The sequence below is a fragment of the Streptomyces sp. NPDC002490 genome (genome assembly GCF_040296045.1).
In the GTDB taxonomy this organism is placed as follows: Bacteria; Actinomycetota; Actinomycetes; order Streptomycetales; family Streptomycetaceae; genus Streptomyces.
Genome location: NZ_JBEOWM010000013.1, coordinates 1 through 115343 on the forward strand (window position 1 = coordinate 1; position 115343 = coordinate 115343).

Genomic DNA, 115343 nt, shown 5'->3' on the forward strand with positions numbered 1-115343 from the left:
GAACCATCGAGGGCAACCGACTGAAAGCCATACCCGGTGTCTCTGGATCTCTGGACCCTACGACGGCCCGTCCGACCCACCAACAACGTAGGACCGACTGACGTGCGGGGCCGCGTCGTTCACCGCATCAGGGGACCGCTCGGCGGACCGCTCGCCGGGGCGGTCACCCGGGGCTACCACCTGGCCGCGAGGCCGGGCGACCGGGTCCGGGTCGCCGCGGACGGGCTGCTGGAGCCGGTGCTGCCGCGCCGGTACCCAGCGGCCGGCGGTGCGGCTCGGCCCGCTCCTCCTCGAAGCCCGGACGTCCCTCCCGCAGCGGATGCGCCGGCGCGGCCCGCGCCGAGCCGGTGGGGCGAGCGGACCGGCTCCGACGAGCGGGCGCCCCGTGTCCACGCCGGGATCAGCGGTCGCGTGCCCCTTGTGCAGTGGCCGAATAGTGCGTGTCCTGCCTCACACCCCACATGTTGATCAAGGTTCTACCTGCGGCGTTTCGCCATGCGGACCGAACCGTTGATCCGATGCGGCCATCACCTCACAGTGATCCCGGGATGCAGCGTAAATGTCGGACTCGGTTGCTTGCCCGACCTTCGGTGGTTCTCGCGTCATATCTCCCTTTCTTGTGAGGACAGCGTGCAAAGAAACAAGGGTGCCGCGACAGGATTGTTCGTGGGCACGGACGTCGGTGGGACCTTCACCGACCTCGTGGTCCTACAGGACGGCCGCGCGCCACGGCTCTACAAGTCACCGACCACTCCACACGACCGTTCGGAAGGGGTCATCGCCGCCCTGCGGCTGGCCGCCGAGTCCTACGGCAGGGACCTGCCGTCCTTCTGCGCGGACATCGTCTACTTCGCCCACGGCACCACGGCCGCGACGAACGCCCTGATCGAGCGCAAGGGCGCCCCGACGGCCCTGCTCACCACCCGCGGGTTCACCGACACGATGCTGATCCAGCGTTCGATGACCTCCTGGGTGGGCATGGGTGCCGCGACCGGTCACTACAGCCGCCGCCGCAACCCCGGACAGATCGTCCCCCGGTCCCGGCTCGCCGCCGTCACGGAGCGCATCGACTCCTCGGGCGCGCAGGTCGTCGCGCTCGACGAGCAGGAGGTCCGGGCGACGCTGCGCCGACTGCGCGAGGACGGCGTCGAGGCGCTCGCGATATCGCTCCTGTGGTCCTTCGTCAATGGGGAGCACGAAGCGGCGGTGGCCCGGATCGTGCAGGAGGAGTGGCCCGAGGCGTACCTGACGCTCTCGCACGAGGTCGCCCCCGTCATCGGGGAGTACGAACGCTCGGCGACCACCGTCGTCAACAGCTACCTCGGTCCGGTGATCCGCGACTACGTCGCCAATCTGGAGGACCGGCTGCGGGGTTCCGGGTTCACCGGAGACTTCTCGATCATGGACTCCGGTGGTGGCGTCATGCGCGCCGAGGACGCCGCACGGCGCTCCGCATCGATGCTGACCTCCGGCCCGGCCGGCGGGGTGCTGGCGTCGACCGCCCTCGCGCGCCGACTGGGCCACCCCCACGTGATCACCTCCGACATGGGCGGGACCAGCTTCGACGTCGGCCTGATCATCGACGGAGAGCCGGTCGTCGAACGCGTCAGCGAGGTCGGCGACCTCCATCTGGCCCTGCCCCGCATCAAGGTGACGGCGATCGGCGCGGGCGGCGGCTCCATCGCGGGAGTCGACGAGTCCGGGGTCCTCGTCGTCGGCCCCGAGAGCGCCGGATCGGTGCCGGGCCCCGCCTGCTACGCCCGGGGCGGCGACCGTCCCACCGTCACCGACGCCGACGTGGTCCTCGGCGTCATCGACCCCTCCCGCTTCCTCGGCGGCCGGATGCCGCTGGACCGGTCACTGGCGGAGAAGGCCATCCGCGAGCACGTCGCCGACCCGCTCGGCCTCACCGTGGAGGAGGCCGCGGCCGGCATCAAGCGCGTCGCCGACAACCAGATGGCCGACCTGCTGCGCAAGGTCACCGTCGAACAGGGACACGACCCGCGTGACTTCGTCGTCTACGCGTACGGCGGCGCCGGGCCGACCCACGCCTACGCGTACACCGAGGCGGCCGGCATCGCGACGCTCGTCGTGCCGCCCACCTCCACCGTCCACTCCGCCTACGGCACGGTCACCTCCGACCGCTACCGCGCCGTGCAGACCACCGAGGTCCACCGCACCCCGCCCGGTGCGACCGACCCCGCGGCCCACCTGGACGCGGAACGCATCGGCCGGACCCTCGACGAGCTGGCCGCCCGCTGCCGCGAGGACCTCGACGAGGACCCGCGCACCCGGCTCAGCCGCATCGCCTACCTGAAGTTCCGCCGGCAGTCCCACGAACTGCCCGTCGCAGTGCCCGGGGGCGAGGTCACCACGGAGGTCCTGCGGGACCTGATCGACGAGTTCCGCACCGTCTACGAACGCATCTACGGCGCCGGAACCGCCCTGCTGGGCGCCGGTGTCGAGCTCCACACCCTGCGCGTCGAAGGCCGGGTCAGCGTCACCGAGGTCACCGAGGGCGACTACCCCGGCACCCGGGACGTCGAGGCGGCCAGGATCTGCGAGCGCGACGTCCACTTCCCCGGCGCCGGACGCGTTCCCACCGGTGTCTACCGCGGCGAGGACCTGGGAGCGGGAGCGGCCCTGCGGGGCCCGGCGATCCTGGAGTTCGCCGGCACCACCGTGGTGATCGGCCCCTCGCAGTCGCTCACCGTCGACCGCCACAGCAACCTCGTCATCGACTGCAAGGGGGACGCGTGACCGCCACCGACACGCCCACCACGCCCATCGACCCCGTCACCTTCGAGGTCATCCGCCATCGACTGCTGGCCATCACCGACGAGCAGGGCGCGACGCTCGCCGCCATCTCCGGCTCCACGCACGTCGTCGAGGCCAGCGACTACAACGTCGGCCTCTACCTCCCCGACGGCTCCGTGGCGGCGATGGGCCGCACCATCCTCTCCCACTCCTCGTCCATGGCCGCCATCACCCGCTCCGTCATCGACGACTGCACCGAGGACCCCGGCATCAACCCCGGCGACATGTTCATCGTCAACGACCCCTGGAAGGGCACGGTCCACGCCCAGGACGTCGGACTCATCGCGCCGATCTTCCACGACGGCGAACTCCTGGCCTGGACCGGCGCCATGTGCCACATGGTCGACGTGGGCGGCATGACCCCCGGCAGCTTCTGCGTCGACGCGACCGACTCGTACCAGGAGGGCCTCCAGATGCCGCCGACCAAACTGGTCGACGGCGGACGGGTGCGCACCGACGTGTGGAACCTGATCCTCGCCCACACCCGCATGGCGCCCACCGTCAACCTCGACCTACGGGCCCTGATCGGCGCCAACAACACGGCCGTCCGCGCCATGACCGCGCTCGCCGAGAAGTACGGCGCCGACACCGTCCGCACCGTGATGGGCAACCTCATCACCCTCTCCGAGCGGCGGCTGCGCAACCGGCTGGCCAAACTACCGGACGCCCGGGTGCACTCCCGCGCGTTCCTGGACAACGACGGCGGCCTGGCCCAGTCCACCGAGGACGCCGTCTACGAAGTCGACCTGGTGCTCACCAAACGGGGCGAGACCCTGGAGTTCGACTTCTCCGCCTCGTCGCCCCAGGCCAAGGGCTACGTCAACTGCGCCCGCTCCGGCATGATGGCCGGCATCGCCGCGGCCCTGCTGCCGACCCTGGCGTTCGACGCACCGTGGAACGAGGGACTGTTCAGGCCCGTCGACGTCATCTGCCCCGAGGGACTCATCTGCAACGCCTCCCGCCCGGCCGCCGTCAGCGGCGGCGCGCTGGAGGCCGGCTGGCTGGTCGAGATGACCGCCGTCGAATGCCTGTCCAAGCTCGCCGCCTGTTCCGACGAACTGCTCTCCGAGGCCCAGGCCGTCCCGGCCGGCGGACCCGACAAGTTCGTGCTCACCGGAACGGGCGAGAACGGAGCCCGCCAGACGTACGTGATCATGGACTGTCTGGCCACCGGCGGCGGCGCCTACGCCCACCGCGACGGCGCCTGGACCCAGGGCCAGCACAACATCGAACGGCAGCGGATCTCCAACATCGAAGCGGTGGAGATGGACTCCCCGCTGCTGTACGTGTGGCGCGGCCTGGTCGCCGACTCCGGCGGAGCCGGTCGCCGCCGCGGCGGCATGAGCATGGGAGCCGTCTACACCGTCCGCGGCGGCAGGGACGTCACCGCGCTGAACTCGGCACACGGCTGGACGGTTCCCAACTCGACCGGGATCTTCGGCGGATACCCCGGTGCACAGAACACCCGGACGGTCCTGCACGACAGCGATCTGGCCGACCGGTTCGCCACCGGCCGCATCCCCGAGGTCGACGAACTGTCCGGCACCCGACCCGACATGCGCGGCCGGCAGGGCCTCTACCGCCTGGACGACCACGACGTCCTCGCCACCGTCCCACAGGCGGGCGGCGGCTGGGGCGACCCGCTGGAGCGCCCGGCCGAGGAGATGCAGGCCGACCTCGACTTCGGGGCGGTCACCCCCGGTGCCGCGCAGCGGATCTACCGGGCGGTGCTCGGCGAGGACGGCCGGGTGGACCCGGAGGCGACCGCCCGCCAGCGCGAGCGGATCCGTGCGGAGCGCACGTCCTGGCCTGTCACGCGCCCGCAGCCACGGGTCCCGGACGGGCCCGTCACCCGGGTCCACCCCCTCGGCGACGTCCTGAGCGTCGTGGAGATCGCCGGTAGTCGCTTCACCGCCTGCACCTGCTCCCGGGTGCTCGCCCCGGCCGACGAACCCTGGCGACCGTACGCGGCGTTCCGGGCCACCGGCGACATCCACGCGTTGAGCCACGCCACCCGGCTGGACGAGGACCTGGAGCTGCGACAGTACGCCTGCCCCGGCTGCGGGCTGCTGCACTCCACCGACGTCGTGCGGCGGGGCGCCCCGCACCCCGACGACGTCCGGCTGACCGCAGGCGCGGGAGGCGAGCGCTGATGGGACGCGTCGTCCTGGCCGCCGCCACCTCACACGTCGGCGCGATCGTGAAGAACCCGGACGCCGACCCCGAACGCTCGTCGGTGCTGCACGCCGCGTGGCAGCGGCTCGACCGCGAGATCGCCGAGGCGGAGCTCGACGCGGTCGTCGTCGTCGCCACCGACCACTACGAGACGTTCGGCCTGGAGAACTACCCGGCGTTCTGCATCGGGCTCGCCGAAGAACACCGGGGCTGGGCCGAGTTCGGCAACCCCGGTGGCACGGTGCCCGGTAGGCCGGTGGTTGCCGAATACCTCCTCAAGGGGCTCACCGAGCGGGGCTTCGAGGTGTCCCGCTCCCACACCATGGACCTGGACCACAGCTTCATGGTGCCGCTGACCAAGCTCCCCTCGGCCGCAGCCGCCGGCGTCGTCCCGCTCTTCGTCAACTGCAACACGGAGCCGCTGCCGGCACTGGCACGCTGCCTGGAGTTGGGGAGGGCGATCGCAGCGGCGGCCGGTGACCTGCCCAAGGACGCCCGGATCGGCGTCCTCGGCACCGGCGGCCTCTCCCACTGGGTGGGCCTGCCCCGGTTCGGCGAGATCAACGAGGACTTCGACCACGACTTCCTCGCCCTCCTCACCGAGGGGCGGGCGGACGGAGCGGCCTCCTGGAGCGACGAGCGGATCCAGGAGGAGGCGGGCAACGGAGCCCTGGAGGTCCGGACCTGGCTGATCGCCGCAGCCGCCGCCGGCGGCGCTGCCCGGGTCCTCGCCTACGAGCCCATGCCCTCCTGGACCGTCGGCATCGGCATCTGCGCGTTCGACGTCGAGGAGGCGCCGTGAGCATCGTCGGCCTCAACCGGCTCGCCCGCGAACTGGAGCACACGCCCGGCCTGTTGGACCGGTTCCGCGAAGCCCCGCAGTCGGTGCTCCGCGCGTACCACCTGAGCGAGGACGAGAAGCGGGCGGTGTGCCACACCGACGCCACCTGGCTGCTCGCCCACGGAATGAACCCGGTGGCCCTGCGCAACCTCATGGTCGTCCTGGGCATCGCCCACCACGCGATGTACCCGGCACGACGGACGGGGGCCTGAGGTGACGACCGTGCCCAAAGGAACGGCCACCGCCGGGTCCGCGCTCGAACTGCGCAAGGTCAGCAAGTCCTTCGGCGGGGCGCACGCCCTGCGGGAAGTGGACTTCACCCTTCGCCCCGGCGAGGTGCACGCCCTCGCCGGCATGAACGGCGCCGGCAAGTCGACGCTGGTCGAGGTCGTCTGCGGGGCGCTGTCCCCGGACAGCGGCGAGATCCTGGTGGGCGGCGAGAGCAGCCCGTCGCTCACCCCCCGCAGGGCGCGCGCCCTCGGCGTGAGCATCGTGCACCAGCGGCGCACCCTGGTGCACGAGCTGACGGTGGCGGAGAACCTGCTGCTCGGCAGGCTCCCCCGGGCCAAGGGCCGGGTGGACTGGGCCGAGGTACGGGCGGAGGCGGCCAGGGCTCTGGACGACCTGGGCGTCGAGGTGCCCGTGCGGGCCGCCGTCGGTGACCTCACCCCCGCGCAGCAGACGCTCGTCGAGATCGCACGGGAAGTGCACGTCGGCGGGAACGTCCTCATCCTGGACGAACCGACCGCCGCCCTCGGCGGCGCGGACGCCGCCCGCATCCACGACCTGGTCCGTCAACTGAGGTCCCGAGGCACGGCCGTCGTCTACATCTCCCACCACCTGGACGAGGTCCTGGCGCTGGCCGACCGGATCACGGTGATGCGGGACGGCCGGACCGCGCTGACCGAGGCGGTCGAGAACGTGGACCTCCCCGCCCTGGTCCGGGCCATGGTGGGCGACCGCCTGGTCGCCGAACCGGCCGCCCGGAAGAGGGACTTCGGAGCACCCGCCCTCGAACTGGACGGACTCGGCGGAGACCGGCTGCGGGACTTCGACCTCACCATCCGGGCCGGCGAGATCGTGGCCGTGCTCGGCCCGGCCGGGGACGCCCAACGCGAACTCTTCCCGCTGCTCAGCGGGGTGCGGCAGCCCTCGTCCGGAACCGTCGACGTGGGCGGGACCCGGATACGGACCGGTAGCGTCCGGGCATCGCTGTCGGCGGGGCTGCGCTGCGTCACCGGGGACCGGCTGCTGCACGGACTGGTCCCCGGCCTCAGCGTCGACGAGAACCTGGCGCTGGCCGACCGGGGCATGAACCGGCCCTGGCTGGTGCGCTGGGCGGCACTGCACGGCAAGGCCACCGACACCCGCCGACGCTACGGGGTCGTCACCCTGTCGGCCGACCCCGCCGTCGACTCCCTGTCCGGCGGCAACCAGCAGAAGGTGCTGCTGGCGAAGTGGCTCGACACCGAGCCGACCGTGTGCCTGCTGGAGGAACCCACCAGCGGCGTGGACGTGGCGGCCAAGGCTGACATCCACCAGTTGGTCGACGCACTCGCCGACCGCGGCGCCGCCGTACTCCTGACCTCTGCCGACGTCGACGAGGTCAGCCGACTGGCCGACCGCGTGGTCGTCGTCCGCGGCGGGCGCGCCGTGGCCCGACTGAACCGGGACGAGTGGTCCCGCGACGATCTCGTCTCGCTCACCGTAGGAGGACACGTCTCATGAGCGCCGCATCCGCCTTCCGCGACCGGACCGGACTGAGCCTGCCGCCCGGTGTCGCCCGACACGTCGGACTCCTCAGCGTCCTGCTGCTGATCGGGCTGTTCACCTCGCTCAACAGCGAGGTGTTCCTGACCACGCCCAACCTGGTCAACGTCTCGCAACAGGTCGCGGTCGTCGCCGTACTGGCGGCCGGGCTGACCCTCCTGATGACCGCGGGCGGCATCGACTTCTCCCTCGGGGCGATCGCGGCCGTCTCCCACGCCGTCGTCGCCAAGCTCATCCAGGGCGGCATGGACGAGTGGGCCGCGGTCCTGGTCGCCCTCGCCCTGGGCACCGCCATCGGCCTGGTCAACGGGGGTGTCGTCACGGTGTTCTCCGTCGCCCCCTTCGTGGCGACCCTGGCCTCCTCCACCATCCTCACCGGCGTCGCACTGCTGCTGCTCGACGGCATGAGCGTCAGCATCGGCGACCACCTCGCCGTCCTCGGCTTCGGTGAGCTCTTCGGCGCGATCCCCTCGCTGGTCGTCCTGGCCGTCCTGGTGTGCCTGGCGGTGGGAGTGCTCATGCGGTGGTCCGCGTTCGGCCGCAACGCCTTCGCCATCGGCGGCAACGAGAGCGCCGCACGGCTCTCCGGCATCCCGGTGGTACGCAGCAAGCTGCTCCTGTACGCGCTCGGCGGCTTCCTCGCCGCGCTCGGCGGCGTCATGCTCGTCGCCCGGCTCGGCGCGGCCAGCCCCGGCACCGGCGGCCTGCCGCTGGAACTCACCGTGGTCGCCGCCGTCGTCATCGGCGGCACCTCCCTGCACGGCGGCAGCGGAACCCTCGTCGGCACGGTCCTGGGAGTCCTGCTGCTCGGCCTGGTCGCCAACTCGCTCAATCTCCTCCAGATCGACCCCGTCTACCAGGACATCGCCGTCGGCACCGTCCTGATGATCGCCGCGATCGTGAACCACCAGCGCGGTCGCCGCACCTGAGCCCCCTCCGTTCCCCCGGTGAAAGGAAACGTCATGAGCCGCACCACCACCCGACGCCTCACCGCACCACTGGCCCTCACCGCAGCCCTCGGACTGCTGGTCGGAGCCTGCTCCGTGGACAAGGGCCAGAGCAAGGACGCCGCTCCCGTCGACCGGAGCAAGAAGCTCACGATCGGCTTCGTCAACGGGAACAACATCGAGTTCCACACCTGTCTGCTCAGATCGATGCAGGCGCGCGCCAAGGACAAGGTGGAACTGCTCACCGCCAACTCCGCGATGGACCCGGCGAAGGAGCTCTCCAACATCGACGACATGATCGCCAAGCGGGTCGACGTGATCGTCGTGCAGACCGTCAACATGGACGCCCTGGAGGGCGGCATCGCCCGGGCCAACCGGGCGAACATCCCCATCTTCCTCACCTCCGTCGCCGCCGTGGACCAGTCCAAGATCCTCGGTGCCGTGGTCACCGACGTCGCGGGCGTGGGCAAGCAGCTCGGTGCATGGCTCGGCGAGGACAGCAAGGGCGAGCCCGTCGAGGTGGGCGTCATCGGCGGTGCCCCCGGTGCGGCGGCCGACCTGATGGACGCCGCGTTCAAGAAGGCGATCCCGAAGCAGGCGCGCGTCGTCTTCGACCAGCCCGCGTTCTGGCAGCGGGCCAAGGCGCAGGACGTGGCCGAGAACATGCTCCAGGCCCGCCCCGGGGTCCAGTACGTCTTCGTCCACAACGAGGACATGGCCATCGGCGTCCTCGCCGCGCTCAAGGCCGCCAAGCGCCACGACGTCAAGGTCATCACCAACGGCGGCAGCCCGGAGGGCACCGAGGGCATCCGCACCGGGGAGATCGCGGCAACCGTCAGCAACACCCCGAGGTCCGTCGGCGAGATGGCGATCGACAACGTGGTGGGGCTCATGCACCAGGAGGAAGGGGTACAAAAGATCTCCACCGTGCCGAACCTGCTGGTCACCAAGGCCAACGTCAGCGAGGCACCCCCCTACTGCGCGTGAGGCGGTATCCCCGATGGCACACCACGACAACGGTCCGCGCCGCCGCGGCGTCCAGTCGGTCGACCGGGCGTTGGACATCCTCAGCGCCCTGAGCGCGGCCTACCCCCGCCTCCAGCTCTCCGAGCTCGCCGAGGTCGCCGGGCTGCCCAAGACCAGCGCCCACCGCATCGCGGTGACCCTGGTGGGGCGCGGGTTCCTGCGCCAGGAGGAGGACGGGGCCTACGTACTAGGCACCCGGCTGCTGGAACTGGGCAGCCTGGTGTCGACCACGACGGCCCTCGCCCACCTCACCCAGGGCGTCGCCGAGGAACTGGCACGTGCCACCGGGGAGACCGTACTGATCGCCGAGGTCGACTGGCGGGACCGATCGCTGATCATCACCGGCCGGCGCGAAGTGGGGCACGCCCCCGACGCCCTGTCCTCGATCGGCCAGCGTTCGGTCCTCGCCAACGGCTGTATCAGCGGAGCGATCCTCAGTGCCCTGCCCCCGGACGAGGCCAGGAGGATCGTCCCGCAGCTGCGGCTCGCCCAACGCACCCCCCTCAGCATCACCGACCCCGGAGCGCTCCTCCAGGAGATCGAAGCCAGCCGCTCCCGGGGCTTCGCGATAGAGATCGACCAGTTCATCGAGGGCATCGGGGGAGTGGCGGTCCCCGTCCTCGTCGCGGGCCGGCCCGCGGGAGCCGTCGCCGTCTGCGGCCCCACCGTCCGGATGCCCCGCCGCCGCCTGGAGAGCATCGCCGCCCTGACGCAGGAACTGCGGGGCCGGGCGGCCCGCCCGCCGGCCCCGCCCAGGGCCGGAACCTGACAGCACGCAAGGAGAGACCATGGTTGCAATCACCGCGGACTGGGTGACCTTCCCCAGCGGCGGCGTCGAGATCCGCGGCTACCTGGCCCTGCCGACCGGGGGCGCCCACCGCCCGCCGGCAGTGATCATGGCGCACGAGAACCTCGGCGTCATCCCCCACCGGCAGCGCGTCACCGAGCAACTCGCCGCCGAGGGCTACGCCGTCCTGACCGTCGACCTGTTCAGTCGGATCGGAGGCCAACCGCCCCAGGACTACACCACCCAGGAGGAGCGGCGGGCCAAGGCGTTCCTGGCCGCCCGCGACGAGCAGGCCGTCCCCGACCTGGAGGCCGGACTCGACCACCTCGCCGCCCGCGGCGACGTCGACACCGACCGCGCCGCCGTCGTCGGCTTCTGCCTCGGGGGAGGGCTCGCCCTCGTCTGGGCCGCAGAGTCGGACCGGCTGTCGTGCGCGGTACCGCTGTACGGCATCCCCGAACTCCCCGCCGCCTACAGCCCGACCGGCGCCGTCCGCTCCCGCATCGACATCGCCGACCGGGTGCGCTGCCCGGTCCAGGCCCACTTCGGCGGCGCCGACTCGGTCATCCCGCTCGACCAGGTCGAACGGCTCGGCGACGCCCTCGGCCACAGCGACCACCCGACCGAGGTCCATGTTTACGAGGGCGCCGGTCACGCCTACCACGACGACACCCACCCCAACCACGATCCACAGGCCGCCCGGCTCACCTGGGAGCGGACCCTCGACTTCCTGCGGAAGCACCTGTGAGCCTGTGGACCGACCTGCTCGGAGCCCAGGTCGAGCACGTCGACGCGGACGGAACGCCCACCCGTGCGGTGTCCCTGGGCACGGGACCGGCCGTGCTCTTCCTCCACGGCCGCGGCGGGCACCTCGAATCCTTCGCCCGCAACCTGGCCGCCGTCGCCGCACAGGGCCGTCGGGCGATCGCCGTCGACCTGCTCGGCCACGGCCTGACCGGCCGCAGCACCGAGGGGCGGTACACCGTCCGCGAACTCACCGACCACGTACGGGCCGTGCTGGACGCGTTCGACCTCGCCGAGGCCGATCTGGTCGGCCAGTCGCTCGGCGGCTGGGTCGCCGCGCTCACCGCGCTGGAGGCCCCGGGCCGGGTCCGCAGGCTCGCCCTGATCGAGCCCGCCGGACTCCAGTCGGAGGCCGAACGCCTGTCGGACGACGCCGTGCGGGCGGCCTACCGGCGGGGAGGCCGGGCCTACGAGGAGCCGACGGCCGATGCCGTCCGGGCCCGGCTCGGCGGTCTGCTCGCCGACCCGACGACCGTGGACGAGGAACTCGTCGAGCTGCGGACCCGCCTCTACGGGCCGCCCGCGGCCCGCGACGTCCACCGCCGGGTGCGCGCGGCGGACAACACGCCCTGGCTGCTCACCGAGGAGCGGTTGGCGCACCTGAGCGTCCCCACCCTGTTCCTCCGCGGCGAGTCGGGACACACCCCGCCCGACGTCGTCGAGGTCGCCGCCCGTGCGGTGCCCGACGCGGTCACCGTCACCGTGCCCGGCGCCAAGCAGTGGCCCCAGTTCGAACGACCCCGGCAGGTCAACGAACTCCTCAACCGATTCCTGGCAGAAGGAAGCACCGATGTCGTTCTGGACTGATTCACTGGGCGCGGAGGTCCGATTCCGCGAGGCCGCCGGCTGGCGCACCCGCTCCATCGAAGCCGGCGAGGGACACCCCGTCGTCCTGATGGGCGGGCTGACCGGCCACGCGGAGGGCTTCCTGCGCAATGTCGTCCCGCTCGCCGAGCGCGGACTCAGGGTGTACGCCCTCGACGCCGTCGGGCACGGACTCAGCGCCCGGCCCACCGACGTCACCTACCACGCGCCGCTGTTCACCGAACACCTCATCGGCTTCCTCGACGCGATAGGCGCCGAACGCGCCCATCTCGTGGGCCAGTCGTTGGGGGGATGGACGGCGCTGCACACCGCACTGCACCACCCCGGCCGGGTGGGCCGGGTCGTCTCCGTCACCGGGGCGGGCCTGCTGCTGTCGGACCGGGGGCGCAAGGAGGAGAGCGAGCGGGTCCACGCCCGGGTCAAGGCGGTCACCGCCAAGGCCGCGGCGGCGCCGACCAGGGAGAGCGTCCGGGCGCGGCTGGAATGGCTCATGGTCGACCCGGCCGTGGTGACCGACGAACTCGTGGAGTGCCGCTACCGCTACTACACCCTGCCGGGCACCCAGGAGGCACAGGCCAAGCTGGTCGCCGAGCAGCCCGGCGAGGAGAACCGGGCGCACATGCTGGGCGAGGCGGAGCTGGCACGGATCGAGGCCGAGACGCTGGTGGTCTGGACCGACCACAACCCGACCACGCCCGCCGAGGTGGGGCGCCGGGCGTCCGAGATCCTGCCGAACGCGCGCTTCGACATGATCACCGGCGCCGGCCACTGGCCGATGTTCGAGCAGCCCGGGCAGTTCAACCGGATCGTCGGGGACTTCCTCGTCGGGGACGCGGGATGACGCCCGCCGAGGAGGTCGCCCTCGGCTGCCGGGTCCTGGCCGCGCACGGCAACGCCGACCTGGTGTGGGGGCACCTGTCCCGGCGCGATCCGGGCGGGACGGACCTGTGGCTGAAGGCCGCCGGGTACGGCATGGAGGAGATCACCGCCGACCGGGTCGTCCGCATCGACCACGCGGGGCGGCCGACGGGCGGCGAGGGCCGCGTCCACCTGGAACACCCCATCCACACCGCGATCATGGCGGCCCGCCCCGATGTGGGGGCGGTCGTCCACAGCCACGGGGAGGCGGCGGTCGCGTTCGCCGCCACGGGCCTGCCGTTGCGACCGGTGGGTCACGAGGCGACCCTCTTCTGGCCGCCCGACATCGCGCGCTTCAGCGAGACGGGCGACCTCGTCGACACCCCCGAACGCGGTGCGGCCGTCGCGGCGGCGCTCGGCGACCGCAACGCCCTGCTCCTGCACCGGCACGGGCTGGTGACGGTGGGACCCGACGTGCCCACGGCGGTGCTGACGGCGATCTTCCTGGAGAAGGCGTGCCGCATGCAGCTCGCCGTCGCGTCCGCCGCACCCCCCGACCGGGCCGGTCACCACGACGACCCCGTCGAGGCGCTGACCAAGCGCGACCGCTGCTACGGCCCCCGCCAACTCGCCGACGCCTGGGCCTATCTGGTGCGCTCGCTGGACACGCGCGCCTGACGTTCGCCCCACCCCACGCACCCGCCAGGACCCGGTCGCCCGGGCCGGCCGGGTGCCCCGACTCGACGCAAAGGACCGTCATGGAGGGAACCAGCATGGACACCCACACCCGGGAGAAGGCCGCGGCCGAACTCCTGGGCGCCTACGCGACGCGCACCCCCGTCCGTCCGCCGTCAGAAGCCCTCCCCGGACTCGGGCCGGCCGACGCCTACGGGATCCAGCGGCTCCAGGTCGAACGGTGGCTCGCCGAAGGCGCCCGGATCAAGGGGCACAAGGTCGGCCTCACCTCAGCGGCCATGCGCCGCCAACTGAAGGTCGACCAGCCGGACTACGGCCACCTCATGGACACCATGTTCCACACCGACTCGGCCCCCATCGACCCCGCCCGCTTCCTCCAACCAAGGATCGAGCCGGAGTTCGCGTTCGTCCTCAAGCACCCGCTGGAGGGCCCCGGCGTCACCTCGGCCGAGGCGGCGGCGGCGGTCGACTTCGTCCTGCCGGCGCTGGAGATCATCGACTCCCGGATAGCGGACTGGCGGATCACCCTGGCGGACACCGTCGCCGACAACGCCTCCAGCGGCGGGGTGGTCCTCGGCGCGAACCCCGTCCGCCTGGACGCCGTCGACCTGGCCTCGACCCCCTGCCTGCTCCACCGCAACGGCGTCCTCGCGGACACCGGCGCCGGCGCGGCCGTACTGGGGAACCCCCTGAACGCCCTGGTGTGGCTGGCCAACACGCTGGCGCCCCTGGGCATCGGGTTGGAGCCCGGACACGTCGTCCTCCCCGGCTCCCTCACCGCCGCGCTGCCCGTCGTCGCGGGCGACGTCGTCACCGCGACCTTCGCCGGACTCGGCACGGTCACCGCCGACTTCTCCGAGGAGCACACGTGCTGACCGCCGCGATCGTCGGTCCCGGACACATCGGGACGGACCTGATGGTCAAGCTGCTGCGCAGCGAACTGATCGACCTTCGTTGCGTGGTCGGCGTGGACCCGGACTCCGCCGGACTGGCGCGGGCCCGGGAACTGGGCGTCACCGCGTCCGCCGGGGGCCTCGACTGGCTGCTGGGCCGGGACGAACTGCCCGACCTCGTGTTCGAGGCGACCTCCGCCGGGGCCCACCTCGCGCACGCACCCCGGTACGCCGAGGCCGGCATCCGGGCCATCGACCTCACCCCGGCGGCCGCCGGGCCGTTCGTCTGCCCACCCGTCAACCTCGACGACCTCGCCGAGGCCCCCAACCTCAACATGATCACCTGCGGCGGCCAGGCGACCGTCCCGATCGTCAGCGCCGTCTCCGCCGTGGTCCCGGTCGCGTACGCGGAGATCGTGGCGTCCATCGCCTCCCGGTCGGCCGGCCCCGGAACCCGCGCCAACATCGACGAGTTCACCGAGACCACCGCGGCGGCGCTGGAAGAGGTCGCAGGCGCGGCCCGCGGCAAGGCGATCATCGTCCTCAACCCCGTCGAACCGCCCATGATCATGCGGGACACGGTCTACTGCGCGATCCCGGCCGACGCCGACCGCGACGCCATCACCGAATCCGTGGTGCGCCAGGTGGAGCGCGTGGGGCGCTACGTCCCCGGCTACACCCTGCGCGCCGACCCGCAGTACGACGAGGCCCGGGCCGACTGGGACGGCCACGCCCGGGTCGCGGTCTTCCTCGAAGTCCGCGGCAACGGCGACCACTTGCCCCCCTGGGCCGGCAACCTCGACATCATGACCGCTGCCGCGGCCCAGGTCGGAGAAGAACTCGCACGGAAGGGGTCGACCACATGACCACGGCAGCCACCCCGTCACCGGCCCCCGTACGGATCACGGACTCCACCCTGCGCGACGGCAGCCACGCCGTGCACCACCGCTTCACCGTCCCGCAGGTGCGTGCCGTGGTGCGCGCCCTGGACGACGCGGGCGTCACCGTGTTGGAGGTGTCGCACGGCGACGGCCTGGGCGGGTCCTCGTTCAACTACGGCTTCTCCGGCATCGACGAACTCACCCTGGTCGCCGCCGCGGCGGACGAGGCCCGCCGGGCCCGGATCGCCGTGCTCCTCCTGCCGGGCGTCGGAACGGTGCGGGCCCTGGAACGGGCCCACGCCGCGGGCGCCCGGGTCGCCCGGATCGCGACCCACTGCACCGAGGCGGACGTCTCGGTCCAGCACTTCGCGGCGGCCCGGAGGCTCGGCATGGAGACCGTGGGCTTCCTGATGCTCTCGCACCGGCTCACCCCCGAGGCCCTGGCCCGGCAGGCCCGCATCATGGCCGACGCGGGATGCCAGTGCGTCTACGTCGTGGACTCGGCCGGAGCGCTGCTCCCGAGCCAGGCCCGCGACCGGGTGGCCGCCCTCGTCGCCGAACTGGGCACGGACGCCGAAGTGGGCATCCATGCGCACCAGAACCTGTCCCTGGGGCTGGCCAACTCGCTCGCCGCCTACGAGGCCGGCGCCCGGCAGATCGACGGGACCCTGTGCGCCCTGGGCGCGGGCGCGGGCAACGCGCCCACCGAGATCCTCGTTCCCGTGCTGGAGCGGATGGGCGTGCCCACCGGCGTCGACACCCAGGCGGTGCTGGCCGCCGCGGACGAGGTGGTCCGTCCGTTCGTCGCCCGACTGCCCTGGACGGATCGGGCCGCGATCACCCAGGGATACGCGGGGGTGTACTCCAGCTTCCTGCTGCACGCCGAACGGGCCGCCGCACGCTACCGGGTACCCGCGCACGCAATCCTGCAACGGGTCGGCGAGGCGGGATACGTCGGCGGCCAGGAAGACATGATCATCGATGTCGCGTTGGACCTGGCGGCCGAGCGGGAACGCGACGGGAGCTGAGAACCGGGCCGGTCGCCGCTGCCGGGGGAGGCAGCGGCGACCGGGTGCCTCCCCGAACCGGGCCCTGCCCGTGGTTCCGCAACGGTTCCGGTCCGTCATCCGTGCCTCCAGCGGCCCCGGGCGAGCAACCCCGACGCCTCCCACGGCGGGCGGACCACCGGTCCTCCCGGGAGAGCCCGGGCACTCACCCGGGACAGAGGGTTCGCGCAGTACGTCCGGTGCTGGATCACCGAAGGCCGACGGGCCGGCCGGCGGTCCCCGGCGCCGTGGGACCGGGGCTCCGGAAGCGTCCGCGCACGCGGGACGGCGCACTTGCCGCACGCCCGTCTGCTCGCTGTTGTCACTGCGCGCTCGCGGCGGGTCGGACGACGATCTCGTTGACGTCCACCTGCGGGGAACCTCAGATCGCCCGGCTGGAATAGGCCTTGTCGCCTAGCCTAGGACCGGGCCGGTGTCGTGCGGGGGCGGCCGGTGTCGGCCCGGGGGATGCGGATTCCGTCGAGGACCAGGCCGAATGCGGTGGCGTCGTGGGTGTTACCGGGCGTGAGCACGATCGACAGGGGCAGTCCTCGGCCGTCGACGGCGAGGTGGACCTTGGTGGTCAGTCCACCTCGGGACCGGCCGAGGGTCTGGCGCGTCTGCGAGCGGCCCGGATCTTCCAGTTCGTCCCCGTCCGCGGCCCCTTCTTGCGGGTGCCGGCGGCGTGTTGGTGGGCCCGGTTGACCGTTGAGTCGACAGCGACGGTCCACTCCACCCGGCCCACCGCGTCCTCGCGAACCCGCACCTGCTCCAGCAGCCTGGCCCACGTGCCGTCCGCCTCCCAGCGGGCGAATCGCTCGTAGACGGTCTGCCACGGCCCGTACCGCTCGGGATTCGCTCCCACGCCGCTTCCGTCAACTCTCCTCGACCTGCCACAAGAACAATTGTCAGACAGACCCTGAGTGGCTCCCCCCTGCCTGGCGGTGTCCGCGCCGGGGTCGGTCGGGGGAGCGGTCGGTGAGGAAGCGCACCAGCAGGTCGTTCACTTCCTGGGGGCGCTCCAGGTAGCCGAAGTGTCCCGTTTCCGGGAGTACTTCGCAGTGGGCCTGCGGGATCGCCTCGGCGACTTCGACGCCGAGGTGCGGCGGAGAGAGCCGGTCGTCGGCGAAGGCGAGCACGAGGGTGGGAGCGGTGATCCGGCCCAGTTCGGAGACGTTGTGGGGGAAGTGGGTCAGGGCGGCCTCGAACTGGCGCCGTACTCCTGCCGATGGTGTCGGGGGAGCCATGCTCAGCATGGCGAGCCAGTCCTCGGCGGCGACCTCGTCGCGCAGGCTCGCGGGGGAGAGGTTGGCGAGTGCAGCCAGTGCCACCGACACCTCCGGGGGCAGGGCCAGGCCCTGCTGCTGGACCGCGATCTGGGCACGCGCGAAGGTGGTCAGCGCGGCGTCGGCTCGCGCTCTGGTCGCCAGCAGGGCGAGCCGGTCGACCAGCTCCGGTCGGGTCATCGCCAGCCGTTGGGCCATCCGGGCGCCGAGGGAAGTGCCGACCACGTGTGCGGTGCCGCCCGCGACCTGCTCGATGACGGCGGCGAGGTCCTCGGTGAGATCGGCGAGGGTGAAGCCCTCGGGGCACTCCGAGCTGCCGCCCACTCCCCGGTTGTCGAACGTGATCACCCGGAACCCGGCCGCCGTCAACGCCGGTACCTGGTACGGGCGCCACACCCTGCCCGGGGAGCCCGCGCCCATGACCAGGACGACCGGCTCACCACTGCCGGTCTCCTCGTAGGCAAGGGTGATTCCGCCCGCGTCGATGGTTCCGCTCATTCCTCAGTTCCTCTCTCCTGCTGCTGGGCGGCCCGGGCCAGCACGGCCAGGGCCCGCACCCAGTACCGGGCCAGCTCCTCGATGTCGGCGGTGGCCACGACCTCGGGGTCGTGGCGCCAGGCCGCCTCGAACTCCGGTCCGTCCGGGCCCGGATGCACTGCTGTGATGAGCTCCAGGGCGAAGGCCTGCCGGAGCTCGGGTTCGCTGTCCTCGGGGAACTCCCGGACCAGCGCCTCGTCGGCGACCGCGGTCCAGGGGCGCTTCCCCGCGCCGTCCGCGGCCGGCAGGCGGTCGATGCGGCCCAGATAGCTGAAGAGGACGTCCGGCCCGGCCTCGCCGGCCGCCGGGACCGGCGGGTGGTCGAAGCCGCCGTGCGGTACGGCGTCCAGCTCCTCGCGTACGGAGGACAGCAGTCGCAGTGCCTTCGACGCGTCGCGTTCGGCGTGCTCCAGGGTGGTGCGCCGCGCGGCGCGGTCGATCACCAGTGGATGGAGCACGTTGAACCAGCCGACGGTGCGGGAGGTGTCCACCGGTCCGCCGTCCTGCGCCTCGACATAGGGTTCGACCAACTCGTCGCGGCGGCCGTGGCCCTCCCTGACCAGAGCCAGACCGGCCTCGGTGCCGGTACGGCTGGAGTGGGCGGCCCGCCAGGTCGCTTCCGCGAGTGCCGTGGCGGCGAGCAGCGCCGCCTCGGGAGTTGCCGCCGGGTGGCGCAGCAGGGCCGCCGTCGAGTCCGGGTCCGCGCGGACCCGGTGGGAGCGCAGCGCACCCCGCGTGCCGGTGAGGGGCCAGGGTGCGGCCGGTGCGAGTCGGAGCGCCCCGGCCACCGCCTTCCGGACACCCTGCCAGTACGGCTCCTGCCGGGCCGGCTCCGGGCCCCGGGCACGGCGGGCCAGCCCCCGGGACCAGGCCGCCATGGAGGTGTGCTCGGGCGGAACGTCGATCACGACGGGCTCACCGTCGTCGCCGGCGGCGGCAGCCAGGTCCGCGAGGATGATCCGCCAGGAGACGAGGTCCGCGGCGGCGTGGTGGACGGCGAGGAACAGCAGGTCCCGCCCCGTGCGGTTCTCCCGCAGCAGCACGCCCGCCAGCATGGCGCCGCCGGCCGGGTCCAGCCGGTCCCAGGCGCGGCGGGCCGCGGCGAGCACCGCGGGAGGCGTCAGTTCCTCGTGGGCCTCTTCGGTGAGCATCGCCGGCGGCTCGCCGCCCGGCGCGGCACCCGGCGCGCGGTTCACCAACCGCAGGCGTCCGTCCGCCCCGGTGACCGTGCGCGCCGACAGCTGGGGATGCGCGCGACGCACCGCGTCGAGCAGCGCCTCGGCCCGGTCCAGGTCGAGTCCCGGTGGCAGGGTGATCAGCTGCGAGAGCGCGAAGCGGCGGTGGTCGCCCAGCCGGTGCAGCCAGTCCAGGACCGGGGTGGCCACCTCCTGGACGGCCTCCTCCCCGGTGGCCGCCCCGGGGGGCCGGGCCGGGGCAGGGGTGGCGTCGATCACCCGGGCGAGCTGGGTGATGGTGCGGTGCACCATCACCTGGCGCGGAGTGCAGGGCAGTCCCGCCCGACGCAGCTCGCCGACGAGGGAGATGGTGGCGATGCTGTCCAGGCCGTGGTGGAAGAGGTCCTCCTCGCAGCCGAGGTCCGAAGCCTCCAACAAGGCCCGCGCCACCCGGTGGACGGCATGCTCGGTGGCGGTGCGGGGCGGCCGGGCGGTGCCGTCGGCCGCCTGGTCACCGGTGGGCCTGGGCAGCGCCCTCAGGTCGGTCTTGCCGTTGACGGTCAGCGGGATGCGGTCCAGCACGGTGACCCGCGCGGGGATCAGGTAGGCCGGCACCCGCCCGGCCAGCTCGTCGCGGAGGGCCACCGGGTCCAGGGGGCGGCCCGTCTTTCCGAGCGTGCGGGCGGCGACCACGTAGGCGGCCAGGGCCCTTCCCTGTCCGCTCGCGAACGGGACGACGACGGCCTTGGCCACGTCCTCGCTCGCCTCCAGCGCGGCCACCACCTCGGCGAGTTCCACCCGGTAGCCGCGGATCTTCACCTGCTCGTCCGCGCGCCCCAGGAAGACCAGCCGGCCGGCCGCGTCGCGCCGTACCACGTCCCCGGTGCGGTACAGACGCTCCCCGGTCTCCGGATCGGGGACGAAGCGCTCGGCGGTCAGCCCGGGGCGGGACTCGTAGCAGCGCGCCACCTGGGACCCGCCCAGGTACAGCTCGCCCCGGGTGCCGAGCGGCACGGGCTGGAGGTCGGGCCCGAGGACCAGGGCGCGGGAGCCCGGGGCGGGCCTGCCGATGGCGGGCTCTTCCCCCGCCCGCACACGGGCGTTGACGGCCTCCACGGTGATCTCGGTGGGGCCGTAGAAGTTGTGGACGCGGGTGCCCCGCAGGTCGGCGAGCATGTCCCAGGTGGCGCGGGAGATCTCCTCCCCGCCCAGGGCCAGGATGCGCAGCGGGCAGTGGCCGTCCTCGATCAGCCCGGCCTCGGAGAGCCGGGCGAGCATCGACGGTGAGGTGTCCAGCATGTCCACTCCGCGCTCGCGGATGCCGCGGACCAGCCGTGCCGGGTCGTGCTGGTCCTCTTCGTCGAAGAGCTCCAGGGTGTGTCCGCTGAGCAGGGCCAACTGCGGCTGCCAGGCGGCGTCGAAGGCGAAGGACCAGGAGTGCCCGACCCGCAGCGGCTTCGAGGTCCCTGCGGTCACCGGACCGTAGATCTCGGCCCGGTGGGCGTGCAGCAGAGTGGCCAGCCCCCGGTGGGTGGCCACCACGCCCTTGGGTTCGCCGGTGGATCCCGAGGTGAAGACGACGTGGACGGCCCGGTCCGGGTGGGTGTCGCCGGCAAGCGGTGCGGCGAGGCCGGGAGCGTCGGCGTCACGGGGGGTGCCGGGGGCGCAGCGCGGGCCGGTCCACCAGTCCTGCTGCCCGGGCAGGGCGATCAGCAGCCGGGCGCGGGCGAGCCGCGCGATGGTGGTGTTGCGGTCGGTGGGGGCGGACAGGTCGAGCGGTACCAGCGTGCCGCCGGCCTTGAGCACGGCGAGGAGCGCGGCCAGGTAGTCCCGGGTGCGTGGCAGGGCGACCGCGACCCGGGTCTCCGGACCGACGCCGAGGGCGCGCAGTCGCCGGGCCAGGGCGTTGGACCAGCGGTCGAGCTCGCGGTACCGGACCTCGGACCGGCGGTCGCGGACGGCGACCCGGTCGGGGTGTCGGGCGGCGGCCCGCTCGAACTCCCGGTGCACCCCGTGGTCGGTCTCCCGCAGTGCCTCGGCTTCTGGTCGTCCGAGGGGCTCGGCGACGCGGGGGCCGTCGGCCAGGCGGGCCAGTTCGGCGCGCTCCCCCGGGAGGAGGACGTCCAGGTCCCGGTGGGTGCGGGAGGGGTCGGCGACGCCGGCGGCGATGTCCTGCACGACCTGGAGGAAGCGTTCGGCCAGCCGGCCCGGGTCGAGCCCCCCGAGGAGGGCGTCGATGTGGTCGACGTTGACGTAGAGCCGATCGTCCAGCAGGAACGGCACGACGGTCAGCGGGTAGTGCGTGTAACTGTCCATCGAGACCGGCGACATGCTCACCCCGCCGCCGAGCCGCAGGGTGTCGCGGGCAGCTCCCCTGGGCGTGTTGTGGAAGATCATCAGGGTGTCGAAGAGGTCGCCGCTGCCGTTCGCGCGCTGGATCTCGCTGAGCCCGGTGTAGCCGTGGGACCGTTGCCGGGCGGCGTCGCGCTGGATCCGTCGGCACAGCTCGATCAGCGGCTCGTCGCGGTCGAGGGTGACCCGGGCGGGGATGGTGTTGATGAACAGTCCGATGGCGGACTCGATCTGCGGTACCTCCTCGGGCCGGCCGGAGACGGTGACGCCGAACACGACGTCCTCACGCCCCGTCAGCCGGTTGAGGAGGACGGCCCAGGCGGCCTGGGCGACGGTGTTGACGGTGAGGTTGGCCGCGCGCACCCGGGACAGCAACGCCTCCAGGGGCGGCCCCTGGAGGGACCGCATGGTGAGGGTCGCCCGGTGGGGCTCGCCGTCCACCCGGGTGCGGGAGGCCACGACGGTCGGTTCGCCGACTCCGCTCAGGGCGCGCGCCCACTCGGCGAGCGACGCCGCGCCGTCCTGACGGCGCAGCCAGCCGATGTACTCCCGGTAGGCGGGGTGGGGCGTGACCGGTCCGGGGCCGTCCTCGGAGTAGGCGGTGGCGAGTTCGTTCCAGAAGACGGGTACCGACCACCCGTCGATCACGATGTGGTGGAAGACGCAGAGCAGCCGGTGGTGTGCGGGCCCGAGCCGGGCGAGGGTGACGCGCAGCGGCGGCCCGGCGGTGAGGTCGAACGGGGCCTCGCGTGCGACCTCGACGTGGGCGTCGAACTCCTCGGGCGTCATCCGGGCGACGTGCCAGGGCACGTCGACGGTGGCGGGCACGAGCTGTACCGGGTGGGGCAGGTCCTTGTCCCGGAAGCTGGCCATCAGCTGGGGGTGGCGGGTGAGCACGGTGCGCAGCGCGCGGTGCAGCCGCTCGGTGTCCAGCGGGCCGCGGAAGTCGGTCAGGACGGCGATGGCGTAGCCGTCGGCCTCGGGCCCTGCCGCCGGCCCGGCGTCGTGGGGGTGGTCGTGGTGGAGGCGGTTGAGTGCGTACAGCCCGTGCTGGAGCGGGCCGAGTGCAAGGATCTCGGCTATGTCGTGCCTGCCGGTGAAGGACACCGCGGGTTCCTCGTCGTTCGCTGGGGCGGTGGGTCGTGGTCTTCGGACGGGAGGGGGCGGCGGGTTCCGCCCCCTCCCGGCGTGTCAGCCCGTGTGGTCGGCGGCCATCGCCTCCCGCAGGCTGCGGGGGCGCATGTCGGTCCAGGCGTTCTCGATGAACTCCAGGACCTCCTGGCGGGTGGCCTCGCCGTGGACGGACCGCCAGCCCGGGGGGATCTCGCGGAAGGCGGGCCACAGGGCGTACTGGTCCTCGTCGTTGACCACCGCGTGGAAGCGGCCGTTGTCGTCGTCGAAGGGGTTGGTGCTCATGGGGTGACTCCGTTCTCGGTTGGGGTGGGAGTGGGGAGGGGCCGGCTGGACGGGGGCAGGCTCATCCGGCGCCGGTGAGACGCCAGGCGGCGGCTCGACGGCGGTGGTCGACGAAGCGGCTGTAGACGCCGCCGAGCCGCAGTAGTTCCTCGGGGGAACCGGACTCGGCGACGCGGCCCCCGTCCAGCACCAGAATCCGGTCGGCGCCCTCGACGGTCTCCAGCCGGTGGGCGACCACCAGCACCGTGCGGTCGGCGGCGAGCCGGGCGACGGCCTGCTGGACCAGCCGCTCGTTCACGGCGTCGAGCGAGGAGGTGACCTCGTCCAGCAGCACGATCGGGGCGTCCTTGAGCAGGGCACGGGCGATCGAGACCCGCTGCCGCTCGCCTCCGGAGAGGGTGGCCCCGCCCTCTCCGACGCGGGTGCCGAGGCCGTCCGGCAACCGGGCGGCGATCTCGTCGACGCGGGCCAGCCGGACCACCCGGTCCAGCTCCTCGGGGCCCGCGCCGGGCCGGGCACGCCGGATGTTCTCGGCGATGGACTCCTCGAAGAGGTACGGGTGCTGGGAGACCAGGGCGATCCGGCTCAGCAACTGCTCCGTGCCCAACTCGCGTACGTCCCGGCCGCCGACGAGCACGGCGCCGCCGTCCGGGTCGTGGAAGCGGGCGATCAGGGAGAGCACGGTGGACTTCCCGGCCCCCGAGGGCCCGACCAGCGCGGTCAGCGTGCCGGGCTCGGCGCGGAAGGACAGCTCGTGCAGGACCTGACGGTCTTGGGTGTAGCCGAAGCTCACCTCACGGAACTCCACGGACGGCGGCCCGCAGGCAGCGGGCCGCCGGGGCTCCGGCAGCGGCGGGGTGTCCAGTACCTCGCGGAAGCGCCGCAGCCCCACGGCGGCGATGCGCAGGCCGCCGGCGACCTCGGCCACGGCCGTCAGCGGCTCCACGAAACGCACGGCCAGCACCATCACGGCGATCAGCACCGCGATGTCTCCGCCGCCGAGGGCGAGCACGACGGTGAGGGCCAGCACCGCGGTGAGTACCGTCTGCAGGGCCAGGAAGAGCGGCGCGGTGGCAGCGGAGTTGCCCAGGACCATGCTCCGGGCACCCGCGTCCTGGTCGGTGAGGGCCCGCTCCAGGGGAGCACCGCCGCCACCGTAGGCCCGTAGCACCGGCTGCTGCCGTGCGTACTCCAGGACCCGCTCGGAGGCGCGGTTGGTGCCGGCCTCCCAGGTGTCTTCGACGCGCTCGATGACCCGGAGGTAGAGGCGGTAGGCGAGCAGCGGCAGCGGGGCGCCGAGCAGGAGGGCGAGCCCCATCTGCCATTGCACGGCCAGGGTGACGACGACGATCGTCGCCGGGGTGGCCACCGCCGCCACCACCGGGGCCACCAGGTGGGCGGGGGCGGTGGCCACGTCGACGGCGGTCTTGGTGACCAGCCGGTTGACGGTCGCCGCGCGTCCTTCGGCGAACCATCCCAGCGGGATGCGGGTCAGCGCTTCGCCCAGCCGGGCGTGGAGCAGCCGCAGCAGGGCGCTGGAGAGCTCACCGGCATGGCGGTGGTTGCGCAGCATCACCGTGTGGTGGACCAGCACCAGGCCGGCCAGGACCGCGGCCCAGGTCCACACCGCGTCCCAGTCGTCGGTGAACAGTGCACCGAGCAGCGGGATGAGGGTGCAGCCGGCAAGCCCCTGGAGGACGGCGGCCGCGCTGACGCGGATCAGCAGGGCCCGCAGCTGGCGGCGGCCCGCCGGGTCGAGCAGGGCGAACAGGGAGCGGATCATCGGTTCGACAGCTCGCTTTCGGTGGTGTCGTCGGGCCGCTGGGGCTCTGGGCCGCCCTGGTGGGCGGCCCACAGGGCCGAGTAGCGGGTGCCGTTCGCCAGCAGCTCCTCGTGGGTGCCCTGTTCGACGATGCGGCCGCCGTCGAGCACCGCGATGGTGTCGGCCCCGCGCACCGTGTGCAGCCGGTGGGCGATCACCAGGAGCGTCCGGCCCGCGCTGAGCGCACTGAGCGCCTGCTGGATGGCCGCCTCGCTGTCGGGGTCCACCGCCGAGGTGGCCTCGTCGAGGACGAGCAGCGGCCGGTCGGCGAGGACGGCACGGGCGATGGCGATGCGCTGGCACTCGCCGCCGGAGAGGACGGCGTCGTCGCCGATGACGGAGTCCAGGCCCCGGGGGAGGCGTTCGATCACCTCGGTGAGCCGTGCCGCGGAGGCCGCGCGCCGGACCTCGGTGTCGTCGGCGTCGGGGCGGGCCAGCCGGATGTTGTCCCGGACGGAGACGCCGAGCGGCGTGGTGTCCTGGAAGACGAAGCCGATGTGGGCGTAGAGGTCCTCGAAGGAGAGTGCGCGCAGGTCGGTGCCGCCCAGGGTGATCCGTCCCGCGGACGGGTCGTGGAAGCGGGCGGCCAGCTTGGCGAGCGTCGACTTGCCCGACCCGGAGGCGCCGACGAGGGCGGTCACGGTTCCGGGGCGGAGCGTCAGGTCGATGCCGCGCAGGGCGGCGTGGTCGCCGTAGTCGAAGTCCACGGACTCCAGGCGCAGGGCGGCGCCGGCGTCCGGTGCGGTCGCGGGCTCGGCCGGTGCGGGGAGCACGGGCTCGGCGAGGACCTCGCGGACCCGGGCGGCTGCGCCCCGGGCCGCGAGCAGGGCGTGGTAGTTGAAGCCGACGGCGAGCACCGGCGCGGGTATCGCCAGCCCCAGGACGACGAAGGGCAGCAGCTCCAACGGGCCGCCGAGGTACCCGGAGTGCACCAGGGCTCCCCCGGCGAGCACCGTGGTGAGCAGCAGGGTCATCGGCGAGAGGGACAGTTCCATGAAGGTCGCCCCGGCGGAACTGGAGCGCATCCAGTCCCGGTGGCGGTCGTCGAAGTCCTCGGCGGCCTCCCGGTAGGCGTCGTGGGCCCGACCGAGCGTGCCGAACGTCTTGACCTCGGTGATGCCGTCGGTGAACTGCACGGCGACGGATCCGAGGCGGGCCTGCGAACCCGCGTACTCGACGAGCTTCTCCGTGGTGCCCCGGGTGGCGATCTTGAGGCCGAGCATGCCGGCCGCCACCGGGACCAGGGTGATGAGGGTCATCAGCGGGTCGGACAACAGCAGGTAGCCGACGAGCACGGCCGGCACCACCAGCGCCGTGGTCAGCTCGGTGACCGAGTGCGCGACCAGGTGGTGCAGGGCGCCGACGTCGTCCTGGACGGCCTTCTTCACCAGGCCGGAGTTGCGCTGGGTGAACCAGCCCAGCGGAAGGCGGCCCAGATGGCCGACGACCCTGCGGCGGAGCAGGGACCCCAGTCGCACGTCGGCCAGGTGGGAGAGGGTGGAGGCGCACAGCAGCAGCACCAGCCGCAGGGCCAGCGCGGCGGCGGCGACGGCGACGGCGGTCCATGCCCCGCCCTCGTCGACGGGGTCCCCGGTGAGGCCGGGCAGCAGGATTCGGGCGAGTTCCACCAGGCAGACCAGGGGCACCACCGAGGCCACGGCGGCCACCGCCGAGCACAGCGCGGTGAGGACGAGCCGGCCCCGGACGGGGCGCAGCAGGGCACCCAGGGTGGCGGGTGCGGGCGTCGGGTCGGGGGGCGGCACGCTCACCGGGCGGCTCCGTCTCGTTGGACCGGGCCCGGGTGGGCGCCGGTGTCGTGCGGCCCGCGGAAGGCCGTGGTGATCAGGACCAGGGCCAGCGCCGAGGTGAGGGCGGTGGCGGCGGGCAGCCAACCGGCGTCGGCGTGGGCGACGATCACGCCGCCCAGGGCGCCGCCGGCGGCGATGCCGAGGTACCCGAAGCTGGTGTTCAGGGCGAGGGCCTGCGCGGTGAGGTCCCCCGCCACCTCGTGCAACCGGGTCTGCACGGCGGGCGCGCTGAGGTAGGCGGTGACGCCCCACAGGGCGATCAGCGCGAGCACCACGGCAGGCGGTACGGGGCGCAGCAGCCAGAGCGTCCCGAGGGCGAGCATCAGCACGGTGAAGACGCCCATGCCCCAGCTGATGGTGCGGTCGGGGCCGAGCCGGTCGGTGGCGTAGCCGCCCAGGAAGACCCCGACGGTGCCCGCCACTCCCAGGACGGCGAAGGCGAGGGCGCGCACGCCGTCCGGCTCGGTCAGCACTCCTTCCAGGAAGGGAACCAGGTAGGTGAGCAGCATGACGGAGCCCATGATGGCCAGGCCGCCGCCGGTCAGGGCCAGGAGGACGGGGCGGGCGGCGAGTGCCCGCAGTTGCCGGCGGACGGGCAGGGGCGGCTTGGGCGCGGTGGCGGGCAGCGATACGGCCACCAGCACCAGGCACACCGCGCCCAGGGCCGCCATCGCCCCGAAGGTGGCCTGCCAGCCCCAGGCGGTGCCGATCCAGCTTCCGAGCGGGACGCCGAAGGCGAGGGAGCCGGTGACCCCGACGGCGAGCGCGGACAGGTAGCGCCCGCGCCGGGCCTCGGGGGCGAGTTCGACGGTGACGGCGAAGACCAGCGGAGTGGCGGCGGCTGCTGCCAGGGCGGCGGCGACCCGCAGCGCGGCCATCGCGGCGTAGTGGTCGACGGCCGTCGCGGCGAGGTTGGCGAGGGTGAACACGGCGAGGGCCGCGAGCACCACGGTCCTGCGCGCGGTGGAGGCCAGCAGCAGACCGGCCACCGGAGTGACGACCGCGATGGTGAGGGAGAAGACCGTCACCAGTTGGCCGGCGGTCGCCTCGGAGACGGAGAGGCCGGCCGCGACCTCGGGCAGGATGCCCGCGATCACGTGGTCGTCCGTGTAGAAGGTGAATATGGTCAGGAAGAGCACGGGGAGCCACAGCGGTATCGCTGCGCTCTTCCTCTTCGTCGTGTCGGTGGCCATCGCCGGCTGATCGTCTCCTCGGCCTGTCGTCTCGGCTGGTGGCGCGGTGCCCCCCGTGGCCACGGGGGGCACCGCGTGTCCGCTGCGGCGCAGCGGCTCTCGGAGTCAGGCCTTGGTGGCTTCCAGGTAGGCGGCCCAGATGTCCTGGATGTTGTCGGCCGAGCTGAGCTTGCCCTTGCCGGAGGCAAGCGCGTGCAGGTCGTGGGCGGACGCGTAGAAGGCGAAGCCGGACATGCCGAACCACACGTCGGCGTCCGGGGTGACGACCTTTCCGGTGGCCTTGAAGGCCGGGTTCTTGGTCAGCGCGTCCGGGGTGTAGAAGTCGCCGCGCGGGATGACGATGAGCTCGGCGTCCTGCTCCGGCAGGTACTCCTCCGACAGCGGAACCGAGTAGCCCTTCACCTTCTTCTGCTGGAAGGCGGGGCGGGTGAAGCCGGCCTCCGCGATCAGAGTGGAGATGGGCACGTGCGGCGGCATGGTGAAGTTGTTGGCCCCGAAGGAGTTGCCCAGCAGGGAGAGGGTGCGCTCGCCCTTCACCGCGTCGGCGGCGGTGCCCAGCACGGTCTCGGCCGCGGCGATCTGGCGCTTGCCGACCTCCTCCGCTCCGAAGAAGCCGGCGGTCCGTCGCACGATCTCGCGCCACTCGCCCTCGATGGGCAGGACGACGGTGGGGGCCAGTCGGCTGAGGCTCTTGTAGTTCTGCCCGGTGGCCCCGGCCGCGCCGGTACCGACCAGCAGGTCGGGCGCGTCCTCCGTGAGCGCTTCCAGTTCGGGCGTCTTGCCGACCTCGATCTTGCGCAGTTCCACGCCGTTGGCGGTGAGGATCTCCTGGGCGCGCGGTTGCGCGCTGGCCAGGTAGACCGCGTCGGGCTTGATGCCGAAGGAGAGCAGGGTCAGTCCGGCGACCTCGTCGAGGGCGATGACGGCCTTCGGCTTGGTGGGCACCTTCACGGTGCCGAGGTCGTGGGAGACCTCGCGAAGGGCCGGGGCGCTCTGGCTCTCGGTGGCCTTGGCCGCCTTGGCGGGCGCGGGGTCGGCGTCACCGCTGCCGCAGGCGGTCAGCAGGATCGGGAGGGCCAGCGCAGCTGCGGCGAAGGCTCGGCGGGTTCTCATTCTGGGGTTTCTTCGCTTTCCTAGTGATGCGTTGCCGCGGAGCGCGGCGAGAGGGTTTCTGTCGGTTGTCAGTTGTCGGGTTGTCGGTTGTTTCGGTTGTGCGGTCAGGCCCGGGCGCCGGCGTTGCCGAGCATCCGGTTGACGCGTTGGGCGAGCGGTCTGGGCAGCCGGGACACCACTGCGATGAAGACCTTGTTGCGCAGTCCCGGCAGCGAGAACGTCCGACCGCGGGCCGCGTCCCGGAGACACCGGTCGACGACGTCGCCCGGATCCATCCACCAGCCTTCGGAGACCTGGCGGACGTCGATTCCGGCGCGGGCGTGGAACTCGGTGCGCACGAAGCCCGGGCACAGCACCATCACCTGCGTCCCGGTCCCCCGCAGGGCCGCGCTCAGCCCCTGGGAGAAGTACCGGGTCCACGCCTTGGCTGCGGCGTAGGTGGATCCCCTGCCCGGAATCAGGCCGGTGATGGAGGACAGGTTGACCACGGTGCCGCCGCTGCCCTTGAGCATGGTCCGCACGGCGGCGTGGGTGAACTCCTGAGGCGCCGTCACATTGACGGCGAGCTGGTCCTCCAGGACCTCCCGGTCCAGCTGCCAGAAGCTTCCGGAGACGCCGAAGCCCGCGCCGTTGACCAGGAAGTCCACCCCCTCCTCGATGCGCTCGGCGACCTTCCGCCGGTCGGCGGCGGCCGTGAGGTCGGCGAGGAGCACGGCGCAGTTCGCCCCGTGGTGCTCCTCGGCCCGCCGGGCGACCTCCGCCAGCCGGCCGGCGTCGCGGGCGACCAGGACCAGGTCGTGTCCGTTCCGTGCCAGCCGGTCGGCGAAGGCTGCTCCGAGACCCGAGCTGGCCCCGGTGATCAGGGCGCACGGGCGAGCGCTGCGTGCTGGGGGTGCCGGGTCAGCCGTCGGCATGGGAACCCTCCTCCTCCAGATAGGCGTCCAGGTCGTCGTCGGTCATCGTGGAGACCTCCCGGTAGAGCTCGGCGATCTCCGTCAGCCGGCCGGGAGCCTCCTCCGTCCGGCGCAGATGGGCGGCGAACTCGTCGGCACTGCGGGTGGCGAAGACGCCGCCGGGGCGTATCCGCGCACCGGTCAGCACTTCCCGGAGGTCCACCACCACGCGGGAGACGGTCAGGGAGTCACCGCCCAGCGCGAAGAAGTTGTCCCCGGGGCCGACCGGCACGCCGTCCAGATGGCGCGACCAGACGTCACGGACCAACCACACCAGGGCGTCCTCCGGTTCTGCCGGGGCTCCCTGCGGAGCGGCGGAACCGGCCCGGCCCTGCTCCTCCTCGTACCGGCGGGCCAGCGCCTCGCGGTCCACCTTCCCGTTGCGGGTGGTGGGCAGCGTGTCCACGACGACGACCCGCTGCGGGCGCAGGTACGGGGGCAGTCCCCGCCGGGTCGCGGTCCGGACGGCTTCGGCCGCTTCGTGCGGGTCGGCGTCGCCGTCGACCACCACGAAGGCCGCCAGCCCCCGCACGGCGTGCCGCTCGCCCGGTGGCAGGGTCAGCACGGCGGACCGCCGCACCCCGGGGCAGCCGTTGAGGAAGGAGGCGAGTTCCCCGGGCTCGACCCGGTGACCGCGGATCTGGACCTGGTCGTCCCGGCGGCCGATGAACTCGATGACGCCCTCGCGCCACCGGCCCAGGTCGCCGGTGCGGAAGTAGGTCTCGCCGGTGGCGGGGTCCGTGTGGTGACGGCGGCGGGCGTCCCGGGGGTCGGCCAGGTATCCGGGCGTCACCCCGATTCCGGAGACCAGCAGTTCGCCCGTCGCCCATTCCGGGCGGTCCGTCAGATCGTCGTCGACGACCCGGTAGCGGGTGCGGGAGATGGGGCGGCCGTACGGGACGGTGGCCCACTCGCCGGCGTCGGCGTCCGGGTCGGGGACGGGGTGCCAGACGTTCCAGCCGGTGGTTTCGGTGGGGCCGCCGATGCTCACCGGCAGCACCTCGGGGGCGGCCCGGCGCAGACGGCGCAGCACCGGCCGGGGCACCCAGTCGCCGCCGGTGAGGACCAGTCGCAGGGACCCCAGGGCCTCACCGGTTCCGGCCCCGTCGAGCAGCATCTCCACCACGGCGGGTGCCGCGCACAGCGCCGTCACCCGGTGGCGGGCGACCGTCCGGGCCCACTCCTGCGGGTCGGTGGCGCAGCCCCGCCCGGCCAGTACGGCCGTGCCTCCGGCGCCCAGGACCACGAACAGGTCGAACAGTGACAGGTCGTGGTGGAGCGAGGCGAGGGCCAGCGAGGTGTCGGCGGCGGTCAGCCCGAAGGAGTCGACGGTGTGCTCCACGCAGTTGGCCAGCCCGCCGAGGGTGATCGGCACTCCCTTGGGCTCGCCGGTGGACCCCGAGGTGAAGAGCACGTAGGCCAGGTCCTTAGGCCCGCGCCCGTCGCCCGGAGGGGGCCCGGACGGCGGCGCGGCGTCCGGCCGTACCGCGGAGACGTCCACGGTCCGCACGCCTTCCGGGGCGGCGAGCGCGGCGGCCCGGGCGGTCGAGGCGTCGATGACGACCAGCCGGACGCCGGCCCGGCGCAGGACGGCGGCGATGCGGTCGGGCGGCAGGTCGTCGGCGAGGGGCAGGTAGGGGTGGCCGGCCTCCAGCACGCCGAGGCAGGCCGCGTACTGCCGCCAGCCGCGTTCCAGCAGCACCGCGACCGGCTCGGACGGGGAGGCGGGACCGCCGCGTGCCGCCCCGACGGCCTCGGCCACCGCCCGACGGGCGGCGGCGAGTCCGCCCCGGGTGACGGTGACCTCGCCGTCGACGAGGGCGGGTGCGCCGGGGTCGGCGGCGGCCAGCTCGGCGATCGCGGTGTGCGGCCAGCTGCCGGCGGGCTCGCGGTGCGGCCCCCGGTCGCGTTCCCCGGCATGCTCCGCAGTGAGGGCCGGGAGCGGACGCGCCGACCAGGCGGCTTCGTCGCGGGCCAGGGCTTCCAACTGCCCGGTGAGCAGCCGGAAGACACCGTCCACCACGGGCACCGGGAACAGCTCCTCGACCACGTCCCAGTTGAGCACCAGGGCCCCCTCGCGCTCCCGCAGCAGCAGGTCCATCCAGACCTGCGGGGTCTGGCTGAGCGCGAAGGTCTCGTGGAGCCGGCCGTCGAGGATCCGGTCCACGCCGTCGCCGACGCCGAGTTCGCTGGTCATCACGACCGGGGCGAGCGCGCCGGTGACACCGCCCCGGCGGCGGATCAGTTCGCGGGTGACGTCCATGCCGCTGAAGTGGCGGTGGTCCAGGCCGCTCACCAGCCGGTCGCGGATCCGGGCGGCGAGTTCCTCGAAGGAGGAGACGCCCGAGGTGTCGACCTCCAGCAGGGTGAAGGAGGCGAACTCGCCCAGCACGTCGTCCATCCGGGGGTGGACGGGGTACCTGCTCATCTGCGGCACGTTGAGGACGAAGCGCGGCTCGTCGGCCCACTGCGCCAGTGCCCAGGCGTAGGCGGCCAGCACCACCACGGTGGGGGTGAGCCCGCGTGCGGAGGCGGCCCGGGACACCCGGGACCACCTCTGCGCCTCGACGACATGTCGGCGGTTGACGAAGACGGGGGCGTCGGCGGAGGCGTCCGGTCCGCTCCGGCGCGGCAGCCGGGGGCCCTCGGGGAGGGAGTCGAGCCGTTCGGTCCAGTAGGCGGCGGCCCGCCGGTACTCGGGGGTCTGGCGGATCCGGGCGACGGCGGCGACGTAGTCACGGAAGGAGGGCGTCGAGGGGTGGGCGGCGGCCTCCCCGCGCAGCGCGGCGGCCCAGGAGTCGAAGAGCACCTGGACCCCGCGCGCGTCGGCCAGCAGCGCGTCGATGCTCACGCACATCCGCAGCCGTCCGCCCGGCAGCCGCACGAAGACCACGCTGAACAGCGGGAAGACGCCGGGCGGACGGGTCTCGTGGGAGAGCCGGTGGCGCACCTGAGCGGCTGCCGCGGGGTCGGCGACGGCGTCCACCGTCTCGCAGCGGTAGGGCGGCACGTCGGCGGTGGGCAGCACCCGCTGGGTCATGGTGTTCTCGTCGAAGACGGTGCGCAGCATGTCGTGGGCCTCGATGACCCGGCGCAGGGCCCGTTCCGCGTCCCGGATGCTCAGCCCGTCGGGGTCGCCCGGGCCGGTCGCCTCGCGTCCCTCGTACTCCAGGTAGAGGTGGCAGGCGACGCCACCGCCCTCGATGTCGCTGCCCCGGCCGATGAGGTAGGCCTGCTGCTGGTCGAGCAGGTCGAAGGGTTCGAAGCGCAGGTCGGGGCGTGCGACGAGGGTGATCTCGCCGTCGTCCTCCCGGATTCCCCGGGCGCGGTCCTCCACCAGGGCGGCGAAGTTCCGCAGTCGCGGGTGGGCCGTGATGTCCCGGACGCCGATGCGGACCCCGAAGCGTCCGCGCACGGCGGCGACGACCGCGATCGCGGCCAGCGAACTGCCGCCCGCCTGGAAGAAGTCGTCGTCCGGGCCGGGTTCACCGGTCCCGATGGCCTCGGCCCAGATGCGGGCGATCTCCCCGACGGTCCCGCCCGTCTCGGCGAGCGCCGCCGGCCGGCCGACGGTCTCGGGTGCGGGCAGCGCGGCCTTGTCCACCTTGCCGCTGGGGGTCAGCGGCAGGGCGTCCAGCAGCACCACGGCGGACGGCACCAGGTACGGCGGGAGTGCGGCGGCCAGTCGGTCGCGCAGCCGGTCGGCCAGGTCCGGGGCGGAGCCGGCGGCCGGAACCACGTAGGACACCAGCACCTTGGCACCGCCGGCGGTGGTGCGGGCCGCAGTGGCGGCGTTGGCCACCTCCGGCGCGTCCAGCAATCGGGCGGTCACCTCGTCCGGCTCCACCCGGTGGCCGCGGATCTTGGTCTGGAAGTCGGCCCGGGCGACGTAGGAGAGTTGTCCGTCCGGCAGCAGCCGCACCAGGTCCCCGGTGCGGTACATACGGGAACCGGGGGGCCCGAAGGGGTCGGCGACGAAGCGTTCGGCGGTCATCGCCGCACGGCCCAGGTAGCCGCGGGAGAGCTGCCGGGCGGAGGCGTAGAGTTCGCCTACCGCGCCCACCGCCACCGGCCGCAGCTCCTCGTCGAGCACCTGGGCGGAACAGGTGTCGAGCAGCGGGCCCAGGCGCACCGGGCCGCGCGCCTGGCCGCGCCCGCCCCGGGGCAGCGGGAAGCCGGTGATGACGTGGGTCTCGGTGGGGCCGTAGTGGTTGTGCAGGGTGACTTGTGGGTTGGCGTCCAGGAAGCGGGCGATCCAGTCGTTCATCACCAGCGGCTCACCGGACTGGTAGACGTGCCGCAGGTCGGGCAGCGCGGTGCCGGTCTCCCGTGCGGCGCGGCACACCTCCTGGAGCATCACCTGGGGGCAGAAGTACTCGGTGACGCGCTGTCGGGCCAGCAGCCGCACCAGCGCCTCGGGGTCGGTGCGCTCCTCGTCCTCCGGCAGCACCAGGCACTTTCCGGCGGCCAGCGCGGTGAGGATCTCCTGGCTGGCGACGTCGAAGTTGAGGCTGGCGAACTGGAGGACCCGGCCGTCCGTCTCGGCGGTGGCGGTGCGGCCGTGCCAGTCCACCAGGTTGCCGATGGCGCCGACGGTGTGCACCACGGCCTTGGGGGTGCCGGTCGATCCGGAGGTGTAGAGCACGTACAGGGCGTCGTCGGGTCCGGTCCGCGTCCAGGGCGCGTCGGCTCCGGCCGTGCTCCCGTCCGTGGCGGGGTCCGGTGCGTCCAGCGCGATGGTGGTGAGCTCCGGGTAGGCGGCCAGGGTGGAGCGGTCGCCGAGCACCGTCCGCACTCCGGAGTCCCGGGCCATGTGGCTGAGGCGCCCGCGCGGGTAGGCGGGGTCCAGCGGCAGGTAGGCGGCGCCGATGCGGAGGATCGCGACGATCGCGACGACGGCCTCCACCGAGCGGGGCAGCGCGACTCCGATGACGCTGCCCCGCCCGTGGCCGTGCTGCCGCAGCAGCCCGGCCAGCGCGGCGGAGCGCTCCCCGAGCGTCCGGTAGTCCAGGCGGCTGCCGCCCCGGACGACGGCGGGGGCGTCGGGCGCGTCGGTGATGCGGCGGGCGATGCGGACGGGCAGCGCGGTGGCGTCCGGCGCGGGCAGGTCCTCGCCCCGGCCGATGCGCGCGGCCAGCCGGTCGGCGTCGGCCCGGGGAACGGCGGTGACGTCGTGGTCGACGACGACGGTACGGCCGCCGTCGTCCCCGATGCGCACCTCGACGGCGAGCGGGTAGGCGTGCCGGGGGTCCTCGCTGTGCTCCTCGACGGTGACCGTCCGGCCCGGACCCGCGGCGTCCTCGGGCAGGTCCAGTACCCAGGCCCGGTCCACCAACAGCAGGGACCCGCCCTCGGGGTCGGGCGCGTGCGCGGTGTGCCAGGGCGCGTCGGCGGGGCCCTCGGAGGCGTCGCGGACGCTTCCCGGCGAGGCCGCCGGCAGCAGGGTGGAGAGCCAGGAGCGCAAGCGCTCCTGCGGGACCCGATCGGGTACCGCGGCGTGGACGCGGCGCCGTTCGGCGAACCTCGGGCGCGGCGTGGAACCGGCGTCGGCGCCGGTGCGAGCGCCCTGGACCGCGTCCGGCGTCGGGGCGGGCGAGCCGTCCCGGAGTCCGGCACACAGGGCGGCGGCCGCCGCGTACGGCAGGTGGGCGGTGACCGCCGACCGGGGTGCGGCCAGTGAGACCAGGTGCGTCTCCCGGGGCTCCGCGGGGTGGGCGGGCATCCGTGCGATGCGCAGCGTCCAGTCGCCGTCCGGGCGGGACAGCGCCTCGTGCCACTGCTCCCGCTGCACCTCCCGGAAGGCGGACAGAGCGGCTGCGGGCTCCTTCCCGGAGAGGTCGGTGGTGGCGGTGTGCGCGGCGGGACGGCCGTCCCCGCCGGGGGCGGTCGCCCAGCGCCCGGCGGGCAGCTCGCCCCGGATCCGCAGCACCAGGTGGGCTATCGGCATCCCCATGCTCACTCCGCCTCCGAACGATGACGTGACACAGTCGTGCTCCTCAGAAGATGGAAAGGTCGAGCGGCTCGCCGGCCAGGTGCCGTCCGACGGAGTCGGCGGCGGGCACCCGACCGGGCGGGTGGAAGGCCAGGGCCCGGGCGGCGGACAGCAGATAGGCGGGGTCCGGGCCGGTGACGAAGGCGAGTCCGCCGAGCAGCCGGGCGAGCCGGGAGCACAGCTCGGGCAGGCGCTCCTCCACGTGCAGCCGGGCCAGCAGTGCGGCGGCCATGGCCCGCTCGGCGGAGGCGCCGGCGTCGAAGGTCGCGGCGGCTGCGGCGCAGGCGGCACGCCCGGCGTACAGGTCGGCGGCCGCCTCCCCCAGGGCCCGGCGATCGGCGCGCGCGGCGTGTGCGGCCCGGTCGAACAGCGCCTGGGCGGTGCCCAGATAGGTGCCGCAGGCGAGGATCTCGAACCAGATCCAGGCCCGGGTCTGGAGCTCGTCCATGCCGCGCTCGGGGTGCCCTCCGGGCAACAGCATCACGGCGGGCACCCGCACCTCGTCGAGGACGATCTCCTCGCTCTCGGCCGCGGCCAGCACCGGACTGTTCCAGAACGGCCGCACCCGGATTCCGTCCAGGCCGGCGGGGATGACCGCCAGGGCGACCGTGCCGTCCCGCTCGTCCTCGGAGCACACACGGACACTGGTGGTGAGGAGGTCCATGGAACGGGCCAGGCTGCAGGGCTTCTTGGCACCGCTGAGCAGGAACTCCTCCCCTCCTGAGACGGCGGTGGCGGTGGTCCGCGGCACGAGGGCGTCGTCGCCGCGGCGGGCCTCGGAGGAAGCCGAGGCGAGCAGCCGGCGGTCGCGGGCGACGGCGGCCAGCAGCGACCACTGCGGCGCGTCGTCACCCACACGGACGCGCAGGTACTCCACGAAGGAGACCACCGCCAGGTGGTGCATCATCGTGCCCACGCCGAGCGAGGGGGAGCGGGTCGCGAGCGCGGACTGCACCCGCAGCGCCTCACCGCAGTCCAGGCCCAGGCCGCCGTGGCGGGCGGGGATCAGCAGCCCGGGGCCGCCCGCCGCACGGAACAGCGGCAGTACCGGGCTGGCGGACGATTCGAGCTCGGCCAACGGGTACTCGGCCAGCCGGTCGAGCAGGCCGGGCAGCCGCTCCTCGGTGAACGCGGCGTCGGCCGCGGTCAGTTCGGTCCATCCTGGTGCTGTCTCAGGCATCGCGCCGCTCCTCCTCGGTGGTGGTCAACTGGTCCCGCACCCACCGGGCGAGCCGCTGCGGGGTGTGATGGGTCTGGAAGACGTCGATCGGCACCAGCACACCGAGCGACTCCCGGACGCGGCGACGCAGATCGATCGTGGTCAGCGAGTCCAGCCCCAGTTCCCGGAAGGGACGTTCGCCCGCCTCGGCCGCCCGGCCGGGCGGGAGCTGGAGCACCTCGGTGACCCGTGCCAGCACGGCCGCCTCGGCGTCCGCCGGGGCCGATGCCCGGCCGGGGGCGGCCCCCTCGGCAGGCGGCGGGGCCGGCAGGACCGGCCGGGCGGGAGCCGGGGCGTCCGTCCGGATCCAGTACCGCCGGTGCCGGAAGGGGGTGGGCGGCAGGTCGGCGGCCTCCGCCGTGCCGTCCCGGGAACGCGACCTGGGCCCCCCGGGCAACGCGTCGTCCCAGCGGACCGGGACGCCCTGGGTCCAGGCGTGACCGAGTCGGGCGAGGAAGTCGCGGTAGCCGCCCTGCTCGCGGCGGAGGCTGCCGACGACGGGCGCGGGCCGCTCCCTCAGACCGTCCAGCACCGCGGTGATCGGCGCGGTGAGCACCTCGTGCGGGCTGACCTCGACGAACGCGGTGGGGCGGGTGTCGCTGACGGCGGCCACCGCGTCCGCGAAGCGGACCGTGCCGCGCAGGTTCTCGTACCAGTACCCCGCGTCCACCTCGGCGCCGGTGAGCCAGTCGGCCCGGGTGGTGGAGAAGAAGGGGACGCGGGCCGGGCGCGGCACGATCCCGGCGAGCCGGTCGGTCAGCGCCCGGGCAACCGGCTCCACCATCGCGGAGTGCGAGGCGTAGTCGACGGCGACCGCGACGGTGCGGATCCCGGCGCGCCGGCAGTGGTCGGCCAGCTCCTCGACGGCCTCCGGCGGCCCGGAGACTACGGTGCTGCCCGGGCCGTTGCAGACGGCGACCTCCACCGAGCCGTCACGGCGCCCGGCCAGCAGCCGCCTGGTCTCGTCCTCGTCCAGGCCGAGCACGGTCATGGCGCCGGTACCCGCCAGGGAGGAGAGCAGCCGCGCCCGGGTGGCGACCACGGCGGCGGCGTCCTCAAGGGTCAGGGCCCCGGCCGCGTAGGCCGCCGCCACCTCCCCCTGGGAGTGGCCGAGCACCAGGTCCGGTTCCACCCCGCTGCTCCGCCACAGGGCGGTGAGCCCGGCCATCATCGTGAACAGCGCCACCTGGACGCCCGCCAGGGAGTCCGCGACAGCGGCCGGTTCCTCCCCGGCGAGCAGACGCGGGACGGAGAAGCCCACATGGGGAGCGAAGGCGTCCGCGCAGCGATCCACTTCACGGGCGAAGGCCGGGGCCTCCCGCAGCAACCGCCGGCCCATCCCGGGCCACTGGGAGCCCTGGCCGGGGTAGACGAAGGCCACGGCGTACTCGGCGTGCGCGGTGCCGCGTGCCACACCCTCCCGCGGCGTCCCGGTCCGCGCCGCCTCCAGACCGGCGAGCAGCCCGGCGCGGTCGTGCGCGACGACGGCGGCCCGGTGCGGGAGCGCGGCCCGGCGGGTGGCCAGGGTACGGGCGGCCTCCGGCAGCCCCGGTCCGGGCCCGGCCAATGCCGCGCCCAGCCGGCCCAGTTGGGTGTCGAGCGCTTCCGGGCAGGCGGCGGAGACGACGAACGGCAGGGAGGTCCGGGGCGAGCGGGTTCCCGGTGGGAGTTCCGGACCCGGGACCGGGTTCGGGTCTTCGAGGATGAGGTGGGCGTTGGTGCCGCTCATGCCGAAGGAGGAGACGGCGGCCCGGCGGACGCGGCTCCCCCGCGGCCACGGGACCGGCTCGGTGAGCATCCGCACGGTCTCGGACGGCCAGTCCACCTTGGGCGTCGGCTCGGTGCCGCGCAGGGTCGGCGGCAGTTCGGCGTGGCGCAGTGCCTCGACGAGCGTGATGACCCCGCCGATTCCCGCGGCGGCCTGGGTGTGCCCGGTCAGCGCCTTCAGGGAGCCGATGCGCAGGGGGCCCGGGCCGGCCGCCGGGTCGCCGCCCGCGGCTGCCCGGTCGGTGCCGTAGCCGTCGATCAGTGCCTGCGCCTCCACGGCGTCGCCCAGCACGGTTCCCGTTCCGTGCGCTTCCACGGCGTCGACGTCCGAGGGGCGCAGGCCGGCGTCGGCCAGCGCCCGCTCGATGACCCGGCGCTGCGCGGTGCCGCTCGGTGCCGTCAGGCCGTTGCTGGCCCCGTCCTGGTTGACGGCGCTGCCCGCGACGACGGCCAGCACCGGCAGGCCCCGGCGACGCGCCTCGGAGCGGCGGGTCACCACCACCACGCCGGCTCCCTCGCTCCACACCGTGCCGTCGGCGTCGGCGGAGAAGGGGCGGCAGCGACCGTCCGCGGAGAGTCCGCCGAGCCGCTGGAAGTCCCGGTACATCCTGGGGGTGGACATCACGGTGATCCCGCCGGCCAGGGCGATTTGGCACTCGCCCTGAAGCAGCGAGCCAACCGCGAGGTGCAGGGCGACCAGGGAGGAGGAGCAGGCGGTGTCGACGGTCAGCGCCGGTCCCGTCAGGCCCAGGTGGTAGGCGATGCGCCCGGAGAGGACGGCGTTGGAGGTGCCGGTCAGTTCGTGTCCGCCGAGCTCGTCGCCGGCCTCGCGGGCGGCCTGCGCGTAGTCGCCCGCCATCGCGCCGAGGAACACCGCCGTCTCGGTGCCGCGCAAGGAGCGGGGGTCGATCCCGGCGCGCTCCAGCGACTCCCAGCACAGTTCGAGCATGATGCGCTGCTGCGGGTCCATGGCGCGGGCCTCGCGCGGTGAGATGCCGAAGAAGGGGGCGTCGAAGCCCGCCACGTCGGCCAGGAATCCGCCGGATCGGACCCGTATCCGCTCGTCGGACCAGTGCTGCCCCCGGTCGTCGGGGAAGCCCCCGACGGCGTGCGGCCCGAAGGACGCCAGCTGCCACAGTTCCTCGGGGGAGGACACCGCGCCGGGATAGCGGCAGGCCGCCGCCGTGATGACCACGGGATCGGGCTCCGGCTCGGAGTCGGTGGAGTGCCGCACCGGTCCCGCGGGGGCGGGGGGACGCGGCGGTTCGTCGTGGCGCCGCCCGAGGCGGGCGGCGATGTGTTCGGCCAGCGCGCGGGGGGTGGGATGGTCGTAGACCAGCGACGCGGCGAGGTCCAGGCCGGTGCGCGAGGCCAGTTCGGCGCGCAGCTCCAGGCCGTCGACCGAGGTCGCTCCCAGGTCGGCGAGAGGAGTGTCGGCCGACCGGGCGTGGACGTCGGCGACGTCCAGTACTTCGGCGATCGCCGCACGCACCAGGGCCAGCGGGTCCCGCAGCGCCTGCGCCGCCGGCCCCGGGGCTCCGGCCGCCGGGGCGGACGGGCGGGAGGCGGCTGCGGCCTGCCCGCCAAACCCGTGGTCGCGTCCGGTGAAGCGGTAGGTGGGCAGCGGGGTCCACCCGGGGCCGTCCAGACCCGGCAGCTCGTGCCACCGCACCTCGTGGCCGTGGGACCGGGCGAGCGTCAGCGCGTCAAGGAAGGCGACGTACTCGGAGTCCTCCTCGTGTCCGAAGGAGGCGGCGGTCACCTCGGGGCCGTCTTCCCCGGCTGCCCTCACCAAAGGGGTGAGCGTGCGGGTGGGACCGAGTTCCAGGCAGAGTCGGACGCCGTCGGCCCGCAGTGCGGCGAGGCCGTCGCCGAAGCGGACGGTGTGGCGCACGTGCCGCACCCAGTAGTCGGCGGTGGTCAGGTCCCCGCCCTCGGCGAACCGCCCGCTCAGGTTGGACAGCACCGGTCGGGCCGGTCTGCGGTAGGCGATCGCGGCGGCTGCGGCACGGAACTCCGCCAGCACCGGGTCCATGTGCCGGGAGTGGAAGGCGTGGCGGACCGGAAGCTGCCGGGTGCGGTGTCCACGGGCACGAAGGGCCTCGGCGCAGGCGAGCACGGCGGCGCGGTCTCCGGAGATGACGGTGGAGGCGGGGCCGTTGAGAGCGGCGATCTCCACCTCGGAGCGCAGGGCGGCGAGCGTCTCCCGCACCCGGCTCTCCTCGGCCCGTACCGAGACCATCGCGCCGACGGGTTCGACCGCGGCCATGGCGGCACCGCGCGCCACCACCAGCCGTACGGCGTCGCCCAGGTCGAGGACGCCCGCGACGTGGGCCGCGGTGAGCTCTCCGACGGAGTGTCCGCCGAGGACGTCGGCGCGGACGCCGAGGTCCTCGGCCAGGCCGCTGAGCGCCACCCCGTGGGCGAACAGGGCGATCTGGGTGTAGCGGGTGCCGTGCAGCGGATGGTCTTCCCCCGCTGCGTCGCGGACCCGGGTCAACTCGCGCAGCGGTATGTCGAGCAGCGGGTCGGCGTGTGCCGCCACGGCGTCGAACCGCGCGGAGTAGCCGGGCAGGTCGAGAAGCCGGCCGCCCATGCCGGGCCGCTGGGCGCCCTGCCCGGGGAAGAGGAAGGCGGTACGGGTGCGCGCCCCGGCGCCCGAGTGCACGGCGCGCCCCGGGACGCCTTGCGCGATCCGGTCCAGGCGGGCGGTGAGTTCGGCGGCCGAGCGGGCGGTGAAGGAGGCACGCCGGGACAGCCGGGCGCGCCGGGCGGTGAGGGTGCGGGCCACGGAGGCCAGGGCTCCGGGCCGGGCCAGCAACTCGCCCTGTGCCTCGGCCCAGTCGCGCAGCGCGGCGGCGGTGGCGTGCAGCGACTCGGGGGAGGCCGCGGACAGCGTCACGGGGACGGCCTCGGGGACGGGCGTCCGCGCTCCGCCGCCCGGGTGCCCGGAGGAGGGGTCCGCGGGCACCGGCGGCGGGGCGAGCACCACATGGCAGTTGGTGCCGCCCATGCCCAGGGAGCTGACGCCGGCGAGGGCTCCCGGCGGCAACGGCACGGGGGAAGCCGGCACGGTGATGCCGTCGTCGGCGAGGCGGCGGGCCAGTTCGCCGCCCCGGTGCCCGGCCGTGCCCGGCACCGTCCCGCGGGCGACCACCAGTACCGCCTTGACCAGGCCGAGGAGTCCGGCCGCGCCCTCCAGGTGGCCGACGGTGGTCTTGATCGAGCCGACGGCGGGTCCGGTGTCACCGGGGCGGGCGAAGACCCGGCGGAGGGCGTCGGCCTCGGCGCGGTCGCCGACCGGGGTGCCGGTGCCGTGGAGTTCGACGAAGCCGATGGCCGCGGGGTCGACCTCCGCGGCGGCGCAGGCCCGTCGGATGGTCCGGGCGTGCGCCTCGGGGGCCGGCACCAGCAGGGTGCCGGAGCCGTCGTGGGTGACGGCGCTGCCCCGGAGCACGGCGTGGACGCGGTCCCCGTCGCGCAGCGCGTCGGCGAGGGGGCGCAGCAGGACGGCGGCGCCGCCCTCGCCGCGTACGTAGCCGTCGGCGTCGTCCTCGAAGAGCGTGGCGCGGCCGGAGGGCGACTGGCCGCCGAACGAGGCGGTGGCGGTGGCGTTCTCGGTGGAGAGGTTGAGGTTGACGGCGGCCACCAGCGCTCCGGCGCAGTCGCCCGCCCGGATGGCCTGCGCGGCGTGGTGGACGGCGACCAGCGCGGAGGACTGCCCGGTGTCGACGACGAGGCTGGGGCCGTGCAGCCCGAAGGCGTGGGAGACCCGGGCGGCGATCATCGAGGGCGCGGTGGCGGCCAGGGTGCCCGGTCCGATGGCGCCGCGGCGGCCGGCGGCGTGTTCCATCGCCCAGTCGGCGCCCATGGATCCGACGAAGACGCCGAGGCCGCGCTCGCGCGGTGCCGAGGGATCCTGGCCGGCGTCCTCCAGGGCGGTCCAGGCCAGCTCCAGCGTCCACCGCTGGTGGGGGTCGACGGCGGCGGCTTCCCGGTCGGACATGCGGAAGAGACGGGCGTCGAAGCGCCCGGCGTCCGGGTGGTAAGAGCCCTGTTCGATCCGGGTGCGCACCTCGGCCGGTGCTTCTGCGGCCGCGAAGCGGCCTTCGGGCGCGCGGCCGTCGGGGCGGCGGCCCTCGGCCAGCAGGCGCCACAGCTCGTCGGGGGTGTCGGCGCCGGGCACCCGGCAGGCGAGGCCGACGACGGCGATGTCCTGGCGGGCCGGCCGCGGGGCGTCTTCCTTCCGGGTGCCCCGGGGCGGGGCACCCTGCTCGGTGTGCGTCATGCCGGCGTGCCGCCCTCCGGCAGGGAGACCCGCGGCCGGGTGGCGGGCGCGGGGGAGTCCTGGTTCTCCGCCAGGACGCGATCGGACAGCAGCCCCAGGGAGCTGAGGTTGGCGAACCCGGGGCCCTGCGCGTAGGCGGCGAGGGTGGGAAGCAGCAGCTTGGGCAGCAGGCCGTCGACGGAGAGGTCCGTGCGGATGTGTCGCTCCAGGGCTTCGGCGGTCTCGGGGGCGTCGCCGACGATCGCTGCGACGGCGGTGCGGGCCCGGTTGCCCAGCAGGTCCAGGAACCAGTCGGGGCGGGCTCCGGTGGCGTCGATGACCACGTCGAAGCGGCAGGTGCGTTCGGCGCGGCCCGGGTTGTGCAGCGTCAGTTCCACCTGGCTTCCCGCCCGGCGCACGGCGGTGACGGTGCCCTGCTGGTGCAGTACCGCCGCCTCGGTCGCGATGGCTTCGATGGCGCGGGGCGAGTACACCCCCCGGTCGGTACGGGCGATGACCTCGCGGCGGTCGTGCTCCGGCAGTTCGCGCCAGCGTTCGGGGCTGGAGTAGAGGGCGTTCTCGAAGAAGCCCTCGCCCCGGCTGTAGACCACGGGGTAGGGGCTGATCACGGTGGTCCGGCCGGAGTGCTGGCGGATCAGGTCCTCGACGACGGCGGCGGCGGTCTCTCCTCCGCCGACCACGGCGACGCTGGGGTCGACCAGCGTGGTGTCCAGGCCGAGCCGCCAGAACTCCTCGATGCTGCAGACCGCGTCGCTCGCCAGCCGGCCGTCGTGCGGACCCGGCCCGCTGATCATGACCCGGTCGGCCCAGAGGACGGCGGACCCTCCGGTGTTGCCTTCGATCGTGACCTCCCACTGGCCGCCGGAGGTCTCCAACCCCCGCACCCAGCCGCTAACCAGGGGGAAGTCGACGTTCTCGGCGGCCCACCGCAGATAGGCGGCCCAGTCCGCGTGGCGCGGACTGGGGCGTCCGGCGTCGACCCAGGCCGCGTAGCGGCCGGTGGAGACCAGGAACGCCGTCCAGGAGAACTCCTGCATCCGGGTGTTGACCGCGGCGTCGATCTCGGTGCCGTGCCCCCGGGAGGCGTAGGGGAAGCCGAGGTCCTTCTCCGGGCTGGTGGACAGTCGGGGGCGGCCGTTGGTGCGCCCGCCGACGGCCGTCCAGTTGGCCCCGACGTCATAGGGTTCGACGACCAGCACGCGAGGCGCGTCCACGCCCAGTTCCCGGAGCACCTGGCTCTTGGCCGCGGTGGCCAGCGCCTTGGGGCCCGCGCCCACGACGCAGATCAGCTTCCGCGTCTCGGGTCTCCCGGCGCCGAAGCGCCGTTCGGCGTCCTGAAGGGACAGCGACTCCATCGGCTCGGTGCTCCAGCTTCCGTACGGTCCCGCCGGGGGCGGGGTTGCTTGGGTGGGGGGTGTCGCGGAGGGCATGTCAGGCTCGCTTCCAGCTGCCGAGCAGCGCCTGAAGGGTGTCCTTGTCGAGGCCGGAGACCTCGGTGTCCGGAGCCGGCGTGCCCGGAGCGGTTGCACGGCCGCGGGTGTCGTCGGCCTCGGCGCGTTCGCACGCCTCGGCCAGTTCGGCGACGGTGGGGTTCTCGAACACCATCTGCGCGGTGACCCGCAGTCCCTTGGCACGGGCCCGGCTGGCGAGTTGGACGGAGACGATGCTGTCCCCGCCGAGGGCGAAGAAGCCGTCCTCCCGCCCGATGTCCGCCGTGCCGAGCACATCCGCGAAGAGCGCGGCGACGGCCTCCTCGGTGGCGCCGCGCGGGGGCTGCCGGGTGCCGGAGGTACGCGGGTCCGGCAGGGGCAGGGCGGGCCGGTTCAGCTTGCCGGAACCGGTCAGCGGCATGACGTCCAGCACGGTGAGCACCGAAGGATGCAGGTAGACGGGCAGTTCCCGGGCCAGGTGCGCGCGGACGGAGGCCAGCGCCGCGTCCCGATCGACGCTCTGGTCGGCCAGGGTGACGTACCCGGCCAGCAGGGTGGAGTCGTTCTCCCGGTGGGTGCGGGCGGCGGCCAGCGCCACCTCGGGCGCCAGGCGGAGAACGGCCTCGATCTCACCGAGTTCCAGCCTGATGCCGCGCAGCTTCACCTGGTGGTCGGTGCGGCCGTCGAAGAGCAGTCGGCCGTCCCGGCTCCAGCGGGCCCGGTCCCCGGTGCGGTACAGCAGGGTGCCGGGGACGTCGCCGTAGGGGTCGGGCAGGAAACGGGCGGCGGACAGGCCGGGACGCTTCCAGTAGCCGCGGGCCAGTTGGTGGCCCGCGGCGTAGACCTCGCCGGGCACCCCGGGCGGGCAGAGGTTGAGGTGGCGGTCCAGGACCAGCACCCGGGCGCCGTCGACGGGGGTGCCCAGGTGCAGCCCGTGACGGTGCATCGGCCCCCGGACGACGCCGCCGCTCAGCTCGGTGGCACCGTAGTTGTTGACGATCTCCGCGTCCGGTGCGACCTCCCGCAGCCGGCGCAGCAGGGTCGCCGTCATGGGCTCGCCGCTGCTGATCCAGCGGGGCACCGAGCGGCACGCCTGCGGGGAGACGCCGATCAGCGCGTTGATGGCGGTGGGAACCGCAGTGACCTGCCCGATCGGGTTGTTCTCCAGCAGACCGGTCAGGCTGCCCACGTCGCGGGCCTCGGCCTCGTCGGCGACGATCAGACGGGCCCCGGCGATCAGGCCGGCGAGGATCTCGCAGCCGCCGTCGTGGAAGCTCAGCCAGCCCTGGCAGAGCCGGACGTCGGGCTCCGCCACGGGGTAGCGCAGGGGCTGCCAGGCCAGCCGGGCGGCGTAGGCCCGTTGGGTGCCGATCACGCCCTTGGGCACGCCGGTGGACCCGGAGGTGTAGAGGAAGTAGGAGATGTTCTGGCCCCGGGCGCGGTGGGCCACCTCCGCGGGCAGCCGTTCGTCGGACTGCCCGGCGAGTTCGGCCGTCGCCTCGGCACCGTCCAGCGCCAGCAACGGCGCCGCGGAGGCGTCGGGCAGGTCGGCCACGGCGTCGGAGCGGGTGAGCACGACGACGGGGGCGGCGTCGCCGATCATGTACGCCAGCCGTTCGGCCGGGAGCCGCAGGTCCAGCGGCAGGTACGCGGCTCCGGTCTTCACGACCGCGAGCAGCGCGACCACCATGTCGACGGAGCGGGGTACGGCGATGGCGACGAAGCGGTCCGGTCCCGCGCCGCGCGCCAACAGCAGCCGGGCGAGCCGGTCGCTGCGCCGGTGGAGTTCGGCGTAGTCGAGGGTGCGGCCCGCGCACTCCACGGCGGTCCGCTCGGCGGCGCCGGGCAGTTCGAGTGCGGCCCTGGACCGCTCGACGAGTTCGGGCAGGGTCTCGGCGGATTCGGGGGCGGCCTCGGGCCCGCGGCTCCACTCGTCCAGGATCAGCCGCCGCTCCGCTTCGGTGACCAGTTCCAGGGCGTGCAGCCGACGTCCGGGCTCCCTGCCCATGGTGCGCAACACCAGGCCCAGCCGGTCGACCAACTGCCGCACGGTGGCCTCTTCGTAGAGGTCGCGTCGGTAGATCAGCTCTCCGATCCAGCCGCCGGACCCCCCGCTGGGCTCGAAGTTGACGGAGAGGTCGTACTTGGCGGTGGCGGTGTGCTGCGGCAGGGAGCGCCAGTGCAGCCGGCCGGTCGCCCGGGTGAGGTCCTCCTCGTCCCGCAGCTGGACCAGTACCTGGAAGAGCGGGTTGACGCTCAGCGAACGCTCGGCCCCGGCGGCTTCGACCATCCGCTCGAAGGGCAGCTCGGCGTGGTGGTAGGCGTCCACGGCGCGCGCCCTGGCGCGGCGCACGATCTCCTCCAGGGTCGGGTCCCCGGTGAGGTCGTTCCGTACCACCAGCAGGTTGACGAAGAGTCCGACGGCCTCGGTCACCGCCTCGTCGGGCCGGTTGGCGACGGGGGTGCCGAGCGGCACGTCGTCGCCGGCGCCGAGCTTGCACAGCAGGGTGGCGACGGCCGCCTGGAGCACGATGAACGGCGTCGCACCGGTTGCCTCGGCGAGTCGTTCGACGCCCCGGCGGACGTCGGCGTCGAAGGAGAAGGTGACGACGCCGCCGGCCGGGTCGGGTCGGGCCGGGCGGGGACGGTCCGGCGTCACGGCGGTGTCCTGCGGCAGATCGGCCAGGTAGCCGCGCCAGAACTCCGCCAGGCGGTCGGCCGGGCCGTCCGCGGCGTCCAGCCGCTCCCGCTGCCACAGGGCGTAGTCGGCGTACTGGACGGGCAGTGGGGCCAGCACCGGGGCACCGTCCAGGCTGCCGCCGCCGCCCAGCCGGGCCGCGTACGCGCGGGTGAGGTCGTCGACGAGCAGGCGTGCCGACACCTCGTCGCACACGATGTGGTGGAGCAAGAGGGAGAGCACGTGGTGCTGCCCGGACACGCGGAACAGGGCTGCGCGCAGCGGCCGTTCGTGGGCGAGGTCGAAGGGGTGCGCGGCGGCCCCGGCGAGGGCTGACTCCAGGTCCTCGGGACCCGTCGGGGTCACCGGCAGTTCGATCCGGTGGTCGTTGAGGATCTCCTGACGGCCGACACCCTCGTGGTCGGGGAAGACGGTGCGCAGGCTCTCGTGCCGGAGCAGCAGATCACCGAGGGCGCCGCGCAGCGCGTCGGTGTCGAGCGGGCCGGCGAGGTCCAGGGCGATGGGCACGTTGTAGGTGGTGCTGTCCGCCTCGACCCGGTCCACGAACCAGATGCGCTGCTGGGCGAAGGACAGCGGGACGGTCTCCGGGCGGTTCCGGGCGGTCAGCGGCGGGGCGGGGCCGAGGTCCCGATCGTCCGCGGCGCCGTCGCGGATCAGCCGCGCGAGCCCCGCGGGGGTGGAGCGGGCGAAGGCGTCCCGTACCGAGACGACGGTGCCGTACCCACGGCGAATCAGCGACAGCAGACGGGTGAGCAGCAGCGAGTGGCCGCCCAGTTCGAAGAAGGAGGTGTCGGCACCGACCCGGCGTCCGCCGACCGTCGGCGCACCGTCCCCCGTCGGCTCGGCGGCCGGTGCGCCGGCCGGTGCGAGGAGCTCGGCGAAGAGCGCGGCGATCTCCCGCTCCAGGACGTCGTGGAGAGGGCGGAAGGCGGCGGTCTCCTCGGGCGGCGCCTCGGGCAGCGCGCGGCGGTCGGTCTTGCCGGCCGGGGTCAGCGGCAGCGCCTCCAGAACGACGAAGGATCCGGGCACCATGTGGGCGGGGAGCGCGGCGGCCAGTCGGGCCCGCACTGCCGGCAGGTCGATGTCCTGCTCTCCCTCCGGGGTGAGGTAGGCCACCAGCCCGGTTCCGGTCTCCGCCTGTTCGCGGGCCACGACGACGGCCTGTTCCACGCCCTCCTGGGCGCGCAGCGCCACCTCGATCTCGCCCGGTTCCACTCGGAAGCCACGGATCTTGACCTGGTCGTCCGCCCGGCCGGCGAACTCCAGTTCACCGTCCGCGCCGAAGCGCGCCAGGTCCCCGGTGCGGTAGAGCCGACGGCCGGGGGTGAGCGGGCTGGGCACGAAGCGCTCGGCGGTGAGCACCGGGCGGCCCAGGTAGCCGCGGGCCAGCGAACTGCCTTCGAGGTAGAGCTCTCCCGTCTCGCCCGGCGGGGTGAGGCCGAGCGCGGGGTCCAGGAGCAGCGCGGTGTTTCCCCACTTGGGGCGCCCGATGGGGACCGTGCGATGCCCCTGCGGACCCTCGACGCGGTAGCCGGTGACGGACTGGGTGGTCTCCGTGGGGCCGTAGTAGTTGCCCAGGGTGAGCCTGCCGCCGTTGCCGAACCGGGCGCGTACCCGGTCGGCCAGCTCGCCGGGCAGCGCCTCGCCGCCCACCGGCAGCCAGCGCAGCGAGGTCAGCGGCCTCTTCGGCGCCGCCGCGGCCAGGTAGTTCAAGAAGGACGGCACGGCGTGGACGACGGTCGCCCGCAGGGCGGCCACCTCGGCGAAGAGCAGGTCCAGGTCGGCCTCGGCGCCCGCCCGGGGCACCAGCACTTCGCCGCCCACGCACAGCGGGCCCAACAGCTCACCGAGGGAGACGTCGAAGGCGGGCGAGGCCAGCTGGAGCCAGCGGACCCTCTCGCCTTCGTCGTGGGTGTCGCGGAAGTGGCCGGTCAACCACTCCAGGTGGTCGCCGAGGGCGGCGTGGGTGGTGCCCACTCCCTTGGGCGCGCCGGTCGAACCCGAGGTGTAGATGACGTACGCCAGGTTCTGTGGACGCAGGGGGCGCACCCGATCGCGATCGGTCAGCTCGCCCGGACCCGAGAGCGGTTCCAGCTCGGTGTGCCAGGCGGGGGAGTCGACGACGGTCCGCGGGACGGCACCTGCGGGTACCCGGTCGTCGGTGTCGGTGCTGGTGAACAGGTGGCGCGGGGCCGCCTCGGCCAGCAGACGCGCCAGGCGGTCGGCCGGGTGTGCCACGTCGAGGGGCAGCAGCGCCGCACCGGACTTCAGGACCCCGAGCGCGACGACGGCGCTGTCCACGGTGCGTCCCAGTGCGCAGGCGACCAGGTCCTCGGGGCCGATGCCCCGGGCGGCGATCCAACGGCCCACGGCGGTCGCGCGGTCGTTCAGCTCGCGGTAGGTCAGCGTGGACCCGGCCGTGCGCAGCGCGACCGCGGTCGGTCGGGTGGCGGCCTGCGCTTCGATCCGGTCCGTCGCGGAGCGCCAGGGCCCGATGAACGCCGGGGAGGTTCCCCGACCCAGGAGCAGTTCGCGTTCCTCCTCGGTGACCAGCGGGAGTTCGGCGAAGGAGGTTCCGGGGTCCCGCAGGGCCGCTCGCAGTACCCGCAGGGAGGTCTGTGCGAGGGAGCCGATCCGGCCGTCGGGGAAGGCGTCTTCGAGGTACTCGAAGCGCAGCACCCAGCGGCCGTCCGGGGTGCGGCGGGCCATCACCGACAGGGGGACCTGGCCGATTCCGCCGCGCGCCGCGCGGGCCTCGACCGTCACGCCGGGCAGTGCCAGATGGACTCCGGCGTCCTCGATGCCGAAGCTGACTTCGATCGGCCGGGGCCGACCGGCGGCTCCCAGCAGCCGTACCGCTTCGCCGTAGGGCAGGTCCTGGTGCTGGAGGGCGTCGGCGACGGTGTGCCCGGTGCGCTCCGCGAGCCTGCCCAGGCCGTGGCCGGCGGGAACGTCGAGGGGCAGCAGCACGACGTTGCCGAAGTAGCCGAGGGAGCGGGCGCACAGCTCGCTGTCCCGCTGTGTCACGGGGGTCCCGATCACGGCCCGGTCGTTGCCCGTGTGGCGGCGCAGCCCCGCGGCGAAGGCGGCGAGGAGGACGACGAAGGGGGTGGTGGAGAACCGTCTGGCGAGTTCCTCGACCGTCCCGGACAGGGACGCGTCCAGGGCTGTTTCGTGGAAGCCACAGGCGCCGGTGTGGTCCTGGGCCGCGGCGCTGCCGAGCCCGGTGGCCGGGTCCGCACCCGCCAGGGCCTCGGCCCAGTGCCGGCGCAGGGCGGGCAGCGCCGCCGAGCGCTCGCGTTCCATGACGTGGGCGGCCTCCGCGTAGCGGACCGTCGGGGCGAGGGCGCGTCCCTGGTAGGCGGCGGCGAGGTCGTTGAAGAAGATCGCCCAGCAGGCGTCGTCCCAGGCGATGTGGTGGGCGGTCAGCAACAGGGTGTGCTGCTCGGGGCCTTCGGCGTAGAGGGTCAGACGTACCGGGTGCGCGGCCTCCAGGTCGAAGGGGACGCGCAGTTCGGCGGTGATCAGCGCGTCCAGGTCGCTGCCCCGGGCGTCGGTGACGGTCACCGGCAAGGTGTCGGCCGTCAGGTCGGGGACGGCCAGCAGTTCGCCCGTGTCGGTCAGGGCGTAGCGGGTCCGCAGGATCTCGTGGTGGTCGGCGACCGTGCGGGCGGCGGCGGTCAGGGCGGGGACGTCGACGGGCCCGCGCAGGGTGAGGGCGGTGCCCACGTTGAGTGCGGCACCGGTGGCGTCGGCAGCGTGCTGGAGCCACAGCCGTTGCTGCGCGGGGCTCGCCGGAGTCTTCGCTCCGGGCGCGAAGGCCAGGGGTTCGGGCTCCGTGCCTCCTCCTGCCGCGCTGCCGCTCTCGGCCATGCGCTTGCGCAGCGCCGCGAGTCTGCGTCGGCGATCGCGCTCCGCCGCAGCGGTGTCCGTCGCGCCCATCGTGCCTCTCCTCATCGCTCTTTCCCCAGCAGTGGGGCATCCGTCCCGTCGCCGCCGTGTGCGGCCCCGCCGCCCGGCGGTCCGTCATGGGGCGCCGGTTCGCACCCCATGGCGCCCGTGTCCCCTAGGACCAGGAGCTCAACGAGAAGCGTTCGCTCAGCGTGCGGGCGCCGATGGCGTAGTCACGGAGCTCGGTGGCGTTGCGCACCAGCAGGTCGTCCCCGGAGGACTCGGCGATCGAGCGGAGCCAGCCGTAGGTCTCCTCGGCGGGTACGTCGTAGCGGAAGTGCACCTTGGAGAGGAGGAAGAGGAACTCCTTGAAGTTGGCGCGGTCCACCACCTCGCCGAGCTTCAGGATCGCCTCCCGCCGCTCGGCGGGGAGTTGGGGGCGCTCGATGATCCGGGGCTCGGCACCGGGTCGGTGGTAGGACTTGTCGCGGAAGACGTCCGCCTCCTCGTACGGGCCGTCGAAGGCGAAGTCGACGCAGAGCATCTGCCTGCTGTCCGCCGAGAAGTTGGCGGCGGCGTGCACCGCCCCGGCGTCCAGGAACCAGATCTCCCCGGGGCGCATGTTGAGCACGGTGTCGTCCTCGGAGTGCAGTGCGGCGGAGTTGGGCTCCAGGAACATCAGCACCCGGAAGTACTGCTCGGCGTCCCGCTCCAACTCGACGAAGTCCCGGTGGGGGATCACCACGGCGTCCACCAGGTTGCGGGTGCGGACCATGGTGATCCGGTCGGTGTCGAAGACGCGCTCCACCAGTTCCCGCAGGTAGCCGGTCTGCTTGCCGTGCTCGGTGAGTTGGGCGGGCGAGGAGATGTCCCGGTACAGGTCGTCCCGGGCGTCGCCACTGGCGTTCCACAGCGGGATGTTCTTCCAGTACCCGTTGCTGAACTCGTCGTAGCCCTCCTCCCCACGCGGCACGGAAGCGAGGTAGGCGAGGTCCGGGGCAAGCCGGCGGTCATCCAGCTCTATCTGTCCGAGGATGTGCGATCGCACGTGGAGAACACCCTTTCTGGCAGGGGATGGTGGCCGCGCGGGGCGGACGGGGGCCGCCTGCCCTCGGTCAGCGCTGTGGTGCGCGTCCGGTGGCGGCGCCTGACATCACGGACTGGGGTCCGGCCGACCCTCCGTGCGGAACGGCACGGGCACCCACACAGGGACAGGGCCGTGCCGGGGAACGACGTGACGCAGGAGCACGTGTTCCCCCGGCCAACTCGGCATTTCGAGTAGTCGAGTTGGCTGAAACAGGACGCTAATCGACTCATCGTTACTTTGGCAAGCCTTACCTAAGTTGATCATCCTCTAGGTGTGTGCGTCCCCCGCTGGCACCACCGCGCAAACACGGGCCGTAGCACCGCGCATCGCGGTCGCCGAGGGCCTCGCCCCCCGGGGAAGCGGCGGTACGTGATCTTCGCCTCACGGGAGCACGCTTGCCTCCGCCTCCTCCCGTACTGAAAAATCCCCGGCAGCCGCCTCACGACGTCCGGCCCGTCCTGAGCGGCCGGCCCACGTGGTCCCGAGCTCCGCTCGCCCCGCGTGCCGCAGGGCGGACGGAACGCAGCCGGCGGACCGGCAGCCGTAGATGTCCCGCGCAGGAGCCCCGCACCTCGGACACCCGCCCCCTCCAAGGAGCACTCCCGTGAATGCCAACACCCCTGTACTGCCCCGCTACGCCCCCGACGGACTGCCCGCCTCCTGGCTTGCCGTCCCACCGCCGCCCACCGGTTTCCACCGCGGTGAACTGCACTTCCGTGACGCCCGCACGGACAACGGCGACATCGAGATGATCTGCGAGTGGATGAACCGGCCGCACACCGCCAAGGGTTGGGAGTACGACTGGCCACTGGAGCGCTGGGACGCCCACATCAAGGCTCAGCTGCGCACCGGCTACTCACGACCCATCGTCGTCGAACAGCACGGGCGCCCCATCGCCTACATGGAGTTCTACCGGATGGCCCAGGACATCGTCGGCCACCACTACCAGGCTCAGCCCCACGACCTCAGCGTCCACCTGGCCATCGCCGACACGGCCGACACCGGCCGGGGCCTGGGGTCCCGGATCATCGGCGAGATCACCGAGGAGTTCCTGGACCGGGACCGAGCCTGTGACGCCGTGGTGTTCGAACCCGACGCGGCCAACTCCGCCTCCCGCAAGATGATCGAGAACAACGACGCCGCGCTGCTGGGCGAGGTGCAGGTGCGCCACCGTCACATCGCGTTGTACGCACGGGTCCGCGACGGACGACCGCTGCCCCGGATGGGACGGCCCGCCTGGACGGCGTCGGCCGACACCGCCGCCGGCTGAAACGGCTCGGCACAGCACAGGAGTTCGCGTGAGGCCCACCCCGTCCCCCGGCGGGAGTGGGCCCTCGTGTCGGATCGGCACGCCTCCCGAACTCGCGACCGTACGGAAGCGTTCTCGCCCCTGCCCGGGGACCCGCACCCGACGGGCCCCGGCGGCAGGGGTCGAGCGTGGCCGATTCCCGGCTCCGGCCCCGGTTGGCTCCGTCCGCCGTCCTGTTCCGCTCAGCCGTCCTGTTCCGCTCAGCGGCTGAGCGGGATGACCAGGGGGCAACCGGTCTCCTCGTCGTGCCTGACCCGGGCGCGCAGCCCGAAGACCTCCGCCAGCATCTCCTCGGTGAGCACGTCCCGTGGCGTGCCCTGCGTGACGATGCGCCCTCCCTTCATCGCCACCAGACGATCCGCGTAGCGGGCCGCCAACGTCAGATCGTGCAGCACCAGCACCACGGTGCGCCCGACGTCCCGGTGCAGCGTCCGCACCAGGTCCAGAACCTCCACCTGGTGTGCCAGGTCCAGGTGGTTGGTGGGTTCGTCCAGCAACAGCAACTCGGTGTCCTGGGCGAGCACCATGGTGATCCAGACGCGTTGCCGCTGCCCGCCCGAGAGTTCGTCCAGGCTCCGCTCCGCCAACTCGTAGGTGCCGGTGGCCCGCATGGCCCGGGCCACGACCGCCTCGTCCTCGCTGGTCCAGCGCCGGTACCAGCTCTGGTGAGGATGCCGGCCCCGGGCCACCAGGTCGGCGACGCTGATTCCTTCGGGCGCCGCCGGGGACTGCGGCAACAGGCCGATCAGATGCGCGACCTGACGGGTCGGCATCCGGTGGATCGGGGTGCCGTCCAGCAGCACCTCACCGGCGCGTGGCTTCATCAGCCGCCCGAAGGCCCGGAGCAGAGTGGACTTGCCGCAGCCGTTGGGGCCGATGACCGCGGTGAACGAACCGTCCGGGATCTCCAGGTCGAGCCCCTCGATCACCGGGCGCTGCGCATAGCCCAAGGTGAGCCCCCGCGCTTGCAGCCGCACCGGAGCGGCATCCCCTCCGGCCGCCTTCCGCCCCCGTGACGGGGACACCCCTGTCGCCTTGCCCGGCTTGATGGTCCCGGTCATCGGAATTCTCCTTCGTGGATACCTCGTCCTTTAGGGCGGGGTGGGGGTACCTCCCGCTTGCGGGGGAGAAACGAAGCTCCTGCGGAGCAGGGCGGGGAAAGTCGGTTCGCCGCCAGGGCGGACAGGCGTTCACCCCCAACCACTCGCGCTCTGTCACAAACTGACGCGGTCACATGTGAACCATGAAGACCACCCACGTGAAGCGGGCGTTCAAGTACCGCTTCTATCCGACCGACGCGCAGGCAGCTGAGCTGTCCCGTACGTTCGGCTGCGTGCGGAAGGTCTACAACCTCGCCCTCGCCGCACGCACGGAAGCATGGACGCGGCAAGAGCGGATCAACTACAGCCAGACGTCGGCGATGCTGACGGCCTGGAAGAAGACCGGGGAACTCGCCTACCTCAACGACGTCTCCTCCGTCCCGCTCCAGCAAGCCCTCAGACACCTTCAGACGGCGTTCACCCACTTCTTCGGCAAGCGGACCAAGTACCCCCGCTTCAAGTCGCGGAAGAAGTCGCGGAAGTCGGCGGAGTACACCACCAGCGCGTTCCGGTTCCGGGACGGCGGGCTGACCCTGGCGAAGATGACGGAGCCGCTCGACATCGTGTGGTCCCGTCCGCTGCCCCAGGGCGCGTCGCCGTCCACGGTGACCGTGTCGCAGGACGCGGCCGGACGCTGGTACGTGTCCCTGCTGGTCGAGGATCCGGCGGTTCAGCCGCTCCCCGCCACTGACGCGGCCGTCGGTATCGACGTCGGGCTCGACCACCTGCTGACGTTGTCGACCGGGGAGAAGGTCTCCAACCCCCGGCACGAGCGGCATGACCGTGCACGTCTCGCGAAGGCTCAGCGGCAGCTTGCCCGCAAAGCCAAGGGTGACGGCGCCAACCGGGCCAAGGCGCGCCGGAAGGTCGCCAAGGTCTACGCCCGTATCGCCGACCGCAGATGTGACCATCTGCACAAGCTCACCACTCGGCTCGTTCGTGAGAACCAAACGATCGTGATCGAGGACCTCGCCGTTCGGAACATGGTGAAGAACGGCAGCCTGGCCCGCGCCATCTCCGATGCCGCGTGGTCGGAGTTCCGGAGCCTGCTGGAGTACAAGGCCCAGTGGTACGGCCGCGAAGTGATCGCGATCGACCGCTGGTTCCCCAGCTCGAAGCTGTGCTCCGCCTGCGGTGCCTTGCGGGACACGATGCCGCCGCACGTCCGCACCTGGACGTGCGACTGCGGGACGACCCATGACCGGGACGTGAACGCGGCGAAGAACCTTCTGGCCGTCGGGCTGACGGCGTCTGTCTGTGGAGCTGGTGTAAGACCTCAACGGAGTTCTCCGGGCGGGCAGTCGGCGACGAAGCAGAAAACGTCACGGCGCGAGCCGTGAGGATCCCCCTCGTTCACGAGGGGGAGAAGTCAAGAGGTACGCGCCTTTCCACTGCGGACGAGCAGGTAGAGCAGATAGGGCGCCCCGAGTGCGGCCGTCACCACGCCGACCGGCAGTTGCAGATCGCCGAAGGCGGTACGGCCCAGGACATCGGCCCACACGGTGACGGCTGCCCCCAACAGGCCCGAGGCGAGCAGCGGCGGCGTACCGGTGCGGGTCAGCCGCAGGGCCAGCTGTGGTGCGGCCAGTGCGACGAAGGCGACCGGCCCGGCCGCCGCGGTGGCGGTGGCGGTGAGGAGCACGGCGACGAGGAGCAGGGCCACCCGGGCCCCGGTCATGCGCACCCCGAGGCCCCGCGCGGTGTCCTCGTCGTAGACGAGGGCCCCGAAGGTGAAGGAGAGCATCAGGGCGACGGGCATCAGCGCGGCCAGCGCCAAGGAGGTGGTTCGGACGACGGACCAGCTGGTGCCCTGGTCGAGGCTGCCGTTGAGCCAGACCAGCGCCCGACCGACGTCCACGATGTCGGCCTTGACCAGCAGCCAGGAAAGCACGCTGCCGAGCACGGCGTTCACCCCGACGCCGACCAGCAGCACCCGGTAGCCGGAGATTCCGCGCCGCACCGCGAGCAGGTAGACGCCCAGGGCGGCGGCCAGGGCGCCACCCACGGCAGCGGTGGGAACACCGATGTCGGCCAGCGGGCCGCTGACGCTGCCGTAGGAACCGCCCAGGACGATCACGGTGACGGCGCCGACCCCGGCTCCGCTGGTGATCCCGAGGATGTCGGGGCTGGCCAGTGGGTTGCGCGCGATGCCTTGGACGATCGCTCCTGCCAGTCCGAGCGCGCCGCCCACCAGAACACCGAGCAGAGCGCGCGGCAGCCGTAGTTCGAAGATGACGAAGTCGTGGTCCGGAGTGCCCCCGCCCAGCAGCCGCAGGGCCACCTCCCAGGCGGAGAGGGAACTGCTGCCCCGGGCGGTGCTCACCACAACGGCCGAGAGGAGCGCTGCGGCGATCAGCAGCGGCACCAGGACCTGCCGGGGGCGCCAGCCGAGGGAGAGCGGGCCGGCGCGCAACGGTCGGCGGGCGAGAACGGCCGGCCGACGACGGGACCGGGGACCGTCGTGCTCGGCGGCGGTGTCCGCGGGTGCTGAGGAACGCGGTCCGGGCGTCATGGGAAGGGTCATGGCTGCACGGGCTTTCGGCGGCTCACCAGGTAGATGAAGACGGGGGCGCCGATCAGCGCGAGCATGATGCCGACCTGTAGCTCCCCGGGGCGGGCGACCAGACGGCCGAGGGTGTCGGCGAGGACCACCAGGGAGGCGCCGAGAAGACCCGAGTAGACGAGGATCCAACGGTAGTCGGGTCCGGTGAAGTACCGCGCGATGTGCGTGGAGACCAGCCCGGCGAAGCCGATCGGCCCGCAGACGGCGACCGCGGTGCCGGTCAGCACGGTGATGGCCGTCATGCCGACCGCCCGAGTGAGTCCCACCCGCAGGCCCAACGACCGGGCCACGTCCTCACCCAGTGACAGGGCGTTCAGCCCGCCGGCGTTGGTGGCGGCCAGTGCCAGACCCACCAGGATGAACGGGAGCATCTGCACGACGAGTTCCACCGGGCGGCCGGAGACGGTGCCCACCGTCCAGAACCGGTAGACCTCCAGAGCCTGTCGGTCGATCAACACCATGCCCGCGGTGAGTGCCGTGAAGAGGGCGTGCGCGGCCGCACCCGCCAGCGCCAGAGTGACGGGAGTGGCGCCGCCCCGAGCGAGGCGCCCCACCGAGTGAACCAGCAGGCTGGCCGCGGCGGCACCGAGGAATCCGAACCACACGTAGCCGTGGAGGCCGGAGACGCCCAGCAGGAAGACGGCGGCAACCACACACATTCCGGCTCCCGCGCTGATGCCCAGAACCACCGGATCGGCGATGGGGTTCCGGGTGTGACCCTGCATCAGCGCGCCGGCCACCCCCAACGCCGCACCGGCCACGAGCCCGAGCCAGGTGCGCGGCAGGCGCAGGTCCTGGACGATGACGTCAGCCTCCAGGCCCTCCGGACTCCACAGCCCGTGCCAGACCTGGCCTGGGGTGAGCGGCTTGGTCCCCAGGGCGATGGAGAGCAGCACGGCCAGCGCGACCACTCCCAGCAGCACGAGAAGCCCGGCCCAGCGACGGAGGCCGCCGACACCTGTCAGCCGCTGCCGCGCCGGTCGAACCTCCAGGGGGGGCCGGCGCGCGGAGCGCGCTTCGATCACGATCTCCTCCACCACACACAATGATCAACTTAGGTGAGCCTACCCTTACGTTGCTCTGTTCGGAAGGGGCGGCCCATCTGACGTCGGAGCAGGGTCCGTCCGGCCGGCCCCCACCTCCGGGAACGGATCGCGGCTCGAAGAGGCTCCGCTGTCCACGCCCCCACCGCTGAGCGCCGGCGCCCCGAGGGCGTGCGCGCCGCGCGCCTGGAGGGCCGCTCCCCGCCGCCCCCGCCCGCGACTGCGGCGTCCGTCGCGGTGGGAGCCGCGCGGCGCGTGAATGCCCCCGGCGCAGCGCAGGGAAATCACCATCCGAGAGCGCGGGGAGCGCGGACCCGTCGACTCGGGAAAGAAAGGCCCGGTTTCCGGGTGCCCCCGGAGCTGTGGACCGCAGAGGAGCTGTCCGGAGCCGTCACGCCATGGCCGACCGGACGGAACTGGCCACGGAACTGCTCGCCCAAGTCGGCGAGGTGTCGTCGAGCGAGTGCGGAGAGCCGCGGGAGTTGCGGGAGGAGGTGGCACGGGCTGCCCGGCAGGGTGGCCCGTCTCGTTCGCGACGGGTAGGACCGGACATTCTCCGTGCGCTGGTCGGTGCAGTTCCACGGCAGGTCCGTGCCGCAAGGCGGCCCCGGCGGCCTGTGCATTCCGCCTCTGCGTGGTGCTGCGGGTCGCCCTGCGCCGACGGTGCCGTGACGGTTCCGCCGCCTTCTCGCCGGGATCCCGACGGGCCGTTATCGGCCACGATCAAGGGTTCGATTGACGTCGAGGCTCCGGCCGTGAAAACTGAATTTTGATCCGCCTAGTTTTCTTCGGAACTCATCGAACGCCTCCTGTCGAGGGCCGGTCGAATGACGCCGGACAGCAGATCGGCGCCGGAATTCTGCCACCCCCTCGCGGATTTTCGCACAGAAATTCCATGGACCCCGTCCGAGTGAATCGGGCTCCCGACAGCGCAGCAAGAACCGACCGAATTCCTTCGACGTCGTGTCCGCGGTGGAGCGGGTTCCGACGGTCCGTCGAGCGCGGGCCCAGGGGCCGTGCCCACGGACCGCGTCGCCATCAACGGGTGAAGACGCACAGAGCGCGGGCGACCGCGCTGCGGCGGCACGGTGTGCCACCGCCACGTCCTACGCCCCCCCGGTATGCCGAGCGACGTCGTCGACGGCCAAGACCGAGATGAGAGTGATGTACGTGGTCGATTCCGTCTTTGTCATCCCCGGCACGGTGGCTGCCCCTCGGGGGGGCGTCCTCCGCGACCTCCACCACCGCTACGAGAGCGTACGGGAGGCACTCTCCCGCATCGACGAGGCGGCCCGGGAGTTGCAGTTGCCCGCGATCAGCCCCCGTCTGACCGGGCGGACCGAAGCGAGTGACCGGCGCGGTCCCGAAGTCCAGTACCTGGAGATCTTCGCCGTCACCCTGGCGACCCACCACATGCTGGTCGCCGAGGGCGTCGAGCCGGTCGCCATCGTCGGACAGAGCATCGGCGAACTGTGGGCCCTGGCCGCCGCCGAGCACGTGTCGGTGCAGGACGCGGCACGGCTGGCCGTCGCCAGGTCCCGGGCGCTGACCCTCCAGGGCTGGAGCGGGAAGATGCTCGCGATCGGTGTGGACGGGCGCCGCGCCGAGACGCTGGCCGGACTGGTCGACGACCCCCACCTCGTGCTGGCCTGCGAGAACGCGCCCCGGCAGAGCGTCGTCAGCGGGCCCGAGCCGCTGATCGCCCGCGTGGAGCGGGTGGCCGACGCGTTCGGTTGGTCCCATCTGCGGCTGGACGTCCCGCACCCCACCCACACGCCCGCGATGGCACAGGGGGCCCGGCTGCTCAGGGCCGACGCACCCCGCGTGCCCTACGGGGGCGGACGTTGGCGGGTACGCTCGCCCTGGCTGGGGCGAGACATCGGTGACGAGGACCCGGTGGACCTGGTGGCGGGCGCGCTCACGGCCCGGGTTCGGATGCTGCACACCATCCGCGAACTGCACGCGGCGGGCGCCGACGTCTTCGTGGAGTGCGGGGAGTGGCCCGTCGTCACCAAGTTCGTCGAGGCGTCCGTACCCGGCGTGCGGTGCCTGGTGCCACTGAGCGAGAGAGATCCCTGCGCGGCCGTACGGGCGTTGGCGGCGGACTCCGCCGCCGAGGGACCCCACCCGCCGCGCGCGCCGGAGCAGAGGGAGTCCGTGCGCCCGCCCGCCCCGCCGCGCCCCGCTCCGGTCGCCCACGACACCGCCTCCTCCCGCGCGGCGGAACCGAGGACCGTGACGATACCCGCGCCCGTGACCCTGGCGCCGTCGTCCCGCAGGGCCCCGGGGCCCGTCACCACGTTCGGCCCGGCCACCGCCGCACCCCCGTCCCCCGCCCCGGCAGCGTCCGGGGCCGCCGGACTCGACCACGAGACGGTGCTGGCCGAACTGCGCTCCATCTACGGTGACTTCCTCGGCTACCCGCCGGACCTGCTCGGCGAGGACGACGGGCTGGAGTCCGAGCTCGGCGTGGAATCGCTCAAGCAGGTCGTCCTACTCAAGCGGGTCTCCGAGCGGTACGAGCTGCCGGACCTGATCAAGAACACCTCTCTGCTCACCTCCGGCACCCTGGGCAGGATCGCGCGGGCGGTCACGGATTCCTGGGCGGAGGCCGCCGGGCGATGACCACCCTCGTGAGTCCCTCCGTCTCCCAGGGCGCCCTACGGGGCCGGATCGCGCTCGTGACCGGTGCGGCGAGAAGCCTGGGAGCGGACATCGTGCGCCAGTTGGCGCACGGCGGCGCCCATGTCGTCGTCAACTACTTCCACTCGGCCGAACGAGCGGCGCAGCTCCGCGCCGAGCTGGAACAGGACGGTCTCAGCTGCGAGTTCATCCGATCCTCGGTGGCCAAGACCGACGAGATCAACCGGATGTTCGACCTCGTCGAGGAGCGGCACGGCGCCCTGGACATCCTGGTGAACAACGCTGCGGGCGGTGCCTTCCTGCCGCTGTTCGACGTCGACGACGTCTACTGGCAGCGGGCCTGGTCCACCAACGTGATGGCGGCCTACCACTGCTCCCGGCGGGCCGCCGTGCTCATGGCCGGGCGCCCGGGTGCGAGCATCCTCTGCCTGTCCGCGGTGGGGGCGCACCAGCCGATCCCGGGGTACGGCCCGGGTGGCGTGACGAAGGCGGCCTTGGAGTCCCTGGTCCGCTACCTGGCGCTCGAACTGGCTGGATCGGGCATCCGCGTCAACACGGTGCTGCTCGGCACGGTGGCCAGCGAGATCTTCGACAACCTCGACGACCCCCGGACACTGCTCGGAGGGCTGCCCGAGGCACACGAGATGATGCGCCGTCGGCTCTCGACCCCGGAGGCGGCCCGGTTGATCGTCCACATGCTGCACGAGGACGCGGGCTTCATCACGGGTCAGACGATCGTCGCGGACGGCGGCATCAGCATCGCGGGGATGCAGGGAACCCGGCTCCGGAGCAGGTTCGCGGACCAGGTTTCCGCTACGGAACCCGCCCGGGCCGGAGCCAGTGCCCTCGTGGAGACCCACGCGGAGCGCGCCGGCGCGCCCGTCGAGCCCCCCGTCGACCTCCTTCCCGGACCCGGCCTCGGCCCCCCGGCAGCGCCCGTGGCCGCGCCCCCGACGGAGCCCCTCCCGGAATCCCCCGTCGGGACCGCGCCGCCGGACGAGGCCCCGGTGCCCACCGGTGCGGTCCCGGCGGGCGGGTCCGCACCGGACCCGGCGCCCGCCCGGGCCGCCGCGCACGGCACCTCGACCGCGGACGACCCCGGCGCCGTCGCCGTCGTCGGTCTCGGCGTCGTCCTGCCCGGCGCCAACGACACGGACGAGTTCTGGGAGCGGCTACGGGAGGGCGTTTCCCTCTTCAGCGAACCGTCCGCCTTCGACCTCGACCACTTCTGGGCCCCCACCCGGGAGATGACGGACGCCTTCTACGTGCGGGAGGCGGGGTACGTACACACCTTCGTACCGGATCCCGCGTCCACCGCCGAACCCGACGGGAACGCGGACCATCCGGGGCGCCCCCGGACGACCCGGTGGCTGCGGCACTGCGCGGTCCACGCACTGAAGGGGGTGCGGCTGCACCCCGCGGACCGGTGGTTCACCGCGACCACGGGCATCCACGACCAGACGGGGCTCGGACCCCAGGGGGTCGTCCTCGGCGACGAATACCGGCGCATGGTGCGCGGGGCCATCCCCGAGGGGAAGGACAGCGAGTGGCTGGCAGAGCTGGCCGACCACGCGATCAGCGCGTACTACGGCGGCGACGGCGGCGACCCGAAGGGCTATCTGCCCGCGTCCGTGGTCCGTGACGCGCTCCGCGGCCTCGCCCCGGACGACACCCAGCACCTCACCCTCGACGCAGCCTGCGCCAGCGGCCTGTTCGCCGTGGACGCCGCCGTCAAGGCGCTGCGCGAGGGCTCCTGCGACGTGGCGCTCGCGGGGGGCACCTCGATCATCGAACCGATCGGGTTCACCCTCTTCTGTCGGGCACAGGGCATCTCGATGAGCGGCCGGGTCCGTCCCTTCGACCGGTCGGCCGACGGCACGCTGATCGGCGAGGGCGCCGTCCTGCTCGTCCTCAAGTCCTACGCGCGGGCCGTGGCCGACGGCGACCGGATCCTCGGCGTGGTCCGGGGCAGCGGCCTCGCCGCCGACGGCCGGGGCAAGGGCATCCACGCGCCCGCCACCCGCGGGCAGGAGCAGGCGATCGCCCGTGCCTGGGCCGACGCGGGCGTGACGGCCGACGACGTCGACTGGGTGGTGGCCCACGGCACCGGTACGCCGGTGGGTGACGATACCGAGCTGCGGTCGCTGCTCGCCGGGCTGCCCGAGCACCGCGCACGGGCCTGTCTGCTCACCTCCAACAAACAGGTCTTCGGCCACACCGGGGTGCTGGCCGGTCTGGTGTCCCTCGCTCACGCGTTGGTGGCCCTGGAGCGGGGAACGGTTCCCGGGCAGCCCGCGGTCACCGACCCGCACCCGCTCCTGGGCGACGGGACGCGCCTGACGGTGCCGGTGGACGACGTGCCCTGGCCCGCGTCGGACGAACGGCCCCGGGTGGTCGGGGTGTCCTCGTTCGGACTCGGCGGTGCGGACGCCCACGTGGTCCTCTCGGACCGAGCGGCCCCAGCCGCCCCCGCCGGGCGGCGCGGCCCCGGTCCCGACGCGGCGGCGGAGGAACTGGTCGTCGTGGGCTGGAGTACCCGCCTCCCGGGTCTGGACACCGCGTCGGTGCCCGCCTGGCTGGGCGGTGGGGGCCCGCGCCCCGAGGCGTGGTTCGGCTCCCCGTACCCCCTGCCGTCTCCCCGTGAGGTCCGCATCCCCCCGCTGACGATGCGGCACATGGACGCGGCACACCTGATGATGCTGGAGGCCCTGCGTCCGCTGCTCGACGGGCTGGGAGAGGCGGGCACCGGCCTGCGGCCCGCCACGGCGGTGATCGTGGGCTCGGCGCTGCCGACCACCCACAACACCCGGGCCGCCCTGCGGGTGCACGCCCGTGAGTGCGCCGACGCGCTGGACATCCTGCCCGACCCCGAGGTGGTCGGAACGCTCAGGGAGTACCTGGCGAAGGGCATGGCGGAGGCCGAGGGGGTCATCCCGGGCGACCTGAACGAGGACGACTTCACCGGGGCGGTCTCCTGCATCCTGTCCGGGCGGGCCGCGAACTACTACGACCTGCGGGCCTTCGGCACCAGCGTCTACTCCCACCGGGACTCCGCGCACACCGCCGTCGACCTGGCCCTGCGCCAACTCCGGCACCAGGCATGCGACCTGGCCCTCGTCGGCGCGGTCTGTCTGCGCCCGATCAGCGGCTGGGACCGGCATCTCTCCGGTCTGGTGCCGGAGGGCAGGACCGTGGCGGAGGGCGCGGCCGTCGTGGCGGTCGCCCGGCGCTCCACCGCCCGGGAGCACGGCCTGCCGATCCTGGGAACGCTCTCGGCCCCGGTCGACGGAGCCGGGTCAACGGACCCGGTCATGCCCGCGCACACCCTGCCCGTGCTGGCGGACGCAGGTCACACCTACCTGTCGCTCGACGCCCTGCTCGCGGTGGTCCGGGGCGTCGTCACCGCAACGGCCGCGACGGTGGCTCCCGCCGCGGCCGGCTCCCCGCTGATCCGGTTCACGCCGCCGGGTGCGTCGGAACCGGCGAACGGTACGCCGGACAGCCGGGCCACCGCGAGCGTGCCCGTCTCCGCCGCGCCGAGGGAGACCCTCGGCACGGCTCCCGGTGAACCGGTGGATGACGCGTTCCGCCTGGAACGAGCCGCTTCCGAGGAGGAGTTCACCGGTCGACGGCAGACCATCGCGCTCGTCCCGACGGTCCCTCCCCCCGCTTCGGGGGACGGAGGGGCCATCCCGTCCGGCACGGTGGTCCTCACCGACCTGCCGGAACTCGCGGTGCTCTCCACCGGCCCCGACACCGCCGTCTGGTCGCCCGGACCCGGTGTCGCAGGCACCTGCCACGTCCCGCCCGAGGAGGCGGCCGAGGCCCTGGCCGGGCTGCCGTTCATCCCGCGCCACGTCAGGATCCTCACCCGGCTCCCCGACCACGACGGCACCGACGATCCGCCCGGGGCCGCCCGCCTCGAAGACCTCCAAGACCTCGCCTTCACCACCCTCCAGGCGGCGCTACCGGCCCTGCGGTCCGGTGGTTCGCTCAGCGCACTGCTCCTGGGCGCGGGTCCGGACGCGTTGCCCCCGCCGCTGAGCGGCCTGTTCACCGGACTGATCCGCTCCGTCCGGGCCGAAGTGCCGCAGTGCGAGGGGATCGCCCTGCTCAGTGACGCGACGGACCCCGCCACCGCGCTGGAGTTGCTGGCGCGGGCGGCGGCGGTCCGGGTGCCGACGCACACCGTCGCCTGCCGAGGGGACTCCTGGTCCGTCCTCGCGGCCGCGGACGATCCGGCGCCACCAGTCCCGGCGAGCGCGGCCGCGCTGCCGCCCGGCGGGGTCGTGGTCGCCTTCGGCGGCGCCCGGGGCATCACCCCGGAACTCGTTCACGCGGTCGCCCGCGCCACCGAACGCCCGCACGTGTACGTCATCGGCCGCACACCGCCGTCGGAGTCCGGAGAGCCCCTGCCGTCCCAGGCCGAGTTCATCCTCGCCGGGCGGCGCGAGCACCCCGGCGTGCCGGTGCGAGAACTGCGCGACCGCTACGAGCGGGCCCTGGCCCGGCTGGAGGTGCGCCGGACGGTGGACCGGCTCGTGGAGGCGTGCGGTCCCGGCCGGGTGCACCACCGGATCTGCGACGTCCTCGACGCCGACCGGACCGCCGCCGTGCTGCGGGAGGTCCTGGACCGGCACGGACGGATCGACCTGCTCGTGAACTCCGTCCTCGACCTGCGGTCACGCGCACTGCACGCCAAGACGCTGACCGACTTCCGGGCGGTCCGCGCCACCAAGGCGACCGGGTACCGCACCCTCAAGCGGGCCCTCGTCGGGCACGCGCCCCGGATCTGGTGCAACTTCAGCACCCTCGCGACGGTCGCGCCCGCGCCCGGCGACATCGACTACTGCGCCGTCAACGAGTACCTCGCGTACGCGAGCGCCCGCGCCCACCGGGACGCCCCCGACGGCCACCAGGAGACCGCGATCCTGTGGAGCGGCTGGCGGGAGGTCGGGGTCGCCAGCACCGCCACCATGCGGGAGACCCTCAAGCGCAACCGGATGGACGCATACATCAGCACCGCACAGGGACGCGCGCAGTTCCTCTCGGTCCTGGCGCACGCTCCAGCCGGCGGGGTGACCTTCTTCGCACGAGACGAGGAGCGCGCCCTGCTGGGCGGCCGCGGGATCGAGCTTCCCGGCCCCGGTGCGGGCGGTCGCCGCCCCGGCCCGGGCCCCGGCGCCGTCCTCGCGCCGCCGCTCGCCCCGGACGCGCCGCCGCCCGCCCCACCGGACCCGGCGCTGGCCTCGCCGCTGCTCGACGGCGTCCTCCACCGGGGGCGCGACTGGGCCGTCTTCACCAAGACCTGGGACCCGCGGACCCACGCCGAGGGCGACGGACGGTGGATGCGCCACCACCGGGTCAACGGCGAGCACACGCTGCCCGGCACCTTCGTCCTGGAGGCGGCTGCGGCCGCCGCCGCCGTCCTGCGCCCCGGGCTCGTCGTCACCGGCTTCCGAAACCTCGACTGCCGCTCCTCGGTCACCGTCAGGGCCTCGGGGCCACCGCGCACCGTCACGGTCGAGGCCCGGGTGGTGGATCAGGGGCGCGACCGAGCCCGCGTCGCCGTACGGATGACGGCACACCGCGTCGGTCAGAACGGGAAGGTGCTGCGGTTCAACGACCCGCTGTGCGGAACGACGGTCCTCCTCGCAGACCGCTTCCCCGAGCTCCCCACGCCGCCGGACGTCTCCGCCCACCGGCCGCAACCCTGGTTCGCGGTGCCCGTCTACGGCCCCGACGCGCCGATCTCACTGACCGGTCCGTTCGCCGGAACCCACGACCACGCCCGGGGGCCGGACGGCAACAGCGCCCGGTTCGCCCTGGACCACGAGACCTGGGCCCCGGTCCTGGCCGGGACGACCGTCCCGGCGATCCTGCTGGACGCCATGGTGCACCTGCTGCTGCTCCCGCCCCCCGGCGGCAGCCCGCCCGCGTTCGGCCCCATGGCCGGGCTCGACGCCGTCGACCTCGGCGGCCCGGGCAACGACTGCGAGATCGGAGCGGAACACCCCGGTGTCCGGCTGTACGGCGGCTACGCCGACGGCGTCCTGACCGCCACCTCCGACGACGGGCGGGTACTGGCCCGGATCAGCGGGGTCAGCGCGCACGCCCCGGACCACAGCGGCACCCTGCTGCGACCCAGGTCCGGCGCACCCCAGCCGTCCCTCTCCTAACGGCCCGAGGAGGCAACAGTGTTGTGGCGGGACATCTCCATCGCCGGGACCGGCTCCTGGATCCCCCCGATCAGACCCGACCGGGACCCCTGGAGCGGACCGGTTCCCGGACGGCCTTCGGCGGCGGCGCTCAACGGCTTCACGTCGTCCGCCGTCGCGAAGGACACCACGGCCACCCAGATGGCGACCAGGGCCGGGCTGCGCGCGGTGCGGCACGCGGGCGTCACCCGCGAGGACCTGAGCCTGCTGGTGCACGCCAACTTCCAGGACGAGGAACACTTCACGCCCGGGACCTATCTGCTCCGCGTGCTCGGCGGCCGGGACACCGCCGGTCTCGAACTCGGAGCCGCGAGCGACGGCGGCACGGCCGCGCTGGTCACGGCGGCCGACCACCTCACCGCGCGCCCCGCGGCGCGGGCCGTCCTGGTCACCGCCGGCGCCCGGTTCCCCGAGGGGCACGGTGGGGGCACGTCCGGGACGACGGCTACGTGGCCGGTGACGCCGGGGCCGCCGCCGTCCTCACCCGGGGCCCCGGTCTGGCCCGGCTGGTGGCCACCTCACAGGTCACCGAGCCGTACCTGGAGGTGCTGACCCGGGCCTCCCCGCACACCGGCAGGCACTTCCGCCTGGAGGAGACCGGGCTGGTGCCCCACGTCGACACCCTGCGCCGGGGCACCCGGCGCGGCATCGAGAACGTCCTGGACGAGGCAGGGGCGCGACCGGAGGACATCACCCGGGTGGTGCCCATCGCGATCGGGGCGGTCGTGCTCGACCTCGTGCTCTCCGACACCCCGCTGGGCATCCGCGCCGACGACACCAGTTGGACCTTCGGACGCCACCTCGGCCACGCCGGTCCGTCCGACGCCCTGCTCGCCCTCGACCGGCTGTTCCGCTCCGGCCCCCTGCGGGCCGGGGATCGCGTCCTCGTCGTGAGCTTCGGCTTCGGCTTCCGCTGGACCACGGCGCTGCTGGAGGTCACCCGCGACGCGGGGCCCCCGGCGGCGGCCCGTACCACCCCTCGGGAAGGGCATTCATGACCGATACGACCACCGTGACGGCGGCGGAGGTGCCGCTCGCCCCCGGCGCCCTGCCGCTGCTGGGCCACGCGCTGCCCCTGCTGCGCGATCCGCTCGCCTTCATCTCGTCGCTGTCCGGGTACCGCAGGATGGTCCGGGTCCGGCTCGGCCCCAGCACGGCCGTGATGGTCTGCGATCCCGCCCTGACCCGGCAGGTGTTCCTCAACGACCGGGTCTTCGACAAGGGCGGCCCGATCTACGACCGGATCAGCGAGGTCATCGGCGACGGCTTGTCGACCTGCTCCTACACCCTGCACCGGCGGCAACGGCGGCTGTGCCAGCCGTCGTTCCACCCCGGCCGCATCACCGGGTACGCGGCGGTGTTCGCCCGCGCCGCCGAGGCGAGGGCGGCTTCCTGGGAGGACGGAGACGCCCTCGACATCACCCAGGAGATGATGACGCTGACGACCCGGGCCACCATGGAGACGATGTTCAGCGGCGCGCTGTCGGCCGAGACCATGAGTCGCTCGCTGGCCGACACCGCCGTCATCGTCTCCGCCTTCTTCCGGCGCATGATGGTGCCCGGCCCGCTGCGCGAGCTGCCCACCCCGAAGAAGCGCCAGTACGACGACGCCCGGGAGCGGCTCTCAGCCACCATCGCGGAGATCGTCGCGGAGCGACGGGCCGATCCGGCGGATCGGGGAGACCTGCTGTCCACCCTGATCGCGGCGGTGGACGAGGAGAGCGAGGAAGGCAAGCGGCAGCTTGACGACTCCGAACTGGCCGACGAGGCCCTGACGTTCTTCCTCGGCGGGATGGAAACCACCGCCATCACCCTGGCCTGGGCGTTCCATCTGCTGGCGGTCAACCCGGAGGTGCAGCGCCGCCTCCAGGACGAGACCGACCGGGTCCTCGGCGGCGGGCGGCTCGATCCGACGCGGGTTCCCTCGTCCGGCCTCGCCTCCCGGGTGGTGACGGAGACCCTCCGACTGTATCCGCCGGCCTGGATGATGACCCGCACGCTCCGGGAGGACGCCGTCCTCGGCGGGGTGCTGCTCAAGGAGGGCAGCACCCTCGTCCTCAGCCCCTACCTGCTGCACCACCGGTCGGACCTCTATCCGGATCCCGAACTGTTCGACCCGGACCGTTGGCTCGACGGCCAGCCGGACCGGGCCGCCTACATCCCGTTCGGCGCGGGCCCCCGCAAGTGCATCGGCGACCAGTTCGCGCTCACCGAGGCGGTGATCGCCCTGACCGCGGTCGTCGCCCGCTGGGAGCTGCTGCCCGCGGGCGAACAGCCCTTCCGGCCCAAGGTGGAGACCAGCCTGAGCTCGCGCGGGATGATCCTGAGGCTGCGTGAGCGGCGGCCGTCCGGTGGGCCCGGCAGCGCGGCGGACGACCGTCCGGCACGGCCCCCCTCCGGGTCCGCCCCGCCGGACGCGCCGGAGGACGGCCCCTCGCCGGGCCTGCCGGACGACGTGGGCTGCCCCGTGAAGCACCAGGAGTGACGCCATGAAGCCGCATCTGAAGCCCCTCGTGAAACAGCTCCTCGTCGAGCGCGGGGTCCGGCGACCCGGGGCCGCCCCGGCGGACTCCCTCGGCGGTCCCGTCCGGCCCCGCCCGAACGGATGGTTCTGCCTGGCCTTCTCCGACGAACTGCGGCCGGGGGCGCTCACCACCCGACGGCTCGCCGGGGCGGAGGTCGTCCTGTACCGGACGGGGCGGGGACTGCTGCGCGCCGTGCGCCCGCACTGCCCCCACCTGGGGGCGCACCTCGGGGTCGGCGGCTCCGTCGAGGGCGAGGACCTCGTCTGCCCGTTCCACCGGTTCGCCTTCGACCCGTCGGGGACGTGCGTCCGCACGGGGTACGGTCTGACCCCGCCGAAGGCGTCCCTGACCCCGTACCCGGTGTGCGAGGCCAACGGCGGGGTCTACGTGTGGTGGCACGCCCTCGGGCTGCCTCCGCAGTGGGAGGTCCCGGTGCTTCCCATGGACGTTCGGCAGCCGTTCAGCCACGACACCTTCGACATCGCGGGGCATCCCCAGGACGTCATCGAGAACGCCTTCGACTGGGGGCACCTGCCCGCGCTGCACGGCCTGCGGGACCTCGACATCGAGGGCACGCCCGAGCCGGGGAAGCCGGTCAGCACGGTCACCGCGACCGCGCGCGGCACCGCCATGCGGGGCTTCCGCCCGTCGTACACCCTCACCGTGATCGGACTCGCCACCATCGCCGCGCGGACGCAACTGCCCCGGGAGCTCGGCACCTTGTACGTCCTGCTGCACGCGACGCCGACCTCCCCGGGTCGGATAGAGCTGCGGTTCGGCACGAAGCTGGAGCTGAACGGCGTTCCCGGGCTGCCAGCACGGCTGGGCCGCGCGGTGGCGACCCCGCTCGCCCGGCTGGCGAGCACCGTCATGCAGCGGGTGGCGAGCGTCGACACCGGCGCCGACCTGCTGATGTGGCACCACCAGCAGCACGTCGAGGCTCCGAAGCTCGCCAAGGGCGACGGTCCGATCGGCCGCTACCGGCAGTGGGCACAGCAGTTCTACTCGGAACCCGCGGACGGTAAGGCCCCGACACGCCCGCCCCGGAACCGGGTGAGCCGTGCGGGCGAGTGACCGCACGGTGACGACGCCCGGGAGGGGGAGCGGCCGACAGCGGAGACCGGCCGGCCCGCGGCAGCAGCCGCGACAGTGCCCTCGCACTGTTCTGCCGGCCCGCCCCTCCCGCCTGGAGCAGTTGCTCACCTTCGACCGGCTGCACAAACTGCCCGGCCTCAACCTGCGCGAGCTCGACCACCTCTCCATGGCCCACGGCATCGAGGGCCGTGTCCCCTACTGCCAGCCGGCCGTCACCGAGTTCGCCCGGCGCACCCCCGACCCGCTGAAGGCGCCGCCGGGCGGCGCAAGCGGATCCTCCGGGACGCGGGCCGTCCGCTCGTTCCGGAATCGGTCCGGACCCGGCAGAAGCAGCCGTTCACCTTCCCCGTCGACAGCTTCCTGGCGCCGGGCACCGGGCTCTGGCGGTGCGCGACCGACGTCCTGGCCAGGCCCCGGCCGTGCGCCGACGGATTCCTGAGCGGCGCGGCGGTGCGCGAGGTGCTGGACCGACACGCCGCGCGCCGTGACCAGGCGCGACTGGTGTGGGGCCTGATGGTGCTGGACATCGCCCTGTCAGCCTGGCCCCCGACTGGTCGCCCTCCGGCAGCAGGTCGGTCCTGGGCGAACTGAAGGTCGCGGACCTGATCGACACGGTCGAACTGAAAGGGCTTTTCACGGACCGGGAGTTGGCCGAGACGGTGACGCGGCGGTCATGGCACGGGCCCGGCCCGCGTCGGACACCGAACCGGCGGTCCGGTTCCCCGGACGCGTCAAGGTGATCGCGGCCGACTGCCCCGGGACGGCCCTGCCGGCATGCCCCGGGCCGCACGCCTGTCTGCCCGCTGCCGTCACTGCGCGCTCGCGGCGGGTCGGACGACGATCTCGTTGACGTCCACCTGCGGGGGGCGGGAGACGGCGTAGGCGATGGCGTCCGCGACCGCGGAGGCGGGCAGGGCCACGGCGCGGTAGGTCCGCATGAGCTCGCGGGCGGCGGGGTCCGAGATGTGGTCGGCGAGTTCGGACTCGGTGACGCCCGGCGAGACCAGGGTGACCCGGACGTCACCGGCGGACTCCTGCCGCAGGCCCTCGCAGACGGCGCGGACCGCGAACTTGGTGGCGCAGTAGACGGAGGCGGTCGGTGAGACCTCGTAGGCGCCGACGGAGGCGACGTTCACGATGTGCCCGCCGCCCTGCGCCCGCATCACGGGCAACGAGGCGGCGATGCCGTGCAGGACACCCCTCAGATTCACGTCGATCATGCGGTCCCACTCCTCCGTCCTGAGCGCTTCCAGCGGTGACAGCAGCATCACTCCGGCGTTGTTGACCATCACGTCCAACCGGCCGTACCGTTCGCCGGCCGCCGCCACGAAGTCCCGGACGTCCACGGCATCGGTGACGTCCAGGCGCCGGGCCGCCGCCGTACCGCCCGCAGCGGTGATGTCCGCCACCAGCCGGTCCAGCCGGTCGGTGCGCCGTGCTCCCAGGAGCAGACGGTGCCCGTCGGCGGCGAGCCGCCGGGCGCTCGCCTCGCCGATCCCGCTGCTGGCACCGGTGATCGCGATGACCTTCGTCGTCATGTCCGTCACGGCCTGTCGCCTTCCTCTCGGAGGACCCCCATCCTGGGCTCGGGGCGTCCAGCGGCCCAGGCCGTGTGCTGCCCGGGTGCACCGCACCCAGGCAGCACGCCGTACCCGGGCCTAGCCTTGGGTTCATGGCCGACAACCACCTGGGGGAGTTCCTGCGAGCGCGGCGGGCCGCCGTACGGCCCGAGGACGTCGCGATGCCGAGCCACGGCGTGCGAAGGGTGGCCGGACTGCGCCGCGAGGAGGTCGCCGTACTGGCGGGGGTCAACGCGGACTACTACGCACGCCTGGAGCAGGGACGCGAACGCCGCCCGTCCGCCCAGGTGGTGGACGCGCTCGGCCGCGCGCTGCGGTTGGACGCCGACGCCCGCGAGCACCTGCACCGGCTGGCCGGCACCACGGCCTCCCGGCAGCAGCCGCTTGCCACCGGTTCCCGGGTCGACCCCGCGCTCCGCGCCCTGTTGGCCGGCTACCCCGGCACCCCGGCGTTCGTCATCGACCCGAGCCTGGACGTCCTGGCCGCCAACACCTCGGCCCGGGCCCTGTACTCCCCCTTCGCACCGATGGACAACCTGGCCCGCATGGTTCTCCTCGCACCGGCCGGTCGGCGGTTCCACTCCCGCTGGGACCGCACGGCCGAGACGGTGGTGGGCCATCTGCGGCAGGCGTACGGCATCGATCCGGACAACCCGAGACTGCACGGTCTCATCGCCGAACTCGACGCTCTCAGCGCCGACTTCGCGCGGATCTGGCGCACGCACACGGTGCGCGGAAAGTCCCGGGCAAAGAAGCACTTCCACCACCCGGACGTCGGCGCCCTCACCCTCACCCACCACGTGTTCGACGTCCGTGACGCCCCCGGCCAGCAACTGGTCGTCTACCACGCCGAACCCGGCAGCCCCAGTGCCGAGGCCCTCGGGAGGCTCAGCGCCGGGGCGTGAGGGTGGATGCGGTCGCGACGGACATCGGGCGCTCCTGATCAGCGCCCCGCACCGGCCCCCGCTCGGGCTACGGCCCCGCTCGGGCGCACGGCAACGGAGCACGCCGCGCCTTCACTCGTCCAGGTGATTGGGCCGAGCACGGCGAGCCCCCTACAGTGGCTGCATCGGGATGCTTCCCCGCGGAACCCCTGCACGGGGGATCCGCTTGCGGCGCAGGCGCATTCGCCGTCTCGATACGACAGGACCGGCTCACCGACGCATCCGGCGCCCCACTACGCGGTCGCCGATGAGGACGGCTGCCCCGCGGCGGTCCGCAGGGCGTCCCGACGAGGCATTCGGGGACACCGCACCGCGCGCGAACGCCGGTGCTGCCCGCACGTGGCATCCGACGCCCGCCCCTCGGCACCAGAACTGCGCCCGACGGACGGCGGGACCACCCCCAAAGGACGTGCACCTCCGGTGCGCGAAGGCCGCACAGGACGTACCCGAGCCCGTCCTCCATCCGGTCATCACCCCGCACTCAGGAGGAATCATCAACACGGCCGCCAACTGGAACGACATCCTGGTCCGCGACAACTTCCCGGACGTGGGGCAGACCCCGACGTCCAACCCCGTCTGGGAGTCCCCGGACATCATCCCCTTCGGCAGCGACATCCTCGACTTCGACCTGCTGGAGTCCAGTTACGGCGGTCCCGACCTCGGCGTGGGCCACCCCGTGGTGCACGGGGCGCTGAACCGCATCTACGTCCGGGGCAAGAACCTGAGGACCGGCTGCCCCGCCTCCGGCGACGTCAGGCTGTACTACGCCCCCGGAGGGCTGCTCCTGGACCCGCGGGCGTGGACGCCGATCCCCGCGGAGGGCGGCGGCACCACCGTGCCGTTCACCGTCCGGGGCGGCGGGCGGGAGGTGCCCCCCGGGCAGATCTGCGTCAGCAGGTCCGCCTTCGTCTGGCCGAGCGAGGTGCCGCCGGGCCACTACTGCATGATCGCCACCGTGGACACCCCCGCCCACCCCATGCCGCCTCGACTGCCGACGTTCAGTTCGCTCGTCGACTACCTGAACTGGGTCAGGTACAACCCCAACGTCGGCTGGCGCAACATCGACGTCATCCCGTGCCAGCGAACCCGGTACGTCCTCTCCGACCTGGCCGTCGTCAACCTGAACGACACTCCGACCCGGTTCGTCTTCGGGGTCTCCGGAACGGATCTGCCCGCCGGCACCGCGACCTTCTCCAACACCGACCAGCAGGCGCCGTTCAGCCTGACGGCCCAGATCTATGCCCCCGGTACCGACGAGGGGTACACGCGCTCCGTCCTCCTGCCCGCCAACTACTCCGGCACGGTGACGGTCGCGGTCCAGTTCGACCAACCCCTCCCGTGCGACGCCCGGATCGTCCTGCGGGCCTACAACCCGGTGACCAGGAACGCCGGAACGCGCGAACGGCGACTGGCCGTCCCCCTCACCGGCGTGCCCGAGACCGCGGACGCCCTGTTCCTCGAACTCGGCGCGTACACCTTCGTCGCCGCATCGGGCAGTCCGTGAGGTGAGCGGCCCCTGACGCCCCGGGCGCCCAGGCCGATCGGTCGTCGGCGAGGACAGTCGGTCGCGGAGTCCTCCGCCCCCGGGGCGCACCGGTGAGCGGCGCCCCGCGGCTGACCCCGGGCGGACGGCCCCCGGTGCGGCCCGGCCCGCGACGGACGGGGCTCAGGACTCGATGGCGACCGGGCCGATGCCCGCCTTCTCGGCGTTGCGCCGGGTCTTCGCCCAGCCGGTGCGGCCCCGCAGAATCCGGAGGCAGGCGCGGGTGCAGACGACGAAGAGGTGGTAGGCGTACAACCAGAGCGCCAGCCCCCAGAGCAGGCCCGTGAACCGGGAGCGGCCCGGAGCGAAGTCCCGTCGGTAGACCGGGCCCCACAGGAGGAAGGGCACGAGGGAAGCGGCCGCGAGCAGGAGGGCCAGGGGCCAGGTGGCGAGGGTGGTGCCGTCGTCCATGACGAGGGCGGCGACCATGACCACCGTCAGCAGCAGGGTCACCAGATGGGCGAGCGGCTGGAAGAAGGTGTAGAGGGCTTCGAGCACGCCCGAGAGGCGGTAGTGACGGGAGGAGACGATGCGGCCCGCCATGCGGACGCACTGGATGTTCCCCTGGGCCCAACGGGTGCGCTGGGCGAGGAAGCGGCGGGTGTGGGGGAGCGCCTCCTGGGTCACCCAGGTGTCGTGGACATGAGTGACCCGGTGGCCGGTGAGACGCATCTGGAGGCCCAGCTCGTAGTCCTCCAGGAGCGCGTCGTGCTGCCACGGCCGTCCGCCTTCGGCGGCGGCGATGCGGTCGAGGGCGGTGAGCCGGGTGAACTGGCCGTTGCCGCCGAGGCCAACCGAACCGGTGCGGCGGCGCAGCAACTGCATGCCGCTGTTGGAGGTGGCGAACTCCATGTCCTGCACCCGGATCAGCAGGCGGGCGTAGGCGTTGGCGAGCCGTCCCCGGTGGGGGAGGGGGCGGGGGTCGTCGGTGTTCCGCATGCGGACGCCGATCTGCACGCCGCCGGTCTCCGGGTCGGCGAAGCCGTCCGGGCCGCTGACCCGGTCGAGCGCCTCGGGTGAGACCTGGCCGTCCGCGTCGACGACGCAGACGACCACCCGGTCGCGGTCGGCGCCGTGGAGTTCGGCGCCGAGTGCCGCGTAGGCGGCGTTGAGCGCGGCACCCTTGCCGGTCCGGGCGTCGGGGAGACGCCGGGAGACCAGACGCACCGCCGGGTCCCGGTCGGCCAGCCGGGCCACGATCGAGGCGGTGAGGTCCTCGCTGGCGTCGTCGACGACCCACACGCGGGCCGTGGGGAAGTCCGAGCGCAGCCGGGTGACGGTGGTGGCGATGACGGCCTCCTCGTCGCGGCACGGCACGAAGAAGTGCCAGTCGTGGGCGGTGGGGTCGCCCTTCGCAGTGGGGACGCGCCGCGCGTACGCGGTGCGGGCCCCGGCCCAGTAGACGAAGAAACAGGCGAGGAGGAGGAAGGGGAAGAGGTACAGGAGGTGGCTGGTGCTCACGGGTGCTCCGGTGGGGCGGGGGCGATGGGACGGGTCAGCGGGGGAGGGGCGCCGTCCGGTCGGGACGGTCCGCCTCCGTGGCCGTCACGCGGGCGTCGCCGCCCGGGCCGGCGCGGACGGGTGGTGTGCGCCGGTGCGGGCGGCTCGCTCGACGAGGCCGGCTATCCGCAGGGACGCGCTGCCGTCGCCGTAGGGGCTGGGGAGGGCGGCCAGGCGGCGCAGGCCCTCGGCGCCCTCGGCGAGTCGGCGTCGGACGGCGGCCGTGATGCCCGGCCCGGGCGGGGTGAGCTCGGCGAAGTCGGCGAGCGCCTCGGGGCGTTCGGTGGAGCGGCGCACCACCACCAGCGGGCGGCCGAGGACGGTGGTCTCCTCCTGTACGCCCCCGGAGTCGGAGACGATGACGGCGGCGTGGCGGGCCAGGGCGAGGAAGGTCCCGTACCCGCTCGGGGGCAGGACGGTCACCGGGGCGAGCAGGGGGTCCAGACCGGCCGCGGCGATCCGCGCGCGGGTCCGGGGGTGGAGCGGCAGGACCACGGGCAGTTCCCCGCCGATCCGGGCGAGCTCGCCCAGCACCGCGGCGAGGGCGGGGACCTCGTCGGTGTTCTCGGGCCGGTGCACGGTGGCCAGTACGTATCCGTCGGCGGTCAGCCCGTGCCCGTTCAGCAGGGCCGCTCGCTCACCCGGCGGAGGAAGGTGGTCGCGGACCGCTTCGACGACGGTGTTCCCGGTGACCGTGATCCGCTCGGCCGCGATGCCCTCGGCGAGGAGGGATTCCCGGTTCCCGGGGGTCGGCGCGCAGAGGACGTCGGCGATCCGGTCGATCACGACGCGGTTGTGCTCCTCGGGCATCGCGCGGTCGTGGCTGCGCAGCCCGGCCTCGACGTGCACGAGGGGCAGGTCCCGGGCATTGGCGGCCAGTGCTCCCGACAGGGCCGCGTTGGTGTCGCCCTGGACGACCACGGCGAGCGGGGGCGCCGCCTCGAAGCCCGCGTCGAGCGCTGCGAGGGCGGCTCCGACCTGGACGGCGCGCGGTCGCCCGCCCACCCCGGGCAGGAACTCCGGCTCGGGCACCCGTAGCTCGTCGAGGAAGCCGCCGGACAGCTCCGGGTCGTAGTGCTGGCCGGTGTGCAGGATGCGGGCGGTGGGGCCCAGCAGCCGGATCAGCTCGGCGAGCTTGACCAGCTCGGGGCGGGTGCCCAGGACGACGGCGACACTGCGAGGGGGGAGGGTGTTCATGGCGTACCACACTAATGAACATGATTCTCAAGAAATGCATTCAAAGTCACAAAACATCGTATTTGATAGATATGTCTCATGGGTGGCCGGATCGCCGTGGATTGCCAGGCAGCGGGCCGCGCGGAGCCTGCTGGAGGAAGGCGGGGCCGGGCCTCCGGGCCCCCGGGCCGGACGAACCGGAGGTCGACCGGGCGAGGCCCCGCCCTGCCGGGACCGCCCGGGCCGGGGGACCGGCCCGGACTGCGGCGATCCGGGCGACTCCCGTCGGCGCGCTCCGCCGCACGGGTGAACGCGGCGTCCCGCGTTTTGATCTTTCTGGTGGGATCGGCCCCGGAGCACACACGGTCCGTTCGGAAGGGTCCTGCATGCCTCACGGTCAGCACCACCACGTCCGCGTCATCTGTCCGTCGGCGGTCGCGACGCTCGGCACCGACGCCCACCTCTCCGGGGACCGGAGGCTGTCCTCGCTCGGGCCGGGGGAGGTGTTCATGATGGGCGACAACGAGGCCCTTCCCGCCATGCCCGAGCGGCCCACCCTCGCCGACTTCTTCCGGCTGCGGCTCGCGCTCGACCCCTTCGTCGCCCGGCACATGCTGCACAGCGCACTCCGGGCCCGACAGCAGGGCATGAGCGAGAAGGTGGTGCTGGCCTGCCTGCTCCACGACATCTCTCTCGGCGGCCTGGTGCGGAGCCAGCACGGGCACTGGGGTGCCCAACTCGTCGGCCCCTACGTGGACGAGGAGGTCGCCTGGGCCATCCGTCAGCACGAGGTCCTGCGCTACTTCCCCGACGAGAGCGTGGGCTACGGCTACCCGGAGGCGTACGTGGACTTCTTCGGCGCCGACTACCGGCCGCCTGCTCACACCCGGCTCGCCTACCTCGAAGCCCGCCGCCACCGCTGGTACATGTCCGCCCGGGTGGTCACCCTCAACGACGTGTACGCCTTCGACCCCGAGAAGCACGTGGAGTTCGAGGACTTCGAGGACGTGGTGGGCCGCAACTTCCGCCAGCCCGCGCAGGGCTTGGGCTTCGACGGGTCCCCGGTGGCCCACATGTGGCGCACCATGATCTGGCCGAACAACTTCCTCTGAGGTCCCGGCCCGCCGTCGGGGCGGGTGCGGTGGAACGGAAAGCCGGCGCCGCCCACACCGTCAGGTCGCCCGGGAGGGGCGCGTGGGCCATCGGCGGCTCCCCCCTCGGGTCGGGGGAAGCGTCCCCGTCCGGGTGAAGGGCGCTGTCGCCGGGGCGGGTCCTCGCGGGCGGTGGCCGGAATTCGCCGCAGTTCCCCAGCGCACGCGGACGGACGAGGACGCTCACCGCCCGTCGGCCGTGACCATCGCCGCGGGACGGAAGCGCTGCTGGGGCGCCCTCGCCCGGAAGTCGGGTGCCGATGTGTCGGGGGAGGCGTCGAGCGACGGAAGGGACGACCCGAGCCGAACGTGCGTGCGCATCCGGCCGTTTCGGGGATCGAGCTGCCAACAGCTCGTCAGGGAAGGAAACTTGAGCGCCGGCTCGGGCTCCTCGCTGGCCTGGAACGAACGCAGTACCCCATGTGTACGTCCCTGTCGTCGAAGAGATCAGGAGTGTTCGAAATGACCCGTGTGCGCGTTCCCCGATCCGTCCCCCTCGCCGCAGCGGCAACGGCCCTGCTCCTCCTGGGCTCCGCACCCGTCGCGGTGGCCGAATCCTCCGAACGACCGCTGACCGCGCGGCTCCTCCCGATCCCGCCGGGCGGCCTCCACAGCTTCGTCAAGGACCTCAACGGCAGGGGCACGATCGTCGGCGAGTACTACACCGAGGGTTCCACCGGACCGCTCGCGATCCGGTGGAACGCGAGACGCCCCGGCTACACCCGGCTGGCGCCGCTACCCGGTGAGCAGTTCAGCACCGCGACCGCGCTCAGCGACCGCGGATGGGCGGTCGGTCTGTCCTACGACGACCCGGCCGACTCCCACCCCGTCCGCTGGACGCCGGGCGCCGCCCCGACCCGGCTGACGCTTCCCGACCGGGCGCGCGGCGGCAAGGCGTCGGCCGTCAACGACTCCGGGACGGTGGCCGGTGAGGCGTCCGCGGGGAACGACCGCTCCCTTCCGCTGCGCTGGCAGCCCGACGGCAGCAGGACCGACCTGCCCGTGCTCCCCGGCGACGACAGCGGCACGGCGAAATCGATCAACAACGCGGGCACGGCGGTCGGGTGGACCGAGAAGCGCGACGGCACCGACGCGCCCGCGCACCCCGTGCGCTGGAACGCGGCGGGCGCCGTCAGCGCGCTGCCCCTCCCGGCGGGCTTCGTCGGGGCCCGGACGAGCCGGATCACCGACAACGGGGTGGTCCTCGGCCACGGGCGGCTGGCCGGAAGCACGACGTACGACCGGGTCCTGGTGTGGGCGGCCGACGGCACCGTCCGCGACGCCGGGCCCGGGCGGGGCTACGACGTCAACCGGGCGGGTACCGCCGTGGGCGCCTCCCTGGAGGACGACCCGAACGGCGACACGGCCCGCTGGAACGCGGACGGCACCCGGACCGTGCTCCCCAACCCGGCGGAAGCGGCCGGGGAGGTGCTGGCGATCAACAACCGGGGTGCGGCCGTGGGGTACGCGTGGCCGCCGGCCGGTAACCCCGCCTTGGACAAGGCCCTGTTGTGGAAGCCGGACGGCACGGTCGTCCCGCTGCCGCCCTCGCCCCTCGGGCCCTACGCCGCGGCGTTCGCGATCAACGACGCCGGAGTGATCGCCGGATTCGCCGTGGGCACCGACGGCGCGGACAAGGCGACGACCTGGCGTGCGACCGTCTGGAAGCGCTGACGTCCGCCGCCCGACGGGACCCCGGGCGGGAGGGCCGGCTCCCACGACTTCGGCTCCGCGGCACCGGGCCGCGGAGCCGAAGCCCTGCCGGGGCCGCTCCGGGCCGTCGACACTGGTTCTCGTCCTTGTCGCCTCACGCACGGGGCGCGCGCCCGGGCAGGGTGATCACCTCCGTGGCGTCCCAGAGGTCGGCGTGCCGGTGGGTGACCGCGACGATCGTGCCGGGCCGTTGCCGTAGCGCCGCCACGACCTGCCGTTCCGTCGTCGCGTCGAGGGCCGACGTCGCTTCGTCGAGGATGAGGACCGGTGCGTCCCTAAGGAGCGCGCGCGCCAGGGCGACGCGTTGGCGTTCCCCGCCGGAGAGCGCGTTCCCGTGGTGTCCGACCTGCTGGTGGATGCCGTCCGCGGACCGGCTGACGACGGCGTCCAACCGTGCCGTCCGGGCGGCTTCGAGGACGTCGTCGTCGGTGGCCGAGGGATTGCCGAGCCGGATGTTCTCGGCGAGGGTGCCGTCGAACACGATCGGTTCCTGGGGGACGTAGGCGAAGTGCGCGGCGAGGTCCTCGTCACGCAGCTCCGTCAGGGGGGTTCCGCCCAGGGTCACCCGTCCCTCCTCGGGGTCGTCGAAGCGCATGAGCAGCTGGAGCAGGGTGCTCTTGCCGCTTCCCGTGGGGCCGGTGACGAGCACCCGGGCCCCTTCGGGGATCACGGCGGAGACCTCGCGGAGCACGGGCTGGTGCGAGACCTGCACGAGTTCCAGCCGGTGCCCCTTGCCCGGGGCGCTCCGCGCGGGCTGCGGCAGCGCGGGCGCGGTGACCACCGCGCCGTACTGCCGGACCGTGGTGCGCAGGTCGTTCACCGCCGGGCCGGCGAGAGCGAGCGCCTCCAGCGGTGCCGCGGCCCGTCCGGTCAGGACGAGGAGGGCGAGCGCCGCCGCGGGGTCCTCGATTCCCGTGACCGCGAGGAGCACGACCACCCCGGCGAGCGGAAGGGCGCCGGCGAGGCCGGAGACGAGGCCCGCCGGTGCGGCGGCGTCGTTGGTGCGCGCGAGAGCGGCCCCCTGGGCCCTCCAGGCGGCCGTGAGGCGGGCCGCCGCCCGGTCGGGGCCCGCGGCCGTCCGGAGCAGTTCGAGGTGGTCGACGAACTCCAACGACGCTGCGGCTGCCGCCTGTTCGGCCTCGCCCCGGGCGGCGTCCGCGCGGGCCAGGGCCCGCTGGGCCACGCTCTGCGCGAGGAAGGAGACCACCAGGAGCGCGCCCACGAAGAGCATCGCGGACGGTCCGTTGACGATCCCGATGCCGACGAGCAGCAGCAAGGGGATCAGCGGCGACAGGACGAAGGTCTGCAACTGGTGGGCGGGCACGCTCATGAGCGTCGGGACGGCACGTCCGGCGACGGTCCCGACCAGCGCACGGTTGGCCTCCGTGAACCAGGAGAGCTTGGTCCGCGCGAACGCGGTGCCGAGCGCGTCGTACAGGTCGCCCGCGAGTCGGGCGCCGGTGAGGTAGCCGCTGCGTGAGACCAGCACGGTCGTCGCCACGGCCGCTCCCGCCGCGCCGAGCACGGGTCCGGGCGGCAGCCCGTGCGCGAGGGCCGCGGCGAGCGCGGTGTACGCGACGGCTTCGGCGACGGCGACGAGCGCCCAGCCGAGGGAGATCCGCGTCAGCCGCCGCTTCGCCGCGGCGGGGAGCAGGGGGGCGGTCATCGCCTTCCTCCGGTCGTCGTGAGGTGCCCCTCGGCGAGGGTGAGGTGTTCGTCCGCGGCCGCGGCCAGTGGGAGGTCGTGCGTGACGATGACCAGCGTCTTCCCCTCGGCGGCGAGCAGGCGCAGCTCTGCCACGGCCCGGGCGGCCGTCGGTTCGTCCAGTGCGCTGGTGGGTTCGTCGAGGAGGATCACGGGCGCGTCGGTGAGGAAGGCCCGTGCCAGTGCGAGGCGCTGCCTCTCGCCGCCGGAGAGGTTCGTCGTCTCCGCCCCGGGCGGGACGTCGAGTTGGGCCCGCCGGAGCGCCTCGGCGAGGTCCCGGTCGGCCGCGTCGGGGGCGGAGAGGCGGAGGGTGTCGCGGACCGTCCCGGGCAGCGCGTCGCCGCCCTGCGGCACGAGGAGGACCGGCCCCGACGGCGCGGAGACGGGTGACTGCGGGGCCGGGGCGGACGGAAGGACCACCCTCCCCGCCCTCGCCGGTTCGAGTCCGGCGATGACGCGGAGGAGCGTCGTCTTGCCGCTGCCGCTGGGCCCGGTGACGGAGGTGAGCGTCGCCGGCGCGAAGGTGTGCGTCACCTCGTGCACGAGGACGTGCTCCGGGCTCCCCACCGTGAGGCGTTCCAGGGACGTCCCGGTGGACGTCCCCCCGGCGTCGGCCCGCTGCGGGGAGGGCGTGACGACGGGTTCCCGCAACACCTCGGCGATGCGGTCGGCGGCGGCCCGGCCCGCGCGGACGTAGTCCAGCCCGTGCCCGAGGCGTAGCGCCGGGGTGACGGTGGCCAGGCCGAACAGCAGCATCACGGCGAGCGTTGCGGGTTCCCGTCCGTGGCCGACCGCGTAGGCGACGGCGTAGGTCGCGGCCGCCTGGAGCAGTGCGCCCGCGACGGCGGCGAGCGTGGCGACCCGCCCCACCCAGCGGACCATTGCGGTGGTGAAGCGTCGGGTGGCCGCGGCGTAGCGGCCCGCTGCGCCGCCCTGGGCACCGTAGACGCGGGAGATCCGTATGCCGCGGGCGTGGTCGTCGACCGCGGTGACGACGTCGCTCATCACCCGGGCGCTCTCGGCGCCGTGGCGGGCGGAGGTCCGGGGCACCACGAGCAGGTAGTAGCAGGCGGCGAGCAGCCCCGGGACGAGGGCGAGCAGCGCGGCCGGCCCCGCGACGGCGAGGACGACGACCGTGCTCGCCAGGGGGACGACCGCGAGCGCCGCTATCTCGGCGGGCAGGTGGGCGACGGCGTGGTGGAGTGCCGCGATGTCGTCGGAGACCAGGCGGCGCAGCGCGTCACCGCCGCGCCGGGCCAGCGCACTCGCCGGCATCCGGACCAGGTGTCCCGCGACCTCGTGCCGCAGACGTTCCGCGACCCGTGCTTCGCCGCGGTGAGCGGTCCACGAGGACACCGCCGACAGCAGGCTGCCGGCGAGCCACGCGGCACCGGCGTGCACGGCGTGCACGGGCTCCGGGTCGGTGAGGAGTCGGGTCGTGAACCAGAGCGCACCGAGCCCGCAGAGCCCGGAGACGGCGGCGGCGAACGAGGCGAGGCCGAGGGCCGGGAGGCTGGGGAGCAGCGCCCGGACGAGGGGCGAACGCCCGGTCGGCGCTGCCCGGGAGTCGTGTTCAGGCGTCATGGGTGGCCTTCCGTCGAGTGGTGCGGTCGCGTCCGATCGGAACGACCTGGGGGGTGCCGGCGACGGGGTCGGGGACGACGAGGCACCGCAGCCCGAAGACCTCCCGGACCAGTTCCGCGGTGACCACGTCGGAGGGGGGTCCCTCGGCCACGACGGCGCCGTCCTTCATCGCGATCAGGTGCGTCGCGTACCGCGCCGCCTGGTTGAGGTCGTGGAGCACCGCGACGAGGGTGCGACCGGCCAGGTGCAGGTCGGTGAAGAGTTCGAGCAACTCGATCTGGTGGGTGAGGTCGAGGAAGGTCGTCGGCTCGTCGAGGAGGAGGATGTCGGTCTGCTGGGCGAGTGCCATCGCCACCCAGACGCGCTGGCGTTGCCCGCCCGACAACTCGTCGACCAGACGTGCGGACAGGTCCTGGACGCCGGTCGCGGCCATCGCGTCCGCGACGGTCCGCTGGTCGTCGTCGGTCCATTGCCGGATGAGCTTCTGGTACGGGTGGCGACCGCGGGCCACGAGGTCGGCGACGCGGATGCCGTCGGGGGCGAGCGAGGACTGCGGAAGGAGCCCGAGCCGGCGGGCGACGTCCTTGGCCTTGTAGGAGTGGATGTCCTGGCCGTCGAGGACGACCCGCCCCCGGGAGGGGCGCAGGAGTCTGGAGAGCCCGCGCAGCAAGGTGGACTTCCCGCACGCGTTCGGGCCGACGACGACCGTGAACGATCCGTCCGGGATCGCCACGGACAGCCCTGTGTTGACGGGGCGTTCGTCGTACCCGATGGTCACGTCCTCGGCGCGGAGCCGGGAAGGGCCCGGCGGGCGCACGGGGGTGTCGGGGTCGGAGGGGCTCATGTGTTCCGTCTCGTTTCGCGGATCAGCAGCCGGATCAGGTACAGCCCGCCGAAGCAGACGGTGATCAGGCCGACAGGCACGGGTCGGTACGCCTGCGCGATCGCCAGCGACGAGGCGTGGGCGAGGGCGACGAGCGCGGCTCCCATGAACGCGGCGGAGGCGACCGTCACCCCCGGGGTGCGGGTCAGCCGGCGTGCGAGTTGCGGCGCGGCGAGCGCGACGAACCCGATCGGTCCGGCAGCCGCGGTCACCAGCGCGGTCGTGGCGACCCCCACGATCAGGAGCACCGGTCGGGCGCGGGCCGCGCGGACCCCTTGGGCGAGCGCCGCGTCGTCCCCCAACTCCAGTTGCCGCAGCGCCGGCGCGAGGGCGATGACGCATCCCAGGACGAGCGCCCCGCCGATCAGGGAGGGGATCAGCGCGGCCCATCCCACGCGGCTCAGCGAGCCCGCCGCCCAGAAGCCGACGCTCATGGCGTCGTTGATGTCGGCACGGGTGACGAGGTAGGCGTTGACCGATCCGAGCATGGCCGAGACGGCGACACCGACGATGATCAGCCGGAACCCCTGCACGCCTCGCCGATGGGCGAGCAGGTAGACCACGCCCGCGGTGAGGAGACCTCCTGCGAGCGCCGCGGTGGCCACCGACCAGTGCCGGTGGGAGCCGAGGAGCAGCATCGTGACGACGACGCCCGTGTAGGAGCCGGCGTCGAAGCCGATCACGTCCGGCGATCCGAGGGGGTTGCGGGTGAGGGACTGGAAGACCGCCCCGCCGATCCCCAGCAGTGCGCCGAAGAGGACCGCGCCGATCGCCATCGGCAGCCGCCACTCGGTCACGATCATCCGGTGGAAGTCGTCGCCCCGGCCGGTGAGCGCCCGCACCACCTGGGCGGGGGTGAGCGGGTAGTCGCCGAAGCCGAGGGCCAGTACCGCGGCGCCGAGCGCGATCGCCGTGAGCAGCGCGTTGACCGCGAGGCTCCGGACGCTGAGGCGGGCCGCCACCAGGCGTCCGACGCGGAGGTGGACCTGCCGGTAGCCGAAGTCGATCGGTTCCGGTCGGGAGGGGGAGCGGTTCACAGGCCGGCCGCCTTCCTGCGACGGACGAGTGCGATGAGCACGGGTCCGCCGATCAGTGCCGTCAGCACGCCCGCCTCGATCTCTCCGGGGCGGGCGACGAGGCGTCCGGTCACATCGGCGACGAGGACGACGGTCGGGGAGGCCAGGACGGTGTACGCGATGATCCACCGCTGGTCCGGTCCGGTGAACCAGCGCACCACGTGCGGGACCATCAGCCCGATGAACGCGATCCCTCCGGTGAGGGCGGTGGCTCCGCCGGCGAGCAGCGTGACCGCGGCGATCCCGGCGACGCGGGTGCGGGTGACGCCAGCGCCCAGTGACGCCGCCTGGTCGTCGCCGAGGGCGACGGCGTTCAACGCTCCGCCCAGGCCGCAGGCGATCACCAGCCCGACGAGGACGAACGGCAGCACGGAGAGCGTGTCGGCGATCGAGGTGCGGGCGAGCGATCCGAGGCCCCAGTTGCGGAAGGCCCGGAAGGTCTCCTCGTCCATCAGCATCACGAACGTCGAGAACGCCGTGAGCACCGCGGCCAGGGCCACACCGGCGAGCACGAGCGTGACCGGTGAGGCGGCACCCCGTCCGGCGGAGCCGATGGCGTAGACCGCCGCCGTGGCGAGGACCGCACCGAGGAAGGAGAACCACACGTACCCGGTGACGCCCGACACCCCGAACAGGCCCACGCCGATGGTGATGGCGAACCCCGCTCCTGCGTTCACGCCCAGGATGCCCGGGTCGGCGAGCGGGTTGCGGGTGATCGCCTGGATCAGCGCTCCCGCGACTCCGAAGGCGATGCCCGCGACGATGCCGACCAGCGTGCGGGGCACCCGCAGGGTCCAGACGATCGACGCCGCCTCCGACCCGTCGGGACGGAACACGTTCCGCCACACGTCCCGCAGCGGGAGCGGATTCGTTCCGAAGCTCACGCTCAACGCCAGCACGCAGGCCAGCAGGCACGTCAGCGCCACCAGTCCGAGCAGCCGCCGGGTGTGCGGGAGCCGCTCCGTGCGTTCCGGTCCCGGGGGGCCGGAGCGCGTCGCATCGGTGGTCATGGTTCTCCTCGATCGGACGGACGCGGGGCGCGGCACGGCCCGCGCCCCGCCCGTGCGGGGTGTCAGAGGGCGTCGGCCACGAGGGGGACGAGGTGCTCGGCCGCCCACTTGTTCCCGATCGGTCCGCCGCTGCTGATCGCCCACAGCAGGTCACCGCCGTCGTCCGTCTTCGGGGGGAGTTGGACGAAGTTCCCCGAGGAGACGGCGCCGAGGTTGCGGAACAGGTCGCGGCCGGTCAGTTCCCGCATCTCCGCGTCGCGTGCGGCGGCGCTCTGACCGAGCAGCAGCACATCGGCGTCGATCTTCGACAGCAGTTCGTCGCTCACCGTGGCTTCGCGGGCGAACTCCCGTGCCGCCGGGTTCTTGGCGAAGCCCAGCTCGGCCAGGAACGCCTCGGGCGCGGAACCGGGCCGGGAGAGGTACTGGAGCCCGTTGGCGGAGCCGTAGTTGATCGCCCAGGTCGCGGTGAGTCCGTCGAACTCGGGGTGCTTCTCGCGCACCTTCGCGAAGTGCTTCTCGTGGTCGTCGACCACGGCCTTCGCGGCATCGGCGAGATCGAGTGCCTCGCCGAGCACCCGGACCGAGTCCTGCCAGGGGATGAGCAGTTGCGAGGCGGTGTCCGGACTGGTCACGACCGGGGCGATGGTGGCCAGCCGGTCGTAGTGGTCGGCGAGCTTCACCCCGCCGAGGCCGTCCGTCCAGCCGACGGCGACGATCAGGTCCGGCTTGCTCGCGGCGACGGCCTCCACCGGCACCTTCTCGCCCATCACGAACTCGTAGGTCGTGAGGTCGTCCGCGCCGTGCTCGTCGAGGTATCCGCCCTCGTCGACGAGACCGGAGCTGAGCACGGGCGTCACGCCGAGCGCGAGGAGCAACTCCGTGTCGATCGCGTTCGGGACGACCGCCGCGATCCGTTCGGGACGCTTCTTCAGCACGGTCTCGCCGAACGGCGACTTGAGGGTCAGCGGGTAGGAGGTGCGCCCCTCGGCGGCCGGTAGCCGGCTCGGCCCCTCGCTGGTCGCGGTCTTCTGGGGGGACGCGGTGGACGAGCATCCGGTCAGTGCGAGGGCCGCGGCCAGCGCCGCGCCGATCAAACCGGTGATGCTGCTGCGTCGGGTGATGTTCATGAGTGCCGTTCTTGTGCTTCTCGGGACGGGGAGGGACGGAACAGGACAGGACAGGACAGGGCAGGGCAGGGCAGGGCGGGGCGGGGCGCGCCCGGCGACCGGTGGGGGAGGGCCCGGAGCGGGCGAGGGGACGGCAGGGGTTCCCGGTGCGGGACGTCAGGACCGGTCGGTGCCGGTGGCCCCGCGCTTCCAGAGCCCGTGAAGTCGATCGCGGACGCGGGCATCCGACGCTCGTGGACGAGGTGCCGACGGATCCGCTGGACCTCCGACTGCTCACCGGCCAGCCAGGCGAACCACGCGCCGTCCGTCCAGGTCGTCGCGCGGACGGCGGCCAGCAGCGCGCCGGGGCGCGGGGGAGCGGACGCCCGCGGCAGCCAGGTGACCTCGACTCCCGCGGGACCGCGCAGGTCCAGCGCGTGCGCGGCGTGCTCGACGTCGATCAGCACCCGTCCGCGGGCGTCGTCCGGAAGCTCCTCCAGCAGACGCGCGATGGCGGGGATCGCCGTGTCGTCGCCCGCGACCAGCAGCCGGTCGGTGCCCACCGGGAGCCCCCGGGTCCTGCCGGGACCGGCGATGTGCATCCGGTCCCCCGGCGCCGCGGTCCGGGCCCAGTTCGAGGCGACGCCTTCGCCGTGCAGCACGACGTCGACGTCCAGCTCGCGTCCGTGCGGGTCGTGTCGGCGTACCGTGTAGGCGCGGGCGATCGGGCGGCGCCCTTCCGCGAACGTCACCCGTCCGTCCTCGATGACGGGCAGGACGGGCTCGCTCTCGCCCGGGTACGGGAACAGCAGTCGGACGTCGTCGTCGAAACCCGGCGACCTGAACGCCGGCCACCGCGTTCCGTCCGCGGAGGTGAACGCGCCCAGCTGGTCACCGGTCAGGGTCACCCGCCGCATCCCCGCCGTGACCTCGACGATCCGGGCGACGGCCAGTTCCCGCAGGGCCACGGGGAACACGGTCAGCGGGCGCGCGGGAACGGACACGGAAGGACTCCTCGAAGAACGGAACGGGGCCGGGGAACAGGGCGTCAGATCGCCACAGGGGCCACTTAAGTAAGGCTAACCTTGCTTTTCGGTCATTGGTTATCCTGAGGCGCACGATCCATGGACTGACGGGAAGGGGGAAACGGCATGGCCGCACGCCCGAGGCCCCCGAGCGCGCCGACCCCGGAGGTCCCGGCCGCCCGCGCCACCTCGCCGGGGAACGCGCGGGAGCCCGCCCTGCTCTGGATGCACACCGGAACCGCCCGCGTACGGACGGCGACCGAGCGGCACCGCCTCACCAGGGGCCAGGGCCTCTGGGTCCCCGCCGGCCTGCCCTACGAGATCGAGGTCGAGCCGGGATCCCTCGCGCTTCCGATCTTCCCCGCCGCACGCTCCCGGTCGACCGTGATCAGCCGTCCCCTCCGCGTCGACTTCCCGGACAGCTGGTCGGACTGGCTCACCCACCAGTTCGCCCGCAGTCTCGGCTACCTCCGCGGTGCCGCGGACGACAGCGGGGTGCTCGACCTCCTCGCTCGCGCACGACCGGCGGACGCGGCGCGCGGGCACCGGAGCCCGCCCCCCACCCCGCCGCTGCCCGTGTCGCCCGAAGCCCTCACCGTCGCACGGGCGCTGCTCCAGAACCCGAGCCACGGAGCGGGGGTCGACGAGCTGGCCCGGTCGGTCAGCATCGGCGTCCGCACCCTCCAGCAGCAGTTCCTGAAGGAGACCGGACTGCCCTTCGCCCGGTGGCGCACCGCGGCCCGGGTGGCCGCCGCGGCGAGCTACCTCGACCTGGGCCACGGCGTCGGCTGGACCGGCAGACAGGTCGGCTTCGCCACCCCCGCGGGGTTCACGAAGGCGTTCCGCGCGCACACCGGAGTGACTCCCCGTGCGTACGGGCCAGGGCGCCGCACCGGTCCGCCGGCGGACCGGCCGCTCCCGAGCGCCCTCGAAGCGCAGCTCGACGCCCATGCGCACGGCGGTGCGGAGGGCGGGGAGATCGGGGAGCCGCCGTCGATCCCGGCGTCGCGGACCTGGAACCGGATCAGCGACTTCCATGTGCTGGTCTGGGTCCACCGGGGCACCGCACGGCTCGTCGTCGGGGGCCGGCGGCACCGACTGCGGCAGGGCGACGTGGCCTGGCTCCCGGCGGGGGTGCGCAACAGCATCACGCTGCCGCGCGACGCCCTCCTGCTCCCGCTCGGCTCCCGTCCCGGGTCCTCGGCCGCCCCGCCGGAGCACGCCCTGGTGCAGGGCTTCCCGCCGCGGGCCGAGGGCTTCCTCCTGCACACGGTTGTCGCCAACTACAGCTTCCTCCGCCCCGAGGGGCACGACCCCAACGCCGTCACCCGACGCTTCCTCGAACTCTCCTGCACGCCCGACCTCCCCGCGGCCGCCGGCGGAACGGTCGCCTCCGCCGTCACCCGGATCGTCGAGGGGTTCCGACGCGATCCCGCGAGCCGTCGCACCCTCGTCCAGTGGGCCACCGAACTGGACGTGGACGCGCGGACCCTCGGACGCGACTTCCTCGACGTCACCGGTCAGACCTACGCCCAGTGGCGGACCCAACTCCGCATGACCCTGGCCCGCCAGTACCTCGAAGAGGGCATGACGGTCGGTCGAGCCGCACGGACCCTCGGCTACGCGGACGCCTCCGCCCTCACCCGGGTCTTCACCCGCGCCCACGGGATGTCGCCGCGCGAGTACCGACGGACCGGCTGGCAGCACACCGACGAGGAACTCATCCTCCGTTAGGGTCCTCCGCGCGGATCGGTGCGGGTACCGTGGCCGGGGCGGGCCGCCCGGCCGCGCGGCGGGGGAGCGCCCCGCCCCCGCCTCCCCGCAGGTGGGTTCCCCGCGGTACCGAGGAGTCAGGCGCGAATGAACCGTTCCGTGGAGGACACCCTCCGCGCCGTGGTCGACGCTCTGGAACGACGAGCCCTCGCGGACCGGACGGAGGCCCTGCCGGCCCTCCGTTCGGTCCGCGCCCTCCTCGCCAACGACGAGGCGGAGATCGCCGTCGACTACCTCGTCAACACGCTCAACGCGTTCCGGCTCGCCCTGCGGCAGGACGAGTACGGGTGCCTCGTCACGGCAGCCGGCCGGCTGGACCAGGCGGACACTGTGACCGACCTCGATCCCCGGTTGCTCCGCCCCGCCTCCGAAGGACGCTGACGGTCCGATCCCGGTGCCGGAGGGGTCGGACCGTCACCGGGGGCGAACCCGGAGTCCGACCCGTGCGCGTCCGGTCGGACCCCTGCCACGGCCGGGGCCGGCCGCCCCCGTTCCCGGGGCTCACTCCAGGGCGTCACCGAAGTCGGGGCGCATCCCGAGTGCGAACTGGATCTCGTCGTTGCTCGTCCCGGCAGCCACCATCGGCCAGACCATCGCGTCCTGGTGCACGACGAAGTCGACCACCACCGGCCGGTCGTCCACCGCGTTGGCCCGCTCGATGACCGCGTCCAGGTCCTCCGGCCGTTCGCACCGCAGCCCCAGACACCCCATCGCCTCGGCGAGCAGGACGAAGTCCGGGACCCGGGTGCCCGGCTTCGCACCGGGCCCGGCAGGCTGAGCGTGCAGCGTGGTCTGGGAGTAGCGCTGCTCGTAGAAGAGGGTCTGCCACTGGCGGACCATGCCGAGGGCGCCGTTGTTGATGATGGCGACCTTGATCGGGATGTTGTTCAGCGCGCAGGTGACCAGCTCCTGGTTGGTCATCTGGAAGCACCCGTCGCCGTCGATGGCCCACACGGTGCGGTCGGGCCGGCCGACCCGCGCGCCCATCGCCGCGGGCACGGCGTACCCCATCGTTCCGGCGCCGCCGGAGTTCAGCCAGCGGCCCGGCTCCTCGAACCGGATGAACTGGCTGGCCCACATCTGGTGTTGACCGACGCCCGCGGTGAAGATCGTTCCGGGCGGGGCGAGGCGGCCCACCCGCTCGATCACCTGCTGCGGGGCCAGCCGGCCCGCCGGGGCGGGAACGTATCCGAGGGGGTAGCGGGTCCGCCAGTCCTCCAACCGGCCCCACCAGCGGGCGTAGTCGCCCCGGTTACCGGCCTCGTGCTCGGCCCGGACGGCGGCGACCAACTCCTGGAGCACCTCGCGGACGTCCCCGACGATCGGCACGTCCACGGCCCGGATCTTGCCGATCTCGGCCGGGTCGACGTCGACGTGGACGACCTTCGCCTCCGGCGCGAACCCGTCCGGCCTCCCGGTGACGCGGTCGTCGAAGCGGGCGCCGAGGGCGATGATGAGATCGGACTTCTGGAGCGCGGTGACCGCGGTGACCGTGCCGTGCATGCCGGGCATCCCCAGGTGCCGCGGATGGCTGTCGGGGAAGGCGCCGAGCGCCATCAGGGTGGTGGTGACCGGTGCCCCGGTCAACTCCACCAGGGTCATCAACTCCCGTGCGGCGCCCGCCTTGACGACGCCGCCGCCGACGTAGAGGACGGGCCGTGCGGCTCCGGCGAGCAGCCGTGCGGCCTCCCGGACCTGCTTTCCGTGCGGACGGGGCACCGGGCGGTAGCCGGGCAGCGCGGGGGTGACGGAGCGGGCCCGGGTCCGGCCCTGGAGGGCGTCCTTGGTGATGTCGACGAGGACCGGGCCGGGGCGGCCGGAGGCCGCGATGTGGAACGCCTCGGCGATGACCCGGGGGATGTCGTCCGGCTCGGTGACGAGGTAGTTGTGCTTGGTGATGGGGACCGTGATGCCGCAGATGTCCGCCTCCTGGAAGGCGTCGGTCCCGATCATCGCCGAGGGCACCTGACCGGTGACGGCCACGATCGGCACCGAGTCCATGTAGGCGTCGGCGATGGGGGTGACGAGGTTGGTGGCGCCGGGACCCGACGTGGCCATGCAGACCCCGACCCGGCCGGTGGCCTGGGCGTAGCCGGTGGCGGCGTGGCCGGCGCCCTGCTCGTGCCGGACCAGTACGTGACGCAGCCGGGTGGAGTCCATCAGCGGGTCGTACGCGGGCAGGACCGCTCCGCCGGGGATGCCGAAGACGGTGTCCACCCCCTCGTCCTCCAGGGCGCGGATGAGTGCCTGCGCCCCGGTGGGGCCGGTGGCGTCGGCGGGGTCGGGTGCCGGTGGCGGGACGTCCGTCCCGGCCTCCCAGCCCAGCTCCATCGCGTAGTCGGTCATGGGACACCTCTCGGTTTTCGTCGACGTGGGGCTCCCGCGCCGGGGGCGGGGAGGAGCCGGGCCGAGGGGCCGCTTCGGTACGCGGCGCCACGGGGTGCCGGGCTGGGTGTCGGGAACACCGGGCAGCAGGGTCTCTCTCCGCGCCGGTCGCCGGTCGTCGCGCGCTGAGGGGTGGTTCAGCGGATGGTGCGACGTCGTACCGTCTGGAAGCGCGGCCCAAAACGACGGTCCTTTGGGCCGCGGGGGATTCGCTCGGTCCGTCCCGTGCCGGGTCCGGGCCGGTCCGCGCCTCAGCCGCCCTGGGCGGGGGCCCGCGCGGTGGCGAGCAGGAAGAGCAGGGCCACGGCGGCGATGGCCGCGCCGGCGCCGTAGACGGTGGCCGCGCCGGCCCCGAGGGCGGCGCCTCCGATCGCGGTGCCGAGGCCGATGCCCAGGTAGATCGAGGAGGAGTTGAGGGAGACCACCAGGGGCGCCTCCTGGGGGGCCACCTCGATCAGCCGGTGCTGCTGCGGGGGCGTCTGGCACCAACTGCTGGCGCCCCAGAGCAGCACCAGCAGCCCCACCAGCGGGCGGACCTCGGCACCGACCGCGGCGAGCCAGGCCAGCAGCCCCAGTGCCGCGACCATGGTGACGTACCCGGTGGTGAGCACCCGGCGGGAGCCCCAGCGGTCGGTGGCGTACCCGGAGGCCAGGTTGCCGAGGACGGCGCCGAATCCGTAGAGGAAGAGCATCCACAGGACGGCGCTCTCCGGTACGCCCACCGCCTCCAGGACGGGCACGCTGTAGGCGTAGGCGGTGTAGCAGGCGCCCATGCCGAGCACGCTCAGCGGGAGGACGGCGAGGACGGCGGGTCGGCGCAGCACGGAGAGCCGGGTCCGCAGCGGCACCCGCTCGTTGCCCGGCACCCAGGGCATCGTCAGCCGCAGGACCACCGCGATGAGCAGGCAGAGCCCGGCCACCAGGGCGAGTGCGGTGCGCCAGCCGAACCAGTTGCTGGCGGCATTGCCGAGGGGCACGCCGAGCGCGGTGGCGACGGTGAGGCCCCCGACCACCACGGCGAGGGCCCGGGCCCGTAGTTCGGGACGGACGAGGGAGGCGCTCACGGCCCCGGCGTTGGGGGTGTACGCGGCGGCGCCGGCGGCGGCGAGGACCCGGCTGACCAGCATGACCGTCATGTCGGGCGCGATGGCCGAGCCGAGGTTCGCGAGCCCCAGGACGATCAGGGCGCCGATCAGGACGGTACGGCGCGGAAGACGGGCGAGGAGGGTGGCCAGGATCGGAGAGAGCACGGCGTAGGCGGCGGCGAAGACGGTGATCGACTGGCCCGCCGTGGCCTTCGACACCTCCAGGTCCGCGGCCATCTCGGGGAGGAAGCCGGCCACGACGAAGGCGTCGGTGCCGACGGCGAAGGTCCCCAGGGCGAGGACGAGGGTGGACGACAGCCCGCCCCGGGGTGGTGCCTGGCCGTGGGTGGTGGACCGCCCCACCGGAATCGAGACATTGGACATCCGGATTCTCCTCGTGGTTCTGCGCGTGTTGGTGGGTGGTGCGCGAGTGCCCGGCCCTCGTGGCCGGTGGCTCAGCCGGTCATGCGTCCGTAGTGGCGCCGGGTGCGGTCGGCCGCCCCGGGGGGTGCGGCGGCCATCAGATCGGCCACCGTCTGCTCGGCGAGCGCGCGGCGCCAGGCCAGCTCGGCCCGTCGCATCGCGGTGGCGACCCCGCAGGGCTGCCGGAACTCCCGCTCCGGCGCCTCGCGGTCTTGGGCCCGCTGTCGGATCTCGGTGCAGCGGAACACGTCGTCCTTGCCCTCGATGGCGGCGACCACGTCCATCAGCGAGATGCTCTCCGGCGGTCGGGCCAACCGGAATCCGCCCCGGGCGCCGGGGGTGCTGCTGAGGATGCCGGCCCGCACCAGCGTCTGGAGACGCTTGTGCAGATAGGCCGGCGGCAGGTCGAACCAGGTCGCCAACCGTCGGGTCGGCACCGGCTCCTCGTCACCGAGCCAGGCCAGGGTGAGGCAGCAGTGCAGGCCCCACTCGACTCCTTCGCCCATCCGCATAACCAGGACCATACACGTCCGGGTTCCCGTTGGTCGGCGGGAGCGCGAGTGAGGGCCGGAAAGAGCCGGAACCGGCAGCTCCTACCCCGCCCTGACGGGACGTCGGACACCGCGGGGTCGGGCGCGCGGTCAGTCCCCGGGGCGCAACACCACCCGCCTGCCGTGCAGTTCGCCGCGTTCCAGCCGGGCGTGGGTCTCGGCCGTCGCACTCAGGGGGAGCACCTCCGTCGCACGGGGGCGCAGCCGCCCCGTCGCGACCAACCGGTTGATGTCGGTCGCGGCCTCGGCCAACTCCGCGGTCGTCGCGTGGGAGATCACGAACCCGACGATCGAACAGTCCTTCATGTAGAGCGGGCCCACCGGGAGCACCGGTCGGGCGCGGGCGCCGGCCAGCAGCACGATCCGCCCGCGCGGCGCGAGCAGCTCGACGGCGCTCGTCAGGTCGTTCGTGCCGGACGTGTCGAGGTGGAGGTCGACCCCCGACGGGCAGGCCGCCGCCAGCCGCGCCGACAGGTGCGGATCGCGGTAGTCGAACGCCTCGGCGGCGCCCAGGGCCCGGCAGTGGTCGAGATCGCGGGCGGCGGCCGTGGCCAGCACCCGGGCCCCGGCGTCGACGGCCAGGACGACCATCGCCGACCCGACGTTCCCGCCGGCGCCGGCCACCCACACCGTTTCGCCGGCCCGGAGCCGGCCGTGGGTGAAGAGGGCCAGCCGGGCGGTGGCCGCCGGATGCACGACGGCCACGGCGTCCTCGACCGGCACCCCGGAGGGGAGGGGGTAGAGACGGTCGGCGGCGACCACCGACCGCTCGGCGGCGGCGCCCTGGCGGCCCCCGTGCCCCAGGCTGTTGGTCCAGACCCGGTCCCCGACGCTGAAGCCGCACGCCCCGGGGCCGACCCGGGTCACCGTGCCCACCAGGTCGCGTCCCACGACGAACGGGAACGGAAGCGGGGTGGGGAACAGGCCGGACCGGACGAAGGTGTCCACCGGGTTGACCGTGGTGGCCAGGGTGTCGACCAGGACGTCGGTCGGTCCCGGCACCGGGACGGGGAGTTCGCCGTAGCGGATGTTCTCCGGCGGGCCGGGCTGCTCGATGAAGGCTGCTCGCATGGGTACGGAGTCTGGCACCGGGCCCGCGGCGGATGCATGCGGGAACGGCCTGGTCCGTCAACTCGGCCCCTGATGGCCCCGGCACCCCACCACCGGGCGGACCCCGGCCGCGTCCGGGCGGCCCGCCCACCCCCTTGGTGGTCACGTCATCGATCACCCGCGGCAGCCGTGTGCTCTGTCCACCTGGGCCCGACCGGAGGGGACTGTCTAAGGTCATCTCACCGTTGCCAGGTCCGCACCGCTTTCAGTTGGGGGATCTCGATGAGCGACTTGTCCCTGTGCGTAGGGGATGCACGGCCGCCCGGTCCGACTCCGGTGGACGCGGACTTCCACGACGTCGTCCTCACCGAGCTGAGCTCGGTCCTGTTCGCGTCGTTGCCCCGGGTGGACCAGCGCCGCAAGGGCGTGGAGTACCTGCGCGGGCTGCTGGACGCCGAGGGCCGCAAGTCGATCCGCAACATCGCTCGACTGGTCGGGGGACAGACGACGGAACAGAACCTGCACCACTTCATCAGCAGTTCCACCTGGGACTGGGCGCCCGTGCGCGCCGTGCTGGCGGGCCACGTCACCGCCGCGGTGCCGCCGCAGGCGTGGGTGGTGCGGCACACGGTCATCCCGAAGGCCGGGGAACACTCGGTCGGTGTCGACCGCTGCTTCATCTCCTCCCTCGGACAGGTGCTCAACGCCCAGCAGGCGGTGGGGGTCTGGTCCGCTTCGGACACGGTGAGCATGCCGGTCAATTGGCGGCTCCACCTCTCCCAGGCCTGGCTCGACGACGTGCCGCGCCGTAGTCAGGCGTCCATCCCCGCGGACGTGCACGCCCGCACGCTCGGGGACTGCGCGGTGGAGGCGGCGCTGGAACTGACCTCGGATTGGCGACTGCCGGTCCGGCCCGTGGTCACGGACGTGCGCGAGTTCGACGGGATGAAGGCGGCCCGACGGTTGCGGGCGGCGGGCGTCCCGTTCGTCCTCCGGGTCAACAGCACGCTGCCGCTCCGCCCCGTCGACGCGGCCCCGGCCCGACCCGGCCCCCAGGCCCTGCCCGCGCACCGGATCGTCGGCGCGTCCCGGGCCCTGTGCCGCCCGGTCGTCTGGACCGACCACGGGCTCGACGCCTCGCCCCGCACCGCACTGGTCGCCGCCGTGCGGGTCCGTCTCCCCGAGACGCCGACCTTCGGACGGCGGCCCCGACGCCGGGACGCCGGTGCGGACGAGGACCTGCTGCTGCTCGGCGCGGGCGCCCCGGGGTGCCGCTGGCCCCAGGAACTGTGGCTGGCCGACGTGCCCGACGCGTCGCCCGGGGCGCTGTTCCGACTGAGCCGGCTGACCGGCCGGGTCGAACGGGACTTCGAGGAGATCGCGGACCGCACCGGCATCCGCGACTACACCGGCCGGTCGTTCAACGGCTGGCACCGACACGTCACCCTGGCCTCCGCCGCGCACGCCGTCGCGGCCTTGGCCGAAGCGGGGCACCGGCCGCTGTGCCGGGCGGGGTGAGCCCCGCCCGGCCGGGGGCGTGCCGCGGTCACGGTGCCCGCCCCGGCACCGACTCCTCGCCCATCAGGACGGCCCGCACCCGGGCGAGCCTGAGGGCGAGCTGCACTTCCAGGGCGTTCCCGGGCTCCTGCCAGTCGGGGCCGAGCAACTCGCCGATCCGCTCCAGCCGCCGGGCGACGGTGTTCGGATGGACGTGCAGTCGCTGGGCGGCGCGGGTCGGGCTGCCACCGGTCCCGAAGTAGACGTCCAGCGTGCGGCACAGCTCGGTGAGGCGCTGTCGGTCGTAGTCGAGCACCGGGCCGAGGACCGAGTCCACGAACGACCGCACGTCCCGGTTGTCCGCGAGCAGCACCCCGAGGAAGCCCAGTTCGTGGGTGGAGGCGGAGCGTCCGGTGGTGCCGAGCGCGCTCATCGCGTCCAGGCAGCGCAACGCCTCCTGGTGGCAGTGGAAGACGGAGGCGGCGTCCGAGACCGGACCGGCGCCGGCCACCGTCACGTCCTCGCCGAGCAGGGGGGTCAGCTCGTCGAGGACGGCGCGGGCGGTGGCGGCGGCGTCCGCGCCGGGCAGCAGCAGGACCACCGCACCGCCGTGGCTGGCGCGGAGCCCGTTGAGCCGCTGGGCCAGGCCCGAGACCAGGAAGCTGGCCCGACCGCAGGCCCCGCCCTCGGGACGGGCGACCACCACCACGTGCGGGGTGCTCAGGTCGATGCCGATCCGGCGGGCGCGCTCGGTCAACTGCTGCGGCGGTCGCGGAGGGTTGGTGAGGAGGTCCTCCAGGAGTTCGTCGTACGCCCGGCCCTGGGAGACGCTGGCCCGCCCGGTCCGCAGCAGGTGCACCGCCACCGCCTGGGCGACCAGCCGCAGCAGTTCCTCGGTCTCCTCCCGCCGGCGCGAGCCGGGCTGGGCCGCGAGCGTGCCGAGGACCTCGCCCCCGCCGGTGACCGGCATGGCCCACACCCCGTTCGGAGCCCGGACCGGACGGTGGGCGGCGTGCGCTTCGGTCAGGGCCGCTCCCACGCGGTCCTCCGCCCCCGAACCGGGGAACGTGCCGGTACCGGCCAGGACGGTGCCGTCGACGGCGTGGATCCGTAAGGAACCGCCCAGGCAGCGGGCAGCGGCGACGGTGAGCGCCTTGGGATCGGTCTCCGACAACGCCTGTTCGATCAGGTCGGTGTGGGCGCGCCGTTGCTCGCGCAGCAGCGCCAGAGACTCGGCGTACCTGCCCACTTCCCCGCGCAGCGTCCGCACCGTGGCGCGGGCCTCGTCGAGGTGTCGGGCGCGTTCGATGGCCAGGCCGGCCAGCTCGCCGAGCGCGCTCGCGGTCGATATCTCCTCCCGGGTGTAGTGGCGGACGTCCCGGTCGGCGATGTAGAGGGCGCCGAACGGTCGGGTCCCGTGACTCAGCGGGACCGCCATGACCGCGCGCAGGCCCTCGGCCCGGACCACCTGGTCGATGTCCGTGCTGTGCTGGATCCTGACGTCATCGAGGTAGTCCGGGGTCCAGACGGGTGCCGAACTGGCCACGGCCACATGGCCGAGCCCCGCCTCGCCGGTGAGCCGCAGACCGACGTTGAGCGCCGAGACGTGCCCGTCCGAGGCCCGGACGCGGAACACGCCCTCCTCCGCGTCGGGGAAGCTGATGTAGGCCATGTCCGCGCCGAGCAGCAGCCGGGTCCGCCGGGTGACCATCTTGAGCAGCTCGTCGAGCCCGTCCGGGGCGACGAGGTCCCGGGCGGTGTCGAGCAGCGCGGAGAGGCCCGCTTCGCGCTGCTGGCGCTGTCGGTGCCGGGCGTGGACGTCGAGCCCGAGCCGTACCGCCCGCTCCAGGTGGGCCAGTTCGGTGCCGGCGGCACCGCTGCGACGGGCCTCCTCCGACAACGACTCGATGGAGGCCGCCGGCGCTTCCTCGGCCAACAGCCCCAGTACGGTCAGCGCGTCCGGCCGGTTCCCGGCTTCCCTTAGCGCCATGTCCCACCCCGCCTCAGTCCGTGGCAGTCGCCCCTGGCAGCGCATATGCCATGTCGATCGAAGTATTTACCACGTAACACTCCGTCAGGAAGCGGAGATCCACGCTCTGGACGGTGGTCGGCCCACTGCTGGAGGCGGTTCGATGTGGTGCCGGCCCACCTTCCCGCACGTCGGGGCCCCGAGGAGGATGGTCCGGGCGCGGAAACGGCGGTCGGGCCGCCCGGCCGGACGAGGACGGGGACGGCGGCGAACGGCATGGAGGCCATACAGGACTACCGACGCTCCCTGGCGCGCAGCCGATGGGCCCTCACCCACGCGGACCGGCCGGACACCTTCCAGCTCTGCGGCTCCACCTGGGACCTCCTCCCCGGAGTCTTCGCCCCGGTCTACTCGCCCACCACCGGGTTCTCCCTGCGCCTGCTCGGCCTCGACGATCCCCGACCGGGCTCCCGTTCCGGTTCGCTGTTGGAGATCGGCTGCGGCACCGGCGTCATCGCGGTGGCCGGGGCACTGGCCGGACACGACCGGGTGGTGGCCGTCGACATCAACGAGGCGGCCGTGCGCAACGCCGAGCTGAACGCCGAACGCCACGGGGTCGCCGACCGCGTCCGCGCCGTCCACAGCGACCTCTTCGACGCCCTGCCGCCCGGGGAACGCTTCGACACGATCTTCTGGCACTCCAACTACGTCCTGGCGCCCGCGGACTACCAGTACGCGTCGATGCACGAACGCGGCTACGTCGACCCCGGATACGCCGCCCACCGGCGCTTCCTCGCCCAGGCGCCCCAACGACTCGCCCCCGGCGGCACCGTACTGCTGCACTTCAGCGCCCGGGGCGAGCTGGACACCCTGCGCCGGATCGCCGCCGAGTGCGGCCGGGCGCTGCGGCCGGTGCGCCGGGCCGTCTTCCAGGAGGGCGCCCACGCGATCGAGCACCTGCTCGTCGAGGTGACCACGGCCGCACCACCCCACCCCACCGGCGGCTGACGGGCTCGGCGCGCACCTCCCGCCATCGGCCCGTCGCCTTCCGTGACCGCCGGGAGGACGTGGTCCGTCCCGCCCCGCAGTGGTGTGCTCCGACCACCGGCAGCAGGGTGTGCCGACACCACCCGCTCCGACCGGGTGGGGGAGCCGGGAAACCGGCCGGCCCGCCCGCGCTGGGCCCGGACCGTGCGGGGACACCCCGCCGGCGCCGGCACGACACGCCGTCAACCCGTGCTGGTCCATAGCGACCTGATGAAGTATCCGCCACCTGACGGAGTGACCTCGCGACCACTTGGCGACACCCGCCACCGCCCCACAAGATCTGGGGGAGCCGCAGCGTCCCGCGGCCGACGGACCGCCGCTGCCCGGGCCCGGCCAGTGGCGCCTGCCGCCGTTCCGGCCCCGTACGTCCCCGTCCCGACGCCCCTGGCGCGCCCCGCCCCCGTACCGGGAGACATCCATGGTCGCCGCACAGCCAGCCCTCAGCTCCAGGCCCGCACAGCACCAGCCGGAGTGGTCCGGCCACGAGCGCTGGGAGGAGGTCAGGGACCGACTGGCGGGCCTGCCGCACCTGGTCGACGCCGCCGACGTGGGACGGCTGCGCGGGCTGCTCGCCCGGGTCGCCGCGGGGGAGTTCCGGGTGGTGCAGGCGGGGGACTGCGCGGAGGACCCGGCGGAGTGCTCGGCCGGATACGTGGCCCGCAAGAGTGAACTCCTCGACGTCCTGGCCGGGGTGATGGAGACGGCCACCCAGCGGCCCGTGCTCCGGGTCGGCCGGATCGCGGGACAGTTCGCCAAGCCCCGCTCGAACCCCACCGAACGGGTGGACGGGCGTGAACTGCCCGTCTACCGGGGGCACCTGGTCAACGGTCCGGAGCCCGACCCGGAGCTGCGCCGCCCCGACCCCGGGCGCATGCTCACCTGCTACCACGCCGCGGCCGAGACCCTCACCCACCTCGGCTGGCTCGGTCCGGCCCGCCGCCCGGCACGGGGGCGCCGGGTGTGGACCAGCCACGAGGCCCTGCTGCTCGACTACGAAGTCCCGCTGACCCGCCGGACCCCGCGGGGCAAGACCCTGCTGACCTCCACCCACTGGCCCTGGATCGGTGAACGGACCCGGCAGCCGGACGGCGCCCACGTCGCGTTGCTCGCGTCCGTCGACAACCCGGTGGCCTGCAAGGTGGGCCCCGGGACCACCGCCGACGAACTGCTGGAGGTGTGCCTCCGCCTGGACCCCGCACGGGAGCCGGGCCGACTGACCCTCATCGCCCGGATGGGCGCCGACCTCGTCGGGGAACGGCTTCCGCCGCTGGTCAGGACCGTGCGCCGGGCCGGCCATCCGGTCGTCTGGCTCACCGACCCGCTGCACGGCAACACCGTCACCGCCCCCGGCGGACTGAAGACCCGCTTCGTGGAGACCGTCGTCCGCGAGGTCCGGGAGTTCCAGCGCGCCGTCCTGGCCGAGGGCGGGGTCGCCGGCGGGCTGCACCTGGAGACCACCCCCGACCAGGTCACCGAGTGCGTCCCCGACGCCACCGGCATCGAGCGGGTCGGCGACAAGTACACCAGCTTCTGCGATCCCCGGCTCAACCCCGGCCAGGCCGTCACCGTGGTCTCCGCCTGGACGGCCTGAACTCCGGCACCAGCCGCGCACCACACCGAGACGAGGTCCGGCCCCGGGCCGGCAGAGGAGGGAACGGCAGTGACGAACAGCATCGCCCTGGTCACCGGCGCCGCGGGCGGGATCGGTGCCGCCGTGGTCCGACGCCTGGCCGAGCGCGGCACCCCCGTGGCCGCCGTCGACCGCGACGAGAAGGCACTGCACCGGGCCGTCGCCGACCTGACCGCCGACGGGCTGCCGGTCCGGGGGTATCTGGCGGACGTCGCCGACCCCGCCGCCGCGACTCCCCTGGTCGACACCGTCGAACGCGAACTCGGGCCGGTGGACCAGCTCGTCAACGCCGCCGGGGTGCTGCGCCTCGGCCCGGTGCGCGACTTCACCACCGAGGACTGGGTCACCACCTTCGCGGTCAACGTCAACGGCGTCTTCCACATGTCCCGCGCGGTCGTCGACCGGATGATCCCGCGTGGCCGGGGCGCCCTGGTCACCGTCGCGTCCAACGCCGCCCGCACCCCGCGGGCCGGCATGGCCGCGTACGCCGCCTCCAAGGCCGCCGCCACCCAGTTCACCAAGAGCCTCGGCCTGGAGGTCGCCCCGTACGGCATCCGCTGCAACCTGGTCGCCCCCGGATCCACCGACACGCCCATGCTCCGGTCGATGTGGCACGACGAGTCGGGCCCGCGCGCCACCCTGGCGGGCGACCCGGAGGCGTTCCGCACCGGCATCCCCCTGAACAAGCTGGCCCGGCCCGAGGACATCGCCGAGGCCGTGCTGTTCCTGCTCTCCGACCGGGCCGGCCACATCACCCTGCACGACCTGACCGTCGACGGCGGCGCCGGGCTCGGCGCCTGACCCGTCCCCGTTCCCGCCCAGGAGGCACCGGCCCATGGCAGGCATTCCGCCCATCGCGCCCTACTCGATGCCGACCGCCGGCGAGTTGCCCCGCAACACCGTGTCCTGGACCGTCGACACGGACCGCGCGGTGCTGCTCGTCCACGACATGCAGCGCTACTTCCTACGACCCTTCCCGCCGGGCAGCTCCCCCGGCGGCGAGCTGCTGCGCCACGCGGCGCTGCTGCGCCGCCGGGCGGCCGAGCGCGGCGTCCCCGTCGCGTACACCGCGCAGCCGGGCGGCATGACCCCCGAACAGCGCGGACTGCTCGCCGACTTCTGGGGGCCCGGCATGCGGGTCGACCCGGCCGACCGCGAGGTCGTCGAGCCGCTGGCGCCGGCGCCCGGCGACTGGCTCCTCACCAAGTGGCGCTACAGCGCCTTCCACCGCACCGACCTGCTGCGGCTGATGCGCGACACGGGGCGCGACCAACTGGTGCTGTGCGGGGTCTACGCCCACGTCGGCGTGTTGATGACCGCCGTCGACGCGTTCACCCACGACATCCAGCCCTTCCTGGTCGCCGATGCCGTCGCGGACTTCTCCGCCGACCACCACCGGCTCGCCCTGGAGTACGCGGCCTCGCGCTGCGCGATGCTCCTGACCGCGAAGGAGGTCTTCTCGTGACCGGAACGGCACCCCGGGGAGCGGCCGCGGGCGGCCGGGAGCCGGGCGGGGAACGGACCCGCGCCCGCCGACTGCTGCGCCGGGTGCTCGCCGACCGGCCGCCGCCCTTCGCCCTGCTGTACCGCCCGGAGAGCACCGGCCCCGGCACCCTCGACGTCCTCCTCGGCGAGGTCACCGCCCCCGGTACCCTCGACCGGGTCCCCCTGGCCCCCGCCCCCGGCCGACCCGGCCCGGAGACCCTCGTCCTGATCCCCTACCGGCAGATCGTGGAGCGCGGCTTCGACGCCCCCGACGACGGCACTCCGCTGCTCGCCCTCACCGTCACCGACCACGCCACCACCGCCCTCGGAGCGGCCCTCGCCCTCGTCCCGGACCGCCCGACGGAACTGACCGGTGCCCGGTTCGAGCCCGACGACGAGGCGTACGCGGACACCGTCCGCAGGGTCGTGGCCGAGGAGATCGGCCGGGGCGAGGGCGCCAACTTCGTCGTCCGGCGCTCCTTCGTCGCCGACATCACCGACTACACCGTCCACGCCGCCCTGGCCTTCTTCCGCCGGCTCGTCGAAGGCGAGGTCGGGGCCTACTGGGTCTTCGTCGTCCACACCGGCGAGCGGACCCTGGTCGGCGCCAGCCCGGAACGGCACGTCAGCCTGGCGGACGGCGTCGCCGTGATGAACCCCATCAGCGGCACCTACCGCTACCCGGCTTCCGGTTCCACCCTCCCCGGCGTCATGGACTTCCTCGCCGACCGCAAGGAGACCGACGAGCTGTACATGGTGGTCGACGAGGAACTCAAGATGATGGCCCGCATCTGCGAGGGCGGCGGTCGGGTCACCGGCCCCTACCTCAAGGAGATGGCCCGACTCGCCCACACCGAGTACCTGATCCGGGGCCGCACCGCGCGCGACCCCCGGGAGATCCTGCGCGAGACCCTCTTCGCCCCCACCGTCACCGGCAGCCCCCTGGAGAGCGCCGCCCGCGTCATCCGCCGCTACGAGCCCGCCGGCCGCGGATACTACAGCGGGGTCGCCGCACTCATCGGACGGGACGCCGCCGGCGCCCCCACCATGGACTCGGCGATCCTCATCCGCACCGCCGACATCGACGCCACCGGACGGGTGGGGATCGGGGTGGGCGCCACCCTGGTGCGCCACTCCGACCCCGCCTCGGAGGCCGCCGAGACCCGGGCCAAGGCGGCCGGGCTGCTGGCGGCGCTGGAGGCCGGGGGCCGGCGGGGCTTCGCCGACCACCCCCGGGTGCGGGCCGCGCTGGCGCGCCGGAACACCACCATCGCCGGCTTCTGGCTCGCGAACGGCGCGGACGACGCCGGCGGCCCGGACCACCACCCGTCACCGGCGACGGGCCTGACCGGCCGTCGGGTCCTGGTGATCGACGCGGAAGACACCTTCACCGCCATGATCGACCACCAACTCCGTTCCCTGGGACTGTCGGTGGTGAACCGGCGCTTCGACGAGCCGCACGCCCTGCACGGTCACGACCTGGTGGTGATGGGCCCCGGGCCGGGGGACCCCCGGCGGGTCTCCCACCCCAAGATCGCCCGTCTGCGCACCATCACGACGGAACTCCTCGCCCACCGGCGCCCGTTCCTCGCGGTCTGTCTGAGCCATCAGGTCCTCTGCACCCTGCTCGGACTGCCGCTGCGCCGCCGCGAAGCCCCCAACCAGGGGATCCAGCGCGAGATCGACCTGTTCGGGACCCGGGAACGCGTCGGCTTCTACAACACCTTCGCCGCCGTCGCCCGGGCGGACCGGTTCGTCCCCGTCGGCCCGACGGGTCCCGTGGCCGGCGCCGCCGTCGAGGTCAGCCGCGATCCCCGTGACGGCGAAGTGCACGCGCTGCGGGGCCCGTTCTTCGCCTCCATGCAGTTCCACGCGGAGTCGGTGCTCACCCAGGACGGGCCCCGGATCACCGGGGACCTGCTCGCCGGGGTGCTCGGGGTCGCCCCCGTCCCGGCCGCCGGGTAGCCGTCGTCCGGCGGCGGGCGGAACGGTGGGGGCCGTTCCGCCCGGCCCGGCGCGGCGCACGTCCAAGGGTCTGCTCGACGGCCCGGGCCCGCACCACGCGTTCACGGACGATCCGGGCCGATGGGGTGGGGCGCCAGCTCCCGGGCCAGCTCCAGCCGCTTCACCTTGGTGGTCGCGGTGTGCGGCAGCTCGTCCAGCCGTCGTTGCACCGGCGCCGCGAGCAGGGGCAGTCCGGTCACCGCTTCGTCCCAACGGCCGCGGTCGAGCGGTCGGTCGTCCCGGGTGCACACCACCGGCACCGGCGGGCCGTCCGAGCCCGGCACGATGATGACCTCCAGCAGTTCCGGCAGCCGGGTGAAGAGCTTGTCCTCAAGGTCCAGGGTGCTGATGCCCGGGATCTCGTCGACCTCCCGGTCCAACAGGTGCAGGCAGCCCCAGCGGGTGCGGTAGCCGAGGTCGCCCATCCGCCACCAGCCGTCCGGGGAGAAGTTCCGGTCGAACCGCTGGTCCTCCCCGTGGTAGCCGATGATCTGCCCGCCGCTGCGCACCTCGATGTGCCCGGGGGACTCACGGCTCGGCCTGCGGCCGTCCCGGCTCGCCACCCGGACCTCGGTCATCCCGGGGAAGGTCCGGCCCACGCAGCGTCCGTCGGCGCCGCCGGACCGGTGCCGGGTGTAGGTGCGGGCGGCGATCGCGCCGGTCTCGCTCTGCCCGTAGGTCTGCGCGAAGAACGGCAGCTTCCGCTCGGACGCCCCCAACAGGGTGTGCACCGTGCGGGGGTGGATGGCGTCGAAGGTGTTGCTGAAGCAGCGGACGCGCGCCAGCGGCTTCGCCGGGTGGTCCGCCAGCACCTCCCACCGGAGCAGGGTGTTGGGGTGGGACTCGATCACGCCCGGAGGCACCCGCGAGAACAACTCCGCCACCTGCTCCGGGTCGTCCTCGCGGAGCACGATCAGGGGATGGCCGCGGAGCGCGAACAGCGCCGCCCCGCTGATCATCCGGGAGTGGACGAAGGAGACGTGCACCGCGATCGGTTCGCGCCGACCCACCGGAGCGAGCAGCACGGACTGCGGCCGGCAGCGGGCCTGGATGGTGTGCCCCGTCTGGACGGCCAGCTTGGGCAGTCCGGTGGTGCCCGAGGTGTGGGTGATCAGCGCGGCCCGGTCCTGGGGCGCGGTCACCGGTGCGACGCGCTGGACCCCGGCGAGCGCGGCGAGCGGGGTCGTGCCCGGGAACCGTCCGGTGGCCACCAGCACCCGCTCGGCCAGTTCGAGGACCTCGGCCGGGAGGTCCCGCTCCAGTTTGGCCGCGTCCGTGAGGAGGACGGGGCGGCCTAACCGCGCCAGCAACCGGGCGACGGTGGCGCCGTCCAACTTCGGCGAGAGGAGCACCGGCACCGCGCCGATCCGGGCCACGCTGTAGGCGAGCAAGGAGATGTCGAAGCCGTCCGCCTTGTGGATCACCACCCGCTCACCCGGACGGACCCCGGCGGCCCACAACCGGGAGGCGTGGTCCGCGACGAGGTCGGCGATCTCCGTGAGCGTCACCCGGCGGCCGAGTTCCGGGGCGATGTCGAGGTCGTGATCGAGGTAGACGGGGCTCGCCGGGTGCCGCGCGGACGCCCGGTCGAAGACCGTGCCCAGTCGGATGCCCCGGTTGGTGACGCGGTGCAGGAGCATGGTGCCTCTTCCCGTTCGATGGGCGCGGGCCGTTGCGTTCGCGCGGCGGGGCCGGGGCCGCCGGGGGGCGGCGGCCCCGGCCGGAGCCTCACGGTGTGTGCAGGGCCCGGTCGACGAGGGCGCCGGCGGCGCCGGTGTAGGCGGCCGGGTCGCACCACCGTTCCCACTCGGCGGGGTCGGCGACCCCGGCCAGTCGGGGCGTCCCGGCGAGGACGGCGTGCAGCGGGCGGCCGGTGCGATCGGACTCCCGCGTCGCCGCGGTGAGCAGTTCCCGGGCGGCCGCCTTGCCGATGCGGGGCGCGAGGACCGCCACGATCCGCTCGGAGACGATCTGGCCACCGGTGAGGTCCAGATTGGTCCGCATCCGTGTGGTCCGCACCTCCAGCCCCTCGGCGAGTTCCACCGCCGTGTGGGCCGCGCCGCCGGTCAGGCGCAGCGCCTCGCGCAACAGCTGCCACTCGGCGTGCCAGGCGCCCGACGGCCGTTCGTCCTCGGCCGTCAGGCACTGGGTCAGTCCGGCGGCGATCACCGGGACCTGGAGCGCGGCGGAGCGGATCAGGGTGGCCAGGACCGGGTTCCGCTTGTGCGGCATGGCCGACGAGGAGCCGCGCCCGGCGCGTCCGGGCTCGGTGACCTCGCCCACCTCCGTGCGGCTCAGCGACTGCACGTCGACCGCGATCTTGCCGAGGGCGCCCGCGGTGAACCCGAGGGCGGCGGCGAGGTCCGCCACCGGGGTGCGCAGGGTGTGCCAGGGCAGGACGGGTTCGGCCAACCCGGTCTCCTCGGCGAACGCCGCCACCAGCCGCTCGGCATGGTCCTGCGGGTCGTCCGGGTCCGGGAGGGGCCCGTCGAGGCGCGCGTACTCCAGGTATCCGGCGAGCGTGCCCGCCGCACCGCCCAGCGAGACCGGCAGTTCCTCGGCGACCCGTCCCAGCCGCTCGTCGGCGTCCACCACCAACTGCCGCCAGCCGGCCGCCTTGAGGCCGAAGGTGGTCGGCACCGCCTGGAGACCGAGGGTCCGACCCGCCATGACGGTGTCCCGGTGCCGGGCGGCCAGGGCGCCCAAGGCCCGCGCGGTGCGGTCCAGGTCCGCCCGGACCGTCTCCAGCGCGCGGGCCGCCACCAGCATCGCGCCGGTGTCGAAGACGTCCTGGCTGGTCGACCCCCGGTGGACGTACTCGGCGGCGGCGGCGTCCCGTTCCGCGACCACCCGGGTGAACGCCTGGACCAGGCCCACCACCGGGTTGGCGGTCTCCCGGGACGCCACCGCGAGGGCCCGCACGTCCAACAGGCCGGCGTCGGCGGCCCGGGTGATGGCGTCGGCGGCCGACGCGGGCAGGGTGCCCAGCCGGGCCTGGGCCCGGGCCAGCGCGGCCTCCGCGTCCAACATGGCCTGGAGCCAGGCGGTGTCGCAGACCACCGCCTCGACCGGTGTGCCGGCGCGGACCGGCGAGAGCAGCCCGGTGTCGGCGTCCGCCGCGGTGACTCCGGTGGGCGCGGCCGTCGTCCCGCTCATACGAGGACCCCGGTGAGATCGGTTTCGGCAGCCCCCGAACGGACTTCGACGGGGATCTGCGCGGTGGGCGGCAGCGCCAGCACCGAACGGGCGATCGCGTCGGAGTCCCCGAGCGTCACCGAGTCCACTCCCGGCCGGATGCCGGCCGCCGTGACCCAGTGCACCGACTCGGTCGGCACCCCGTACGCGTACCGCCGGGGGTGGGCCCGGCCCCGGGTGTCCAGCAGCCGGTAGGGCCGCTCCGTCACGGCCAGACCGCCGGTCTCGTAGCTGGTGCCGTCCTCCGCCGGGATCCGGTACACCGTCGCCTGCTCGGTGCTCAGCATGTGCACCAGCAGCGGATCGGTGGTGCGCCGCAGATCCGGTTCGGGCAGCCGGGCCTCGATCAGCACCCGGGCGCGCAGGGGCGGTCGCGGCACCTGTCGCGAGGTCAGGACGTAGGCGGGGGTCTCGGGGTCGATCCGGATCTCGGTGCCGGGGCCGGTCAGTTCGACCACGCCGGCCTCGATCAGGGCGATCAACTCCTCGATCCGCGAAGCCGGCGGACCGATCGACAGGAAGGCGTTCAGCGGGGTGTACCAGCCCTCCAGGTCGTCCCGGTGGGAGCCCCCGTCCAGACCGCCGTGGTCCACCGCGAGCCGCACCTCGTTGCGCAGGTCGCGCAGCACGTCCAGGGCGGCCTTCAGCGGGCCGCTGAGGTTGCCCGCGCGGGCCTGCCGCACGTCCTCCCGCAGATGGGGCAGGAGCCAGTCCCGGAAGGCGTCCGGTCCGGAGAAGGTCTGTTGCCCGTACGGCCGGAAGAGCCGTTCCCAGTTCCAGCGGTCGTCCTCGCCGACGGCGTACCCGTCGAGCAGGTCCGTCGGGTCGCCCTCCTCCGTGGCGGCCAGATAGCGCGTGATGAAACGTTCCCGCTCGTCGCCGCGTCCCCAGGACTCCAGCAGGGTGCCGTAGTAGACGCTCTCCACCTCGCGCGCGATCAGCGGCCACAGATCGGTTCCGAAGCGCACCGGACGCCCCTGCCCGGACCGCTCGCGCAGCCCCGCGATGTACGCGGGGGTGAGCAGCCTCGGCAGGTGACGCCCGTCCGCGCCCTTCTCGTTCTCGCCGCGTGCGTGGTACGGGATGCCGCGCCGCGAACTCGCGTACAGCTTCGGCTCCCGGCCGGAGGCCCGGTACACCAGCGGTCCGTCGGGACCCCCCGGACGCTCGAAGGAACCACCCCGGCCGATGGTGAACAGGGCCATGTGGTCGAAGAAGTTGAGCCCGAGCCCGCGCATCAGGACGGGCTCGCCGGGCCGCACGCCGTCCAGGTCGAGATCGGCCGGGTTGGCGGGGGTGACGTAGGTGAGGTGGTGGATCCGGGCCAGGCTCGCCGTCCGCGCCTCCTGCGGGGTGAGCCGGGTCGGCAGGTGGCCCTGGGCGAGGACGATCGCGTCCAGGCGGTCGAGTCGGGTGCCGTCCTCCAGGCGGACCCCCTGCGGGCCGCCGGGGACCCCGTGGACGTCCGCCATCGCCACCGCCCGCGAACGGTGCACCCGCACGGTGACGTGCGCGGGCGCGTGCGTCACCACCCGGCCGAAGCTCGCGTTCAGATAGCGGCCGTAGAAGGCACGCGTCGGGTAGTCGTCCGGGCCGAGCCGGGCGGCCTCCGCGAGGGTCGGCGCGTCCTCCCCGGAGACCGGGCCCGCCGCGGCGGTCTCCCGGGCCCACGCGTACAGGCTCGGTCCCGGCTCGATCGGCCCGTCGATCCGGGAACTGTCGTCGGTGTAGACGGTGATCTGCGAGGCCACCGTGTTCATCAGCAGGTGGCGCGACTGGTCCGAGCGCCACACCGCGCCCGCACCGGGCGCCGCCGGATCCACCACGTGGACGGTGACCGAACCCTGTGCGGGCGAGGCCCGCTCGTTGGCGCACAACCGCTCCACCACGGAGAGTCCACGCGGGCCCGCGCCCACCACGCAGACCTCCAACTCCGCCTTGCGCTCCGGTCCGGTCACGGGGTCGCCTCCTTCTGGCTGCGGTCGCTCTCGGGGACGTCCGTCCCGGCCCCGGCTGCGAGCAGACGGGCCAGTTCCAGACGCTTGATCTTGATGGTCGCGGTCTGCGGCAACTCGCTCAGGCGCCACTGGACCGGATCCGCCATCGGCGGCAACGTGCTCACGGCCCGTCGCCAGGCCACGGGGTCCAACGGACGGTCGTCCTTGGTGCACACCACCGGGACGGCCCTGCCGTCCGGCCCGGGAACGATGATGACCTCGGCGAGTCCGACCAGCCGTCCGAAGAGGGCGTCCTCGGCGGCGAGCGTGCTGCCGAAGCCGTCGATCAGGTCGACCTCGCGGTCCAGCAGGTGGACGCAGCCCCAGCGGGTGCGGTACCCGACGTCCCCCATCCGCCACCAGCCGTCCGCCGACACCTGGGCCTCGTAGCGGTCCTGCTCGCCGAGGTAGGTGACGATGCGGCCGTCGCTGCGGACCTCGATGTGGCCCGGGTTCTGCTCGGAGGGCGGCAGGCCGTTCCGGCTGACCACCCGGACGTCCGTCATGCCGGGGAACGGCATGCCGACACAGCGGCCGTCGTCGTCGAGGGTGCGGCGCCGGGTGAAGCCCCGGACCACCGCGGGCCCCACCTCGCTCTGCCCGTACAACTGCCCGAAGACCGGCGAACGGCGGCGGGTGGCGCGCAGCAGTCGGTGCACGGTGCGCGGGTGGATCGCGTCGAAGGTGCTGCTGAACAGCTTGACGTTGGCGAGCGGGCCGCGGGGGTCGTCCGCCAGTTCCTCCCACTCCATGAAGGAGTTGGGGTGCGCCTCCAGGATGCCCGGACGCAGCCGGGCGAACAGGTCGCCGACCCGGCCGGGGTCCGGATCGCGCAGCACCACCAGCGGGAAGCCCCGGTACAGCGCCAGGGCGAGGGCCGTGACCAGCCGGGAGTGCACGAAGGAGACGTGGATGGCGATGGTCTCGCGGCCCCGGACCAGCGGGGCGAGGACGGATGCCTGCGGGCGGTACCGCGACTGGAGGCTGAAACCGGTGTGCACGGCCAGCTTGGGCGTACCGGTGGTGCCGGAGGTGTGGGTGACCAGGGCCGGACGGTGCGGCGGCAGGGTGACGGACGGGACCCGCTCGCACCCGGCGAACTTGTCGAGCGGCACGGCGTCCCGGTGCGAGCCGGAGGTCAGGAGCACCCGTTCCGCGAGGCCGAAGACGCTGTCCGGCAGGCCGGCCAGCTTCGCCCGGTCGGTGACGAGGGTCGGCCGCTCGGTACGGCGGACCAGTTCGGCGACCGTGGCGCCGTCCAGCGACGGCGAGAGCAGCACCGGGACGGCTCCCATGCGGGCCGCGGCGCAGGCGAGCAGGGTGATGTCGAAGCCGTCGGACTTGTGCACCACCACCCGGCCGCCCGAGCGGACGCCCGCCGCGTGCAGCCGCGAAGAGAGGTCGGCCACCAGGTCGGCCACCTCGGCGACGGTCGCGCGCCGTCCGAACTCCGGTGCCACGTCCAGGTCGTGGTCGAGGATCAGGACGTTGGCCCCGTGTCGTCGGGCCGCCCGTTCGAACATCCTGCCGAGCTGGATTCCCCGGTTTCCGATACGTTGAAGAAGCACCTGTCCGCCTCCCGGGCGGCGGCTGCGCGCCGCGGTCCTTGACGTGGATGGGGATGGAACACCGCGGGGGACGCCGGCGGAAATCGGCATGGCGGAACGTCGGACGCGCCCGCGGTGCGGAACGAACGGCACGGTCCTCGTCCCGGAGCGCCCGCCTTCCGGCGCGCGGGACCGCGTGCACGCGGCCCGGTGCGCCGAGGGTCCGGCCGACCCGCCTGCCGGGGGTCAGCCCCCGGGGGTCTCGACGGCGGTCCGGATCCGTTGCAGGGTGGCGGTCAGGTCGTCCGCGATCTTCTCCCCCCACTCCACGAAGAAGCGGCGCCGTTCGACCGGGTCCATCGCCGCGGTGATCCCGCGGATGCCCTCGGTGGGCGCGTCCATGCGGAAGTGGTGGACCAGCAGGGTGCCGCCGTCCGCGCCCGGTGCGAGGTCGAAGCCCCAGACGCTCTCCTGCCGGCGTCCGGCCGAGTCGTGCATGGCCCAGCGGAAGGTGCGCCCCGGCTCGGCGGCGACCACCTCGGCGTACGTCGTCCAGGCGCCCCGGACCACCGGGGCCCAGGCGACGACCTCCGCCGCGCGGACGTTCTCGCCCCGGAAAACGGCTCCCACCGCGCAGGGGTCTCCGGAGATCCAGGAACCGCCCCGGCATTCGGGGCTCCAGTCCCCGCTGCGCGGTAGGTCACTGACCACCGCGTAGACGTCGAGGGGTGCCGCGGTGAGGTGGATCTCCGCGTCGGCGGAGAACAACGGCTCGCTTCCGGTGATGGTTTCGCCCATGGACCGAATCGTCCCAGCCGGGCCCGGTCAGGGGTCAAGCCGGGCCGTTCGGTTCCGTCAACTCCCTGCTTTCTCGTCAACTCCCTTATGCCATCAGGAGGGTGACCGATCGTGCGGGGGAGGGGACCGCGCGCGGACGGCCACGGACGTGCGCCCCCGCCGCGGGCGCGCGCTGCGCCGCCCCGTTCGTGCGGGGTCCCGCACCACGGGGTCCATGCCGGCGTCCGCCGGCCCCTCGGGTGCGTATCATCCGCCGGCATGAGGGGCAGACGAGCCGGCGCCATCCACGGCACCGCCGACGTGATCATCCTCGGTGCCGGCCCCGCGGGGCTGGTGCTCGGGAACCTCCTGCGGTCGGCGGGAGTCGACTGCGTCGTCCTGGAACGGTCCGCCCGGGCGGAGGTCCGCACCCGGGCCCGGGCCGGGTTCTTCGCCGAGAACGCCGTGCGGGTCCTGGACCGGCACGGTCTGGCCGAGGGGCTGCACGCGAACGGCCGGCGGCACTCGGTCTGCGAGTTCCGCACCCCGAGCGGCCGGTTCCGCCTGGACTACGGCCGGCTCGGGCGGGGCGAGTCGCACACCGTCTACCCCCAGCAGGAACTCGTGGCGGACCTCCTCACCCGCTACGAGGCCGGTGGCGGGCGGATCCACTTCACCACCGAGGCGCTCGCCGTGCTGGAGGCCGACGGTCCGCGGCCTTCGGTCACCGTCCGCGGTCCGGACGGCAGCCCCGGGCACTGGCGGGGCAGGTACGTCGCGGGCTGCGACGGCCGTCACGGCGCATCCCGCCGCTCCCTGCCGCCCGGCGCCTTCCGGCGCCACCACCGCGACCACCGGGTCAGCTGGCTGGGCCTGCTCGTCGCGGCGCCGCCGAGCTTGGACGCGGTCGGGTACGCCGTGCACGTCCGGGGGTTCGCCGGACACATGGCGCGCACGGCCGACGTCACCCGCTACTACCTCCAGTGCCCGCGCGGCACCCCGGCCGAAGCCTGGTCCGAGGAGCGGATCTGGGCCGAGCTGGAGCTACGGATGCGCTCCGCCGCCTACGGCCCCCTGCGCCGCGGCCCGGTCCTCCAACGGGCCGTGGTCGACCTGGAGTCCGACGTGCTCACCCCGTTGCGCCACGGAACCTTGTTCCTGGTGGGCGATGCCGCGAGCCTGCTCAGCCCGTCCGCGGCCAAGGGGGCCAACCTCGCGGTGTGCGAGGCGGAGGCACTGGGCCGGGCACTCGTCGACGACCTGCTGCACGACCGGCCCGTGGGCCTCGACGCCTACTCCGCACGCTGCCTGGCCCGGATCCGGCGAGCCCAGTGGTTCTCGCAGTGGATGATCCACCTGCTGCACGACGTCCCCCCGCCGCACGGACCGCCCCTCCTCCTCGACGGCGACGCCCCGCCCAGGGCCTCCTGCCTCGACACGCTCCGCACCTCCCGCGCCGAACAGGACTGGTTCGCCGAGAACTACACCCGGGTCTGAGGCCGGTCCACCCGGGGCGCCCGGCCCGAGGAACGCGCAACGTCGGACCAACTCGCCCAGCAGCGCTGGCGGCCAGCGCACCGGACACAAGCCCGACCAGAACGGTGCGATGAAGGGGGTGTCGGCGTCCGACGCTGCCAAGGCGAGCGGCGAGACCGAGGGCGTCTGGCAGTGGCTGCACCTGATCGCGTTCACCATGGGCGGCCACGACGGCAAACAGCCCAACGCGCCGGAGAACCTGGTGGCCGGGCTCGCCGCCGCCAACGGACACCACCTCGTCCTGGAGAACCTGGTCAAGAAGATGATCCTTCAGGCGGGCATCAGCGAGGCCCCGGCCACGCGACCCCGCTCACCCGGCGGAGTGCGCGATCGACTCCCCCGACGGACGGAGGAGACCCGTCCCGCCGTGGGAGCGGCGGCCCCGATGTCGTCGTCGGCGGCGCGCCGGGGGCGTGCGCTTCCGAAGGGCCGCCCGGATCGTCCGACCGAGTGTGATCAAGCGCACAAATCGCCCCTGATCGCCCTCAATCGCCTCTTGATGCACCTT

At 73.7% G+C, this 115343-nt stretch carries 74 protein-coding genes and 2 pseudogenes (1 of these 76 running past the window's edge); 38 read left to right on the forward strand and 38 right to left on the reverse strand.

The features are described 5' to 3' along the window. Window positions 1–666: 666 nt before the first annotated feature. From ABT092_RS10735 to dmpG, 15 genes are all read left to right on the forward strand, one after another. Window positions 667–2760: a hydantoinase/oxoprolinase family protein gene (locus ABT092_RS10735; protein WP_351242110.1), complete on the forward strand. Its 2094-nt coding sequence runs from the start codon at window positions 667–669 to the stop codon at window positions 2758–2760. Then, window positions 2757–4970 carry a hydantoinase B/oxoprolinase family protein gene (locus ABT092_RS10740; RefSeq protein WP_351242112.1) on the forward strand — a complete coding sequence of 738 codons (2214 nt, stop codon included), beginning with the start codon at window positions 2757–2759 and terminating at the stop codon, window positions 4968–4970. Before ABT092_RS10735 ends, ABT092_RS10740 begins: the two co-directional genes overlap by 4 nt. Beyond that, window positions 4970–5794 carry a DODA-type extradiol aromatic ring-opening family dioxygenase gene (locus tag ABT092_RS10745; protein ID WP_351242114.1) on the forward strand — a complete coding sequence of 275 codons (825 nt, stop codon included), beginning with the start codon at window positions 4970–4972 and terminating at the stop codon, window positions 5792–5794. Before ABT092_RS10740 ends, ABT092_RS10745 begins: the two co-directional genes overlap by 1 nt. After that, the gene (locus ABT092_RS10750; RefSeq protein ID WP_351242116.1) at window positions 5791–6045 is read left to right on the forward strand and encodes a hypothetical protein; all 255 of its coding nucleotides are present in this window, start codon (window positions 5791–5793) and stop codon (window positions 6043–6045) included. The genes ABT092_RS10745 and ABT092_RS10750 overlap by 4 nt, the downstream gene beginning before the upstream one ends. A gap of 10 nt (window positions 6046–6055) precedes the next feature. Continuing rightward, window positions 6056–7561: a sugar ABC transporter ATP-binding protein gene (locus ABT092_RS10755; protein ID WP_351242118.1), complete on the forward strand. Its 1506-nt coding sequence runs from the start codon at window positions 6056–6058 to the stop codon at window positions 7559–7561. Then, entirely contained in the window at window positions 7558–8532 is a 975-nt protein-coding gene (locus tag ABT092_RS10760) for an ABC transporter permease (RefSeq protein ID WP_351242120.1), read from the forward strand. The genes ABT092_RS10755 and ABT092_RS10760 overlap by 4 nt, the downstream gene beginning before the upstream one ends. A 33-nt stretch (window positions 8533–8565) precedes the next feature. After that, complete coding sequence (locus tag ABT092_RS10765; RefSeq protein ID WP_351242122.1) at window positions 8566–9537, forward strand: sugar ABC transporter substrate-binding protein; 972 nt, start codon at window positions 8566–8568, stop codon at window positions 9535–9537. Window positions 9538–9550: 13 nt separating this feature from the next. Further along, on the forward strand, window positions 9551–10345 hold the full coding sequence (locus ABT092_RS10770) for an IclR family transcriptional regulator (RefSeq protein WP_351242124.1): 795 nt from the start codon (window positions 9551–9553) through the stop codon (window positions 10343–10345). A 19-nt stretch (window positions 10346–10364) separates the two neighbouring features. Beyond that, a complete protein-coding gene (locus tag ABT092_RS10775) occupies window positions 10365–11111 on the forward strand; it encodes a dienelactone hydrolase family protein (protein WP_351242126.1) in 747 nt (248 codons plus the stop codon). Beyond that, entirely contained in the window at window positions 11108–11974 is an 867-nt protein-coding gene (locus ABT092_RS10780; protein ID WP_351242128.1) for an alpha/beta fold hydrolase, read from the forward strand. The genes ABT092_RS10775 and ABT092_RS10780 overlap by 4 nt, the downstream gene beginning before the upstream one ends. Then, window positions 11958–12833 (forward strand): alpha/beta fold hydrolase, encoded by an 876-nt coding sequence (locus ABT092_RS10785; protein ID WP_351242130.1) that lies wholly within the window; start codon window positions 11958–11960, stop codon window positions 12831–12833. Before ABT092_RS10780 ends, ABT092_RS10785 begins: the two co-directional genes overlap by 17 nt. Next, the gene (locus ABT092_RS10790) at window positions 12830–13528 is read left to right on the forward strand and encodes a class II aldolase/adducin family protein (protein ID WP_351242132.1); all 699 of its coding nucleotides are present in this window, start codon (window positions 12830–12832) and stop codon (window positions 13526–13528) included. Before ABT092_RS10785 ends, ABT092_RS10790 begins: the two co-directional genes overlap by 4 nt. A 95-nt stretch (window positions 13529–13623) precedes the next feature. Continuing rightward, window positions 13624–14421: a 2-keto-4-pentenoate hydratase gene (locus tag ABT092_RS10795; protein WP_351242134.1), complete on the forward strand. Its 798-nt coding sequence runs from the start codon at window positions 13624–13626 to the stop codon at window positions 14419–14421. Beyond that, window positions 14415–15305, forward strand: a complete 891-nt coding sequence (locus ABT092_RS10800) for an acetaldehyde dehydrogenase (acetylating) (RefSeq protein WP_351242136.1) — start codon at window positions 14415–14417, stop codon at window positions 15303–15305. The genes ABT092_RS10795 and ABT092_RS10800 overlap by 7 nt, the downstream gene beginning before the upstream one ends. Further along, window positions 15302–16348 carry a 4-hydroxy-2-oxovalerate aldolase gene (gene dmpG, locus ABT092_RS10805; protein WP_351242137.1) on the forward strand — a complete coding sequence of 349 codons (1047 nt, stop codon included), beginning with the start codon at window positions 15302–15304 and terminating at the stop codon, window positions 16346–16348. Before ABT092_RS10800 ends, dmpG begins: the two co-directional genes overlap by 4 nt. A 403-nt stretch (window positions 16349–16751) precedes the next feature. On the opposite strand, the pseudogene ABT092_RS10810 reads toward dmpG, so the two are convergent. The 15 genes and pseudogenes from ABT092_RS10810 to ABT092_RS10880 form a co-directional block, all read right to left on the reverse strand. Further along, window positions 16752–17219 (reverse strand): annotated as a pseudogene (locus ABT092_RS10810) (IS5 family transposase); the annotation flags it as partial. Window positions 17220–17274: 55 nt separating this feature from the next. Continuing rightward, a complete protein-coding gene (locus ABT092_RS10815; protein WP_351242139.1) occupies window positions 17275–18150 on the reverse strand; it encodes an alpha/beta fold hydrolase in 876 nt (291 codons plus the stop codon). Further along, the gene (locus ABT092_RS10820; RefSeq protein ID WP_351242141.1) at window positions 18147–22823 is read right to left on the reverse strand and encodes a non-ribosomal peptide synthetase; all 4677 of its coding nucleotides are present in this window, start codon (window positions 22821–22823) and stop codon (window positions 18147–18149) included. The genes ABT092_RS10815 and ABT092_RS10820 overlap by 4 nt, the downstream gene beginning before the upstream one ends. An 84-nt stretch (window positions 22824–22907) precedes the next feature. Further along, complete coding sequence (locus ABT092_RS10825) at window positions 22908–23132, reverse strand: MbtH family protein (RefSeq protein WP_351242143.1); 225 nt, start codon at window positions 23130–23132, stop codon at window positions 22908–22910. A 61-nt stretch (window positions 23133–23193) separates the two neighbouring features. Next, a complete protein-coding gene (locus ABT092_RS10830) occupies window positions 23194–24915 on the reverse strand; it encodes an ABC transporter ATP-binding protein (protein WP_351242145.1) in 1722 nt (573 codons plus the stop codon). Further along, window positions 24912–26723 (reverse strand): ABC transporter ATP-binding protein, encoded by a 1812-nt coding sequence (locus ABT092_RS10835; RefSeq protein WP_351242147.1) that lies wholly within the window; start codon window positions 26721–26723, stop codon window positions 24912–24914. Before ABT092_RS10835 ends, ABT092_RS10830 begins: the two co-directional genes overlap by 4 nt. Beyond that, window positions 26720–27955 (reverse strand): MFS transporter, encoded by a 1236-nt coding sequence (locus tag ABT092_RS10840; RefSeq protein ID WP_351242149.1) that lies wholly within the window; start codon window positions 27953–27955, stop codon window positions 26720–26722. The genes ABT092_RS10835 and ABT092_RS10840 overlap by 4 nt, the downstream gene beginning before the upstream one ends. A gap of 105 nt (window positions 27956–28060) precedes the next feature. Then, window positions 28061–29068, reverse strand: coding sequence for a TroA family protein (locus ABT092_RS10845; protein ID WP_351242151.1), 1008 nt, complete (start codon window positions 29066–29068; stop codon window positions 28061–28063). A 104-nt stretch (window positions 29069–29172) separates the two neighbouring features. Continuing rightward, window positions 29173–29982 carry an SDR family NAD(P)-dependent oxidoreductase gene (locus tag ABT092_RS10850; protein ID WP_351242153.1) on the reverse strand — a complete coding sequence of 270 codons (810 nt, stop codon included), beginning with the start codon at window positions 29980–29982 and terminating at the stop codon, window positions 29173–29175. Further along, window positions 29969–35974: a non-ribosomal peptide synthetase gene (locus ABT092_RS10855; protein ID WP_351242155.1), complete on the reverse strand. Its 6006-nt coding sequence runs from the start codon at window positions 35972–35974 to the stop codon at window positions 29969–29971. The genes ABT092_RS10850 and ABT092_RS10855 overlap by 14 nt, the downstream gene beginning before the upstream one ends. Window positions 35975–36017: 43 nt before the next feature. After that, entirely contained in the window at window positions 36018–37193 is a 1176-nt protein-coding gene (locus ABT092_RS10860) for an acyl-CoA dehydrogenase family protein (protein WP_351242157.1), read from the reverse strand. Next, window positions 37186–43287, reverse strand: a complete 6102-nt coding sequence (locus ABT092_RS10865) for a type I polyketide synthase (RefSeq protein WP_351242159.1) — start codon at window positions 43285–43287, stop codon at window positions 37186–37188. Before ABT092_RS10865 ends, ABT092_RS10860 begins: the two co-directional genes overlap by 8 nt. Continuing rightward, the gene (locus tag ABT092_RS10870; RefSeq protein ID WP_351242161.1) at window positions 43284–44642 is read right to left on the reverse strand and encodes a SidA/IucD/PvdA family monooxygenase; all 1359 of its coding nucleotides are present in this window, start codon (window positions 44640–44642) and stop codon (window positions 43284–43286) included. The genes ABT092_RS10865 and ABT092_RS10870 overlap by 4 nt, the downstream gene beginning before the upstream one ends. Before the next feature lie 76 nt (window positions 44643–44718). After that, on the reverse strand, window positions 44719–51357 hold the full coding sequence (locus ABT092_RS10875) for a non-ribosomal peptide synthetase (protein ID WP_351242163.1): 6639 nt from the start codon (window positions 51355–51357) through the stop codon (window positions 44719–44721). A gap of 124 nt (window positions 51358–51481) precedes the next feature. Beyond that, window positions 51482–52354, reverse strand: coding sequence for an aspartyl/asparaginyl beta-hydroxylase domain-containing protein (locus ABT092_RS10880; RefSeq protein ID WP_351242165.1), 873 nt, complete (start codon window positions 52352–52354; stop codon window positions 51482–51484). 643 nt (window positions 52355–52997) lie between these two features. On the opposite strand from ABT092_RS10880, the gene ABT092_RS10885 reads away from it, so the two are divergent. After that, window positions 52998–53663 (forward strand): GNAT family N-acetyltransferase, encoded by a 666-nt coding sequence (locus ABT092_RS10885; RefSeq protein WP_351242167.1) that lies wholly within the window; start codon window positions 52998–53000, stop codon window positions 53661–53663. Window positions 53664–53902: 239 nt separating this feature from the next. On the opposite strand, the gene ABT092_RS10890 is transcribed toward ABT092_RS10885, so the two are convergent. Further along, the gene (locus ABT092_RS10890; RefSeq protein WP_351242169.1) at window positions 53903–54763 is read right to left on the reverse strand and encodes an ABC transporter ATP-binding protein; all 861 of its coding nucleotides are present in this window, start codon (window positions 54761–54763) and stop codon (window positions 53903–53905) included. 182 nt (window positions 54764–54945) lie between these two features. On the opposite strand from ABT092_RS10890, the gene ABT092_RS10895 reads away from it, so the two are divergent. Beyond that, window positions 54946–56142 (forward strand): RNA-guided endonuclease InsQ/TnpB family protein, encoded by a 1197-nt coding sequence (locus ABT092_RS10895; RefSeq protein ID WP_351242171.1) that lies wholly within the window; start codon window positions 54946–54948, stop codon window positions 56140–56142. 29 nt (window positions 56143–56171) lie between these two features. Here the strand turns inward: ABT092_RS10895 and ABT092_RS10900 are convergent, their stop codons facing one another. Further along, window positions 56172–57314, reverse strand: a complete 1143-nt coding sequence (locus tag ABT092_RS10900; protein WP_351242173.1) for a FecCD family ABC transporter permease — start codon at window positions 57312–57314, stop codon at window positions 56172–56174. 8 nt (window positions 57315–57322) lie between these two features. Then, window positions 57323–58402, reverse strand: a complete 1080-nt coding sequence (locus ABT092_RS10905; protein WP_351242175.1) for a FecCD family ABC transporter permease — start codon at window positions 58400–58402, stop codon at window positions 57323–57325. Between the two features lie 1209 nt (window positions 58403–59611). On the opposite strand from ABT092_RS10905, the gene ABT092_RS10910 reads away from it, so the two are divergent. The 7 genes and pseudogenes from ABT092_RS10910 to ABT092_RS10940 all read left to right on the forward strand — a co-directional run bounded on the left by ABT092_RS10910 (window position 59612) and on the right by ABT092_RS10940 (window position 71480). Beyond that, window positions 59612–61033: an acyltransferase domain-containing protein gene (locus tag ABT092_RS10910; protein WP_351242177.1), complete on the forward strand. Its 1422-nt coding sequence runs from the start codon at window positions 59612–59614 to the stop codon at window positions 61031–61033. After that, window positions 61030–67230, forward strand: coding sequence for an SDR family oxidoreductase (locus ABT092_RS10915; protein ID WP_351242179.1), 6201 nt, complete (start codon window positions 61030–61032; stop codon window positions 67228–67230). The genes ABT092_RS10910 and ABT092_RS10915 overlap by 4 nt, the downstream gene beginning before the upstream one ends. Before the next feature lie 18 nt (window positions 67231–67248). Beyond that, a complete protein-coding gene (locus tag ABT092_RS10920; protein ID WP_351242180.1) occupies window positions 67249–67821 on the forward strand; it encodes a beta-ketoacyl-[acyl-carrier-protein] synthase family protein in 573 nt (190 codons plus the stop codon). After that, window positions 67779–68267 carry a 3-oxoacyl-[acyl-carrier-protein] synthase III C-terminal domain-containing protein gene (locus ABT092_RS10925; protein WP_351242182.1) on the forward strand — a complete coding sequence of 163 codons (489 nt, stop codon included), beginning with the start codon at window positions 67779–67781 and terminating at the stop codon, window positions 68265–68267. The genes ABT092_RS10920 and ABT092_RS10925 overlap by 43 nt, the downstream gene beginning before the upstream one ends. Further along, the gene (locus ABT092_RS10930) at window positions 68264–69754 is read left to right on the forward strand and encodes a cytochrome P450 (RefSeq protein ID WP_351242184.1); all 1491 of its coding nucleotides are present in this window, start codon (window positions 68264–68266) and stop codon (window positions 69752–69754) included. Before ABT092_RS10925 ends, ABT092_RS10930 begins: the two co-directional genes overlap by 4 nt. 4 nt (window positions 69755–69758) lie before the next feature. Further along, window positions 69759–70868 (forward strand): Rieske 2Fe-2S domain-containing protein, encoded by a 1110-nt coding sequence (locus ABT092_RS10935; protein ID WP_351242186.1) that lies wholly within the window; start codon window positions 69759–69761, stop codon window positions 70866–70868. Window positions 70869–70875: 7 nt separating this feature from the next. Next, window positions 70876–71480, forward strand: a pseudogene (locus ABT092_RS10940) (asparagine synthase-related protein). Window positions 71481–71698: 218 nt separating this feature from the next. Here ABT092_RS10940 and ABT092_RS10945 read toward each other — a convergent pair. Beyond that, window positions 71699–72427 (reverse strand): SDR family oxidoreductase, encoded by a 729-nt coding sequence (locus ABT092_RS10945; RefSeq protein WP_351242306.1) that lies wholly within the window; start codon window positions 72425–72427, stop codon window positions 71699–71701. 134 nt (window positions 72428–72561) lie between these two features. Here ABT092_RS10945 and ABT092_RS10950 point away from each other — a divergent pair, with 134 nt between their 5' ends. Both ABT092_RS10950 and ABT092_RS10955 read left to right on the forward strand, forming a co-directional pair. After that, window positions 72562–73374 (forward strand): helix-turn-helix transcriptional regulator, encoded by an 813-nt coding sequence (locus tag ABT092_RS10950; protein WP_351242188.1) that lies wholly within the window; start codon window positions 72562–72564, stop codon window positions 73372–73374. A gap of 448 nt (window positions 73375–73822) precedes the next feature. Then, entirely contained in the window at window positions 73823–74917 is a 1095-nt protein-coding gene (locus ABT092_RS10955) for a hypothetical protein (protein WP_351242190.1), read from the forward strand. A 162-nt stretch (window positions 74918–75079) separates the two neighbouring features. Here ABT092_RS10955 and ABT092_RS10960 read toward each other — a convergent pair whose 3' ends face one another. Both ABT092_RS10960 and wecB read right to left on the reverse strand, forming a co-directional pair. After that, window positions 75080–76417, reverse strand: a complete 1338-nt coding sequence (locus ABT092_RS10960; protein WP_351242192.1) for an XrtP-associated glycosyltransferase — start codon at window positions 76415–76417, stop codon at window positions 75080–75082. 84 nt (window positions 76418–76501) lie between these two features. Continuing rightward, on the reverse strand, window positions 76502–77653 hold the full coding sequence (gene wecB, locus ABT092_RS10965) for a non-hydrolyzing UDP-N-acetylglucosamine 2-epimerase (protein ID WP_351242194.1): 1152 nt from the start codon (window positions 77651–77653) through the stop codon (window positions 76502–76504). A gap of 365 nt (window positions 77654–78018) precedes the next feature. Here wecB and ABT092_RS10970 point away from each other — a divergent pair, with 365 nt between their 5' ends. After that, a complete protein-coding gene (locus ABT092_RS10970; protein ID WP_351242196.1) occupies window positions 78019–78744 on the forward strand; it encodes a hypothetical protein in 726 nt (241 codons plus the stop codon). A 501-nt stretch (window positions 78745–79245) separates the two neighbouring features. After that, window positions 79246–80457, forward strand: coding sequence for a hypothetical protein (locus ABT092_RS10975; protein ID WP_351242198.1), 1212 nt, complete (start codon window positions 79246–79248; stop codon window positions 80455–80457). A gap of 133 nt (window positions 80458–80590) precedes the next feature. Here the strand turns inward: ABT092_RS10975 and ABT092_RS10980 are convergent, their stop codons facing one another. From ABT092_RS10980 to ABT092_RS11010, 7 genes are all read right to left on the reverse strand, one after another. Beyond that, window positions 80591–82162 carry an ATP-binding cassette domain-containing protein gene (locus ABT092_RS10980; RefSeq protein WP_351242200.1) on the reverse strand — a complete coding sequence of 524 codons (1572 nt, stop codon included), beginning with the start codon at window positions 82160–82162 and terminating at the stop codon, window positions 80591–80593. Then, a complete protein-coding gene (locus tag ABT092_RS10985) occupies window positions 82159–83784 on the reverse strand; it encodes an ATP-binding cassette domain-containing protein (RefSeq protein WP_351242202.1) in 1626 nt (541 codons plus the stop codon). Before ABT092_RS10985 ends, ABT092_RS10980 begins: the two co-directional genes overlap by 4 nt. After that, window positions 83774–84628 (reverse strand): ABC transporter ATP-binding protein, encoded by an 855-nt coding sequence (locus ABT092_RS10990; RefSeq protein WP_351242204.1) that lies wholly within the window; start codon window positions 84626–84628, stop codon window positions 83774–83776. Before ABT092_RS10990 ends, ABT092_RS10985 begins: the two co-directional genes overlap by 11 nt. Further along, window positions 84625–85704: a FecCD family ABC transporter permease gene (locus tag ABT092_RS10995; protein ID WP_351242206.1), complete on the reverse strand. Its 1080-nt coding sequence runs from the start codon at window positions 85702–85704 to the stop codon at window positions 84625–84627. Before ABT092_RS10995 ends, ABT092_RS10990 begins: the two co-directional genes overlap by 4 nt. Then, entirely contained in the window at window positions 85701–86753 is a 1053-nt protein-coding gene (locus ABT092_RS11000; protein ID WP_351242208.1) for a FecCD family ABC transporter permease, read from the reverse strand. Before ABT092_RS11000 ends, ABT092_RS10995 begins: the two co-directional genes overlap by 4 nt. Before the next feature lie 62 nt (window positions 86754–86815). Continuing rightward, window positions 86816–87880 (reverse strand): ABC transporter substrate-binding protein, encoded by a 1065-nt coding sequence (locus ABT092_RS11005; protein ID WP_351242210.1) that lies wholly within the window; start codon window positions 87878–87880, stop codon window positions 86816–86818. Beyond that, the gene (locus ABT092_RS11010) at window positions 87877–88863 is read right to left on the reverse strand and encodes a siderophore-interacting protein (RefSeq protein WP_351242212.1); all 987 of its coding nucleotides are present in this window, start codon (window positions 88861–88863) and stop codon (window positions 87877–87879) included. Before ABT092_RS11010 ends, ABT092_RS11005 begins: the two co-directional genes overlap by 4 nt. A gap of 147 nt (window positions 88864–89010) precedes the next feature. Here ABT092_RS11010 and ABT092_RS11015 point away from each other — a divergent pair, with 147 nt between their 5' ends. Together ABT092_RS11015 and ABT092_RS11020 are read left to right on the forward strand one after the other, a co-directional pair. Beyond that, the gene (locus tag ABT092_RS11015; RefSeq protein ID WP_351242214.1) at window positions 89011–90618 is read left to right on the forward strand and encodes a helix-turn-helix domain-containing protein; all 1608 of its coding nucleotides are present in this window, start codon (window positions 89011–89013) and stop codon (window positions 90616–90618) included. 126 nt (window positions 90619–90744) lie between these two features. Next, a complete protein-coding gene (locus tag ABT092_RS11020) occupies window positions 90745–91038 on the forward strand; it encodes a hypothetical protein (protein ID WP_351242216.1) in 294 nt (97 codons plus the stop codon). A 120-nt stretch (window positions 91039–91158) separates the two neighbouring features. Here ABT092_RS11020 and ABT092_RS11025 read toward each other — a convergent pair whose 3' ends face one another. The 4 genes from ABT092_RS11025 to ABT092_RS11040 form a co-directional block, all read right to left on the reverse strand. After that, window positions 91159–93003, reverse strand: coding sequence for an acetolactate synthase large subunit (locus tag ABT092_RS11025; RefSeq protein ID WP_351242218.1), 1845 nt, complete (start codon window positions 93001–93003; stop codon window positions 91159–91161). Window positions 93004–93293: 290 nt separating this feature from the next. Continuing rightward, on the reverse strand, window positions 93294–94511 hold the full coding sequence (locus ABT092_RS11030) for an MFS transporter (protein WP_351242220.1): 1218 nt from the start codon (window positions 94509–94511) through the stop codon (window positions 93294–93296). 71 nt (window positions 94512–94582) lie between these two features. Beyond that, a complete protein-coding gene (locus tag ABT092_RS11035; protein ID WP_351242222.1) occupies window positions 94583–95062 on the reverse strand; it encodes an RrF2 family transcriptional regulator in 480 nt (159 codons plus the stop codon). A gap of 129 nt (window positions 95063–95191) precedes the next feature. Next, window positions 95192–96172, reverse strand: coding sequence for an NADPH:quinone reductase (locus ABT092_RS11040; RefSeq protein WP_351242224.1), 981 nt, complete (start codon window positions 96170–96172; stop codon window positions 95192–95194). Window positions 96173–96433: 261 nt separating this feature from the next. Between ABT092_RS11040 and ABT092_RS11045 the strand changes: the two genes are divergently transcribed. Continuing rightward, window positions 96434–97669, forward strand: a complete 1236-nt coding sequence (locus ABT092_RS11045; RefSeq protein WP_351242226.1) for an IS701 family transposase — start codon at window positions 96434–96436, stop codon at window positions 97667–97669. Window positions 97670–97697: 28 nt separating this feature from the next. Here the strand turns inward: ABT092_RS11045 and ABT092_RS11050 are convergent, their stop codons facing one another. Further along, window positions 97698–99638: a helix-turn-helix domain-containing protein gene (locus tag ABT092_RS11050; RefSeq protein WP_351242228.1), complete on the reverse strand. Its 1941-nt coding sequence runs from the start codon at window positions 99636–99638 to the stop codon at window positions 97698–97700. A 255-nt stretch (window positions 99639–99893) separates the two neighbouring features. Between ABT092_RS11050 and ABT092_RS11055 the strand changes: the two genes are divergently transcribed. The 5 genes from ABT092_RS11055 to ABT092_RS11075 all read left to right on the forward strand — a co-directional run bounded on the left by ABT092_RS11055 (window position 99894) and on the right by ABT092_RS11075 (window position 105744). Then, window positions 99894–100625: a methyltransferase gene (locus tag ABT092_RS11055; RefSeq protein WP_351242230.1), complete on the forward strand. Its 732-nt coding sequence runs from the start codon at window positions 99894–99896 to the stop codon at window positions 100623–100625. 457 nt (window positions 100626–101082) lie between these two features. Further along, the gene (locus ABT092_RS11060; protein ID WP_351242232.1) at window positions 101083–102255 is read left to right on the forward strand and encodes a 3-deoxy-7-phosphoheptulonate synthase; all 1173 of its coding nucleotides are present in this window, start codon (window positions 101083–101085) and stop codon (window positions 102253–102255) included. Window positions 102256–102324: 69 nt separating this feature from the next. Next, window positions 102325–103095 (forward strand): 2,3-dihydro-2,3-dihydroxybenzoate dehydrogenase, encoded by a 771-nt coding sequence (locus ABT092_RS11065; RefSeq protein WP_351242234.1) that lies wholly within the window; start codon window positions 102325–102327, stop codon window positions 103093–103095. 34 nt (window positions 103096–103129) lie between these two features. Then, window positions 103130–103759, forward strand: a complete 630-nt coding sequence (locus tag ABT092_RS11070; RefSeq protein ID WP_351242236.1) for an isochorismatase family protein — start codon at window positions 103130–103132, stop codon at window positions 103757–103759. Beyond that, window positions 103756–105744, forward strand: a complete 1989-nt coding sequence (locus ABT092_RS11075) for an anthranilate synthase family protein (protein ID WP_451363814.1) — start codon at window positions 103756–103758, stop codon at window positions 105742–105744. Before ABT092_RS11070 ends, ABT092_RS11075 begins: the two co-directional genes overlap by 4 nt. A 101-nt stretch (window positions 105745–105845) precedes the next feature. Here the strand turns inward: ABT092_RS11075 and ABT092_RS11080 are convergent, their stop codons facing one another. From ABT092_RS11080 to ABT092_RS11100, 5 genes are all read right to left on the reverse strand, one after another. Further along, window positions 105846–107423 (reverse strand): class I adenylate-forming enzyme family protein, encoded by a 1578-nt coding sequence (locus ABT092_RS11080; RefSeq protein ID WP_351242238.1) that lies wholly within the window; start codon window positions 107421–107423, stop codon window positions 105846–105848. A gap of 88 nt (window positions 107424–107511) precedes the next feature. Next, window positions 107512–108939 (reverse strand): nitrosuccinate lyase, encoded by a 1428-nt coding sequence (locus ABT092_RS11085; protein ID WP_351242240.1) that lies wholly within the window; start codon window positions 108937–108939, stop codon window positions 107512–107514. Further along, window positions 108936–110936 (reverse strand): FAD/NAD(P)-binding protein, encoded by a 2001-nt coding sequence (locus ABT092_RS11090; protein WP_351242242.1) that lies wholly within the window; start codon window positions 110934–110936, stop codon window positions 108936–108938. Before ABT092_RS11090 ends, ABT092_RS11085 begins: the two co-directional genes overlap by 4 nt. Then, a complete protein-coding gene (locus tag ABT092_RS11095) occupies window positions 110933–112498 on the reverse strand; it encodes a class I adenylate-forming enzyme family protein (protein ID WP_351242244.1) in 1566 nt (521 codons plus the stop codon). Before ABT092_RS11095 ends, ABT092_RS11090 begins: the two co-directional genes overlap by 4 nt. Before the next feature lie 270 nt (window positions 112499–112768). After that, on the reverse strand, window positions 112769–113320 hold the full coding sequence (locus ABT092_RS11100; RefSeq protein ID WP_351242246.1) for an SRPBCC family protein: 552 nt from the start codon (window positions 113318–113320) through the stop codon (window positions 112769–112771). Between the two features lie 258 nt (window positions 113321–113578). Between ABT092_RS11100 and ABT092_RS11105 the strand changes: the two genes are divergently transcribed. Next, window positions 113579–114796 (forward strand): 4-hydroxybenzoate 3-monooxygenase, encoded by a 1218-nt coding sequence (locus tag ABT092_RS11105; protein ID WP_351242248.1) that lies wholly within the window; start codon window positions 113579–113581, stop codon window positions 114794–114796. Window positions 114797–114914: 118 nt separating this feature from the next. Beyond that, a protein-coding gene (locus tag ABT092_RS11110; RefSeq protein ID WP_351242250.1) for a hypothetical protein crosses the window boundary here: on the forward strand, window positions 114915–115343 show its 5' portion. The gene runs 81 nt beyond the window's last position; 429 of the gene's 510 nt are visible here — the first part of the coding sequence; the start codon lies at window positions 114915–114917; its stop codon lies beyond the right edge, outside the window.

Coding starts and splice junctions, on each gene's coding strand:
- ABT092_RS10745 (WP_351242114.1), top strand. CDS start 4,970: ATGGGACGCGTCGTCCTGGCCGCCGCCACCTCACACGTCGGCGCGATC.
- ABT092_RS10760 (WP_351242120.1), top strand. CDS start 7,558: ATGAGCGCCGCATCCGCCTTCCGCGACCGGACCGGACTGAGCCTGCCG.
- ABT092_RS10765 (WP_351242122.1), top strand. CDS start 8,566: ATGAGCCGCACCACCACCCGACGCCTCACCGCACCACTGGCCCTCACC.
- ABT092_RS10770 (WP_351242124.1), top strand. CDS start 9,551: ATGGCACACCACGACAACGGTCCGCGCCGCCGCGGCGTCCAGTCGGTC.
- ABT092_RS10775 (WP_351242126.1), top strand. CDS start 10,365: ATGGTTGCAATCACCGCGGACTGGGTGACCTTCCCCAGCGGCGGCGTC.
- ABT092_RS10785 (WP_351242130.1), top strand. CDS start 11,958: ATGTCGTTCTGGACTGATTCACTGGGCGCGGAGGTCCGATTCCGCGAG.
- ABT092_RS10790 (WP_351242132.1), top strand. CDS start 12,830: ATGACGCCCGCCGAGGAGGTCGCCCTCGGCTGCCGGGTCCTGGCCGCG.
- ABT092_RS10795 (WP_351242134.1), top strand. CDS start 13,624: ATGGACACCCACACCCGGGAGAAGGCCGCGGCCGAACTCCTGGGCGCC.
- dmpG (WP_351242137.1), top strand. CDS start 15,302: ATGACCACGGCAGCCACCCCGTCACCGGCCCCCGTACGGATCACGGAC.
- ABT092_RS10815 (WP_351242139.1), bottom strand. CDS start 18,150: ATGAGCGGAACCATCGACGCGGGCGGAATCACCCTTGCCTACGAGGAG.
- ABT092_RS10825 (WP_351242143.1), bottom strand. CDS start 23,132: ATGAGCACCAACCCCTTCGACGACGACAACGGCCGCTTCCACGCGGTG.
- ABT092_RS10830 (WP_351242145.1), bottom strand. CDS start 24,915: ATGATCCGCTCCCTGTTCGCCCTGCTCGACCCGGCGGGCCGCCGCCAG.
- ABT092_RS10840 (WP_351242149.1), bottom strand. CDS start 27,955: ATGGCCACCGACACGACGAAGAGGAAGAGCGCAGCGATACCGCTGTGG.
- ABT092_RS10845 (WP_351242151.1), bottom strand. CDS start 29,068: ATGAGAACCCGCCGAGCCTTCGCCGCAGCTGCGCTGGCCCTCCCGATC.
- ABT092_RS10850 (WP_351242153.1), bottom strand. CDS start 29,982: ATGCCGACGGCTGACCCGGCACCCCCAGCACGCAGCGCTCGCCCGTGC.
- ABT092_RS10855 (WP_351242155.1), bottom strand. CDS start 35,974: ATGGGGATGCCGATAGCCCACCTGGTGCTGCGGATCCGGGGCGAGCTG.
- ABT092_RS10860 (WP_351242157.1), bottom strand. CDS start 37,193: ATGCCTGAGACAGCACCAGGATGGACCGAACTGACCGCGGCCGACGCC.
- ABT092_RS10865 (WP_351242159.1), bottom strand. CDS start 43,287: ATGACGCACACCGAGCAGGGTGCCCCGCCCCGGGGCACCCGGAAGGAA.
- ABT092_RS10870 (WP_351242161.1), bottom strand. CDS start 44,642: ATGGAGTCGCTGTCCCTTCAGGACGCCGAACGGCGCTTCGGCGCCGGG.
- ABT092_RS10875 (WP_351242163.1), bottom strand. CDS start 51,357: ATGGGCGCGACGGACACCGCTGCGGCGGAGCGCGATCGCCGACGCAGA.
- ABT092_RS10890 (WP_351242169.1), bottom strand. CDS start 54,763: ATGACCGGGACCATCAAGCCGGGCAAGGCGACAGGGGTGTCCCCGTCA.
- ABT092_RS10895 (WP_351242171.1), top strand. CDS start 54,946: ATGAAGACCACCCACGTGAAGCGGGCGTTCAAGTACCGCTTCTATCCG.
- ABT092_RS10900 (WP_351242173.1), bottom strand. CDS start 57,314: ATGACGCCCGGACCGCGTTCCTCAGCACCCGCGGACACCGCCGCCGAG.
- ABT092_RS10915 (WP_351242179.1), top strand. CDS start 61,030: ATGACCACCCTCGTGAGTCCCTCCGTCTCCCAGGGCGCCCTACGGGGC.
- ABT092_RS10930 (WP_351242184.1), top strand. CDS start 68,264: ATGACCGATACGACCACCGTGACGGCGGCGGAGGTGCCGCTCGCCCCC.
- ABT092_RS10935 (WP_351242186.1), top strand. CDS start 69,759: ATGAAGCCGCATCTGAAGCCCCTCGTGAAACAGCTCCTCGTCGAGCGC.
- ABT092_RS10945 (WP_351242306.1), bottom strand. CDS start 72,427: ATGACGACGAAGGTCATCGCGATCACCGGTGCCAGCAGCGGGATCGGC.
- ABT092_RS10950 (WP_351242188.1), top strand. CDS start 72,562: ATGGCCGACAACCACCTGGGGGAGTTCCTGCGAGCGCGGCGGGCCGCC.
- wecB (WP_351242194.1), bottom strand. CDS start 77,653: ATGAACACCCTCCCCCCTCGCAGTGTCGCCGTCGTCCTGGGCACCCGC.
- ABT092_RS10970 (WP_351242196.1), top strand. CDS start 78,019: ATGCCTCACGGTCAGCACCACCACGTCCGCGTCATCTGTCCGTCGGCG.
- ABT092_RS10975 (WP_351242198.1), top strand. CDS start 79,246: ATGACCCGTGTGCGCGTTCCCCGATCCGTCCCCCTCGCCGCAGCGGCA.
- ABT092_RS10980 (WP_351242200.1), bottom strand. CDS start 82,162: ATGACCGCCCCCCTGCTCCCCGCCGCGGCGAAGCGGCGGCTGACGCGG.
- ABT092_RS10985 (WP_351242202.1), bottom strand. CDS start 83,784: ATGACGCCTGAACACGACTCCCGGGCAGCGCCGACCGGGCGTTCGCCC.
- ABT092_RS10990 (WP_351242204.1), bottom strand. CDS start 84,628: ATGAGCCCCTCCGACCCCGACACCCCCGTGCGCCCGCCGGGCCCTTCC.
- ABT092_RS11000 (WP_351242208.1), bottom strand. CDS start 86,753: ATGACCACCGATGCGACGCGCTCCGGCCCCCCGGGACCGGAACGCACG.
- ABT092_RS11005 (WP_351242210.1), bottom strand. CDS start 87,880: ATGAACATCACCCGACGCAGCAGCATCACCGGTTTGATCGGCGCGGCG.
- ABT092_RS11015 (WP_351242214.1), top strand. CDS start 89,011: ATGGCCGCACGCCCGAGGCCCCCGAGCGCGCCGACCCCGGAGGTCCCG.
- ABT092_RS11020 (WP_351242216.1), top strand. CDS start 90,745: ATGAACCGTTCCGTGGAGGACACCCTCCGCGCCGTGGTCGACGCTCTG.
- ABT092_RS11025 (WP_351242218.1), bottom strand. CDS start 93,003: ATGACCGACTACGCGATGGAGCTGGGCTGGGAGGCCGGGACGGACGTC.
- ABT092_RS11030 (WP_351242220.1), bottom strand. CDS start 94,511: ATGTCCAATGTCTCGATTCCGGTGGGGCGGTCCACCACCCACGGCCAG.
- ABT092_RS11035 (WP_351242222.1), bottom strand. CDS start 95,062: ATGCGGATGGGCGAAGGAGTCGAGTGGGGCCTGCACTGCTGCCTCACC.
- ABT092_RS11040 (WP_351242224.1), bottom strand. CDS start 96,172: ATGCGAGCAGCCTTCATCGAGCAGCCCGGCCCGCCGGAGAACATCCGC.
- ABT092_RS11045 (WP_351242226.1), top strand. CDS start 96,434: ATGAGCGACTTGTCCCTGTGCGTAGGGGATGCACGGCCGCCCGGTCCG.
- ABT092_RS11050 (WP_351242228.1), bottom strand. CDS start 99,638: ATGGCGCTAAGGGAAGCCGGGAACCGGCCGGACGCGCTGACCGTACTG.
- ABT092_RS11055 (WP_351242230.1), top strand. CDS start 99,894: ATGGAGGCCATACAGGACTACCGACGCTCCCTGGCGCGCAGCCGATGG.
- ABT092_RS11060 (WP_351242232.1), top strand. CDS start 101,083: ATGGTCGCCGCACAGCCAGCCCTCAGCTCCAGGCCCGCACAGCACCAG.
- ABT092_RS11070 (WP_351242236.1), top strand. CDS start 103,130: ATGGCAGGCATTCCGCCCATCGCGCCCTACTCGATGCCGACCGCCGGC.
- ABT092_RS11080 (WP_351242238.1), bottom strand. CDS start 107,423: ATGCTCCTGCACCGCGTCACCAACCGGGGCATCCGACTGGGCACGGTC.
- ABT092_RS11085 (WP_351242240.1), bottom strand. CDS start 108,939: ATGAGCGGGACGACGGCCGCGCCCACCGGAGTCACCGCGGCGGACGCC.
- ABT092_RS11095 (WP_351242244.1), bottom strand. CDS start 112,498: ATGTTCGAACGGGCGGCCCGACGACACGGGGCCAACGTCCTGATCCTC.
- ABT092_RS11100 (WP_351242246.1), bottom strand. CDS start 113,320: ATGGGCGAAACCATCACCGGAAGCGAGCCGTTGTTCTCCGCCGACGCG.
- ABT092_RS11105 (WP_351242248.1), top strand. CDS start 113,579: ATGAGGGGCAGACGAGCCGGCGCCATCCACGGCACCGCCGACGTGATC.